This window comes from Planococcus sp. APC 3900, from assembly GCF_030407735.1.
GTDB classification, from domain to species: Bacteria; Bacillota; Bacilli; order Bacillales_A; family Planococcaceae; genus Planococcus; species Planococcus notacanthi.
Map to the genome: position 1 here is coordinate 1 of NZ_JASDCT010000001.1, position 115,343 is coordinate 115,343.

The 115,343-nt window shown below is 42.4% G+C and carries 107 protein-coding genes (1 of these 107 running past the window's edge); 81 read left to right on the top strand and 26 right to left on the bottom strand.

Translation table 11 applies throughout. The features are described 5' to 3' along the window. Positions 1–662: 662 nt before the first annotated feature. From gyrA to dnaA, 6 genes are all read right to left on the bottom strand, one after another. Positions 663–3,245, bottom strand: a complete 2,583-nt coding sequence (gyrA, locus tag QMA04_RS00005) for a DNA gyrase subunit A (protein WP_191714523.1) — start codon at positions 3,243–3,245, stop codon at positions 663–665. 30 nt (positions 3,246–3,275) lie between these two features. After that, on the bottom strand, positions 3,276–5,204 hold the full coding sequence (gyrB, locus tag QMA04_RS00010) for a DNA topoisomerase (ATP-hydrolyzing) subunit B (RefSeq protein ID WP_191714524.1): 1,929 nt from the start codon (positions 5,202–5,204) through the stop codon (positions 3,276–3,278). 164 nt (positions 5,205–5,368) lie between these two features. Next, a complete protein-coding gene (recF, locus tag QMA04_RS00015; RefSeq protein WP_191714525.1) occupies positions 5,369–6,481 on the bottom strand; it encodes a DNA replication/repair protein RecF in 1,113 nt (370 codons plus the stop codon). Further along, complete coding sequence (gene yaaA, locus QMA04_RS00020; RefSeq protein WP_146555346.1) at positions 6,471–6,710, bottom strand: S4 domain-containing protein YaaA; 240 nt, start codon at positions 6,708–6,710, stop codon at positions 6,471–6,473. The genes recF and yaaA overlap by 11 nt, the downstream gene beginning before the upstream one ends. A 106-nt stretch (positions 6,711–6,816) precedes the next feature. Next, positions 6,817–7,953, bottom strand: coding sequence for a DNA polymerase III subunit beta (gene dnaN, locus QMA04_RS00025; RefSeq protein WP_203340396.1), 1,137 nt, complete (start codon positions 7,951–7,953; stop codon positions 6,817–6,819). Between the two features lie 173 nt (positions 7,954–8,126). Continuing rightward, positions 8,127–9,470 carry a chromosomal replication initiator protein DnaA gene (gene dnaA / locus QMA04_RS00030; protein ID WP_191714527.1) on the bottom strand — a complete coding sequence of 448 codons (1,344 nt, stop codon included), beginning with the start codon at positions 9,468–9,470 and terminating at the stop codon, positions 8,127–8,129. A 491-nt stretch (positions 9,471–9,961) separates the two neighbouring features. On the opposite strand from dnaA, the gene rpmH reads away from it, so the two are divergent. The 15 genes from rpmH to QMA04_RS00105 all read left to right on the top strand — a co-directional run bounded on the left by rpmH (position 9,962) and on the right by QMA04_RS00105 (position 23,807). After that, positions 9,962–10,099, top strand: coding sequence for a 50S ribosomal protein L34 (gene rpmH, locus QMA04_RS00035; protein ID WP_038705267.1), 138 nt, complete (start codon positions 9,962–9,964; stop codon positions 10,097–10,099). 80 nt (positions 10,100–10,179) lie between these two features. Next, a complete protein-coding gene (gene rnpA / locus QMA04_RS00040; protein ID WP_191714528.1) occupies positions 10,180–10,521 on the top strand; it encodes a ribonuclease P protein component in 342 nt (113 codons plus the stop codon). Positions 10,522–10,581: 60 nt separating this feature from the next. After that, positions 10,582–11,361, top strand: a complete 780-nt coding sequence (gene yidC / locus QMA04_RS00045) for a membrane protein insertase YidC (RefSeq protein WP_191714529.1) — start codon at positions 10,582–10,584, stop codon at positions 11,359–11,361. Then, complete coding sequence (gene jag / locus QMA04_RS00050; protein ID WP_290183524.1) at positions 11,358–12,104, top strand: RNA-binding cell elongation regulator Jag/EloR; 747 nt, start codon at positions 11,358–11,360, stop codon at positions 12,102–12,104. Before yidC ends, jag begins: the two co-directional genes overlap by 4 nt. 464 nt (positions 12,105–12,568) lie before the next feature. Further along, on the top strand, positions 12,569–13,954 hold the full coding sequence (gene mnmE, locus QMA04_RS00055; protein WP_290183525.1) for a tRNA uridine-5-carboxymethylaminomethyl(34) synthesis GTPase MnmE: 1,386 nt from the start codon (positions 12,569–12,571) through the stop codon (positions 13,952–13,954). Between the two features lie 22 nt (positions 13,955–13,976). Beyond that, positions 13,977–15,866: a tRNA uridine-5-carboxymethylaminomethyl(34) synthesis enzyme MnmG gene (gene mnmG, locus QMA04_RS00060; protein ID WP_290183526.1), complete on the top strand. Its 1,890-nt coding sequence runs from the start codon at positions 13,977–13,979 to the stop codon at positions 15,864–15,866. A gap of 139 nt (positions 15,867–16,005) precedes the next feature. Beyond that, complete coding sequence (rsmG, locus tag QMA04_RS00065; RefSeq protein ID WP_203340393.1) at positions 16,006–16,719, top strand: 16S rRNA (guanine(527)-N(7))-methyltransferase RsmG; 714 nt, start codon at positions 16,006–16,008, stop codon at positions 16,717–16,719. Positions 16,720–16,805: 86 nt separating this feature from the next. After that, positions 16,806–17,672, top strand: a complete 867-nt coding sequence (gene noc / locus QMA04_RS00070) for a nucleoid occlusion protein (RefSeq protein WP_290183527.1) — start codon at positions 16,806–16,808, stop codon at positions 17,670–17,672. Between the two features lie 155 nt (positions 17,673–17,827). Then, positions 17,828–18,589: a ParA family protein gene (locus QMA04_RS00075; protein WP_191714535.1), complete on the top strand. Its 762-nt coding sequence runs from the start codon at positions 17,828–17,830 to the stop codon at positions 18,587–18,589. Next, positions 18,582–19,415 carry a ParB/RepB/Spo0J family partition protein gene (locus QMA04_RS00080; protein WP_290183528.1) on the top strand — a complete coding sequence of 278 codons (834 nt, stop codon included), beginning with the start codon at positions 18,582–18,584 and terminating at the stop codon, positions 19,413–19,415. Before QMA04_RS00075 ends, QMA04_RS00080 begins: the two co-directional genes overlap by 8 nt. A gap of 617 nt (positions 19,416–20,032) precedes the next feature. Continuing rightward, positions 20,033–20,746: a DUF554 domain-containing protein gene (locus QMA04_RS00085; protein WP_290183529.1), complete on the top strand. Its 714-nt coding sequence runs from the start codon at positions 20,033–20,035 to the stop codon at positions 20,744–20,746. 19 nt (positions 20,747–20,765) lie between these two features. After that, positions 20,766–21,653 (top strand): mechanosensitive ion channel family protein, encoded by an 888-nt coding sequence (locus QMA04_RS00090; protein WP_191714538.1) that lies wholly within the window; start codon positions 20,766–20,768, stop codon positions 21,651–21,653. Positions 21,654–21,672: 19 nt separating this feature from the next. After that, positions 21,673–21,873, top strand: coding sequence for a DUF951 domain-containing protein (locus QMA04_RS00095; protein WP_146555360.1), 201 nt, complete (start codon positions 21,673–21,675; stop codon positions 21,871–21,873). A gap of 88 nt (positions 21,874–21,961) precedes the next feature. Then, the gene (ychF, locus tag QMA04_RS00100; RefSeq protein WP_203340389.1) at positions 21,962–23,062 is read left to right on the top strand and encodes a redox-regulated ATPase YchF; all 1,101 of its coding nucleotides are present in this window, start codon (positions 21,962–21,964) and stop codon (positions 23,060–23,062) included. A 364-nt stretch (positions 23,063–23,426) separates the two neighbouring features. After that, entirely contained in the window at positions 23,427–23,807 is a 381-nt protein-coding gene (locus QMA04_RS00105; RefSeq protein ID WP_290183530.1) for a gamma-glutamylcyclotransferase family protein, read from the top strand. Positions 23,808–23,821: 14 nt separating this feature from the next. Here QMA04_RS00105 and QMA04_RS00110 read toward each other — a convergent pair whose 3' ends face one another. Continuing rightward, a complete protein-coding gene (locus QMA04_RS00110) occupies positions 23,822–24,382 on the bottom strand; it encodes a DUF3267 domain-containing protein (RefSeq protein WP_290183531.1) in 561 nt (186 codons plus the stop codon). A gap of 177 nt (positions 24,383–24,559) precedes the next feature. Between QMA04_RS00110 and rpsF the strand changes: the two genes are divergently transcribed. The 22 genes from rpsF (at position 24,560) to QMA04_RS00220 (ending at position 51,807) form a co-directional block, all read left to right on the top strand. After that, complete coding sequence (gene rpsF / locus QMA04_RS00115; protein ID WP_106533339.1) at positions 24,560–24,847, top strand: 30S ribosomal protein S6; 288 nt, start codon at positions 24,560–24,562, stop codon at positions 24,845–24,847. A gap of 50 nt (positions 24,848–24,897) precedes the next feature. After that, the gene (gene ssb / locus QMA04_RS00120; protein WP_008427713.1) at positions 24,898–25,371 is read left to right on the top strand and encodes a single-stranded DNA-binding protein; all 474 of its coding nucleotides are present in this window, start codon (positions 24,898–24,900) and stop codon (positions 25,369–25,371) included. Between the two features lie 49 nt (positions 25,372–25,420). Continuing rightward, complete coding sequence (gene rpsR / locus QMA04_RS00125) at positions 25,421–25,657, top strand: 30S ribosomal protein S18 (protein WP_006830564.1); 237 nt, start codon at positions 25,421–25,423, stop codon at positions 25,655–25,657. Positions 25,658–25,998: 341 nt separating this feature from the next. Continuing rightward, on the top strand, positions 25,999–26,958 hold the full coding sequence (locus tag QMA04_RS00130) for a YybS family protein (protein ID WP_290183532.1): 960 nt from the start codon (positions 25,999–26,001) through the stop codon (positions 26,956–26,958). Between the two features lie 14 nt (positions 26,959–26,972). Beyond that, positions 26,973–28,949 (top strand): DHH family phosphoesterase, encoded by a 1,977-nt coding sequence (locus QMA04_RS00135; protein ID WP_290183533.1) that lies wholly within the window; start codon positions 26,973–26,975, stop codon positions 28,947–28,949. Further along, entirely contained in the window at positions 28,946–29,395 is a 450-nt protein-coding gene (rplI, locus tag QMA04_RS00140; RefSeq protein WP_290183534.1) for a 50S ribosomal protein L9, read from the top strand. The genes QMA04_RS00135 and rplI overlap by 4 nt, the downstream gene beginning before the upstream one ends. A 12-nt stretch (positions 29,396–29,407) precedes the next feature. Beyond that, on the top strand, positions 29,408–30,763 hold the full coding sequence (dnaB, locus tag QMA04_RS00145) for a replicative DNA helicase (protein WP_191714545.1): 1,356 nt from the start codon (positions 29,408–29,410) through the stop codon (positions 30,761–30,763). A 131-nt stretch (positions 30,764–30,894) separates the two neighbouring features. Beyond that, positions 30,895–32,181, top strand: coding sequence for an adenylosuccinate synthase (locus tag QMA04_RS00150; protein ID WP_191714546.1), 1,287 nt, complete (start codon positions 30,895–30,897; stop codon positions 32,179–32,181). Positions 32,182–32,556: 375 nt separating this feature from the next. Then, positions 32,557–33,834: a peptidoglycan DD-metalloendopeptidase family protein gene (locus QMA04_RS00155; RefSeq protein WP_191714547.1), complete on the top strand. Its 1,278-nt coding sequence runs from the start codon at positions 32,557–32,559 to the stop codon at positions 33,832–33,834. A 191-nt stretch (positions 33,835–34,025) separates the two neighbouring features. After that, positions 34,026–34,733 (top strand): response regulator YycF, encoded by a 708-nt coding sequence (yycF, locus tag QMA04_RS00160; protein WP_191714548.1) that lies wholly within the window; start codon positions 34,026–34,028, stop codon positions 34,731–34,733. Positions 34,734–34,742: 9 nt separating this feature from the next. Then, positions 34,743–36,572, top strand: coding sequence for a cell wall metabolism sensor histidine kinase WalK (gene walK / locus QMA04_RS00165; protein WP_191714549.1), 1,830 nt, complete (start codon positions 34,743–34,745; stop codon positions 36,570–36,572). After that, entirely contained in the window at positions 36,563–37,894 is a 1,332-nt protein-coding gene (locus QMA04_RS00170) for a YycH family regulatory protein (RefSeq protein WP_290183535.1), read from the top strand. The genes walK and QMA04_RS00170 overlap by 10 nt, the downstream gene beginning before the upstream one ends. After that, entirely contained in the window at positions 37,881–38,690 is an 810-nt protein-coding gene (locus QMA04_RS00175; protein ID WP_191714551.1) for a two-component system regulatory protein YycI, read from the top strand. The genes QMA04_RS00170 and QMA04_RS00175 overlap by 14 nt, the downstream gene beginning before the upstream one ends. A 12-nt stretch (positions 38,691–38,702) precedes the next feature. After that, on the top strand, positions 38,703–39,491 hold the full coding sequence (locus QMA04_RS00180) for an MBL fold metallo-hydrolase (protein ID WP_191714552.1): 789 nt from the start codon (positions 38,703–38,705) through the stop codon (positions 39,489–39,491). A 388-nt stretch (positions 39,492–39,879) separates the two neighbouring features. Next, positions 39,880–41,082 carry a S1C family serine protease gene (locus QMA04_RS00185; RefSeq protein ID WP_290183536.1) on the top strand — a complete coding sequence of 401 codons (1,203 nt, stop codon included), beginning with the start codon at positions 39,880–39,882 and terminating at the stop codon, positions 41,080–41,082. A 583-nt stretch (positions 41,083–41,665) separates the two neighbouring features. Continuing rightward, on the top strand, positions 41,666–41,830 hold the full coding sequence (locus tag QMA04_RS00190) for a CxxH/CxxC protein (RefSeq protein ID WP_290183537.1): 165 nt from the start codon (positions 41,666–41,668) through the stop codon (positions 41,828–41,830). An 89-nt stretch (positions 41,831–41,919) separates the two neighbouring features. Next, positions 41,920–42,399, top strand: coding sequence for a 23S rRNA (pseudouridine(1915)-N(3))-methyltransferase RlmH (rlmH, locus tag QMA04_RS00195; protein ID WP_191714555.1), 480 nt, complete (start codon positions 41,920–41,922; stop codon positions 42,397–42,399). 143 nt (positions 42,400–42,542) lie between these two features. After that, positions 42,543–43,052 carry a hypothetical protein gene (locus QMA04_RS00200; RefSeq protein ID WP_290183538.1) on the top strand — a complete coding sequence of 170 codons (510 nt, stop codon included), beginning with the start codon at positions 42,543–42,545 and terminating at the stop codon, positions 43,050–43,052. Positions 43,053–43,328: 276 nt separating this feature from the next. Beyond that, positions 43,329–45,479, top strand: coding sequence for a hypothetical protein (locus QMA04_RS00205; RefSeq protein ID WP_290183539.1), 2,151 nt, complete (start codon positions 43,329–43,331; stop codon positions 45,477–45,479). A 600-nt stretch (positions 45,480–46,079) separates the two neighbouring features. Then, positions 46,080–47,573, top strand: a complete 1,494-nt coding sequence (locus QMA04_RS00210) for a class I SAM-dependent DNA methyltransferase (RefSeq protein WP_290183540.1) — start codon at positions 46,080–46,082, stop codon at positions 47,571–47,573. Further along, positions 47,573–48,826: a restriction endonuclease subunit S gene (locus QMA04_RS00215; RefSeq protein ID WP_290183541.1), complete on the top strand. Its 1,254-nt coding sequence runs from the start codon at positions 47,573–47,575 to the stop codon at positions 48,824–48,826. The genes QMA04_RS00210 and QMA04_RS00215 overlap by 1 nt, the downstream gene beginning before the upstream one ends. Before the next feature lie 38 nt (positions 48,827–48,864). Then, positions 48,865–51,807 carry a type I restriction endonuclease subunit R gene (locus QMA04_RS00220; RefSeq protein ID WP_290183542.1) on the top strand — a complete coding sequence of 981 codons (2,943 nt, stop codon included), beginning with the start codon at positions 48,865–48,867 and terminating at the stop codon, positions 51,805–51,807. A gap of 31 nt (positions 51,808–51,838) precedes the next feature. On the opposite strand, the gene QMA04_RS00225 is transcribed toward QMA04_RS00220, so the two are convergent. Further along, complete coding sequence (locus QMA04_RS00225) at positions 51,839–52,564, bottom strand: M48 family metallopeptidase (protein WP_290183543.1); 726 nt, start codon at positions 52,562–52,564, stop codon at positions 51,839–51,841. A gap of 272 nt (positions 52,565–52,836) precedes the next feature. On the opposite strand from QMA04_RS00225, the gene QMA04_RS00230 reads away from it, so the two are divergent. From QMA04_RS00230 to QMA04_RS00305, 16 genes are all read left to right on the top strand, one after another. Then, positions 52,837–53,286: a helix-turn-helix domain-containing protein gene (locus QMA04_RS00230; protein WP_290183544.1), complete on the top strand. Its 450-nt coding sequence runs from the start codon at positions 52,837–52,839 to the stop codon at positions 53,284–53,286. A gap of 109 nt (positions 53,287–53,395) precedes the next feature. Beyond that, a complete protein-coding gene (locus QMA04_RS00235; protein ID WP_290183545.1) occupies positions 53,396–54,091 on the top strand; it encodes an EcsC family protein in 696 nt (231 codons plus the stop codon). A gap of 144 nt (positions 54,092–54,235) precedes the next feature. After that, a complete protein-coding gene (locus tag QMA04_RS00240) occupies positions 54,236–55,024 on the top strand; it encodes a hypothetical protein (RefSeq protein ID WP_290183546.1) in 789 nt (262 codons plus the stop codon). Next, positions 55,021–55,578, top strand: coding sequence for a hypothetical protein (locus QMA04_RS00245; RefSeq protein ID WP_290183547.1), 558 nt, complete (start codon positions 55,021–55,023; stop codon positions 55,576–55,578). Before QMA04_RS00240 ends, QMA04_RS00245 begins: the two co-directional genes overlap by 4 nt. 153 nt (positions 55,579–55,731) lie before the next feature. After that, positions 55,732–56,235: a JAB domain-containing protein gene (locus QMA04_RS00250; protein ID WP_483313705.1), complete on the top strand. Its 504-nt coding sequence runs from the start codon at positions 55,732–55,734 to the stop codon at positions 56,233–56,235. Further along, a complete protein-coding gene (locus tag QMA04_RS00255) occupies positions 56,235–56,576 on the top strand; it encodes a hypothetical protein (protein WP_290183548.1) in 342 nt (113 codons plus the stop codon). The genes QMA04_RS00250 and QMA04_RS00255 overlap by 1 nt, the downstream gene beginning before the upstream one ends. A gap of 396 nt (positions 56,577–56,972) precedes the next feature. Beyond that, positions 56,973–57,278: a DUF960 family protein gene (locus QMA04_RS00260; protein ID WP_290183549.1), complete on the top strand. Its 306-nt coding sequence runs from the start codon at positions 56,973–56,975 to the stop codon at positions 57,276–57,278. 606 nt (positions 57,279–57,884) lie between these two features. Beyond that, positions 57,885–58,277 (top strand): hypothetical protein, encoded by a 393-nt coding sequence (locus QMA04_RS00265; RefSeq protein WP_290183550.1) that lies wholly within the window; start codon positions 57,885–57,887, stop codon positions 58,275–58,277. Positions 58,278–58,941: 664 nt separating this feature from the next. After that, positions 58,942–59,274 carry a hypothetical protein gene (locus QMA04_RS00270; RefSeq protein ID WP_290183551.1) on the top strand — a complete coding sequence of 111 codons (333 nt, stop codon included), beginning with the start codon at positions 58,942–58,944 and terminating at the stop codon, positions 59,272–59,274. Between the two features lie 84 nt (positions 59,275–59,358). Next, positions 59,359–59,544, top strand: a complete 186-nt coding sequence (locus tag QMA04_RS00275; RefSeq protein ID WP_290183552.1) for a hypothetical protein — start codon at positions 59,359–59,361, stop codon at positions 59,542–59,544. 163 nt (positions 59,545–59,707) lie between these two features. Further along, complete coding sequence (locus QMA04_RS00280; RefSeq protein WP_290183553.1) at positions 59,708–60,142, top strand: hypothetical protein; 435 nt, start codon at positions 59,708–59,710, stop codon at positions 60,140–60,142. Between the two features lie 145 nt (positions 60,143–60,287). Further along, the gene (locus QMA04_RS00285; protein ID WP_290184014.1) at positions 60,288–62,048 is read left to right on the top strand and encodes a DNA primase family protein; all 1,761 of its coding nucleotides are present in this window, start codon (positions 60,288–60,290) and stop codon (positions 62,046–62,048) included. 202 nt (positions 62,049–62,250) lie between these two features. Continuing rightward, complete coding sequence (locus tag QMA04_RS00290) at positions 62,251–62,397, top strand: hypothetical protein (RefSeq protein WP_290183554.1); 147 nt, start codon at positions 62,251–62,253, stop codon at positions 62,395–62,397. Next, positions 62,387–64,072, top strand: a complete 1,686-nt coding sequence (locus tag QMA04_RS00295) for a recombinase family protein (RefSeq protein ID WP_290183556.1) — start codon at positions 62,387–62,389, stop codon at positions 64,070–64,072. Before QMA04_RS00290 ends, QMA04_RS00295 begins: the two co-directional genes overlap by 11 nt. Positions 64,073–64,246: 174 nt before the next feature. Then, positions 64,247–64,714 (top strand): hypothetical protein, encoded by a 468-nt coding sequence (locus QMA04_RS00300; RefSeq protein WP_290183558.1) that lies wholly within the window; start codon positions 64,247–64,249, stop codon positions 64,712–64,714. Further along, positions 64,707–65,864, top strand: coding sequence for a hypothetical protein (locus QMA04_RS00305; protein WP_290183559.1), 1,158 nt, complete (start codon positions 64,707–64,709; stop codon positions 65,862–65,864). Before QMA04_RS00300 ends, QMA04_RS00305 begins: the two co-directional genes overlap by 8 nt. 207 nt (positions 65,865–66,071) lie before the next feature. Here the strand turns inward: QMA04_RS00305 and QMA04_RS00310 are convergent, their stop codons facing one another. Then, complete coding sequence (locus tag QMA04_RS00310) at positions 66,072–66,434, bottom strand: cyclic-phosphate processing receiver domain-containing protein (protein ID WP_290183560.1); 363 nt, start codon at positions 66,432–66,434, stop codon at positions 66,072–66,074. 166 nt (positions 66,435–66,600) lie between these two features. Next, entirely contained in the window at positions 66,601–66,927 is a 327-nt protein-coding gene (locus tag QMA04_RS00315) for a hypothetical protein (protein WP_290183561.1), read from the bottom strand. Positions 66,928–67,045: 118 nt separating this feature from the next. Here QMA04_RS00315 and QMA04_RS00320 point away from each other — a divergent pair, with 118 nt between their 5' ends. The 5 genes from QMA04_RS00320 to QMA04_RS00340 all read left to right on the top strand — a co-directional run bounded on the left by QMA04_RS00320 (position 67,046) and on the right by QMA04_RS00340 (position 71,989). Beyond that, complete coding sequence (locus QMA04_RS00320) at positions 67,046–67,951, top strand: HNH endonuclease (RefSeq protein WP_290183562.1); 906 nt, start codon at positions 67,046–67,048, stop codon at positions 67,949–67,951. A 26-nt stretch (positions 67,952–67,977) separates the two neighbouring features. Then, complete coding sequence (locus tag QMA04_RS00325) at positions 67,978–70,704, top strand: UvrD-helicase domain-containing protein (RefSeq protein WP_290183563.1); 2,727 nt, start codon at positions 67,978–67,980, stop codon at positions 70,702–70,704. A 115-nt stretch (positions 70,705–70,819) separates the two neighbouring features. Then, positions 70,820–71,047 (top strand): HTH-like domain-containing protein, encoded by a 228-nt coding sequence (locus QMA04_RS00330; protein ID WP_290183564.1) that lies wholly within the window; start codon positions 70,820–70,822, stop codon positions 71,045–71,047. A 48-nt stretch (positions 71,048–71,095) separates the two neighbouring features. Next, the gene (locus QMA04_RS00335) at positions 71,096–71,707 is read left to right on the top strand and encodes a DUF1643 domain-containing protein (RefSeq protein WP_290183565.1); all 612 of its coding nucleotides are present in this window, start codon (positions 71,096–71,098) and stop codon (positions 71,705–71,707) included. A gap of 48 nt (positions 71,708–71,755) precedes the next feature. Then, positions 71,756–71,989, top strand: coding sequence for a hypothetical protein (locus QMA04_RS00340; protein WP_290183566.1), 234 nt, complete (start codon positions 71,756–71,758; stop codon positions 71,987–71,989). Between the two features lie 274 nt (positions 71,990–72,263). Here the strand turns inward: QMA04_RS00340 and QMA04_RS00345 are convergent, their stop codons facing one another. Continuing rightward, a complete protein-coding gene (locus tag QMA04_RS00345; protein WP_290183567.1) occupies positions 72,264–73,277 on the bottom strand; it encodes a hypothetical protein in 1,014 nt (337 codons plus the stop codon). 653 nt (positions 73,278–73,930) lie between these two features. On the opposite strand from QMA04_RS00345, the gene QMA04_RS00350 reads away from it, so the two are divergent. Continuing rightward, a complete protein-coding gene (locus tag QMA04_RS00350) occupies positions 73,931–75,439 on the top strand; it encodes a DUF1846 domain-containing protein (RefSeq protein ID WP_290183568.1) in 1,509 nt (502 codons plus the stop codon). 160 nt (positions 75,440–75,599) lie between these two features. On the opposite strand, the gene QMA04_RS00355 is transcribed toward QMA04_RS00350, so the two are convergent. Next, positions 75,600–77,525 (bottom strand): sigma-70 family RNA polymerase sigma factor, encoded by a 1,926-nt coding sequence (locus QMA04_RS00355; RefSeq protein WP_290183569.1) that lies wholly within the window; start codon positions 77,523–77,525, stop codon positions 75,600–75,602. 648 nt (positions 77,526–78,173) lie between these two features. On the opposite strand from QMA04_RS00355, the gene arr reads away from it, so the two are divergent. Both arr and QMA04_RS00365 read left to right on the top strand, forming a co-directional pair. After that, a complete protein-coding gene (arr, locus tag QMA04_RS00360; protein WP_290184015.1) occupies positions 78,174–78,587 on the top strand; it encodes an NAD(+)--rifampin ADP-ribosyltransferase in 414 nt (137 codons plus the stop codon). 199 nt (positions 78,588–78,786) lie between these two features. Continuing rightward, positions 78,787–79,785 carry an alpha/beta hydrolase gene (locus QMA04_RS00365; protein ID WP_290183570.1) on the top strand — a complete coding sequence of 333 codons (999 nt, stop codon included), beginning with the start codon at positions 78,787–78,789 and terminating at the stop codon, positions 79,783–79,785. 98 nt (positions 79,786–79,883) lie between these two features. Here QMA04_RS00365 and QMA04_RS00370 read toward each other — a convergent pair whose 3' ends face one another. Continuing rightward, entirely contained in the window at positions 79,884–80,294 is a 411-nt protein-coding gene (locus QMA04_RS00370) for a GlcG/HbpS family heme-binding protein (RefSeq protein ID WP_191714557.1), read from the bottom strand. A gap of 45 nt (positions 80,295–80,339) precedes the next feature. Then, on the bottom strand, positions 80,340–81,557 hold the full coding sequence (fdhA, locus tag QMA04_RS00375; RefSeq protein WP_191714558.1) for a formaldehyde dehydrogenase, glutathione-independent: 1,218 nt from the start codon (positions 81,555–81,557) through the stop codon (positions 80,340–80,342). Between the two features lie 216 nt (positions 81,558–81,773). On the opposite strand from fdhA, the gene QMA04_RS00380 reads away from it, so the two are divergent. The 3 genes from QMA04_RS00380 to QMA04_RS00390 all read left to right on the top strand — a co-directional run bounded on the left by QMA04_RS00380 (position 81,774) and on the right by QMA04_RS00390 (position 83,596). Next, the gene (locus tag QMA04_RS00380; protein ID WP_191714559.1) at positions 81,774–82,145 is read left to right on the top strand and encodes a winged helix-turn-helix transcriptional regulator; all 372 of its coding nucleotides are present in this window, start codon (positions 81,774–81,776) and stop codon (positions 82,143–82,145) included. A 264-nt stretch (positions 82,146–82,409) separates the two neighbouring features. Next, positions 82,410–83,027: an NAD(P)-dependent oxidoreductase gene (locus tag QMA04_RS00385; protein ID WP_290183571.1), complete on the top strand. Its 618-nt coding sequence runs from the start codon at positions 82,410–82,412 to the stop codon at positions 83,025–83,027. An 86-nt stretch (positions 83,028–83,113) separates the two neighbouring features. Next, positions 83,114–83,596, top strand: coding sequence for a nucleoside deaminase (locus QMA04_RS00390; protein WP_290183572.1), 483 nt, complete (start codon positions 83,114–83,116; stop codon positions 83,594–83,596). 94 nt (positions 83,597–83,690) lie between these two features. Here QMA04_RS00390 and ahpF read toward each other — a convergent pair whose 3' ends face one another. Both ahpF and ahpC read right to left on the bottom strand, forming a co-directional pair. Further along, positions 83,691–85,238, bottom strand: coding sequence for an alkyl hydroperoxide reductase subunit F (ahpF, locus tag QMA04_RS00395; protein ID WP_290183573.1), 1,548 nt, complete (start codon positions 85,236–85,238; stop codon positions 83,691–83,693). Between the two features lie 12 nt (positions 85,239–85,250). After that, entirely contained in the window at positions 85,251–85,820 is a 570-nt protein-coding gene (gene ahpC, locus QMA04_RS00400; protein ID WP_191714563.1) for an alkyl hydroperoxide reductase subunit C, read from the bottom strand. 500 nt (positions 85,821–86,320) lie between these two features. On the opposite strand from ahpC, the gene QMA04_RS00405 reads away from it, so the two are divergent. Next, positions 86,321–87,514 carry a DUF4317 domain-containing protein gene (locus tag QMA04_RS00405; protein WP_191714564.1) on the top strand — a complete coding sequence of 398 codons (1,194 nt, stop codon included), beginning with the start codon at positions 86,321–86,323 and terminating at the stop codon, positions 87,512–87,514. 308 nt (positions 87,515–87,822) lie between these two features. Next, positions 87,823–88,599, top strand: coding sequence for an alpha/beta hydrolase (locus QMA04_RS00410; RefSeq protein WP_290183574.1), 777 nt, complete (start codon positions 87,823–87,825; stop codon positions 88,597–88,599). Positions 88,600–88,830: 231 nt separating this feature from the next. Here QMA04_RS00410 and QMA04_RS00415 read toward each other — a convergent pair whose 3' ends face one another. The 3 genes from QMA04_RS00415 to QMA04_RS00425 form a co-directional block, all read right to left on the bottom strand. After that, positions 88,831–90,279, bottom strand: a complete 1,449-nt coding sequence (locus tag QMA04_RS00415; RefSeq protein ID WP_290183575.1) for an SLC13 family permease — start codon at positions 90,277–90,279, stop codon at positions 88,831–88,833. Between the two features lies 1 nt (position 90,280). Next, a complete protein-coding gene (locus tag QMA04_RS00420; protein ID WP_290183576.1) occupies positions 90,281–91,462 on the bottom strand; it encodes a glycerate kinase family protein in 1,182 nt (393 codons plus the stop codon). Between the two features lie 238 nt (positions 91,463–91,700). Beyond that, positions 91,701–92,270: a YdeI/OmpD-associated family protein gene (locus tag QMA04_RS00425; RefSeq protein WP_290183577.1), complete on the bottom strand. Its 570-nt coding sequence runs from the start codon at positions 92,268–92,270 to the stop codon at positions 91,701–91,703. A gap of 377 nt (positions 92,271–92,647) precedes the next feature. Here QMA04_RS00425 and QMA04_RS00430 point away from each other — a divergent pair, with 377 nt between their 5' ends. The 5 genes from QMA04_RS00430 (at position 92,648) to QMA04_RS00450 (ending at position 94,895) form a co-directional block, all read left to right on the top strand. Further along, the gene (locus QMA04_RS00430; RefSeq protein WP_290184016.1) at positions 92,648–93,100 is read left to right on the top strand and encodes a helix-turn-helix domain-containing protein; all 453 of its coding nucleotides are present in this window, start codon (positions 92,648–92,650) and stop codon (positions 93,098–93,100) included. A gap of 248 nt (positions 93,101–93,348) precedes the next feature. Continuing rightward, positions 93,349–93,843 carry an LURP-one-related/scramblase family protein gene (locus QMA04_RS00435; RefSeq protein ID WP_191714573.1) on the top strand — a complete coding sequence of 165 codons (495 nt, stop codon included), beginning with the start codon at positions 93,349–93,351 and terminating at the stop codon, positions 93,841–93,843. 183 nt (positions 93,844–94,026) lie between these two features. Next, positions 94,027–94,212, top strand: coding sequence for a response regulator (locus QMA04_RS00440; protein ID WP_203340361.1), 186 nt, complete (start codon positions 94,027–94,029; stop codon positions 94,210–94,212). Then, positions 94,181–94,549 carry an ATP-binding cassette domain-containing protein gene (locus tag QMA04_RS00445; protein WP_290183579.1) on the top strand — a complete coding sequence of 123 codons (369 nt, stop codon included), beginning with the start codon at positions 94,181–94,183 and terminating at the stop codon, positions 94,547–94,549. The genes QMA04_RS00440 and QMA04_RS00445 overlap by 32 nt, the downstream gene beginning before the upstream one ends. Further along, on the top strand, positions 94,542–94,895 hold the full coding sequence (locus QMA04_RS00450) for an ABC transporter permease (protein ID WP_191714575.1): 354 nt from the start codon (positions 94,542–94,544) through the stop codon (positions 94,893–94,895). Before QMA04_RS00445 ends, QMA04_RS00450 begins: the two co-directional genes overlap by 8 nt. Positions 94,896–94,905: 10 nt before the next feature. Here the strand turns inward: QMA04_RS00450 and QMA04_RS00455 are convergent, their stop codons facing one another. After that, on the bottom strand, positions 94,906–95,133 hold the full coding sequence (locus QMA04_RS00455) for a hypothetical protein (RefSeq protein ID WP_191714576.1): 228 nt from the start codon (positions 95,131–95,133) through the stop codon (positions 94,906–94,908). Between the two features lie 369 nt (positions 95,134–95,502). On the opposite strand from QMA04_RS00455, the gene QMA04_RS00460 reads away from it, so the two are divergent. From QMA04_RS00460 to QMA04_RS00495, 8 genes are all read left to right on the top strand, one after another. Continuing rightward, complete coding sequence (locus QMA04_RS00460; RefSeq protein WP_290183580.1) at positions 95,503–96,084, top strand: VanZ family protein; 582 nt, start codon at positions 95,503–95,505, stop codon at positions 96,082–96,084. Positions 96,085–96,113: 29 nt separating this feature from the next. After that, a complete protein-coding gene (locus QMA04_RS00465) occupies positions 96,114–96,806 on the top strand; it encodes a response regulator transcription factor (RefSeq protein ID WP_191714578.1) in 693 nt (230 codons plus the stop codon). After that, on the top strand, positions 96,790–97,896 hold the full coding sequence (locus QMA04_RS00470) for a sensor histidine kinase (protein ID WP_290183581.1): 1,107 nt from the start codon (positions 96,790–96,792) through the stop codon (positions 97,894–97,896). The genes QMA04_RS00465 and QMA04_RS00470 overlap by 17 nt, the downstream gene beginning before the upstream one ends. 281 nt (positions 97,897–98,177) lie before the next feature. Beyond that, entirely contained in the window at positions 98,178–100,091 is a 1,914-nt protein-coding gene (locus tag QMA04_RS00475; RefSeq protein ID WP_290183582.1) for a PTS mannitol transporter subunit IICBA, read from the top strand. Between the two features lie 96 nt (positions 100,092–100,187). After that, positions 100,188–102,275 carry a BglG family transcription antiterminator gene (locus QMA04_RS00480; RefSeq protein ID WP_290183583.1) on the top strand — a complete coding sequence of 696 codons (2,088 nt, stop codon included), beginning with the start codon at positions 100,188–100,190 and terminating at the stop codon, positions 102,273–102,275. A gap of 4 nt (positions 102,276–102,279) precedes the next feature. Further along, the gene (locus tag QMA04_RS00485) at positions 102,280–103,419 is read left to right on the top strand and encodes a mannitol-1-phosphate 5-dehydrogenase (RefSeq protein WP_290183584.1); all 1,140 of its coding nucleotides are present in this window, start codon (positions 102,280–102,282) and stop codon (positions 103,417–103,419) included. Positions 103,420–103,770: 351 nt separating this feature from the next. Then, positions 103,771–105,270, top strand: coding sequence for a malate:quinone oxidoreductase (locus QMA04_RS00490; RefSeq protein WP_290183585.1), 1,500 nt, complete (start codon positions 103,771–103,773; stop codon positions 105,268–105,270). 129 nt (positions 105,271–105,399) lie between these two features. Further along, positions 105,400–106,041 carry an O-methyltransferase gene (locus QMA04_RS00495; protein ID WP_290183586.1) on the top strand — a complete coding sequence of 214 codons (642 nt, stop codon included), beginning with the start codon at positions 105,400–105,402 and terminating at the stop codon, positions 106,039–106,041. 59 nt (positions 106,042–106,100) lie between these two features. Here the strand turns inward: QMA04_RS00495 and QMA04_RS00500 are convergent, their stop codons facing one another. The 4 genes from QMA04_RS00500 to glcT all read right to left on the bottom strand — a co-directional run bounded on the left by QMA04_RS00500 (position 106,101) and on the right by glcT (position 110,702). Then, on the bottom strand, positions 106,101–106,643 hold the full coding sequence (locus tag QMA04_RS00500) for an ECF transporter S component (protein ID WP_203340352.1): 543 nt from the start codon (positions 106,641–106,643) through the stop codon (positions 106,101–106,103). Between the two features lie 97 nt (positions 106,644–106,740). Next, complete coding sequence (locus tag QMA04_RS00505; protein ID WP_203340351.1) at positions 106,741–107,562, bottom strand: endonuclease/exonuclease/phosphatase family protein; 822 nt, start codon at positions 107,560–107,562, stop codon at positions 106,741–106,743. Positions 107,563–107,659: 97 nt separating this feature from the next. After that, on the bottom strand, positions 107,660–109,696 hold the full coding sequence (ptsG, locus tag QMA04_RS00510) for a glucose-specific PTS transporter subunit IIBC (RefSeq protein WP_290183587.1): 2,037 nt from the start codon (positions 109,694–109,696) through the stop codon (positions 107,660–107,662). 163 nt (positions 109,697–109,859) lie between these two features. Next, positions 109,860–110,702: a glucose PTS transporter transcription antiterminator GlcT gene (gene glcT, locus QMA04_RS00515; RefSeq protein ID WP_191714587.1), complete on the bottom strand. Its 843-nt coding sequence runs from the start codon at positions 110,700–110,702 to the stop codon at positions 109,860–109,862. Positions 110,703–110,953: 251 nt separating this feature from the next. On the opposite strand from glcT, the gene QMA04_RS00520 reads away from it, so the two are divergent. Further along, positions 110,954–111,835, top strand: a complete 882-nt coding sequence (locus QMA04_RS00520) for a Cof-type HAD-IIB family hydrolase (protein WP_191714588.1) — start codon at positions 110,954–110,956, stop codon at positions 111,833–111,835. Between the two features lie 146 nt (positions 111,836–111,981). Here the strand turns inward: QMA04_RS00520 and QMA04_RS00525 are convergent, their stop codons facing one another. Beyond that, positions 111,982–112,956 carry a cation diffusion facilitator family transporter gene (locus QMA04_RS00525; protein ID WP_290183588.1) on the bottom strand — a complete coding sequence of 325 codons (975 nt, stop codon included), beginning with the start codon at positions 112,954–112,956 and terminating at the stop codon, positions 111,982–111,984. Positions 112,957–113,123: 167 nt separating this feature from the next. Then, positions 113,124–114,383 (bottom strand): YeeE/YedE family protein, encoded by a 1,260-nt coding sequence (locus QMA04_RS00530; protein WP_191714590.1) that lies wholly within the window; start codon positions 114,381–114,383, stop codon positions 113,124–113,126. A 228-nt stretch (positions 114,384–114,611) separates the two neighbouring features. Here QMA04_RS00530 and mnmH point away from each other — a divergent pair, with 228 nt between their 5' ends. Continuing rightward, positions 114,612–115,343: the 5' portion of a tRNA 2-selenouridine(34) synthase MnmH gene (gene mnmH / locus QMA04_RS00535; protein ID WP_203340345.1), read on the top strand. The gene runs 318 nt beyond the window's last position; only the first 732 of its 1,050 coding nucleotides appear in the window; the start codon lies at positions 114,612–114,614; its stop codon lies beyond the right edge, outside the window.

Sequence of the window (115,343 nt, forward strand, 5' to 3'; positions counted from 1 at the left end):
TGCCGCGCTCATTGGCGACTCAACTAATATACCATGCTCACGTAATAGAAGTCAACACTTTCTGCAAAAAACTTTAAAACTAATAAAAAGCCTGTGATGAAAATGAAAAAACTGAAGTTTTGCCAAAGAATAAGGCTTGCAGTAAAGCCTTGATCCAGTCTGCAGATACCGCAGGATCCACTCTATAATCTTTGCAGCATGTGCTGTTGCTGTCTTACTGCAAAAGAAAGACTTTACCGAAAAGCTCGCTGGCTACCAAAAACTGATCAACTACAAGGCGGCGCCGAACAGTCCAACTTTCAAAGACTGGACCATCATGTTCTATAGAATTCCGGCTTTTATAAAAACGAAAGCTCTCAATTACTTTTCTTTTTCTCTTAATGATAGAAGAAACAGACGCTACTGCATTCGTACGACTCTAATCCGTTTGTTCAATCCGGAAGATTCATTCTCACCGCATAACTCTCTAAACTGCCAGTGTTTCAGCTAAGAAAATTCTTATCGCCTCAAGAAATTCCCTTCGTCTTCCTGCCACGCATCAAAAGCCATGGCTGAACTGCAGTTCCCGCTCTTGCAGGCGAGAATGTCCGCATTCTTTCATTGCTCGCTGTTTCCATAAAAAAAAGCCGGCTGAATATGATCAGCCGGCTGCAAAAATTCAATTATTCTTCGTCTTCTTCTGGAGTTTCTTCTATATCATCAATCTTCTCATCAGCTACAACGTCTTCGTCTTGGAAAACATCTGCTTCAGCACTTTCTTCGATCAAAGTTTTCTCAACATCTTCATCGATGTCTTCCAGATCGTCAGGCATTTCAATATCTTTCTTCACTTTAGCTACAGTTGCCACAATTTCGTCTTCACCCAATCGGATCAAGCGAACTCCTTGTGTGCTTCTGCCCGTCGTTGAAATATCGTTGACATCCATACGGATCAAAATGCCATTGACGGTAATCAGCATAATATCTTCTGTTCCATTCACCGTCCGTACCGCAACAAGAGGTCCGTTTTTGTCGGTGATTTGGCAAGTCTTGATTCCCATACCGCCTCGGGATTGAACGCGGTACTCGGATTCTTTCGTCTGTTTGCCGTATCCTTTTTCCGTGATGACCAATACATTGTCGTTTGGATCCAAAATCTCCATGCCGACCACTGCATCTCCTTCACGAAGACGGATGCCCCGAACGCCACTGGCAGTTCGGCCCATGCTGCGGATATCGGTTTCAGGGAATCGGATCAAGGCACCGTCTCTAGTACCGATGACCATTTCCTTATTGCCGTCTGTCAGCTTCACTGAAATCAGTTCGTCTTCTTCACGAAGGCTGATGGCAATCAAACCGTTTTGGCGAATGTTGGCATAATTCGTCACAGGCGTCCGTTTGCTGACTCCTTCACGCGTCGTAAAGAAGAAGAATGCATCTTCTTTGAATTCGTTGACACGAATAACAGCTGTGACTTTCTCTTCCTTGCCGATTTCCAACAAGTTGACCAATGGCAAGCCTTTGGCAGTACGGCCGTATTCAGGAATCTGATAGCCTTTTTTACGGTATACTTTCCCTTTGTTGGTGAAGAACAGGATCGTATCGTGAGTAGACGTGTACAGCAAATGTTCGACGAAATCATCTTCGTTTGTACCCATTCCCTGCACGCCGCGCCCTCCACGTTTCTGGCTGCGGTAAGTATTGGCTGGAAGACGTTTGATATAGCCATTATGCGTCAGCGTCAATACAGATGCTTCCACTGGAATCAAATCTTCGTCTTCAAACATTTCCGCTCCGCCGGTTGTGATTTCAGTTCTCCGTTTGTCGCTGAAACGTTCTTTTATTTCAAGCATTTCTTCCTGGATGATTTCAAGAATGCGGTATTCATTCGCTAAAATCTCTTTAAGGTCGTCAATCAATTTGACAAGAGCTTGATATTCTTCTTCAATTTTGTCTCTTTCCAATCCAGTCAAACGCTGTAGGCGCATATCTAAAATGGCCTGAGATTGGCGTTCAGTCAAGTTAAAGTCGGACATCAGCCCATTGCGTGCCTGCTCAGCAGTCTGTGATCCACGGATCAAGGCGATGATTGCATCAATGTGGTCCAATGCAATACGCAGTCCTTCAAGGATATGTGCGCGGTCTTCCGCTTTCGTCAATTCAAATTGCGTACGGCGGCGAATCACTACTTTTTGGTGTTCCAGGTAGTGGAACAGAATTTCTTTTAGGCCAAGAACTTTTGGATGGCCGTCTACAAGCGCCAGCATATTAATACCGAAGCTTGTCTGCATAGCGGTTTGTTTGTACAAGTTATTCAATAACACACTCGCACTCGCATCTCTGCGCACTTCAATAACGATGCGCATGCCGTTGCGGTCAGACTCATCCCGAAGGTCGGTGATGCCATCAATCCGCTTGTCGCGTACAAGCTCGGCAATTTTTTCGATCAACCGGGCTTTATTCACCTGGAAAGGAATTTCGTTGACGATGATGACTTCCTTGCCGTTGGCTTTTGTTTCAATATCGACTACTGAACGGATCAGGATGGAACCTTTGCCCGTTTCATAGGCACGGCGAATGCCGCTGCGCCCAAGGATGATGCCGCCGGTCGGGAAATCAGGTCCTGGAATGAATTCCATCAGCTCTTCCGTAGTAATTGCCGGGTTTTCAGCCAATGCTAAAACAGCATCAATGGTTTCACCCAAATGATGAGGGGGAATATTGGTAGCCATACCAACTGCAATGCCTGAAGTTCCGTTGACCAATAAATTCGGGAAACGGCTCGGCAAAACAACCGGCTCTTTTTCTTGTCCATCGTAGTTGTCTCTGTAATCAATTGTGTTTTTGTTCAAATCACGGAGCAATTCCATGGAAATTTTCGACATTTTGGATTCCGTGTAACGCATCGCAGCTGCTGAATCGCCATCAACCGACCCGAAGTTACCGTGTCCATCTACCAGCATATAACGGTAGCTGAAATCCTGTGCCATGCGGACCATTGTTTCATAAACAGCTGTGTCACCGTGGGGATGGTATTTACCAATAACATCTCCGACAATACGCGCTGATTTTTTATAGCCTTTGTCTGAAGTGATCCCTAAATCGTACATTGCATAAAGAATGCGGCGATGGACAGGTTTCAGTCCATCACGCACATCCGGTAAAGCACGGGAAACGATAACGCTCATTGCGTAATCCAAAAATGAAGTCCGCATTTCCGTACTTATATTTATTTCTTCAACACCACTGCTAGGCCGTTCAGCCATACCTGCAGCCTCCTCTCAACTCTCTATCACTTAAACGTCCAAATTTTTAACGTATTTCGCATTTTCTTCGATAAAGTTACGGCGTGGTTCGACGTCGTCTCCCATTAGGATATGGAAAGTTTCGTCCGCCACCATCGCATCGTTTAATGTCACCTGGAGCAATGTCCGAACATCCGGATCCATTGTCGTATCCCATAGCTGTGTAGCGTTCATTTCTCCAAGCCCTTTATATCGTTGAATATTCGGTTTCGGTGTCGGAGACAATTTTTCAAGCGCCTCTTTTAACTGTTGGTCTGTGTAAACATAATCCACGTGCTTGCCTTGTTTGATTTGGAACAAAGGCGGCTGGGCAATATAAATATAGCCTGCTTCAAGCAATGGACGCATGTAGCGGAAAAAGAACGTCAGCAGCAAGGTGCGGATATGGGCACCATCGACGTCCGCATCGGTCATGATGACGACTTTATGGTAGCGTGCTTTTTCCAAATTGAATTCCTCGCCAATCCCTGTTCCAAGCGCTGTAATGATGTTGCGGATTTCAGCGTTGGTAAGAATCCGGTCAAGACGGGCTTTTTCTACGTTGAGGATTTTCCCACGAAGCGGCAGGATCGCTTGGAAATGGCGATCACGCCCTGATTTTGCAGAACCGCCGGCTGAGTCGCCCTCAACGATATAGATTTCACTGACTTTCGGATCCCGTGATGAACAATCTGCCAATTTACCTGGAAGACTGGATACTTCAAGCACGGATTTGCGGCGCGTGAATTCACGTGCTTTTTTAGCGGCCATCCGTGCATGGGAAGCCATGATGCCTTTTTCAACAATTTTTCGCGAAACGGAAGGATTCTCCAATAAGAACCGCTCAAATCCGCCAGAGAATAAATTATTGACGATTGTGCTGACTTCCGTATTGCCCAGTTTGGTTTTTGTCTGGCCTTCAAACTGTGGATCCGGATGCTTAATGGAAATGATGGCAGTCAAGCCTTCACGCACATCGTCACCCGTCAAGTTAAGATCCTGCTCTTTTAACATGCCATTTTTGCGGCCATAATCATTGACCACACGAGTCAAAGCAGTTTTAAAGCCCGATTCGTGCGTTCCGCCTTCATGGGTATTGATGTTGTTGGCGAATGAAAAGATGTTCGCTGCATAGCCGGCATTGTATTGCATAGCTACTTCAACAGTGATTCCTTCTCTTTCGGCTTCAACGAAAATCGCTTCTTCATGAAGTGGATCTTTTGTTTTATTCAAGTGTTCGACATAGGACTTGATGCCGCCCTCAAAATGATAGTTCTTCTCTTTCTCTTCACCTTCACGCTCATCTCTTACCACGATTTTCAAGCCGCGATTCAAATAGGCAAGCTCACGAAGGCGGTGATCAAGAATATCAAACTCGTAAACGGTCGTTTCTTTGAAAATTTCAGAATCTGCTTTAAAACGAATCGTTGTGCCGGTATGTTCTGAATCACCGATCACGTGAAGATCTTCTGTTACGGCACCACGTTCGAACTTGATGTAATGGCGTTTTTCGTCACGGTTGACGTATACTTCCGTAACTTCAGACAAAGCGTTGACGACCGAAGCCCCAACACCGTGGAGGCCGCCGGATACTTTGTAACCGCCGCCCCCGAATTTACCGCCAGCGTGCAATACCGTCATAATAACTTCAACTGCCGGGCGCCCCATTTTTTCCTGCATGCCGACAGGGATTCCGCGTCCGTTGTCTTCTACGCGAATCCAGTTGTCCGGTTCGATTGAGACTTGGATTTCTGTACAATGACCTGCCAATGCCTCATCTATACTGTTATCAACGATTTCCCAAACCAAATGGTGAAGTCCTCTTGAACCCGTAGAACCGATATACATACCCGGTCTTTTACGAACGGCTTCCAATCCTTCCAATACTTGAATCTGATTGGCTTCATATGATTCCTGTAGACCTTTTTCTTCCATAGACATTCCATTCACCTGCTCTTTCTTACGCATTTCTTTCTCTTGTATAAACAAACTCTTGATTTCCAAACAGACAAGCAGCCGCACAAAAACAGCCGGCATCTGATTTTCTTATTAAATGACGGCTCAGCTATTCAAAGGATATGTGCGGGTGCATAAGGCATTTGTTTTCACTTCTTGACTGTCCCGGCAGAAACCTCAAACAAGCGGGCACTTTGAATCGTTTCGTGCTGGATGCCTTCCACACTGGTTGTTGTGACAAACGTTTGGACAGACCCCTTGATCGTATTCAATAAATGCGATTGCCTGTAATCATCCAATTCGGAAAGGACGTCATCCAGCAACAGGATCGGCGCTTCTCCGACTTCTTGCTTGATCAATTCGATTTCCGCCAATTTCAGAGACAATGCAGTGGTGCGTTGCTGTCCCTGTGAGCCGTAAGTCTGGACATCATAACCATTCACGAAAAATTGAAGTTCATCACGGTGTGGACCCACCAGTGTCACTCCACGTTCGATTTCTCGTTTTCGGACCTCTGCCAATTTCTGCTCTAAAAAAGACGCCATTTCCTCAGGCGTCCAGTCGGGCTTTAAACCGTTGATCGGCTGATAACGGATTTCAAGTTGTTCCAGCCCCCGGGAAATGCCGTGATGGATCGGTTCAGCCCACTTCTGCAAAAGCTCCATAAACTGATACCGCTTGCGGATGATTTTGACAGCCGACTCGATAAATTGTTCGGTATAAACGTCAAACATGACGTCATTGATTGTTTGTTTCCCATAATGTTGCTTTAATATATGATTTCTTTGTTTGAGGAGTTTTTGATAAGTTACTAAATCATGCAGATAAACTGGAGAAATTTGTCCAATTTCCATATCAATGAACCGTCTGCGGACCTGTGGACTGCCTTTTACAAGATGCAGATCTTCAGGAGCAAACATCACGACATTCAATTGGCCGACATAATCACTCAGCCTGCGTTGTTCCAAATGATTGACTTTCGCTTTCTTCCCTTTTTTTGACAATGTAATTTCAAGGGGCAGTTTGCCGTATTTACGGTAAACATCAGCTTTTATTTTACCATATTCGGCGTCCCAGCGTATCAATTCCTTGTCATTGGAAGTGCGATGGGATTTAGCCATGGATAAAACATACAAGGATTCCATGATATTGGTTTTTCCTTGTGCATTCTCTCCTATAAAGACGTTGATGTCTGGAGAAAACTCCAGTTCCAGCGTTTCGTAGTTTCGATAATTGACAAGCTCGAGGCGGTCAATCCGCATCGAAGCTCATGCCTTCAGCCGTCACGATACGAAAATCTCCAAACCCTGGAATGTTGACCAGATCATCAGGGCGCAATTTGCGGCCTCTGCGGTTTTCAGCTTCCCCGTTTACAAAAACTTCGTGTTCGCCTAAGAACCATTTGGCCATTCCGCCAGAACTTATCGTGTCTGTCATTTTCAATAATTGGCCAAGCGTAATATATTCAGTCTCAATCCCGATTTCTCTCAAAATGCACTCATCCTTCGATTCATAGTCTATCCCTTTATTTTACCCTATTTTAGCTAAAAAGTAAAAAGGATAGCCTATATGGCTATCCTGAGGGTCTGTTTTAAATTTAATAGGTTCGGACGGGAAGAATAAGCTGCAAAATTGAATCATCCAATGCCGATTTTAAAATGAACGGGCGCATCGCTCCAGTGAACTGGATGACGACATCTTGTCCATCGATCGCTTTCAATGCATCCATCATAAATTTGGCACTGAAAGAGATTTTCAATTCTTCTCCTTCGATGCTTTGTGCTTGAAGCTGCTCTTCTACTTTCCCGACTTCCGGAGAATTAGATGAAACTTCAACTTCACTGCCGGAATTTGTGGAGAAGCGTACAACGTTATTGCGTTCTTCTCTTGCCAGCAAGGATGCACGGTCAATTGCCTGAAGCAATGAACGGCCGTTTACAGTGACAGTTGTTTTGTATTCTGCCGGAATCAGGCGGCTGGTGTCCGGATAGTTCCCTTCCAATAGACGGGAAAAGAATAAAATGTGTTTGGATTTGAAGAGAACCTGCTGGTTGGTCATGACGATTTCCACTGCTTCAGAAGTGTCATCCAGAATTTTATTCAATTCAGTCAAACTCTTGCCGGGAATGACCACACTGTATTCCCCTTCTGGCAAAGTTTCGAGTTTTGTTTTGCGGCGTGCCAAACGGTGGCTGTCAGTTGCTACACAAACCAGCTCCCCGTCTTTGACTTCCCAATGGACGCCTGTCAGTACAGGACGTGTTTCAGAACTTGATACGGCAAATACAGTTTCTCGGTTAATGGTCTTCAATAGATCTGCTGGAATGGTAAACAGGCGATCATCTTGAATATCAGGCAATTGTGGATAATCCATTGCATCCAACCCGATTAAATGGAATTCAGACTTCCCTGAACGAATATGAGTCTGGAAATTTCCTGTGATTTCGATTTCCACTTCATTTGTTGGCAATTTACGGATGATTTCACCAAAAACTTTGGCTTGAAGAACAATGCTTCCTCCATCGGTTACTTGGATGATCTGCTCTCCATCTTCTTCAGCTGGAATAAACGTTTGGATCGTGATGTCAGAATCACTTCCTGTCAATCTCATTCCTTCAGAAGAAACGTCCATTTTAATTCCCGTCAAAATCGGAATGGTCGTTTTTGAACTTACTGCTTTCATTACATCGTTTAATCCTTCAACTAGTCGCTCACGTTTTATCTCGAATTTCATTCTCGAACCTCGCTTATATATATATTTTATTTAAAGGCTTTTAAAGTAATAGTAGTAGTAGGGCCTGTGAATATGTGGATAAGCCCTTTAAAGTCAATAAAAGCAGCTTATCCACATGTAGACAGTCTGTGCATAAACTGCTTGCTTATTTATTGGGTTATCCACAAGGAATTTTACTTGCCGAGTGAACTTTTGATGTCTTTTACATCTTGCTGAAGCTGTTGATTGTCTTTCAGCATCTTAGAAATTTTGTCGTGCGCATGAATAACCGTCGTATGATCACGGCCTCCGAATTCTTCACCAATTTTCGGCAAAGAGAAATCGGTCATTTCACGGGACAAATACATCGCCACTTGGCGCGGATAAGCAATGTCCTTGGTGCGGCGTTTTGTTTTGAAATCTTCCAGTTTGACGTTGAATTGCTCACCGACCGCGTTTTGGATGTCCAAAATCGTAATCACTTTCGGCTTGGAATTCGGCATGATGTCTTTTAAGGCTTCAGCTGCCAATTCTGCACTCATATCACGGTTGATGAGAGAGGAGTAAGCCACAACACGGATCAAAGCCCCTTCCAATTCACGGATATTGGAGTCGATGGAGTTGGCAATATAGGTCATAACGTCGTTTGGAATATCCAAACCATCAGCTTTTGCTTTTTTGCGCAAAATGGCGATGCGTGTTTCCAGATCAGGCGGGGTAATATCAGTGATTAAGCCCCATTCAAAGCGGGAGCGGAGCCGATCTTCCAGTGTTGGAATTTCTTTTGGCGGCCGATCACTCGAAATGATGATCTGTTTGGATTCTTCATGCAGCGTGTTGAATGTATGGAAGAATTCTTCCTGGGTCTGCTCTTTGCCCGCTAAAAACTGGATGTCATCAATCAAAAGAATATCGACACCTCTGTATTTATCGCGGAATTCTCCAGTTTTATTGTCACGGATCGAATTGATGAATTCGTTCGTAAATTTTTCCGAAGATAAGTAAACCACTTTAGCATTCGGGTTGTGTTCGAGGACATAATGTCCGATTGCGTGCATTAAATGTGTCTTCCCAAGTCCTACTCCCCCATAGATAAACAGCGGGTTATAAGCTTTTGCTGGAGCTTCGGCCACGGCCAAAGAGGCGGCATGGGCAAAGCGGTTACCTGAACCAATGACAAATGTGTCAAAAGTATATTTAGGGTTCAGCATACCAGGCAAAAACTCTTGCTGCTGGTCTTGCCCCGGTTTAATGCGAGGTGCAGGGAGTTGAAAATCATCCATATCCTGATCTTTTGGCACAACAAATTTAATCATCATATCATCGCCGGTGGAATCCGATAAGATCCCTGTAATCAAATGGACGTAATGGTTTTCCAACCAATCACGTGCAAAAGAATTAGGCGCTGAAATAGTGACTGTATCATCCTGGTAGGATAAAAGCTTTGTCGATTTTAACCATGTTTCAAAACTTGGTTTGGAGATTTTGGTTTCAACTTGGGCTAAGACACTCGACCATAGTTCGTCTAAGTGTTCCAATAGCTCGTCTCCTTTATATGCAATTATATTTTAGAGTATACCATACACAAAACCACAGCTTGTGGATAACATTTGCAAACAAGGTGGTGAATAACTATCCACACCTTACCCACAATTTGTGGATAACTTATTTAGGGTGAAAACTGTTAACAAGTGAAAACAAGTTAATGTTACCAAAAAAGATGAGACAACACAAGAAGTTCTTTAAGTTATCCACATTTCTTTTTTTGTTCACATTGGATCTATCCACAAGGAGTTCTTATGTTAAAAAACTGTAGATAAGGCATGTGGATAATTATTTTTTAGAAAAAATTAATGCACAGGGGATCAAGGGATAAAAAAAGAAACTGTGTATAACTTAAGAGATGGAGAAGAAGAGGATCTGAAGAGGTTTTACAATAAGATATTGACATTTATACCCGTGCGCCTTTATAATAGTCGAGACTGTCTTTAGAAAAATAGTTAACTCTTTATATAGGAGGTGTCTTATAATGACATTGCGCACATATCAACCAAATACACGTAAGCACAGCAAAGTACACGGCTTCAGAGCACGTATGAGCACAAAAAACGGACGCAGAATCATCGCTGCACGCCGTCGCAAAGGAAGAAAAGTATTATCAGCTTAAGTCCACTGACCGCATCAGTGGTCTTTTTTTCTTTTCTGCTGCGTTTTAGCGGAGAGGCATTAAAATAAGCAGGTGAAAGAATGAACAAGCACCAACGGATCAAGAAGAACAAAGAGTTCCAGCATGTTTTCAAAAAAGGAAAATCTTTTGCGAATCGGCAGTTTATTGTTTACGTATTAAAAGGTGAGCAGCCCGAATTTCGCCTGGGATTGTCCGTCAGCAAAAAAGTAGGAAATGCAGTAGCCCGCAACCGTGTTAAACGGTATATCCGGCAAACGTTCCTGGAATTGAAGGACGATTTGCTGCCGAATGCAGACTACATTATCATCGCCCGACCACAGGCGGCCACATTGGATTTTCATGAAAGCAAGAAAAGTCTTGAACACGTATTGAAAATAGCACGTGCATTACCCAAGAAGTAGAAGACCGTGCCGAATAGATGTCATTATAGAAGTAATTGAAATTAGTTTGGGGGAAGAAGGGTGAATAAGAAATTAGTTTTACTTATTTCACTGATTGCAGTTACGTTGCTGCTTTCCGGCTGTACGGAGTTTGATCAGCCAATCAGTGACCAGAGTGAAGGGTTTTGGAACGAATTTATCGTTTGGCCGTTAGTATCAGCCATCACGTACTTCAAGAATTTACTGGGAACTTATGGCTTCGGGATTATTGCCGTTACGATCATCATCAGATTGGTAATGCTTCCATTGATGATCAAACAAACGAAAAGTTCGAAGCGTATGCAGGAAGTACAGCCTGAACTTGTTAAGTTAAAAGAAAAGTACAAGTCGAAAGATGCTGTAACGCAACAGAAATACCAAACAGAAATGATGGCGTTGTTCCAGGAAAAAGGCGTTAATCCGATGGCAGGTTGTTTGCCTGTCTTGATCCAAATGCCTGTCTTGATTGGGTTCTATCACGCAATCAGCCGAATGAACAATACACCTGAAATCGATTTGGGAGCGTTTCTCATCTTCCCATTGGCAGAGCCAAGCATTATTTTAGCGGTAATCGCAGGGTTGATGCAGTTTATCGTTTTGCGGACTGGACCAGCTATGGACAATCCACAAATGAAGATCATGATGTATTTCATGCCGGTAATGATCATTGGATTTGGTATTATCTTGCCGTCCGCATTGACACTTTACTGGGTTATTGGAAATATCATTTCACTTATTCAAAACCTGTTCATCTACCGTCCATGGGAGAAAAAAGAAGTGCAGCAACCTGTTAAAACGAAAGCAGGAGGGGTTAAAAAGTGAAACAGATTACGCAGACGGGTTTAACTGTTGAAAACGCGATATCTGAAGCATTAGAAAAACTCCAAGTTACACGTGAAGAAGTGAGCATCAAGATTATCCAGGAGCAGAAAAAGGGTTTTTTCGGATTTGGGGCCAAAAAAGCAGAAGTTGAAGTCACAGTAATCGAAAAAATGCCGATTTCGGAAAAATCGCTGGATGAAACATCAGAAAAACTTGAAGAAATTCAGGGGAAACCTGAATTATTGCCTGAAAAAGAGGAAGAAGAGGAAGCGATTCCGGTTCTTTCCAATGAACAAGCAATCCAAGAGACAAAAAATTACATCCAATCCATTGCGGAAGGCATGAAAATTGAGGACTTATCGATTACGCATGAGCAGCGTGGGAAAAAAGTGAATTTTTACTTGGAAAGCGAAAAAGTGGCGATGCTGATCGGAAAACGGGGACAAACCTTGAACTCCCTTCAGCAATTGGCACAGCTTGTTGCCAATAAATACTCAAATCAGTTTATGATGGTCGAATTGGACGCTGAGAATTACCGGGAGCGCCGCCAGGAGACGCTGGAGCAGTTGGCAGACCGGATGGCGGACAAAGCGATCCGGACTGGTGGGCGTGTACAGTTCGAACCGATGCCTTCTTATGAAAGAAAAGTCATTCATCAGGCGTTATCAAGACGTCTAGACATTGATACGCATTCTGAAGGAAAAGATCCGAACCGTTATTTGGTCATTGAACCTCATAAATAAGCTTGAATCCGCCGATCTGGCGGTTTTTTTTATGCCGAATATGCTGCTTCAAACAAGAATTTCTATGGTTTTCCCGAAATCTCTGTATTTCTTATATAGCTAAGCGGCTGCAGTGATTAAAAAGATAGGGAAGTTTCAGTTTCTGCATGAAAAATGAAATTTGAATTGTTGGAAAGCCGGAAATACGGAGATTTCGCGTTAAACCAAGCCAATACAAAAAGCTTTGTGAACTTTTGAAGCGGAATTTTATTAAGGCGAAGCGCTGTGTCTTTTGATTTCAGCCGTTTTATGCTATTGTAATATGTTAGAAAGCCATGTACATTTATTGGTTGTCCACATGTGGACAACTTTTTTAAAGCTCAAAATAAAGTTATGAACATAGATTTGGGTAATCGGGCTGCCGCGTTGTTTTATTTGTTATCCACAGACAGCGCGAACGCTTTTCTTTAAGAGGAGGAAACATCATGGAATTCGACACAATCGCTGCGATATCGACACCGAGCGGAGAAGGGGCAATTGCCATCGTCCGTTTGAGTGGTCCGGAAGCAGTAGCTATTGCGGATAAATTATTCCGGGCTCCCAGCAAAAAAATGTTGGCTGAGCAACCAACGCATACCATCCATTACGGACATCTCGAAGATCCGGCGACAGAGGAAGTAGTGGAGGAGGTTATGGTCTCCCTCATGAAAGCCCCTAAAACCTTCACACGTGAAGATGTCATTGAAATCAATTGCCACGGTGGAATTGTTTCAGTCAATCGAGTACTGGAATTGGCGTTGCGCGCAGGAGCAAGACTTGCAGAGCCTGGAGAGTTCACCAAACGGGCATTTTTGAACGGCCGCATCGATTTGTCGCAGGCAGAAGCAGTGATGGATTTGATTCGCGCGAAGACGGATCGTGCCATGGATGTTGCACTCAACCAGATGGAAGGCCGGCTATCCAAGCTGATCGGTACATTGCGCCAGGCATTACTGGAATCAATTGCCCAAATGGAAGTGAACATCGATTATCCGGAATACGACGATGTGGAAGAAATGACACGTCCGGTTATGCTGGAAAAATCAAAATGGGTGCAATCGGAAATTGAGAAATTGCTGCAGACTTCCTCACAAGGCAAAATTTTGCGAGAAGGGCTTTCAACCGTCATTTTGGGGCGTCCCAATGTCGGAAAATCTTCTTTATTGAACAGCCTTGTTCAGGAAAATAAAGCCATTGTCACAGAAATAGCGGGAACAACCCGTGATATAATAGAGGAATACGTAAATGTCCGTGGTGTTCCATTGCGTTTAGTCGATACAGCAGGCATCCGGGAAACGGAAGACATTGTCGAACGGATCGGTGTTGAACGTTCACGAAAAGTGTTGAAGGAAGCGGATTTGATTCTTTACGTTCTGAATTATGCAGAAGCGCTGACTCCGGAAGATGAGTTGCTGTTTGAAACAGTCAAGGATATGGACTATATTGTCGTTATCAATAAAACCGATTTGCCGCAGAAAATCGACTTGGAACAAGTGCAGAGACTGGCAGGCGATAAATTGTTGGTGACCACTTCTCTGATTGAAGAAGAAGGGATCGATCAGCTTGAAGAAGCGATTGCTGACCTGTTCTTCCAGGGAGAGATCGAAGCAGGGGATATGACCTATGTATCCAATGTGCGGCACATTGCATTGCTGCATCAGGCACACCAAACCATTTCAGATGCGATCGGAGCAGCCGAAATGGAAGTTCCCGTGGATATGATTCAAATTGATGTCACTCGAACTTGGGAAATCCTTGGCGAAATTATTGGAGATACCGCAGATGACGGCCTCCTGAACCAATTATTCTCTCAGTTCTGTCTAGGGAAATAAAACTCGAAGGGAATGAACGAACATGCCACAATACGAAGCAGGCACGTTCGATGTCATCGTCGTAGGCGCAGGACATGCAGGAGCGGAAGCCGCTCTTGCATCTGCACGGATGGGCGCTAAAACGCTTGTTTTGACGATGAATCTGGATATGATCGCATTCATGCCATGCAACCCATCAATCGGTGGGCCGGCGAAAGGCATTGTCGTACGTGAAATTGACGCACTTGGCGGAGCCATGGGGCGCGTTATCGATAAAACACACATTCAAATGAGAATGTTGAATACTGCTAAAGGACCGGCTGTACGCGCTTTGCGTGCACAGGCGGACAAAGTGCTTTACCAACAGGAAATGAAGCGTTTGATGGAAGAAGAGCCGAATTTAACTTTGCATCAAGGTATTGCTGAAGAATTGGTTGTAGAAGATGGCAAAGTACAAGGATTGATTACGCAGGTAGGGGGCATTTACCGTGCCAAATCCGTCGTTATTACAACGGGGACATTCCTGCGCGGCGAAATCATTATTGGGGATCTGCGTTATTCAAGCGGACCGAACAACCAGCAGCCATCTATTAAATTGGCAGAAAACCTGGAAAAACTCGGCTTTGAAACGGTCCGTTTCAAAACGGGTACGCCTCCACGCGTCAACAGCAACAGCATTGACTACAGCAAAACCGAAATTCAGCCCGGCGATGAAGTGCCGCGCGCTTTCGGCCATGAGACCACCGAATACATTACAGATCAACTGCCATGCTGGTTGACGTATACAAATGAAAAGACTCATCAGATCATTGATGACAACCTGCATCTGTCGCCGATGTATTCCGGGATGATCAAAGGAACCGGGCCACGCTATTGTCCGTCAATCGAAGACAAGGTTGTCCGTTTCAATGACAAACCACGCCATCAGATCTTCCTGGAGCCGGAAGGCCGTAATACGCGCGAGGTTTACGTACAGGGCCTTTCAACCAGTTTGCCGGAACATGTCCAACGGCAGCTCCTGGAATCGATTCCAGGGCTTGAGAAGGCGGAAATGATGCGTGCCGGTTATGCCATCGAATACGATTCTATCGTGCCGACGCAATTGTGGCCGACATTGGAGTCGAAACAGATTGAGAATCTTTATACTGCCGGCCAGATCAACGGAACTTCCGGTTATGAAGAAGCGGCTGGCCAAGGATTAATGGCCGGCATCAACGCAGCAGCTAAAGTGTTAGGCAAAGATGAAGTCATTCTGAGCCGCTCTGATGCTTATATTGGTGTATTGATCGATGACCTGGTGACAAAAGGAACCAACGAACCTTATCGCTTGTTGACTTCCCGTGCGGAATACCGCTTATTGCTCCGTCATGACAATGCAGATATGCGGTTGACGGATCTTGCCTACTCAATCGGCATGATTACAGAAGAGCGTTACGTGAAATACTTGGCGAAAAAAGAGCGCATTGAAGAAGAAATCAAGCGTTTGAGAAGCATCATGATCAAGCCGAACGAAATGACCCAGCAAGTGATTCGCGACGCAGGCGGCAGTGAATTGAAGGATGGCATTCGCGGAGCGGATTTATTGAAGCGTCCGGAAATGACCTATGACATGATTTCACAGCTGACAACCTCAGTAGTGGATCTGGAAGACGAAGTAAAAGAGCAAGTCGAAATTCATATCAAATATGAAGGCTATATCGAAAAATCATTGCAGCAGGTTGATAAACTCAAAAAAATGGAGAATAAAAAAATTCCGGAAAATATTGATTATCATGCCATTTCAGGAATCGCGACAGAAGCGCGTGGAAAACTTGCGGAAGTCCGTCCGCTTTCCATCGCACAGGCTTCCCGCATCTCTGGCGTGAATCCGGCTGACATATCCATCTTATTGGTGTATATTGAACAAGGAAAGATCGCTAAGATTTCAGTGTAAACATTCAGGTGGGAGCACCTGTTCGATATCATGGGATTCCCATGAACAAAAGGCATAAGCTAGACAACAGAATGGGCTGGCTCACACCAGCCCATTTGCTTTTACATAGAAACCCCATAACAAGAGGGAGGAAGCCAACTTGAATGAACAACAGTTTAAAGATGCCCTCAGCGAAAAAGGGATCCTTTTAACAGAGGAGCAACTTGAACAATTCCGGGTTTACCATAAGGAACTGGTTGAGTGGAATGAGAAAATGAACCTCACTGCAATTACGGAACAATCTGCTGTTTACTTAAAACACTTCTATGACTCCATTACTGCAGCTTTTTATATAGACTTTACAAAACCGATGAAGATTTGCGATGTCGGTGCCGGTGCAGGATTCCCCAGTATCCCACTAAAAATTTGTTTTCCCCATATCGAGGTTACGATTGTGGATTCATTGAACAAACGCATTCAATTCCTGGAGCATTTGAGTAGCGAACTTGGTCTAACGAAAGTGAAATTTGTTCATTCGCGGGCAGAAGATTTTGGCCAGTCGAACGATCGTGAAAGCTACGATTTGGTGACAGCACGTGCAGTAGCCAGACTGTCGGTATTGGCCGAGTTGTGTGTGCCTCTTGTTAAAAAAGGCGGCGTATTTGCTGCTATGAAAGCTGCGTCAGCATCAGACGAATTGGAAACTGCCGAAAAAGCGTTGCAGAAGCTTGGAGTGAAATTGGAAGCTGTTCATTCGTTCCTGCTGCCAGTGGAAGAGAGCGAACGCTATATTCAGGTCTTTAAAAAGTTTAAGGAAACACCAAAGAAATACCCAAGAAAAGCTGGAGTTCCCAATAAATCGCCAATCTCGTAATGTTTCACGTGGAACATTTTTGTCGACGGAATAATAGCGATGAAGATTCAGCAGCTAAGTGAGCTTGCAAAAGGTGGTGCTTGAGGATGAAAAGTCCTTTTTCCCGTTTCTTCGGAGGCGGCGATAAAGCGAATGATACAGCGAAGAAGGAAGCGGCAGACCATAAAACTTCAGAAGAAGTCATTAAGCTGCCGCTCGACAAAATACATGCCAATAAATATCAGCCGAGAACGGTCTTCGATCAGGAAAAGATTGAAGAATTGGCAAGAACTATCCACGTTCATGGGGTTATCCAACCGATTGTAGTACGGAAGTCCGAGAGTGAAGGGCAGTATGAGATCATAGCAGGGGAACGGCGCTTCCGTGCTATGAAGTCACTCGAATGGACAGAAGTACCGGCCATCGTCCGGAACTTGAGTGACAAAGAGACAGCCTCCATTGCATTGATTGAAAATCTTCAGCGCGAAGAACTTACTTCAATTGAAGAAGCCCATGCTTACCAAAATCTGCTGGAAATCCAGGAGATCACACAGGAAGCATTGGCCCAGCGTCTTGGAAAAGGCCAATCGACAGTGGCTAACAAGCTGCGGCTATTGAAGTTGCCGGAAGAAATCCAAACAGCGTTGTTGAACCGTTTGTTGACGGAACGGCATGCAAGAGCTCTTCTGAAAGTGAAAGACGCAGAGCTTCAGCACAAATTGTTCGAGGAAACGATTGAAGAGAGCTTGAATGTAAAACAGTTGGAGGAAAAAGTGAGCAAGCTGCTCACGCCTCAACCGAAAAAACCGAAAGCCCGCAGAAAAGCATTTAGCCGAGATATGCGCATTGCGATGAACACCATTAAAGAGTCCTTGAACATGGTTTCCAAAAGTGGAATCGATTTGACGGCAGAAGAAGAAGAACACGAAGATTATTACCAAATCACAGTGAAAATTCCGAAAAAGAAATCGTAAAGGCTCTTTCCTTCTAGGAAAGAGCTTTTTTTACTAGCTTTGCCATCATATTGTTGAAAAATTTTGATACAATAGGAAAATGGAGCCTGCCAAAATAGCAAAAATAGAGGTTCCGCAGTAAAATGAAGAGAGTATTAAAGAAAGTTGGTGCAAGTGTGGGTAGAACTATTGCGATCGCCAATCAAAAGGGCGGCGTAGGGAAAACAACGTCTTCAGTGAACTTAAGTGCCTGCCTTGCTTATTTGGGCAAAAAAGTTCTGTTAATAGATATCGATCCTCAAGGGAATGCCACGAGTGGAGTGGGCGTAAACAAAGGGGATGTCGATCAATGCATCTATGAAGTTTTGATTGATGATGTAGATGTAAAGAGCACGATTATGGAAACCAAGGTAGAGAATCTCCATGTGGTTCCTGCAACCATTTCGCTTGCGGGTGCTGAAATCGAATTGGTTTCAACCATTTCAAGAGAAGCGCGCTTGAAAAACGCCTTGGCAGAAGTCAAAGATATGTACGATTACATAATCATTGATTGTCCACCGTCATTAGGGTTGTTGACCTTGAATTCATTGACGGCGTCTGATGCGATCATTATTCCGGTGCAATGCGAATACTATGCGTTAGAAGGACTAAGCCAATTATTAAGTACTATTCGCTTAGTGCAAAAGCATTTAAATCATGATTTAATGATTGATGGTGTATTGTTGACCATGTTGGATGCCCGCACAAATTTGGGCATGCAAGTAATTGAAGAAGTGAAGAAATACTTCCAGGATAAAGTTTACAAGACCATTATTCCCCGGAATGTGAGACTCAGCGAAGCACCAAGCCATGGAGAGCCAATTATCATCTATGATCCAAAATCCAGAGGCGCAGAAGTGTATTTAGAATTGGCGAAGGAAGTGATTCATAATGGCTAAAGGATTAGGAAAAGGCATCAATGCATTGTTTCCTGGTGAAACAATCAATGAAGCGGATAAAGTAACTCAAATCAACATCAGTAAAATAGGTGCAAACCCATACCAACCACGCAAAATTTTTGACCAGGCAGCTTTAGAGGAACTGGCGGAGTCCATTAAGGAACACGGTATCCTGCAGCCGATTGTCGTCAGAAAAACAGGCGAAAAATTTGAATTGGTGGTAGGGGAACGCCGTTTCCGAGCAGCCAAATTGATAAAATTAAAAGAAGTTCCCGCAATCGTTAAAGAGCTGACAGATCAGCAAATGATGGAACTTGCTATATTAGAAAATCTTCAACGTGAAGACTTAACGCCGATTGAAGAAGCAGAAGCTTACCAGAAATTGATGGAAGCTCTAAGTTTAACGCAAGAGCAACTTGCTTTCCGCTTAGGGAAAAGCCGTCCTCATATCGCCAACCATGTCCGTCTGTTGGCTTTGCCTGCAAATGTTCGCAAACTCATTTCTGACAAGGAATTATCGATGGGCCATGGACGTACGCTGCTAGGTTTAAGAAGCAAAAAACTTATTCCGGAAACTGCGGAAAAAGTGGTCAAGGAAAACCTCAATGTGCGTCAGCTTGAAAATCTCGTACAGCGATTGAACGAAGATGTTCCACGTGAAACAATTGAAAAAAAGAAAGATATTTTTATAGAAGAAAAGCAATCTGAGTTAAGAGATCGTTTCGGTACGAATGTACAAATCAAGAAGAGCAAGAACAAGGGGAAGATTGAAATCGAGTTTTTCTCAGAAGATGATCTGGAGCGGATTTTAGAGTTGTTAAGCTGACGAGTGCCTATTTCCCAAAATGGGAAATAGTTTCAGACTGTAGACAAAGTCTATTCAAAATGCATAACAGTGTATACCTCCAACCAGGCTGGCCACTTCGCTTTCCGTGGGCTCAGCTTCAGCCTCCTCGTCACTGGCGTTCCTGCGGGGTCTTCAGCTTTCGCTGTTCCCACAGGAGTCTTCGTGGCCAACCCGGTTGGAAGCGTCCTGCTTCAAAAAAGAGAGTAAGCTAGTCAGTCACATAAAAAACAGCTTAGATGAAACGAATCATCACGTGACTGAAAGATCCGAAGCGCAAGGCGGCGACTCCTGCGGGATAGCGAAGTGTCGAAATCCACTCGGACCCGAGTCCGAGTTAGTTCGGCGCGAGCCCGCGGAAAGCGTCCGCCTGGAGCGCAGGATCTGGTGTAAACAAGATAAAATGAACAATTATTCTTTAAAAGATATCACTATTCTTTTGTCTACAAGCTGTGCCTATTTCCCAAAATGGGAAATAGGTTCTGTTTTTGATAGGTGAAATACGGTGGGAATTGGACGAAGACGTAAGCTCGACCTTCAAAAGAGGGAGAAGAGAGTCGGAGAAGAATTAACGCATATTGTGGGAGAGGAGAAATGAAGTGGTTCTCTTAGGGACGTTTATAAATGCGATGTTAATTGTAGTAGGAACCATTATTGGACGGGCTCTTCGCAATATTCCTGACAAGATGAAAGAGACGGTCATGTATGTGATTGGACTGGCGGTCATTGTGCTTGGTTTGCAGATGGGATTTGAAAGCCAAAATTTCGTCATTGTCATCATTAGTCTGGTACTTGGAGCGGTTCTTGGAGAATGGGCAGATCTGGATGGCAAACTGAATGCCTTTGGCCATTGGATTGAGCGCATGTTGGGAGCGAAGGAAAGCAAAGGCAGCATCGCACAAGGGTTTGTAACTGCCACCTTGATTTTTGTCATCGGAGCGATGGGAATTATCGGGGCAATGGAGAGCGGCTTGAGCAATGAACACGGAGTGCTGATCTCCAAAGGGATCATTGATGGATTCACATCTATTGTCTTGGCTTCTACACTTGGTTTTGGTGTTTTGCTTGCTGCCGTTCCTGTATTTGTTTATCAGGGTTTGATTGCTTTGTTTGCTACTCAAATCAGTCGGGCTATTCCAGATGCTGCATTGGATATGTTCATTATGGAAATGACTGCGACAGGCGGCGTTATGATCGCTGCCATCGGTTTGAATATGATGGGTCTTACGAAAATTAGAGTGGCCAACCTATTGCCTGGAATATTGGTGGTCGGAATAGTGGTCACGGTCATCTATAAATTTAACTTGATGTAAGAGGTAGGAAGGTGAAAGAGTGAATTTAGAGAAAATAACGCATGAAATAACAACTGTATTGTCGGACCAGGAGATGTGGATTGACTTGGTTGTCATTTTATTGAAAGTGGTTTTGATCACCATCGCTGCGGTTGTACTGGTGAAAGTTTTGCGTGTTGTCATCCGTAAAACATTTTCTGTACGCATTAAAGGGCCATTGCTATACAACGAACGCCGGCAACAAACTTTGTCGAAGCTATTGTCCAACGTTGTAGCCTATGTCGTGTATTTTATAGCGGCTGTTTCGATTTTATCGACGTTTACAATTGATATTACCGGCTTGATCGCCGGAGCTGGGGTGCTCGGCTTGGCCGTTGGTTTTGGTGCGCAAAATCTGGTGCGCGATGTGATTACAGGGTTTTTCATTATTTTTGAAGATCAGTTTTCAGTAGGGGATTACGTCCGCATTGGTGCTGCAGAAGGCACTGTCGAAGAAATCGGTTTGCGGACAACAAAAGTGAAAGCATGGACAGGGGAGCTGTTTATCTTCCCTAACGGCACCATAACAGATGTCGTAAACTTTTCGATTCACAATTCCATTGCGGTCGTCGATGTCAATATTTCGTATGAATCGGATATTACCCGCGTGGAAAGTTTGATTATGGAATTTTTGGACGGTCTCCAGGATCGCTACGAACAAATCATCAAGCCGGCTGAATTGCTGGGTGTCCAAAATTTGACGACCACTGAAATTGTCATGCGGATCACTGCAGAGACATTGCCGATGCAGCATTTCGCTGTAGCCAGAGGAATGCGGCGCGACTTGAAGGACTTCCTTGATCATCGTGGAGTCGAAATCCCGTATCCGCGTATGGTAATGATGCAGCGTTCTCCAGAAGAAGCGCTTGGAAAAAACGCAAACAGTTAATATAGAAGGAGGCAGGCTCATGGAAATGAAGGAGTTTGGACTGAACGATATAGTTGAAATGAAGAAAGGCCATCCGTGTGGAGCTAATGCGTGGAAGATTATCCGTATGGGGGCTGATGTCCGGATTAAATGTGAGGGCTGCCAGCATAGTGTCATGCTGCCGCGTATGGAATTCAATAAGAAAATGAAAAAAGTTTTAGTAAAAGCCGAAGCGGAATGAAAAATGGACATTTTCAGGTTCTATTCCTATAATGGAATGGTTGTGTAAAAAATAATTCGTTTTATATAGAGGAAAGGTTGTGCATCCTATGGCATTAACTGCAGGGATTGTAGGATTACCAAACGTTGGGAAATCCACATTATTTAATGCAATAACAAAGGCGGGCGCTGAAGCAGCAAACTATCCGTTCTGTACAATAGATCCAAACGTCGGAATCGTTGAAGTACCGGATGAGCGACTTGATAAATTGACTGAACTAGTAGATCCGAAAAAAACCGTACCGACGGCTTTTGAATTTACCGATATTGCCGGAATCGTAGAAGGCGCCAGCAAAGGTGAGGGATTAGGAAATAAATTCCTTTCCCACATTCGCGAAGTTGATGCGATTTGCCAAGTTGTCCGTTGTTTTGCTGACGACAACATCACGCACGTAACTGGAAAAGTGGATCCGATCGCTGATATTGAAGTCATTAACCTGGAATTGATCTTAGCAGATATGGAAAGCATCGAAAAACGCATTGCGCGTGCAGCAAAATTGGTGAAACAAAAAGACAAAGACGCTGTTGCTGAAGAACCGGTTCTGATGAAATTGCGTGAAGCCTTTGAAAATGGCCAATTGGCGCGTTCAATCGAATTCACAGAAGACGAACTGCGCATTGCAAAAGGTCTGAACCTATTGACGATCAAACCGATGCTGTACGTAGCAAACGTATCAGAAGATGAAATCGCAGATGCGGACAACAATGAATACGTTCAACAAGTACGTGATTTCGCTGCTAAAGACAATGCAGACGTAATCGTAATTTGCGCGAAGATCGAAGAAGAAATGGCTGAATTGGAAGACGAAGAAAAAGAAATGTTCCTTGAAGAATTGGGCATTAAAGAGTCCGGACTCGATCAATTGGTTAAGGCTTCGTACAGCTTACTTGGATTAGCCACTTACTTTACAGCGGGTGTTCAGGAAGTTCGTGCATGGACATTTAAAAAAGGCATGAAAGCACCACAATGTGCCGGCGTCATCCACTCTGACTTCGAACGCGGATTTATCCGTGCCGAAACTGTGGCTTATGAAGACCTGGTTGAAATGGGTTCAATGGCAGCAGCTAAAGAAGCAGGAAAAGTGCGTCAAGAAGGTAAAGAATACATCGTCAAAGATGGCGACGTAATGTTGTTTAGATTTAACGTCTAAAAGCGGAGGCGCCTGTCCAGCCCCGACAAGCGCTGGAGACCTTGCTGGTAATGGCGTACTTTTGCCATTGCTGGCAGGGCGAAGCGACCTCGAGGGGCTAGGCGCCGCAGCTGGATAAGTCTAAAAGCGGAGGCGCCTGTCCAGCCCCGACAAGCGCTGGAGACCTTGCTGGTAATGGCGTACTTTGCCATTACTGGCAGGGGCGAAGCGACCTCGAGGGGCTAGGCGCCGCAGCTGGATAAGTCTAAAAGCGGAAACGACCGTTCTGCCTTAAAAGTATTTAAAGTTCGAATGTGCAGCACCACAAAACTAAAAAGCAACCGGATGCCTTACCGCATCCGGTTTTTGCATGGAGGAATAGAAGATGTTGTTATTTGCATACGGAACGCTGAAACAAGGCGGGAAGTATCATTGTTATTTGGAAGAAGCGGAATTGGTGGAAGAACAGGCAACAGCAAAAGGAATCTTGTACGATACCGGAATGGGCTACCCGGCAATGGTTTTGTCGGATAATGGGCAGGTTGAAGGAGAAATTTATGAAATTCCTGACGTCCTTTGGCCGGCTTTGGATTATTTGGAGGACTATTCAGGGAATCCTGAAACCGATTTGTATGAAAAGGTGACGATTACCGTGCAGGCGGGAAGCGAAACGCTTGAAACGCTCGTTTATCTGGCAAAAGATGAAAAATTACTGAAGCAGCAGATCCCTGCAGGAACATGGACTGTCGCTCATTCGATTGTATAGAAAAAGCGCCGATATCAGTCGGCGCTTTTGTTATGTTCAGGGTATTGATCATAGACGTGCAGGCGCGGCAGTGAAGGGTCATCAATGATCCATGCGGCATTTTTTTGTTTGCGCAATTCCTTATACATGATGAAGTCGCCGAACGCTCCAGCGGTCAGCATGGCACCGAGCAGGACAAGCACCTGGCTGTCGAGCCAAAAGCCTATTACAGTAGGAAGAGCAGCTGTCATCCAAAAAGGCAGCAGCAGTGCTTTGCGCATGGCGTGATTCTGCAGAGGTTTGTTGGTGGTGGCATAAGCAACACCAAGTTTCAAATTGAGGCCATAATTCAGGGAAGACACCGGGACTTTTCCAAATACCACAAAGCCGATCAAATGGAAGATTTCATGGGCGACAATCAACAGCAGGTAGCCGATCAGAAACAACAAAATTCCCGACAATGAAAAATAAAAAGATAATGGTTCGTTCAAAAAATGATAGGCAGCTGCGAATGCCGCCAATAAAAAGACATTGAACCAAAGTGCTTTGGGTGCTATTTCTTCCATTTTCAATTCAATGATATGGGTGGGTGTCATGCCTTCACATCCTTTGCATCTATAATCAAAAGTATAGTTGAATCTAAATGGAAAATCGCGCTTGCGGGACCTTGTGAATTGTGATACAATACTGTGATGTGAGTAATATTTATGAATTGCTTGCTCCTTGCCCGCTGGATACAGCAGGGCCCAAGTCCATGAGGAGGTGACAACACGATGAGAGAATATGAATTAATGTATATCATTCAGCCTGCAATTGAAGAGGAAGCTAAAAAAGCTCTAGTTGAGCGTTTTAACGACATCCTTACTTCTAACGGTGCTGAAATCATCGAGTCGAAAGAGTGGGGTAAACGTCGTTTAGCTTATGAAATCAACGATTTGCGTGAAGGTTTCTACCAGATCGTAAAAGTAAACGCTGGTTCTGAAGCTATCAACGAATACACACGTCTTGCGAACATTAACGAAGACATTATTCGTCATATCGCTGTACGCAAAGACGCGTAAACAGGATAATGGCACTGCAAATTTTTTGACTTGAAGGAGGTTGAATTCTGATGATTAACCGAGTTGTTTTAGTCGGAAGACTGACAAAAGATCCAGATCTTCGTTACACACCAAGCGGCGCGGCAGTTGCCCGTTTTACACTTGCTGTAAACCGGACATTCTCCAACGCTCAAGGTGAACGCGAAACTGATTTCATTAATTGTACCGTTTGGCGCAAACAAGCTGAAAACACAGCGAATTTCCTGAAAAAAGGAAGCTTGGCTGGCGTTGAAGGCCGCATCCAGACTGGTAGCTACGAGGGACAAGACGGGAAACGCGTCTATACGACTGAAGTAGTGGCGGACAGTGTTCAATTCCTTGAACCGAAGAATGCCAATACAGACCGTTCACAAGGGCAGCAGCCTTCCTATCAACAGAACCAATCACCGAGTCCAAGTCAGCAAAACCATACTCGTGTAGATGAAGATCCATTCTCAAGCGGCAGCGGTCCGATAGAAGTATCGGATGACGATTTACCGTTCTAAGATGGACTGAAGCTGACGAACAACTACTAAGCAAAGGAGGTAATTCGATATGGCACCACGTCGCGGAGGAAAAAAACGGAAAAAGGTTTGTTACTTCACTTCCAACAACATCACGCACATTGACTATAAAGATACTGACCTTTTGAAGAAATTCATTTCTGAAAGAGGAAAAATCTTGCCACGCCGTGTTACAGGCACTAGCGCTAAATGGCAACGTAAGTTGACAATCGCTATTAAACGCTCACGTATCATGGCACTTCTACCGTTTGTTGCGGAAGAAAGATAATTAAAGAAAAGCGAAAGCGCCCTAGAATCTGGGTGCTGGAGTCTGGACAATGATTTCAAAAAGACCGGGAAACCGGTCTTTTTTTTATGCCTTGAAACCGGTTGGTAGCCAGGCAAAGGTGCAATGCAAGAATGTAGTTTTTAAGAGGTGGCTTGTAGAATATCGAAGCGCCCGATGACCGAGTTTAAAGAAACCCAAGAGTTGTCCCCTTTGTGTCCGCTTCTCTTTAAAAGTCGGGCTTTTGCGCATTTCCCCAGACACTGCTGGTTTTGTTCAGGTTAATGAATCATGGTACAATTACAAGGATGAAATCTACCCGAAAGAAGGGGAAAAACAGTCATATGCAAAATCAACAAACGCGACAACTTACAAATGGGGCGATGATGGCGGCGGTCTTTACCGTACTGCTGGCGATCTCGGTATATGTGCCTGTTTTAAGTATAGTAAGTACTTTGTTTCTCGCATTGCCGGTCGCTTGGTACAGCGCAAAATATCCCTGGAAAGCTTCAGCGCTTTTCGCATCGGTCTGCCTGGTGCTGTCCTTTATCATCGGCGGGCTTTTGTCAGTGCCGCTGGCGTTGATTCATGTACCATTGGGATTGGCAATCGGCATTTCAATTTATTATAAGAAAAGCAAACTATTTATGTTCATGGGTGCGAGCATCGTGCTCTTGGCATCATTGATGATCCAATATGTGGCTTCCATTGCTTTGTTCGGCATCAATGTCCTGGAAGAGTTTAAGAACATGTTCGATCAATCTTATGAGCAGGCAGGTTCTATGATGAAGACGATGGGAGCTTCCGAGGCTTCCATAAAAGAATACAATGAGCTCGTGGCGCAAATGCAGTTTTCATTTGAAACGCTTTTGCCGGTGCTGCTGGTATTGGGTGTGTTCATCACGGTCTGGGTCTTGCTGCTGATCCTGCTGCCAATCTTGAAACGCTTGGGGATTGCAGTTCCTAAGTTTCCGCCTTTCCGGAACATGAAATTGCCGAAATCCGTTTTATGGTATTATTTAATCGTGTTGCTTGTCTCGCTGTTATCGGAATTTGAACCCGGGACGATGGCATACATGATTTTCATTAATGCATCCGTGCTGCTTCAATTCCTGTTATTCCTGCAAGGTATTTCTTTTTATCATTTCTACATCCACCAGGAAGGCTGGCCGAAATGGGTGACAGTGCTGGTGACGTTTTTGGCATTGCCGCTGCAATCATTTACGAGTATCGTCGGAATCGTAGACCTTGGATTTGATATTCGGGGCTGGGTCAAGCGGGCACACGAGTTTAAAGGAAAATAAGGAGCTGAAGAATAATGTCGGCTTTTTTTAGAAAGAGAAAACTTCGATATCCGCTTATCGCGCTGCTGTTTCTTGGTATTGTGGCAGCGATTCTGATTTCACTCTGGTCGGAATGGGCAGCGGGAATATTTACGCTGCTTTTTGTTATCGCCTTTGCTGTGGCATGGGTGACGGAAAAAAGAGTTTATGAAGCCACTGAAAAACACATTGAAACTTTGTCCTACCGAATGAAAAAAGTCGGAGAGGAAGCATTGCTTGAAATGCCGATCGGGATTTTGCTGGTCAATGAAAAATACGACATTGAATGGGCTAACCCCTATATGACATCGACACTCGAGTACGATACATTGATCGGTGAATCCCTCTATACCTTGTCGGATGAATTCCATACATTGGTGAAATCAGAGGAACCCCGAGAGCTTACTATCACTTTGGGGGACCGCAAATACCGCGTATTCTACAAAGCCGACGACCGGTTGTTCTATCTTTTCGATATTACCGAGCAAGTGGAGATCGAGACGCTTTATTACGCGGACCGCACGGTTATCGGTATTTTGTTTATTGATAACTACGATGAATTGGCGCAAGGCATGGATGATCAGACGCGCAGCAACCTCAACAGCCTGGTGACTTCGCTCGTCAACCAATGGGGCGCCGATCATGGGATTTTCGTCAAACGCATTTCATCCGACCGTTTTATGGCAGTCTTCAACGAGTCGATTCTGAAGGAATTGGAACTGTCCAAGTTCGCCATTTTGGATGACATCCGTGAAGTTACCTCCAAAGATAATTTGGCATTGACTTTGAGCATCGGAGTAGGAGCCGGATCTGCATCATTAGTCGAGCTTGGAGGCCTGGCTCAATCCGGGCTGGATCTGGTGCTCGGCCGCGGAGGAGATCAGGTTGCCATCAAACATCCAAGCGGAAAAGTGAAGTTTTACGGAGGCAAGACCAACCCGGTCGAAAAACGGACACGGGTAAGGGCGCGTGTCATTTCCCACGCGTTGCGTGATTTGATTCAGGAAAGTGATCAGGTCTTTGTCATGGGCCATAAAATGCCCGACATGGATTCGATTGGCGCTGCTGTCGGTGTCGCTAAAATGGCCGCGATGAATAAAGTCAAAGGCCGCATCGTCATCGACTTTGATGAGTATGACCGCAGTGTCATGAGGCTCATGGAAGAAATTGAAGGTGCTCCAGAGCTGTTTGAACAGTTCATCACGCCTGAAGAAGCGCTGGCGGACATGACCGAACATTCCCTGCTGGTCATCGTGGATACGCATAAGCCGTCGATGGTCATAGATGAACGGCTGCTGCAGCGGATGGAACGGGTCGTTTTGATTGACCACCACCGCCGAGGCGAAGAATTCATTACCAACACCATGCTGGTTTACATGGAGCCTTATGCTTCATCGACGGCTGAATTGGTGACCGAATTGATTGAATACCAGCCGAAGCATGAAAAACTGTCTATGCTGGAAGCGACAGCTATGCTGGCCGGAATCATTGTCGATACCAAGAGCTTTACGTTAAGGACGGGGGCGCGGACATTTGAAGCAGCTTCTTATCTGCGGTCGAATGGAGCGGACACCGTGCTGGTACAGCGGATCCTGAAAGAAGACTTGGAAACTTATGTTGAACGTGCGAAAATCGTTCAGACGGTGGAATTTGTCGGAGACGGCATCGCTATCGCCAGAGGCGAACCTGGACGCGTATACAGTCCGGTGTTGATTGCCCAGACCGCAGACATCCTGCTGACGATGAAAGACGTCAACGCGTCTTTCGTAGTGGCTGAGCGCTCAGAAGGCGGCATCGGCATCAGTGCCAGGTCGCTTGGAGAAGTGAATGTCCAGATTGTTATGGAAAATCTTGGCGGAGGCGGCCATTTAACCAATGCGGCCACCCAGATGCCGAACGCAACGATAGAAGAAGCCATTGGCCAACTAAAAGCGGCCATTATGGAAAACAATGAAGGAGGAACAAACGAATGAAAGTGATCTTTTTGAAAGACGTAAAAGGCAAAGGCAAAAAAGGCGAGATTAAAAACGTGGCGGATGGCTACGCACATAACTTCCTGTTGAAAAACAATTTGGCGATTGAAGCGAACCAGGCGACCATCAGCAAATTGGACGGACAGAAGAAGAAAGAACAGAAGGAAGCTGACCAGGAGCGCCAGGAAGCTGAACAGCTGAAAGAAAAGCTGGAAAGCCTGACGATCGAACTGACAGCTAAATCCGGAGAAGGCGGACGCATTTTCGGATCGATCACAACCAAACAAGTGGCAACAGCGCTTGAGAAAAAACACGGCATCAAATTGGACAAGCGCAAAATGGAATTGGACGACGCAATCCGCGCGCTTGGCTATACCAATATTCCTGTAAAATTGCATCATGATGTGTCTGCTACGCTTCGAGTTCATGTTACTGAAGAAGCGTAAGGTGGAAGACCGATGAACGAAATGATAGATCGTGTCCCCCCGCACAACCATGAAGCCGAACAATCGGTTATTGGCGCCATCTTTTTAGAACCGCCATCTCTCATCACGGTTGCTGAAATCGTGATGGCAGAAGATTTTTACCGGATTGCCCATCAGAAGATTTTCCAGACGATGCTGAACTTGGCAGATCAGGGAAAAGCGATCGATGTGGTGACCGTGACAGAAGAGCTTTCGGTCAAAAAAGAGTTGGAAGACATCGGCGGCCTATCGTATTTGACGGAAATCGCCAATGCTGTACCGACGGCTGCCAACGTGGCGCATTACGCCCATATCGTTGAAGAAAAAGCATTGCTGCGCCGCCTCATCCGAGTGGCGACGACGATTGTCGAAGACGGCTTTACGCGCGAAGATGAAGTGGAAGCATTGCTTTCCGAAGCGGAAAAGAAAATGATGGAAGTATCGAGTCGGAAAAAAGCCGGTGACTTTACCCACATCAAAGATGTTCTGGTCAAGACCTATGACAATATCGAACTTTTGCATACACGCAAAGGAGACGTTACAGGCATCCCTACAGGCTTCCGCGACCTCGATAAGGTAACTGCAGGGTTTCAGCGAAACGACTTGATCATCGTGGCTGCACGGCCTTCTGTCGGTAAGACGGCTTTCGCTTTGAATGTCGCGCAGAACGTTGCGACTAAAACAGACGAAAATGTCGCCATCTTCAGTCTGGAGATGGGCGCAGAACAGCTGGTCATGCGTATGCTTTGTGCGGAAGGCAATATCGATGCCCAAGTGTTGCGTACAGGCGCTCTTCAGAACGAAGACTGGCGCAAATTGACGATGGCTATGGGAAGTCTGTCCAATGCCGGGATTTTCATCGATGATACACCGGGTATCCGCGTCAACGACATCCGTGCCAAATGCCGCCGCCTGAAACAGGAATATGGACTTGGCATGATCATGATCGATTACCTTCAGTTAATCCAGGGACCCGGTAAATCCGGTGAAAACCGTCAGCAGGAAGTATCGGATATTTCCCGTTCCCTAAAAGGCTTGGCGCGTGAACTCGAAGTTCCGGTCATCGCCTTGTCGCAGTTATCCCGTGGAGTGGAGCAGCGGCAGGACAAGCGGCCGATGATGTCGGATTTACGTGAATCCGGAAGTATTGAGCAGGATGCCGATATCGTATCCTTCCTGTACCGTGAAGATTATTACGACAAAGAAACAGAAGACCAGAACATGATTGAAATCATTATTGCCAAACAGCGTAACGGCCCGACCGGTACCGTAAAACTGGCTTTTGTGAAAGAATACAATAAATTCGTCACCATCGACTGGAGCCAGCATGAATCCGGCGGAGACTTTTAAACACGAACATTAAATGTGGTAACACATTTATATGTTCGTGTTTTCTTCTGTTTTGTATTGACGACAGTCCATTTCATTGATACAATAAACACTGTTTGAGACAGGGCATATGCCTAACGGAGGTGCGGACGATGACATCAGTCGTAGTAGTAGGAACGCAATGGGGAGACGAAGGAAAAGGGAAAATCACTGATTTTCTATCTGAACATGCAGAAGTAATTGCACGTTACCAAGGCGGGAACAACGCTGGACACACTATCATTTTTGGTGGAGAAACGTACAAATTGCATTTGATTCCTTCAGGAATTTTTTATAAGGATAAAGTATCGGTAATCGGAAACGGTATGGTTGTAGATCCAAAAGCGCTTGTGAAAGAACTAAAAGGGCTTCACGACCGTGGAGTGACAACCGAGAACCTGCGCATTTCCAACCGCGCACACGTTTTATTGCCATACCACATCAAGCAGGATGAAGTAGAAGAAGCACGCCGCGGAGCAAATAAAATCGGAACAACAGGCAAAGGCATCGGACCTGCTTATATGGACAAAGCAGCACGTGTCGGAATTCGCATGGCGGATTTACTGGACCATGTTGTGTTCGAAGAAAAGCTGCGCATGAACTTGAAAGAAAAGAACCGTCTGTTCGAGAAGTTCTACGAAACAGAAGGCTTTACTGTAGAAGAAATTATGGAAGAGTATTATGCATATGGCCAGGAAATCGCCAAATACGTAACGGATACGTCAAAAGTATTGAACGATGCAGTTGACGCTGGCCGCCGCGTGTTGTTTGAAGGTGCTCAAGGCGTTATGCTTGATATCGACCAAGGGACTTACCCATTTGTTACATCTTCGAACCCGGTAGCGGGCGGAGTGACAATTGGTGCAGGTGTCGGCCCGACAACAATCCAGCACGTCATCGGCGTCTGCAAAGCCTATACATCACGTGTCGGCGATGGACCATTCCCAACGGAATTATTCGATGAAGTGGGCCAGCAGATCCGCGAAGTCGGCAAAGAATACGGAACAACCACTGGACGCCCACGCCGCATTGGCTGGTTCGACAGCGTTGTTGTCCGCCATGCAAGACGCGTCAGCGGTTTGACAGATTTGACCGTCAACTCGATCGACGTATTGGCAGGCCTTGATACGGTGAAGATTTGTACAGCTTACCGCTACCAGGGAGAATTGATTACGGAATACCCAGCGAACTTGCGTATGCTTGCTGAATGCGAACCCGTCTATGAAGAACTTCCAGGCTGGCCGGAAGATGTAACAAACTGCAAATCATTGGATGAACTTCCTGCAAACGCACGCCATTACCTGGAGCGCATCGCTCAGTTGACAGGCGTACAAATTTCGATTTTCTCTGTCGGTCCTGACCGCAACCAAACGAATATTGTTACAAGTGTTTGGAGATAATTTAAACATTGCTGATGAAAGCAGTCGCCTCAGGGCGGCTGCTTTTTTGCGTTTACCGGGCTCTTTTAACATTTTCGCCACAAATGAAAAAGAGGGAAACAGATAAATGTGACAAGTATGACGAGAAAAAAGAGAATGGCAGTTGAAAGAGAGAGGAATGTGCGTTTATTTCCCGGTGATTTCTCTCAGGTATTTTGCTGTAAAGCAAAATAAATCCAATTAATAACTATAAGTGGATGAAATGATACGTTTCCGTTACGAGTGCTAAGAATCTGCTGTTCAGGTGTTTGGATATGATAAAGTTGGGAAGGAAAAAACGATATTGCAGAATGGCTGCAGTGCAGCACTCGAATAAATGAAGGAGTTACATAAGAAATGAAATACAGATTAAAAAACAACAAAGCGCGCCAATTGAAAGTAGGAGCTGCAGCGGTGCTGTTGGTGTCCGTGATTGGCGCGAATACCATATTTGCGAAAGATGCACCAAAAGAGCTGGAAACAATCCATCATTTATACAGTAACGGAAACTACATTGGAGCGGTTTCACAAGAGGGGCCGGTTGAAGAGCTGATCGAAGAAAAGCTGGTGGAAGTGGACCAGCAATTCAAGGATTTGAAACTGCAGCCGAGCGAGGACTTTAAAGTGGTGACCGAACAGAGTTTTTCACCCAATGAAGCTGACGAGGAAGAAGTGCTGGACCGGCTGGATGGACAATTGGAGATCAAAGCATCGTCGTTTGCACTGGCTCTTAATGATGAACTGACGGTTTATCTGAAGGATCGGGCAGCTTATGAAGAAACGGTTCGGCTTTTGAAGCTGGCAGCCGTTTCTGAAGAAGAATTGAAAATCTGGGAAGATCAACAGGCTGCTGCAGAAAACTGGCGGGAAGTGGAGGCAGGAGAAACACGGATAGCTGATCTGGCCATCAGCCATAAAATCTCAGGAGTGACCCGGCAGGTTGACCCGGCAAAAGTCTTGACTGCCGAACAGGCAGCTGCTTTCCTGCTGGACAAAGCTAAGGTAAAAGTTATGGTGACAAAACAACAGAACGAAAAACAAGCCGTCGATTACAAAGTCATTGAAAAAGAGGATTCGACGTTATTGATTGGCGAAACGAAAGTGGAACAAAAAGGGCAACAAGGCGAAAAAATGGTCAGTTATACAATACGTGAAGAAAACGGAAAACAGCTGGAGCGCGTGGCAGGGGAAGAAGAAGTCCTCAAGGAGCCGCTAGAGGAAATTGTGCTGAAAGGCACCAAAGAACTTCCAACTGTCGGAACCGGAGAATTTGCATGGCCTGCTGAAGGCGGTTATATTTCAAGTGGGCGCGGGCAGCGCTGGGGAAGAATGCATAACGGCATCGACATCGCCCAACCGGATGAATTGACGATTAAATCTGCCGACCATGGCATTGTCAAAGCAGCAGGAGCTGCAGGCACTTTTGGAAACCGTGTAGTAGTCGATCATCAAAACGGCTATGAAACCATTTACGCTCATCTGTCTTCCATTGATGTAAGGGTGGGAGATAAGGTCCCGAAAGGCACCAAGCTTGGGAATATGGGCAGTACAGGGCGTTCAACGGGGCTTCATCTGCATCTGGAAATATCATTGAATGGAGTTACGCAGAATCCGTTAAACTACATCTCTTCATAAAGTTCCAGGCCGCGCCATGAAAATGGCCGGTTTTTTCTTTGGTGCTTACGCCATGCCTGCCTGATCCGATCAGGGGCTTAGCCGCTGATAGGTGCGAAATGCCCTAAACAATGATAAAGTATAGGGTAGTAAAGAATGTGCAACGGCTGTCAAAATAGGGTGTAAGCGGGAAGAAAAAGGGGAGAAAAATGATGAGTAAAACCATTTTGGTTGTAGACGATGAGAAACCGATTGCAGATATTCTGCAGTTTAACTTAAAAAAAGAAGGCTTCAACGTGGTATGTGCTTACGATGGAGATGAAGCGATTAAGATTGCCGGTGAAATTCAGCCGGATCTGATGTTGTTGGATATCATGCTGCCGAACCGTGATGGTATGGAAGTGTGCCGAGAAATCCGTAAGAAATTCGATTTCCCGATTATCATGCTGACGGCGAAAGACTCGGAAATCGACAAAGTTCTCGGCTTGGAATTGGGGGCAGACGATTATGTCACAAAGCCTTTTTCAACCCGTGAATTGATTGCGCGTGTAAAAGCAAACTTGCGCCGCCAAAACATTGCGCCTGCTGAAGAAGAAGGGCAGAATTCAAACGATATTCAGGTCGGTTCATTGACGATTCAGCCGGATGCCTATTTGGTCCTGAAGCGTGATGAAACCATTGAATTGACCCACCGTGAATTCGAGCTGCTCCATTACCTCGGAAAACATATCGGCCAGGTCATGACGCGGGAGCATTTACTGCAGACTGTATGGGGCTATGATTATTTCGGGGACGTTCGGACAGTGGATGTCACAATCCGTCGCTTGCGTGAAAAAATCGAAGACAACCCAAGCCATCCGGCGTGGATCGTGACACGCCGCGGCGTGGGCTATTATTTGCGAAACCCTGAACAGGAGTAGGTCGAGTTAATGTCTAAAGTGAATTTTTTAAAATCGATACATGTGAAGTTTGTATTAATCTATATTCTGTTGATTTTGCTGGCGATGCAGATCATCGGACTTTATTTTGCCCAGCAGCTTGAAGAAACCCTGAAAGGGAACTTTGAAAGCTCCATTAGAGACCGTATGGAAATTATTGAATTCAGTGTCCGGGAAGAAATGATCAAAGAGCGCACAGAGGAAGACCTGACTCTCGAGCAGACATTGCGGACCGTATTATATGGTTTCCAGTCGGACGACATCATTGAAATACGCGTCGTCAATACACGCTACAGCATTCTGGCGTCGTCAGTTATCGAAAACCAGTCATCCGTTGGCCAACGTTCCACGAATGATCTCGTCCGGCGTTCCATCATCGGAGAAACAGAGCTGGAGCAAACGTATGTGGATGAAGAAAGTGAAGAACGCATATGGGTGCGAACGCAGCCGATCATTGCAGCTGGCGGGGAAGTATTGGGAACGTTATACGTCGTGGCGGAAATTGAGAATGTCTATGACCAAATGGACGACATCAACTCTATTTTGGCTGTCGGCACCGCGATTTCTCTTGTGATCACGGCGATTTTGGGGATTCTGGTTGCCCAAACTATTTCACGTCCGATTGCTGATATGCGGAGACAAGCGCAGGCAATGGCTAAAGGGAATTTCTCACGCAAAGTGCGCGTTTACAGCGATGATGAAATCGGGCAGCTTGCCCGTGCCTTCAACCACTTGACGAACCGGCTGCAGGAATCCCAGCAGTCGACTGAAAGTGAACGCCGCAAGCTGGCATCTGTCCTTTCCAATATGACCGATGGCGTTTTGTCGACGGACCGAAGAGGCCGCATTATCCTGATCAACGATCCGGCTCTGCAACTGCTGAATGTTTCACGTGAAACGGTGATTAACCGTCCGGTAACCAGCATATTGGGACTGGAAGAGGAATATACTTTTGAAGATTTGATTGATATGAAAGAGGCACTGACGCTCGATTTCAGTTCATATGAGCAAAGTACTTTACTGCGGACGACGTTTTCAGTCATCCAAAAAGAAACAGGTTTTGTCAATGGGCTGATTGCAGTCCTGCATGACAATACAGAGCAGGAAAAAATCGATATGGAACGCCGTGAATTCGTGGCCAATGTCTCGCATGAATTGCGGACCCCATTGACGACCATGCGCAGTTATTTAGAGGCATTGGCGGATGGGGCTTGGCAAGATCCGAACCTGGCACCAAACTTCCTGAATGTCACGCAAACAGAGACGGAACGGATGATCCGGCTCGTTAATGATCTGCTGAAATTATCGAAAATGGATTCCAGTGACACGGAATTGAGCAAAGAAATGGTTGAGTTCAATGTCTTCTTCAATCGCATCATTGACCGTTTCGAAATGTCGAAATCCCATAAAGTCCGCTTTGAACGGCAGTTGCCGAAAGAACAGTACTTTGTGGAAATCGATCCTGATAAATTGACGCAGGTGATTGATAATATCATTTCCAATGCCTTGAAATATTCGCCGGAAGGCGGAAAAGTCCGTTTTGGCATGACCGTGGAAGAAGGATTCCTGCTGATTCAGATCAGTGATGAAGGAATGGGCATTCCAAAAGAAAATGTGGATCGCATTTTCGACCGCTTTTATCGCGTAGACCGCGCGCGTTCCCGCGAAATGGGGGGAACAGGTTTAGGATTGGCCATTTCAAAAGAGATGATTAACGCTCATGGCGGCGTCATTTGGGCAGAAAGCAAGTATGGAAAAGGAACGACTATTTTCTTTACATTGCCTTTCGAAATGGACGACGATGGAGGTGAGTGGGATTGAAATACGTAGAGCAAATTAAGTCGATAGCATTGTTTTTGCTGATCCTGCTCAGTCTGGCATTGACCTTTACAATCTGGACGTTCACTCCTACCCACGAAACCATCGCGCCTTCAGCCATCGTTGAAGAGCCGATAGCAGAAATCAAGAACACGGAAGAAGTTGTCCGCCCGGTAAAAGTGCTGTTCCATAGCGAAGAGACTGTTACAGGAACTGATGAACAAAGCAGTATCGAGGCAATATTGGACGCGGTGCAGCTTTGGGAGATCCGGGATATAAGGCTCGTTCAGGAAGAAGCGACTCCTGATGCTGTTGAATCCTATATGCACAGTTCCGAGCGAGCGGTCATTTATTATCCAGGTCCGATTCCTTTTCCGGTATTCGATTCGATAACCAATATTGCAGATGTAGCGATTCCCGAATCTTCCTTTAACCGCATTGTCATCGAATGGGAAGCGCCTGCTAATGATCAGCCAGCACTGTATTTTATCAATACGGTATCCGGCAGAATTTATAAAGCGACCGTTCCGCCGGCAGCGTTCAAGCAATTTGAAGAGGAATTTGTTACTAAGGCGGCTGAATACGAAACATACATCACGGATGAAGCAATCGGCTCATTGCCGATTTATGTGCAGGAAGGCGAAGTCGAAAAATCGAGAGTGAATTATTTGCTGGATGAAATATCAACGGCAAGATTTGCCGAATCATTGCTGGACAGTCCAGGACTGGCATTGTCAGCGGATTTCATGACACAGGAATACACAGATGATTCGGGTGCTTTGATGAGGGAAAACTCAAATAACAAAAGCATCAGCTATGTCCAGCCAAAAGCGGAAACTTCAGATCCGGCAATCCCTTCAGATCTGTTGTTCGATTCACTTGGATATGTCAATGAACATGGCGGCTGGACCGATCAGTATTTCTACGAAGGCATGAATTCATTGAAGCAGCAAATTAAGTACCAGCTATATATCGAAGATTTGCCGGTTTTCAGCACAAGCATAGCCACAGGTTTAGAGATTACCTGGGGAGTGGATGCAGGCGAGGAACAAGTGTACAGCTATCTTCGGCCAACCTATCAATTGGAATCTGAAGCAGAAAAAAGAATGATGGTACTGGCTTCCGGAAAAGATGCCCTGAATGCCGTTAAACAGCTGGATACCGATTTGTCTGCTATAACGGATATTAAACCGGGCTATAAATTGACGGAAAGCGAAGAAAATAAGTTGATCACGTTTGAACCGGCTTGGTATTTCGAAACGAATGGTGCCTGGACAGAACTGACGAGTGAACTGACAGGAGGTCGTAAGCTTGGATTGGAATAAAACCAAGACCATCTTTATTATTGTCTTTTCCATTTTGAACGTCTTTTTATATTCCTTGTATTTGGATCGCTATACAGAAGCCGAGAATTTAGAAGAACTTCCCGAATCATCGGTGGATGAAAAATTAAAAGACGACAAAATCACATATTCAAACCTTCCGGAAAATGTTCAGGATATGCCTTATATTCGAGGCGACATTAAAACCTTCACGGCTAAAGAAGCACCAAAAGATAATGTACGTGTCAATATTCAGGACGGCAAGCAGCTCCAAGTAGCTTTTGAAAAGCCAGCTGCTCTGGCAGGAGAACCGGAAAGCGCTGAAGCATTGACTGCTTTCCTTGAAAAGGAAGTCCATAAAGGCACTTCCTACGGATTATGGGAAATTGATAAAGAACAGAACAAAGCGGTCTTTTTCCAAATTTTTAACGATGAAATGCTTTATTTCAGTGAATATGGAAAAGTCACGGTTTACTGGAATGAAGATGGCGATGTTGTCCGCTACGAACAAACCATGTTTACGGATATCATCGAAAATCAGGAATCCAAAAAATTATTGTCAGCCATCACGGCGATCCATACGCTGTACCAAAAAAATGCGCTGGAACCCAACTTGACCATCACAAAGACCGAATTGGGTTATTCCATGCATGTTCAGGTTTCAGAAAGCCGGCAAATGTTTGTGCCGACTTGGCATATTGAAGCGGAACTTTCAGATGGCAGCCGCCAGGATTATTTTGTTAATGCGGTAAAAGATGGCGTCATCGAATTGAATCAACCACAAGAGGCAGTAGAGTAAGGAGATTTTGCTATGCAATTCAGTGTATTAGCCAGCGGCTCAAGCGGCAATGCCACTTATATAGAAAACGAAGGACATTCCTTTTTGGTCGATGCCGGATTGAGCGGCCGCAAGATGGAAGAATTGTTTGCGGCAATCGGCAAGAAAATGAGTGATTTGGACGGCATCCTGGTTACTCATGAACACAGCGACCATATTAAAGGGCTCGGCATCGTGGCACGCAAGCACAAGGTGCCGATTTATGCCAATGCCAAAACCTGGACGGCGATGGATGGATTGGTCGGAGCGATTCCAGTCGAACAGCGATTTCATTTCGATATGGATACCGTAAAGACTTTTGGTTCACTGGACATCGAATCATTTGCAGTGTCGCATGACGCGGCGGATCCGATGTTCTATGTTTTCCATGCAGGCGGACGGAAGCTGTCATTGATCACCGACACAGGTTATGTCAGCGACCGGATGAAAGGCGTTATCCAGGCATCGGATGCCTATGTGTTTGAAAGCAACCACGATGTCGGCATGCTGCAGATGGGCCGTTATCCATGGTCTGTCAAACGCCGCATTCTCAGTGATGTCGGACACGTTTCCAATGAAGATGCCGCAGTGGCAATGAGCGAAGTGCTCGCTGAAAAACCGACACGCATCTATTTGTCGCATTTGAGCAAAGACAACAACATGAAGGATTTGGCGCGCATGAGCGTCGAACAGACCCTGCAGTCAAAAGGCATCATCGTCGGAGAATACGTCAATCTTCTCGACACCGATGCCAACATCCCAACTAAATTAGTCATTGTGTAAGTTTATTGCTGTTGAAACGCCATTTTGTTGGCTATTCAACAGCTTTTTTATTTTCAGAACTTAAACTGGCTGCTCTCCGTTCCGGTGCTCACTTTCGGGCTTACAGGAGGTGGTGCGACAGGACGTCGCGGTACCATCTGCCAAGAGTTCGCGCAACTGCATTCCAAACATCTAAGTATAGAAAACAGGATTTTTAAGAGTTAAACCAAGATGTAAGAATTAACTCTTTACCATTAAGCGAGCTCAGCGATGTAAAAACAGGCGCTTCAACTTGCTTTGTCCGCTTCAACTTTCTAAACTGAAAGTAACTTTAAATTACAGCTTTCAGAAGTCTTAATGAGCAGCTAAGCTGGGTAAACAGGTACTAGATGAAGAAAGGATGAAGGCAATGGGCTATTACAATCAGACACCGAATGGCAGGCAAAAGCCGAGCCGTCTGGGCGCATTTGCTGCCGGATTTGCAGGAGTGGCGGCGGGTGCATTATTGGTATGGTTATTGTTTTATTCGATGCCGGGGTTGATACCGGATAGTGGCAATGAAACACAGATCGTCCAACAGGAAACCGAAGGACGTTCTGAAGCAGTTTCAGTGGATATCACAACAGATGTCACAGAGGCAGTAGAGATTGCGGCGGATACGGTTGTAGGCGTGACGAATCTGCAGGCAGCAGCAGATTTTTGGTCGCAATCACCTGGACAGGAGCAGGCAGTGGGCACGGGGTCAGGCGTCATCTATAAAAATGAGGGCGGCACCGCATATGTAGTGACCAATCATCACGTCATTGACGGTGCGAATGGCATCGAAGTGACGTTATCGGATGGTTCCAAAGTGGAAGCTACGTTGGTCGGCAGCGACATCTGGACGGATTTGGCTGTTCTTGAAATGGATGGAGCTAAAGTACAGGCGGTTGCCCAATTCGGTAATTCAGATGTTTTAAAACAAGGAGAGACCGTCATTGCGATCGGTAATCCCCTAGGGCTGGATTTTTCAGGTTCAGTGACAACAGGTGTGGTCTCGGGAACAGATCGTGCAGTTCCAGTCGATTTGAACGGTGATGGACAAGAGGATTGGCAGGCTGAAGTTCTTCAGACAGATGCCGCCATCAATCCAGGAAACAGCGGCGGTGCTTTAATCAATCTGGCAGGCCAGCTGATTGGGATTAACTCGATGAAAATCGCAACATCTGCCGTGGAAGGCATCGGCTTTTCGATTCCCATCAATTCTGCAATGCCAGTCATCAATTCGATTGAAGAAAATGGAGAAATGATCCGTCCGGCGATGGGCATTACGCTGATGGATTTGGTTCAAGTGCCTCAAGCGCAGCGTCAAGATACGTTAAACCTTCCTGAAGATATCACACAAGGTGTCGTGGTCAATTCAGTAGTGGAAGGATCAGCAGCGGAGAAAGCCGGAATGGAGCAGTTTGACGTCATTGTAGAGATGGACGGCGTAGCCATCACAGACATCATCGAATTGCGCCAACATCTGTATAATGAGAAAAAAATCGGAGATACCATGACAGTAAGCGCATACCGCGCCGGCGAACTGATGGAATTTGAATTGGAACTTGTTGATAACTCAGCTCTATAGGACAGAGAACCTGTGTAGATACTTCTATACAGGTTTTTTTGTTGGATAAATCGTTTGAGTGATTTATAAGTTGAAGCAATAATGCAATATAGTCGATATTCCGCAAAAAAGCTCCGAAGACATTAGCCGAAGCTTGCGAGGAGAATGTCTTTGCGACGTAGTGCGCAGCACGAAGGAGCACGGTTTTAAAAGCTACGCTATGAATAGAGGGATCGTCTTCGCTGTTTTGCTCCATATCTTTAGAGATTTCTCTCAGCGCCGGACTGAGCGGGAGCTTTGTTCATAGTGCCAAAGATTTTATATACCTCTCTCGAATTCTCTATTTTAACTTCTACAATAAACTTTCGTGTAATACTATTTAAATTTGCCCATCTTTAGATGAATGACAAGATATAATTTCCGGGAAATAAGAAAAAGACGTGTGGATAACTTTTTCACTGTTAATTTTTTATTAACAATCCACAGAGGGAGAAAAGCTTCGCTATCCGTAGCTCTTTTCTTCTGTTAGAATGGGTTGTGGATAAAAGAGAATGAAATGTGCATAACTGTGTGGAATATTCGGAAATCGAAAGAGGTGAAAAAAATGGAGATTAACTGCTGTAAAAACCATGTAGAGCATGCATTAGACATGTTCGTAGCAAAGGCTGAAACGTACCCTATTCTTACTGAACTATCTGAAAAAGAAAAGTTATCCACAAAATGTGACTACTGTGAAGAGGGTGCAACGTATCTTGTGGCAAACGCATAATTCGGCACAAGATGTAGAAAAACCTGTGGATATGTGTATAACATCTGTGCTTAACTTGTTTGTAAATTTAATGTGAAGGGGGATAACTTGTGAATATCTCAATTATTAGTGTTGGAAAGCTGAAAGAAAAATATTTGAAGTCGGGCATCGAAGAGTACACAAAACGGCTGGGAAGTTATACAAAAATAAATGAAATAGAAGTGGCAGACGAAAAAGCGCCGGAACAATTGAGCGATGCCGACATGGAAATCGTCAAAAAGAAAGAAGCAGAGCGGATTTTGGCGAAGATTGCACCGGACGCATATGTTATTGCATTAGCAATCGACGGCAAAATGAAGACTTCCGAGCAGCTGGCAAAAGATATCGAATCACTCATGACCTACGGCCGCAGCAAAATCGTCTTTGTCATCGGAGGATCGTTGGGGCTTCATGATGAAGTATTAAAGCGTGCGGATGAAAAACTGTCGTTTTCAAAAATGACCTTTCCACATCAGTTGATGAAATTGATTTTAGTGGAGCAGGTTTATCGGGCTTTTCGGATTATGAAGGGTGAACCGTACCATAAGTAAATGAGGTTTTTAGAAGAATAATCATTAAAAAAATTTTGTTGAACTAACTTGAAGAATTAGAATTAGCAAAGGGAAATTTTTTTAGATGAGTTTCGTTTTCCTTTTATATGTTAGTGGCAATATATATTAAACGAGGTGAATAAATGATTTTATCAATGTTGTTGTATATAATTCTCAGTATATTTGGCGGGACGATTTGGTCTCTTAATAAATTTAAAAAACGAAACGATGAATCTGAAACACAAAATGCAATTGTGTTGTTAATTTTTGTCGAATTATTACCCTTGTTTATTTTGATTTTTATAGTAATAAATAGTGGTTTAAAAGATCATAGGTGGTTAGCACCCACACTTAGTTTGTGGGCATTAATTATATGGTCAATAATTATTATTATATGTATAGGATTTGTCTTAATATTTAAGAAGAATTTGATTAAAAATTATTTAAGTGCATATGGTTTGAACCTATTTAGTTATAGTTTAGTAACCGCAATAATATTATTTTTTATATTTTTAATTATTACTGGATTTTTGTATTCTTTAATAGAAGGATTCGAAATTATAGGATTCGCTAACTTTGTCGGCCTTGCAGGGATAATTACAACTTTGTTAGGTATTTTAGTGACATTACTTCAGTTTTTAAATACTAAATAAAGATAATCCTTTATTTAGTTGTATGAAGGATTGAGCCTAAAGATTATCTAATGAGATACCTTCTAAAAACTACTCATTCTTAATCTATTAGTTTTAACTAATTTATTTATAATAGTCAATTACCATCTTATTCAGGATTTAAATGTCTACTTCAACAATAAACTTAAACTAGTTCTCTTAAAATATCGAAAAATTTATTAATATAGTAGTTTATAGATCGAACTTAAAAAATACCCGTAAGAATATCTGAATTTCTACTAAACTAACAGGAAATAAGTGCAGAAGTTAAATCGTACAAAAATAAATGAAATCTTTGTACTAAGCAAAATTTCAGCTTTACATAAAGCTATGATTTTAGAAAAGGAAGATTTTATGAAAAAACTTATATCAGTTTATAGTAGTAATAAAGTAAATAAGAAAAACATAAAAATGGAAATTTCAGGATTGTCCAGTGCTGTGCAAACTTCTCTGGATGGATTTCCAATGTATTTTGGGCATAACTATCATAAACCTATAGGATGGACTCATTCATTAGGTATTTTTATAGAGCCTAAAATAGTAAGAGCATTAGGTACTGCATATTTGCCAGAAAATGAAGATGAATACAAATTAATCGAAAATAAGATTAGAGAGTATAGTTATAAGAATTTAGATGAACATTTTGAAAAATTTATTCATATATTGGATGAAAGGCTCTCAGATTTTTATTCTGGGAAACAAAAATATAATAATACAGAATGTGTATCAGTTATAGATAAAGAAATAGTAAAGAAAGTTTTCCCGGGAATATTTGAGAAGGAAGATAAAAGCGGGCTGATATCATTAAAAGATTTAAACTCAATTAATCCTGGTGTTTATCAAATTGGTGAATACCTTTTATTCGCTCACTCCTATTTTAGAAGATCTTTATCTAGACTAAATACTTTAAACGAAGAATTTTTACGTCAACTTGAAAATGTAAAACATAATCCGGAATTGGATGTAAAAATATCAATAGATCTTGATTTGATTGGGTTAGCCGAAACTTTTAATAAAAGGCATGAATTCCAGTATTGGAGAGGGCCATTATTCAAAGATGATTTAGGGAATATTTCTGATGGTGTTACAGTGTATAGTGCAAATGATAATCAAAAACTTTTCTCAGGCATTTCTAGAACTGAATTTGGTTGGTATAAACAAGACAATAAAAAAACTTTAGAATGTGAAGAAATTGCAGACGAACCGAGTTATGGCTTAAATAATGAAAGTTACGGGTGTAGGTATATACATTCTATGTTGAATGAAGAAACGCAATTACCCTATCATTTAGATGGAGCAATAAGGCTCTATAGTGAAGAAAGGATGATTGAAAGATTAGATATCGATATCAAAAAAGCTTCTAGAGATACAGTATATACAAAGCTATGGAGAATAGATGGTAATATTAACATTAGTCTTTGGAAAAGCCTTATCGTAGATTATTTTAGAGATAATACATTAATAAGTGAATATTTAGAAGGTAAAACAGAAGATGAAGATATTGTATCTCCATATCTATTTACCACAGAAAAAAATGAAAAGTATATACCTTTGGATGTACAAAAGGAAAAAGGAGTAAGACTATTAGTCTCCTATCATAAATCAGAAGAATTGATTGAAGGTAATTATTTAAAAAACCATGATTTCCTGCTGTGGGAAAATAAACATTATGAAGCTATGGATAATAATGCTTTAACTCTAATCAAAATGTTACAAAAAGAAATACAAATAAATTTTAATGAAGATATCCAGTACATCGATTATAATGATTTAATCACAAATTTACCTCCAATGATTTTTTCAAGTAAAAGTGCAGTTAGGGATGCTTGGTTTACGCGAGCACAAATATATAAGTTATGTAAGGCTTGGAATGAAAAGGGTGACGATAGAATTGTAACTTTTACAATAGGTATAAATTATAAAGATTACTTAGTTTATTACTCTTACCTAGGACATGTTTCTGATATGGTCGTATGGATGAAAAAGGATAAAAACGAATATCCGTTAACTTCTAAAGAAATAAATAAGTGGTCTGAAAAAGTATCTGCTACTCTTAATGAAATTTTTATAAATGAAGAAATATTAGATTTATCAAAAGTAATGGATAAATATGGTGTCTTAACTTTGAATAGAGAAGAATTTGAAGGGGATTTTAAAAAAGTATATGATGACCATGAGAATGCGTTAATGCTAGAGTTAGCAATGCCTAAAGATGAAATCGATATTTTAGAAGCTGATGGGATTACACTTGCTCAACCAGTCTGGATACGAAAATCAACTTGTTCGAATTGTAGAAAAGAATATAGAAGTTGTAGTTGTATAAAAACTATTGAAAAAAACATTTTTGAAATAATAGAAGAAATGGAGTATCTAACTCCTATTTGGACTAATAGAAAAGCTATTCATTAAACCGCACCCTTTAATTCTAAACATAAGGGAAAAAAGAAGGACCATAACTGAACTACACCACCACCATTAGACTGTATCTAATGGTGGTGGTGTAGTTTTTTGTCATGAAATTTATATACGATGAAAAGTTAAAGGTCATACTGCACTATTAACGAATGCTTGAAGATGAAGCAAGCGAGTGATCAAATGGGATACCCGCTTATCAACACAACAAGAATGGATTGCAACTAGGGTATAAAAACTACATACCCGCGTTCAAGTGGGGCATACTGACCTCCGGTATCTTAAAAACCGCGCTGTTTTTCCATCAGATACTCGAAATAATCGATCACTTTCTTACAGAACTAAATGACAACATCGATTACTAAAATCAAAACCGAACTTATGTCTATAGTAGGCTTAAATTTCATGTCTTACTTTTCAAGATTAGTTTATAACAGAGAACTTTCTTTATTTATAAAAATTTAGTTCATCCATCTGTTAATACATTTGTTAAATATAAGGATAAAGAAGTCCAAACAATAAAGTAGAACTAATAAAAATGTGGTAAAATTTACTATGGTTCTTAATGAATTAGATAGATAAATGGAGGAATTTAACTTGTCAAAATTAATACTACAAGAATTAGAATCTCATCTTTGGAAATCAGCTGATATCTTACGAGGTTCAATTGATTCCAGTGACTATAAAAGCTATATCTTTGGATTGTTGTTTATTAAGCGCTTAAGCGACGTATTCACTGAGCACCGAAATGAATTATTAGATACTCATGGATTAGAAATGGGAGAACTTCTTGCAGAGGACCCAGACCAGTATCAGTTTTATGTGCCTCAGGAAGCGCGGTGGCATGAGATTCGAAAGCATGCCGAAGATGTTGGAACTGCTATCAATATCGCTTTTGAATCGTTGGAGAATGAGAACAAGACATTGGAAGGGGTCCTAACTCCAATTGACTTCAATAGGAAAGAAGTCTTGACGGATGAAATTTTGCAAAGGTTATTGCAGCATTTTTCTTTGTTAGATTTATCAAATGCCAATTTATCTGAACCAGATATGTTAGGTCGTGCATACGAGTACTTAATATCGCAATTTGCGGATGATGCTGGCAAAAAAGGCGGCGAATTTTACACGCCATCTAAAGTAGTTGAGTTAATCGTCAAACTTATCAAACCGGAAGAGGGAATGCGTGTATACGATCCAACTTGTGGGTCTGGAGGAATGCTAATTCAATCTGTTGATTACGTGAAGGCAAAAGGTGGTAACCCACAGTCGCTATCTCTCTATGGACAAGAGAAGAACTTAAATACATGGAGTATCGCAAAAATGAATTTGTTGCTTCATGGATTGCCGGATCATGATATTAGAAAAGGGGATACGATCAGGAAACCTCAATTGGTTGAAGACAATGAGATTATGCTGTTTGATCGAGTAATTGCCAATCCTCCGTTTTCATTAAAAGAATGGGGCCGAGACGCTGCAGAAAATGACGTATACGGCCGTTTCCGTTATGGGATTCCCCCAAAAAATGCTGGAGATTATGCATTTGTTCAGCATATGATTGCGTCACTCAAGCATGATGGTGTGGCAGGAGTGGTAATGCCACATGGCGTACTTTTCCGTGGCGGTGCAGAAGGAACAATTCGTCACGGGATTTTGGAATCAGATTTGCTTGAAGCAGTAGTTGGCATGCCTTCAGGATTGTTCTATGGAACAGGCATTCCGGCATGTATCTTAATTTTAAACCGCAATAAGTCGGAAGAACGTAAAGGGAAAGTATTGTTTATTGCCGGGGAAAGTGATTTTCAGGAAGGGAAGAATCAGAACCTTCTACGTCCACAAGATGTCCATAAGGTAGTCAATGCTTTTGATATTTATAAAGATATTGAGAAATATGCTCGAGTTGTTTCCTTAGAAGAAATTAAACTAAATGATTTCAACTTAAATATTACTCGCTATATCGATAAATCAATAGAAGAAGAACAAATGGACTTAAATAATATTTTGCTTGAATTACAGCAACTTGAAGAAGAACAGGCAATTGCTAAAGTAAAAGTTAAAAGTTTTTTACAAGAACTTGGGATCGGTGAAGAATAATGATTCATAACTTAGTTGGAAATAGTGTGGAGTACAAAGAAACTGAATTAGGCTTAATACCATTAAACTGGGAAATTATAGAGCAAGGAAAAGTAGCTCAGTTCTTAAATGGACGAGCATACAAACAGACAGAATTTGTTGAATCAGGAACTCCAATAGTGAGAATTCAAAATTTAACAGGAGGTAGCAACTATGTATTTTCTAATTTAAATTTAGATGAAAATAAATACATTAATAAGAATGATTTAATTTATGCTTGGTCTGCTACATTTGGTCCTTACATTTGGAAAGGGAATAGAAGTATATACCATTATCATATATGGAAAATCAAAGTTGATGAAAAGTATTTAGATAAAATCTTCTTTTTTTATAGATTAGATTACATTTCAAGGGAGATGCATTCCCAAAAGAATGGATCAGCCTTTGCCCATATTACAAAAGGGGGAATGGAGAAACATAAAATTCCGCTTCCTCCATTACAAGAACAACAAAAAATTGCTGAGATCTTGTCTGCTGCTGACGAACAAATTGAAATAACTGATAACCTTATTAAAAAAACAAAAGAGCTAAAAATAAGTTTAATGCAGAGATTATTTACAGAAGGAATTAATTATAAAAAATTTAAAACGACAATTATAGGAGATATACCTTTAGAATGGGAAATTGATAGGCTCGACAACTTAACAACCTTAATTACTGATGGATCACATTTTTCTCCTGCAGAAACAAAAGGTACGAAATATAGAATAGCAACTGTAAAAAATATGCTAATTGATAAATTTAATTTAGCGAACTTAATCTCTATAAATGAAGCTGATTTCAATAATTTAAAGAGAAATAATTGTAGTCCTCAAAAAGGTGATATTTTATTATCCAAAGATGGAACAATTGGAAAGTCTTTTGTCTATAACCAAGAAGAGGACATTGTACTTTTGTCATCTATTGCAATAATAAGACCGGATTTTGAAAAAATTAATCCAAATTTTATATCTCATTTTTTGAAAAATCCCTATACGTTATCAAGAATAATTGGGATGAAGTCTGGATCTGCTATAAAAAGAATAGTTTTAAAAGATATAAAAGGTCTAAATGTTGTTGTTCCTCCTTTAGTGGAGCAAGAAAAAATAGCTGACATGCTCTCATCTGTTGATGACCAAATTGAAATTTATGAGAAACAAAAACAAAAACAACTTGAACTTAAGAAGGCACTCATGCAACAACTATTGACAGGGGAATTACGAGTAACGGTGTAAACTGTTCCTCTTTTCTAAAAGTGCAGGAGGTGGTACAGATGCGCGACCCGTATGAGATGACGGAAGTAGAAGTCCCATTAATTGAACAGCTGCAAAGCTATGGCTATACATATTTGACGGGTACTGAAATTGATGAACGGAAAGAGCGAAGAGCCACGGGGAGTATTATCTTGGAAAAGAGATTGGCACATGCCATCCGAAAGTTGAACCCTTGGCTCAATGAATCTAATCTCGATAAAGTCCTTGGTGAGTTGACGCATATTGCCGAATCGGATGATTTTACCGCCAATCAAGCTATCTACAACAAATTATTCGGACAAGGCATGGCAGCTCAACAAGACTTGGGGACGGGAAAGAAAAGCCAAACCGTAAAGCTATTTGAGTTTGATGACAAGAAGATTAATGAAAATGATTTCTTGGTGGTGAATCAAATTCGATATGAGAATGCGAAAGGCACCATTAAGCCGGACATCGTGCTTTATATCAATGGTCTCCCACTAGTCGTTATTGAATGCAAAAGTCCGAAGCTGAAATGGGACAAGCAATTGCCGGAAGGCGTGAAGCAGTTCAACCGCTACCAGGAAACGCATCCCAAACTGTTTTGGTACAATCAGATGCTCATAGTCACAAGTCGGGACCGGGCACGTATTGGAACCATCGGCGCTCGCCCGCAACATTATGGCCTTTGGAAAGATCCATACCCCTTGACCATGGAGGAAGTAGGAAGTGAACGGCCGCAAGATGTTTTAGTAGCAGCCACCCTTCGAAAAGAAGCAATCCTGGATTTGATTTGGAACTTTATCGTCTACGATGGCAAGGTGAAGAAGCTTGCGCGCTACCAGCAATACCGGGCGGTGAACAAAACGATTGAACGGATGCTGACCGAGCAGAAACCGGAAAATCGTGGAGGCGTGGTCTGGCATACGCAAGGGTCTGGGAAGTCCCTAACTATGGTTTACCTAGCCATGAAGCTAAGACGACTGAAAGAACTGGAAAACCCAATGTTAGTTATAGTGACCGATCGACAAGACTTGGACAATCAAATTACCAAAACTTTCAGCAACTGCAACTTCCCAAATCCAACGCAAGCCAAGTCTGTGGCCGATCTACAACAGCAATTGTCAAAAGGACCGGGGAGTACCGTAATGACCTTGATACAGAAATTCCAAGGGGCTGAAGAGGACGGAACTGGATTTCCGGTGGTCTCAGAAGCAAGCAACATTATCGTCATGACTGATGAATCCCACCGCTCACAGTATAAGGGGCTTGCGCTAAACATGCGAAAAGCTCTACCAAATGCCTCCTTCATTGCCTTTACAGGTACGCCGATTGATCAGAAGAAGCGCTCAACGACAGGGAAATTCGGATCGTACATCGACAAATACACGATTGAACAGGCCGTAAAAGATGGGGCGACGGTTCCAATTATGTACGAATCCCGCCTCCCGCAGGTTCATGTCAAAGGGGAAACACTGGATGAGCTATTCGCACGCGTTTTCCATGAATACGACGAGGATGGGCGAGAGAAGATCAAGCAGAAGTACGTGAATGAAGAGCTCGTGCTCACAGCCCCAGATCGGATGGAACAAATTGCGACAGATATAGTAAAGCACTTTGAAGAGCATATCTTGATAAACGGCTACAAGGCGCAAGTGGTAGCGGTTTCTCGTGCTGCAGCGGTGCAGTACAAGGAATTAATCGATCTGTATGGTGGTGGAAACTTTGAGGCAGCGGTCATCTTCTCAGCCGGGCAAAATGACGTCAAGGAAATGCGCGCGCACCATATTACGAAGCAAGAGGAAAGAGAACTCATCGAGCGATTCAAAAAACCGTTTCATGAAGACAAGCTGGCGATGCTTATTGTCTGTGACAAGCTGCTGACGGGATTTGATGCACCGATTGAGCAAGTCATGTACCTGGATCGACCACTACGAGAACACAACCTGTTGCAGGCCATTGCACGGACCAACCGTACATATGACGAAAACAAGAGCTACGGCCTGATCGTTGACTACTTTGGAGTTTCACGCTTCTTAGATCAAGCACTGGAGATTTTCAGTGCAAGTGACGTAAAAGGGGCGCTACAATCCATCGACTCAGAACTTCCACGCCTGGAACAACGGAGCCGCAGTGTTATGCGATACTTTGACGGACTATCTAAAAAACAGCGAGAAGAAGCGATTCTACGTCTGAAAGATGATGATATTCGGGCTGAATTCGATCAAGCTTACAAACGCTTTGCGGAGAGTATGGACAAGGTGATGCCAAGTCCGAAAGCCGAACCGTTTATCGGCGATTTGAAGCATGCTGGATTGATTCGACAACTGGCAAAGTCACGCTTCTTAATAGATGATGGTTTAGACATAGCTGATTGTGGTGAAAAGGTACGACAACTTGTCCATAAATACTTGATATCCCAAGGGATTGAAGTACGTGATCCAATTCAGCTATTAGATAGTCGATTTAAAGAAGAGGTTGAAAAGAATAATACGCCTGAAGCAAAGGCAGCACAGATTGAACATGCCATCAAGAAAGAAATCAGTATCAAAATTGAGCAAGATGAAGTGTACTACAAGAAGGTTTCGGAACGGTTGAAGGAATTGCTACAGCGATTCGAAGAGCGCCAAATGACAATCGATGAGCTAATCAAAGAGCAGTTACAGATCCGAGAAGAATTGGCACAGAAAGCTACAGGGAAAACAGAGAGTGGCTTGAAAGCCGAGCAAGAACCCTACTACAACAAACTCATAGAAGTATACGAAGGTGTACACGAAGAAGAGGTTCTGAAAGAGTGGGCGATTGAAGTACAACAGTACTTTGATGAACGGGTTACGCAGATTCCAGACTGGAAATCGAAACTGGACTTCAAGCGAAGACTGAATGCAGATTTGAAAATCCTGTTACTGAAAAAGACAAAGAAAATGGATGATGCTAATATGCTAGTGGGCTATTTTGGTGCGCTAGCAGAAGCGCAATACTAGGCAAAAAAAGAAGAGCCGCGGCTCTTCTTTTTTATATATACAACTGATTGCCATTGATACGCAGCCATTCTTTCCGTTCCTCATAATCCGGTATCAGCATCCGTAGTGTTTCCCAGTAAACATATGTGTGGTTCATCTCTTTCAAATGAGCCACTTCATGAGCGAGTACATAATCAACCATTGTCACAGGCGCTAGAAAGATTCGCCAATTCAACAAGATCTTCTGTTGAGGTGTGCAGCTGCCCCAACGCTTCTCCATAGAACGAACAGCAACCCCGCTTGGTGCTCTGCCAAGACGCTGGATAAACCGCTGAATGCGCTTCTCAGCAAAGGACTGCCCCTTCTCTTGAATCCATTGTTTATATAGAGGATAAAGTTGAGCACGCTGTTCATCCACAGATAGTTCTTCCGGAACAGTGGCTTCAAAACGTCCTTTGGAAAAGTGCAGAGAAGCAGATAGAGCACTATTTTTCGTTACTTTTAACCGATAATACCGGCCCAAATAGGGTAACTTCTCTCCAGATCGAAACTGAAGCTCTCCATTGTTCAGCTCAAGTTCCTCATAGTCAGTGAGTTGCTTTAAAATCCAAGGAGCTTTAGTACGTAAGAGAGGCTCGTATACCTCAGGCTTAGTAGCAAAAGGGATAGTCAGAATAACCTCTCCGTCAGCAACGGCTATATTAAGATGCTTTCTTTTACGTGATTCCACAACGCTATAAGTAATTTCTTTATTTCCAAAAGCAAATGAGTTCTTCATGGTAATACACCTGCCTTTTAAGCAATTCTAAGAGTTCTGTTCCCCTAAATGTTCCTACTAATTATATCATCTATAAACAAGTTCTCCTGTGTCATAATAGCTATCTTATAAATCAAATAGTTCCTCACTACAACTTCGAAGCGTTGATTACAAAAAGAGAGAAAATATAAAAAGAAAAAATAAGAGGAAAATCTGAAAATACTTATTGCACATACACACACGTGTGTGTTAATGTGTGTATAAGAACAAAAACAAAAGAGGAGCGATAGAAAATGCTGAATACAAAGGAAATTAGTGAAAAGTTAGGTGTATCAGAAGAAACGGTTCGCAGATGGATACGTACCGGCGAATTGGAGGCTATTCAAGAAGGCAAGAGTTACTATGTTGACGAACAAGTTTTGCAGCGTTTCACGGAAAAAAAGATCGCTACTCCAGGTAACTCGCTCTCAAAAATGAATAACCTCTTAAATCTTGGAGCTGGAATCATGGCTAATCCAAAGGCAAGAGAAATAGCAACAGATCTTCTAAATAAAAATATGGGCAAGTTCCTAAAACCTGCTTCACCAAAGCAAGAGCAAGAACTTACAGTTTCAGATCTTCACGACTATATAGCAGCTTTAAAAAGAAAGAAAAAAAAGCTGGAGTTGGAATATGAAATCAAACTTCTCGAAATTGAAGACGAAATCGCGAATTATGAAAAACTAATAAAAGAAAGACAATAAATGTTTATCAGAGGCTAATTAAATAAAAATACGATATAAACTAATTAATCTAAGAGTACTTTGTTCAGCATTTATTAAAGTGAAACCATAACCCAAGGAGGAATTTATAATGACACTTAACCAACAGGACGATAAGCCAGCCATCTTGAAAGCGGTAGAAATCATCATAGCAAGCCCAGAATCAATTCAAAAGCAGGTTCAGCAAATGGAAGCTAAGTACAATAAAAAATACTCGAAAAAAATGACCGAAGATCAAATCAAAGATAAAGTTGCAGATCATATTATCTCAAATTACTCGTACTACACTGCTTTTGCGGGAGGGACAAGTGCCTTGCCAGGAGTGATTCCGGGAATCGGAACTGCAGTCGCTATGGTTGGGGGGGCTGCATCTGATGCAGCCTTAACCATGAAATGGGAAATTGAAATGGTCATGTCATTGGCTACTGTATATGGCGTAGACATAACGATCGATGAAGAACAAAGGTTATGTTACCTAGTGGCGGCATTTGGAGTAATGAATGAAGCTGCTAAAAAAGGTGTAGCCGGTTTCGGAGCACAGTCTTTGAAAAAAATGGTCCAACAATATTTGAAAGGTCCAACATTGGTAGCGGTTAAGGCCGCATTTAAAAAGGTTGGCGTCACATTTACTAGAAAAGCACTTGAGAAAGGCATTCCCTTCGGTGTAGGCGTAGTGGTAGGCACTAGTTCTAATAAAGTTTTAACTTTATATGTAGGAAAAAAGGCAAAAGACTTCTTCAAAACTAGAGAATTCGAAGTTGACGGAGACGATCCAATACCTGCCTAATATTAAAAAAATCATACCCAAAGCCTTCGATTTAAATCGGAGGCTTTTTTTGTGAAATTATTTAGGAGTAATGATTCTTATAGTTTATTTTGACTTATACTATATATATTCCAAGAAAAGTAAGTTAGGTAGAGGAGGACAAGTATGCTTCAATCAATCATTCATGGGAAGCTCCCATCATCTGTGTGGAATAGCGAAGACGTGGTCACGAGCTCGATCATCGGAGCATTTCAATACCTTTCTGATCCCCTCTATATTGTCCGAGCACTATGCGCCAGTATAGATTTAAAAGAGAAATCGCTCACTTTTCCAAAACCAATCGAATCGGTTCATTATAAATTCTGGCCTTCACTCAAGCAATGTGAGCCAGATGTCGTAATAGTTTTAACCGATGAAGACGAGGGAGTCCATATCGTTGGTGTTGAGGCAAAATACACATCGCCTAAATCCAGTGAAGAAGATGAGACAGTAGACTTTGAGGAGAGAAAAACCTGGCAACGGGATCAGCTTTCTCGAGAACTTGAAGACTTACACGACTCAGATACGTTGAAGAAGCTCTCAATAGAGGGAAAAAATATCGTATCTAGGCAGTTGATCTACTTAACAAACGATACGATAATGCCTGGGGAAGATATGCTACTAGGAATGAAACATTCTAAAGCTAGTAATAACAATGTGTACTGGCTAGCTTGGGCAAGTTTTTACGAAGTTGCATGTTTGGAACCTGAAACAATTCAAGATGAACTCATCCTGTCTCAAATTCAAGAAGTATGTGACCGGAAAAATCTCACCCGATTTCATGGATGGGGAACGTTAGCAGAAATTTTGCCTTTTGAGGGTTTTTATTCTTCAAATGCAGAACTCATGTGGCCTAAGGAAGAACTTGATGCCAATAGCTGGGAATATAACAATAAGGAGACGAGCAAACGATGAGCGATACCGTATTTCAGTCATTCCAAAATGTTAGGAAAGTAGTAGAAAATTCAATCAAGCTTTTGAAAGATGCAGATGCCTTGCTTGCGGAAAAAAATTATACTCCAATTCTGGGCAATGGACTTGCTACTGAATCCAGCAAAAGTATTCTGCAATCAGCAGATAGCTTTTCAACACTCGTTCCCCAGTACATAGCTCGTCCATATGCACTAAAGAGTCAACTGGCAAACGGAACAGTTGATCACCTATATGTAATCAACATTCAGTTCACTCATCCTTCACATCAAAATCTGCAACCAACTATAGCAACGGGTCTTTTCAGCCTAGAAACTCCTACTGATAATATTCGGAATAGATTCAAGCCTTGGTTTATGAAGTATGCTATTTTTGAGGGAGACATAAAGTTTAATCTCAGTAGCCAGGAGGAGTATTCGTGCGAACCTTTTAGCGACTGTAAAGATACTCTTCAATTTCATATTGCTCCATTAACCTCAATTAAAACAAATAGTGATACATCTAAAATGCTTGAAAAAATGTACCAGTTGACTCTATAAAGTCTTATTCATTAACTGCTGTGTATAGTTGTATAGAGATGCTTTAGAGAAATGTATCGATCAGAAAATGATATATATATTATAAAGATGAATCATATAAAAGGGCTTAACCTCCATTGGAGGTTAAGCCCTTTTCAATTTAAGGAGGAGTCTATGATGAGCTTATGTAAAGAAAAGAAACTAGCAACAAGCCAAAAAGAAAGTAGTAAAGATCAGGCCGCTAAGAGATTTAATATCGTATCGGTGAAATTAGTAAAAGAATCAAGCCTGTTGTACAAAGAAAGGTCGGTAAAATCTCCAAAAGACGGTTACAACTTACTCAAGCACTTTTTAGAGGATAAAGATCGAGAGTATTTCATCGTCGCCGCGCTGGACATAAAAAATCAGCCGGTCTCGGTTCACGTGTGCCACGTAGGAAGTCTGAATGCCTGTATCGTCCACCCGAGAGAAGTCATGAAGTCAGCTATCCTATCTAATGCGGCCTCAATTATTGTAGGACACAATCATCCCTCCGGAAATCCGACACCGTCAGATGAAGACTACAAAGTCACGAAAAGATTGAAAGAGGCTGGGGAAATCATTGGGATTGAGTTATTAGATCACATCATCATTGGAACGGATTCGTATCTGTCCTTCAACGAAAAGGGATACCTCTAATGGAGAATCATGAAGATGCGAAACCATTCATTACAAGGGAGATTCAGTGGTTCATGGAGACACTCAAAAAAGAATTCCATATTCGAGTTGAAAGCAAGGAGATCGCGTTGGAAGCAACCGAACTGGGCATGGATGAAGTCGATAACTCCTACATTCCGTCAGAGTTATTTGCAAGTCTACCCGAAACATTTCTTTATGAAATTATGATTGTGGATGATGAGTATTCCAATGAATGGATTGGTGCAATTGCCTTTCATCCGGATACACCGGAGTGGTGCCTCCAACTTATTTTAAAAAATGGCGATCTGCTGATTCGAAAACTGTTGCCCAAAGTTGAATAGATATCACCAAGCAGTAAACAACGAATAATTAAAAAAACTACTACTTTGAAGGAGAGATTATATGCTATTACCCAATCTGTCATTGCAAACTCTGGGAGGAACGCTTTACTGGAATACTATAACCTTTAAAAAGGGGTGGAAGATTCAGCAACACCGGATTTCACAACACTACAGAATTTTAGACCCCATGAATATTCGGCACGCTTGGAGCTATGATGAAAGCATTATCCAAAGAACATTCCATGAAATCACAAGAGAGTACGTTAAAGAAATCGAATAAGAACCAGGTGTGCGCAATGCATAAATGGTTCTATTTCTATTACTAAAAGGATAACTTCATCATTCAGAAATAATCATTCAGCAAAATTCAAGAAGTCAGATGGAGGGCGGGAAAATTTGTTTGAAAATAAAGCAAAGCGGTATATGACCAGGGCTATTGCAGAAGAGCTGAATATGGAAATCGTCTCTATTTTGTGGGAACTAATCGATACAATGGTCGAACAAAACGTAAGTCTAGATTACCTACAAGTATTCGACCTCGTCGAGAGTGATGGGAAGCAAGTGATCATTCATAAGCAAGAAGTTCCGGAAATGCAGGGAAAACACACACGTAAACTTCAAAAGACAAAGGCTTTAATGGCCACAATATGGTGTCTTGATAAAGGGGAATCTCAAGTTATGCTATTTCCGCAAGATTATTAATAAAGAATCAACCACTGTTTATCTTCAATCAATTTTTGAAGTAGGCAGTGGTTGATTATCCTAAACAATCAAGCCTTTCTTTTTTCTAGTTTTATTTTCTTACGCATATAAATAAGTTCTAAAATAATACATCTAAGTAGGGGTAGAATCTACATTGACGTAGATGTAAAACCGATGGGAGGAAATTAAATGCACGGACAAAGACGAAAAAGAAATATAAAATGCTATATGAATATGCATGAGACAGAAAGGTTTCCTTAATTAGGGTATCGGACAGCGAGTACGAGATTTCTTTTTCTGAATCAAGTAAGAAAGGAATAGTGCCTTATCACCCAAATAGTCACATTGCCAACAACAAGTACCGTCTTATATATAGATAACGATGAAACCCAATGGATGCTAGATTGCCAGGTCTATTGATAAGCATCTGCTGTTTGTTTACCTAGCTAATGGAATTGGGCAGCGAGTGTTCACCAAACCAAGCTTCCGACTTCTTTTTTCGTTTTTATAAGCCATAAGGATACCCAAACAATAAAATAATGCGTCTATGTAGCGGTAGAAAACACATCAACGTAGATGTAAAAACGACGTTTGGGGGAACATTCTATGTATAACCAAAGAAGAAGGCGGAATCACCAGTTGGCAGAAGGGTTTCCGCAGAGTTCAGCTTATGGCATCGGTGAAGAGAGCTGGGAAACCGAAGGTGATCTTGAAGAAGGAATTGAAGACCTGGATGTAGATGAGGAGGTTGAACTAGAAGAGGAAGTGGAAGAATCGGAGCAAGAAGAATTCATGCTCGATGGCAAGCCCTTTGTGCCGAAACAGCAAAATCGTAAACTTACCTTCGAGGAATCGCATGTTCGGATCACCACCTACCTGGAGAAGGACTGTCACCTGATTGTTCGGATGCTGCTGAAGCAAGGACAAATCCCGTCCATAACCTTCTTAATCAATGAGAGCGTAAAGGCGTATCTTCTGAATGAGTTTTCTGAAGAATGATATTGAAAAAATCTAAAAAAGGATTAACGTAGCTCTGTTCCCGAATGACTGCACGATGCAGTCATTCGGACTTTTTCATTTTGAGTGAAAGAGTTTACTCGTTCAGAAGTTAATCCCTGATGATGGGAAAAGAAAAATTTTTTACCTATTCTAGCGGGGAGGAATAGCAAGAAAAAATGGATTAGGCAGTCATGCCTGCCTAAAAACCCCAAGAGTGGATAATCCGGTGGATTTTGTTTCATCAAATTCAAAAAACGAGACAGGAGTAGGAGTTGACAACAGATAATCAACGCAGTACGATAGCGTCATAACTAAATCGCATGCAACATCTACTGTTGCAAACTGGCTGCCTCTGCTGGATAGAAGAATTACTCCTTATCCGTGTGCAAGCATACTTCGTCACCATTCAGGAAAGCATCCGTGAAAATTTACACGATGAATGCCTGCTACAGACGCCTTAGCGACAAAGATTTCAAGCAAGTGAGAAGGGCTACTTATACCCATCTCACTGAAATCTTTGTTCCGCTACGGCGTCTTTTTTGTGTTCTCAAAAGCGCAGCAGCGGAAGTTGGTTCCAGGGAGAAAGGAGCGATCGGCACAGCAGTAAACAACCTGATTTCCACGAAGGTCATGAATCAAAGTTGCAAAGAGAGGAATGAAGTAGATGAGACAGACGATTCAACTAACCTCGGAACAAGTCCACAAAAAGTTAGCAGAAAAAAGACGATCAATCACTGTGTATGCAGTCGTTATTCTTATGGAATACCCCCTAACAGCTGAGCTATCAATGAAACAAGCCTTGGATGAATGTGAAACAAGTATCACGTCTTGCTCAGAAGTGCTGATTGGAGAAGGAGCAGTTTGTGCCGTCCTCAACGCACCAGCAATTCTCGGGAATGCGAAAGACCTGGATACCTTAAAAGCAGGCTTTGAAAAAGAGCTGGCAGGTGTTCGGACCCGCGCCGAATTTGCGTACCGGTTCCATACGGGTAAATAAGCCACTGAAAGGAAAGAATATACTTTCAGCCAGGTAAGAGCATGTTCTCAAATCAAGTGAACCACTTACAAGGTGCTTAAAATAATGGGAAAAAAGAAAAGTGATAAAAAGCTATTGACCGAAAACCACTTTACCCCAAAAGAATTGGGGAACACCTTCTTAGAAGCCGGGAGATTGGAGATCCGGCTTCCCGCCTATCACTTGAACCATGAATACATTGAAGATGCCCAGAAAACAATCGCAAAGATCCCGGACTTATTCAGACCCTAAGAAATCTATGATCTTAACGTCCGGATCTATATCAGGTTCATGGCCTGAGTGTAGTGGAAGATCTAGATTATCCAATTCATAAAATATAACAGCTGCAATTGCTGAAATCATCCGTCATAAAAGTAATTGAAAAAATAAAATAACAAAAGGAGTTTTGTAAATTATGGGAAGCCAACAAATTGTATTCAGTGCAAGCACTAATTTTGAGACATTAAACGAAGATTTGAAAATGGTGGGGTTAGTTGAATATACGCTGCCAACCTATTACTTAAGAGATTCGAAAACTATAATGTCTAAAGATCAGCAAAGAAATGGTGAAAAAATGGATATCTTTGACAAAATTGAGTTTCTGAGAAATGAGTTATCACAAGTAGAGATATTTAAGTCAGTAAAGTGCGAAGTTCTATCAAGTACGGTGATTTTTAGATGTTTATTACGAGACGAAATTTCAGATAATACCACCATAAGCTTCAAAGAAATTAATAAACTGAATGAAATCTGCTTCGAGGAATCCTTTGCCATCTTTTGCTATTGGGAATCATTCGATATTGACCAAAAGTTTTATATATCAACCTTTCAGAGGGAAGGTGAAGAATAAACTTCGCTTCTACTAAAAATATAATGTGCAAATACGCCACATATCTATGCCCTACAAAAGTATGGCTCCATAACGATCCTCCACTTAGGGGCATAGGGGGCGTATTAAAGCAAAACCTGAATAAGCAGGAAGAAAGGCAGTGGAAATGATGGTTAATATTAATGGAAACACAACTAATGGCGTGAACTATCTATATAGAAATTCTCAAGAGTCAATTGAATACGCTATGGCGCAGGAGCCTTTCTATAGATGGGTGCTTGAAAATACAAAACCTCTAAACCAAGAACTTATACAAATGACAGCCGTAAACTTGTCCCCATTTAAATCGACAGGTAGAAAATTTATAAAGAAAATAATTGAAAAACACACTTATATAGAAGAAGTATTGGAGAATGCTGTGCCCCAAATGCTACCTAGAGAACCTATAAGCTATTCGAGTATGAAAAACTACGGATACACAGGTCCTATAGAGCCGGGAGATCCTGTAACTTCCACTTTAGAGAGATTAAATGATATTCGCTTTAAAAATCGAGGAATATCATCAAATGCAAAAGGAATTCTTAAATTAAACGCTAATATCTTTGCGAAATACGTACTTACTCGTATATACCTTGTCCGTGAGGGGGCAAGAGGGGCCTATATTTATGAAAAAACTGGACGGTATAAACCTCTGAACGATGAGTTGTTAAAAAAACTTTGCAGGAACATTCTTCATGAAGCAAAAGAAGATATATGGACAGTAAAGTGGGAAAATGAATACTTTACTGCCGTTAAACGTGAGATGCATATTATTGAAAGCCTGAACCCACATCCACAATTCATTAATCTGAGAAATGGAATGCTAGATTTAAATTCCCTCAAATTAAGAAAGCATAGCTCACGATATTATTCTACAATTCAACTAAATATAGAGTATGATCCGGAAGCTAAATGTCCACAATTCAGAGCATTTTTACACGAAATTTTTGAGAAAGATCGAGAATTAATAAAATTAATTCAAGAAGTGATGGGTTATTGTTTCCTACAAGAGATAAAACTTCAGAACGCCTTCATCTTCTTAGGATCGGGTTCCAACGGTAAAAGTGTATTGGCAGATGTCATTCGACATTTAATCGGCCCTGAGAATGTATCCAGTGTTTCATTGAGCGGTTTAAATAGTAAATTTGGAATGCAGGATCTTCCAGGTAAATTAGTTAATATTTCAACTGAGAATGAATTAGATAAAAAGTTTAACACCCAAAATTTTAAGGCCTTGACTGGTGATGATGCCGTGAACGTTGAGAAAAAGTACCAAGATTCATATAACACTAAGCTATTTGCAAAAATAATTATTCTATTAAATAGGATGATTGAATCGAATGACCATTCAGAGGGATATTATCGCAGGTTAGTTATTATTCCTTTCAATAAAAGTTACAGGGCGGTAGGGATAGGGGAAACTCGTATACCGGGAGTTGACTACATGGATAAAAATTTAAAAGAGAAACTACTTCAAGAGTTGGATGGCATCTTGAACTTTGCGTTAATCGGACTGCACCGGCTCATTAAAAATGATTTTAATATGACCCGAAGCAAAGCGAGTGAGAAAGCTTTATACGACTATAAAGTGAAGCAAAATCCAGTCATTGAGTTTTTGTCTCAGAAAGTTGAATGGGATATTAATGCGAAGACAAAGCGATCAGAATTGCGAAGAGTCTTTATGAGATGGGCAACTGCAAATGGGTTTGAGGAGAATGCCCATATCAGTTCTACAAAGTTTTTGGAGTTGTTCGATAAGGCAATGGCCGCGTATAAGCCAAGTACTAAGATAAGCATAAAGAAAATACAAGGTACAATTTATTTAGCGGGTATTCGAGTTAAAGGAGAAATAGCTCAAGAAGATAGTTTGTTAGATGAGGAACCATAAAAATGTAGCGAATCTAGAGATAGGCATTTAGAAAATGGTGGTTAAGAAAGCAAAGTCTAAAAACCCTTGCCACCTTCGCCCCCTAATTTAATTTAAAGTAACAGCGTTCAGGAAATCCGATTTGATTCGATTTACAAAGCAATATTATAAATTTGATCCCAAGGAAATTTAAAAATAAATAAACTATCAAGGAGGAAATTGAATGTCTGATTATTTAGGGGATGAGAGTTATCCATACAAGTTACTAGTGGATATTTTAGCCGAAATGGTTTCTTTATATGTAGTTGCGCCAAATAGTTCGGAAGATGTAGTCGAAGAAAAAAAGGGAGTTGAAGAAATTGAATATTAATTCCATTCAATTTTCTGATGGCAATAATTACAGAATCGAAGCAACCTCTTATAAGAAAGTAGCATTATATGCTCGTGTATCTACAGTAGAACAGGCAGAAGAGGGTTATAGTATCGATGAACAGATACGTGTGTTACGAGAAATGTGCAAGCGAGAAGGATATGAGATTTATCAAGAATATGTAGACAGGGGTATAAGTGGTAAAAACATAAAAGGCCGCCCTGCCTTAATAGAACTGCTCAACGATGCAAATGAGAAAAAATTCGATTTGGTTTTGGTATGGAAGATGAACCGCTTCTCGCGAAAAAGTTTAGATCTTTTAACGATTGTCGATATGTTAAAAAACAAGAATATTGGCTTTCGATCGTACACTGAGCGATATGAAACTGAAAGTCCATCAGGGAAGTTGCAATTTCAGATGATGGCTGCCATTGCAGAATTCGAGCGAGCTAACATTGCCGAAAACGTGAAAATGGGTATGTTGGCTAGGGCTAGAGAAGGCTCATGGAATGGCGGACATGTACTGGGCTATGACGTGGTTTCGACTGGGACGGACAACCGTAAACGAAAAATCTCAAAGTTAGTGATTAACGAAGAAGAGGCACAAATCGTTCGAAAAATATTCGAACTGTATACAGAAGGTCATGGCTACAAGTCGATAGCGGGCCAACTGAACCGAGAAGGCAGAAAAACCAAAAGAAAGAAAAGCTTCTCGATAAACAGTGTGAAGCAAATTTTGGATAACCCCTTGTATATGGGGGTTATCCGGTACAATGTACGACAAGATTGGAACGAAAAGAGGCGGAATAACATTAACCCGGATCCTGTGATGAAAAAAGGAACCCATGAACCACTCATCACTCAAGAAATATGGGAGAAAACGGTTGTTATTCGAAAGAGTAGAGGTGGAAAGCCCAACCGAATCCATAGTGGTGAATTTCCATTGACAGGAATTCTCCGATGTCCAATGTGTGGATCCGGCATGGTACTCAGTCGAACCACCAATACTAGAAAAGATGGAACAAAAAGGGTTCTTGAATACTATGCATGCGGCGCTTGGAAGAATAAAGGAACTACAGTCTGTCGGTCAAATGGCATCCGAACAGATTACGCAGACAAGTACGTACTGGAGAAAATAGCCACAGTAGCAAACAACGATATTCTCATCAAAAAAATAATGGACACCATTAACACCAAGCAAACCACCAATACGGCACCACTTGAAAAAGAATACAAGTCTATCAAAAGTTCATTAGATTCAATTGAAACGAAAAAAGATAAGATGCTAGGACTATATGAAGAGGGAATTCTTCAGAAGTTGGAGCTTACTAATCGGTTAGCTCATTTTAATAAAGAAAAAGAAGACTTAGAAAACCGCCTCGCTTCTGTAGAGCAGCAATTGGACCAGGGTGTAGCGAAAGGAATCAGCTTTGATATTGTAAAGAAGGTCATGAAGGAATTCGTAGAGGCTTACAAGCAATCGCTCACATATGAACAGCGAAAGCGCCTTCTGCACCTATTGATTGATAAAATAACTATTTCGGAAACCAGAAAGATCGACACCATTCAAATAATACTAAATAAAGAAGTGGTAAAGCATTTTACTACTCAAGGCCGGGAGAACTCATTAACAGACGAGTTCTCCCGGCCTTTTTCTGTTTGCATTCAACTCTAAGTAGGAGGCGAACATAAAAATGAGCTTACATTATTTTCTAAAAGTGGTATAAATTTCAGAATCTTGTGTTAATATTTTTATAGGTATTAAACACCGGTTCTAAATGCTTACCATCAAGAGAGAAAAGTAGTTGCATTTGTATCACGAAAATAAAATATGATAGGGGAAGTGTCCATGACGACGAACAAAATATTTGAATATGAGGAAAATGTAACAAAGTTTCAGTTTGTTAAAGATAAACACATAGGCGACTTAACGCTAAACAAAATAACGACCAACATCAAGGTGAATCCTCAATCCATCCACATTGAAAAGCAAAGTCGATACTTGGGATGGATTAAGATCGCAAGCACTGTTCAGACGCTGCCTATCGGAAACATCGTCGGAGTGAAAATTAGAAAAATATTGAACCCTTCAGATTGTGTATTCGGCTCAATCATGATTGTATTGGGTTTTGGATCACCAATATTTTGGATAGTTGCTGCTTTCTTCTTCTGGGTGAGTATAAGTAATAAAATAATTATCACGACTAACCTTCAGACAAAGATCAAAATCCCTGTCGATTCGACACGAGATGCACAAGCCTTTGTTGCTGAATTAAACGGCATTCCAACCACTAAAGGAGAGAAGCTGTATGTCTAATCAAAAGAGCCAGTATAGAAAAGTCTTAGGGTCAGTCCTTATCAGTTTCGCACTACTCCTGACAGGATGCGGGGAATTAAAAGAAACGACTGATAAAGCAGTGGATAATGTTGAAGATGTTGTCCAGAGCGTTGCGACATCTGCCGATCCCAAAGTTCAAATAGTGAAAGAAAGTTATCCAGAAGCATACCCCCATATAACAATTGGCGAAGCATTTGATTTATACTTCTCATCACCAAAGTGGAAGTATTTCACGGCAGAGGAAGAACATGAAGTAGTAGAGTTTACAGGATATTTCCTCTATGAAGAAGTGGAAGCAAAAGCGACAATCCAATTTCTACTCCAAGAAGATGAGAGTTTTGAAGTGGGCGCTGTGTCTTATAATGACCTTCCACAAAACGAACTAGCTACTGATGCTCTACTACTGTCTATTTTTGAAGAAGCAGCACTACAGGTCACCGAAGTAACATCCGGAGAATCAGAAGAAGCAGAAAGTCCAGAGGTGGAAACCAATCAGGTATTAGGCCAGGTAGATATGCCGATCCAATTAGGAGAGAGTTTAAGCGACCTTACTAGTTATTATGGAGATCCAACCTATGACGATTATTTCATGGGTGGACGCTTAGTCGTTTTTGAAGAGAAAGATGGCTACTTCTTAAGTGACGCAGAGACAGTAACAGGCTATATGATCAGTAACCCATACATTAGTATTTTTGAAGCATATATAGGCATGAATTTGGCAGAGGTCACCTCCGTACTCTCCGAGCCAGCAGAATCATTTTTCGATGATACTGAAACGCAGAGCTACGTCAACGTTTACTACATCGACAATTACAAAATCAATTTCTATTCAGATACGGAATCGGGTCCGACAACCTCTGCAATTATCATAGACAATAACCAGCTTGCGACGAATGTAACTGCAGAGCAGAGTTCGTCGAATCCATATGAATGGACTCCGGGGTTCCAAAGTCACTTTGAAACTGAAATTCTGGATAGAGGTTATATTGACTCTGTTGATTCAATCCGATATGAAGAAGCGTATGTGGATAACGGAGAGGGCCATTTGACTGTTTATGCAGAGTTAGATGGAACCGAGTATGCAATCGTCACAGTAAATGTAAAAACAGGAGACTTCTCCGGAAATTAATATCAGTCATATTAGTTATTAAGCTTAAGAGGCTAATAAACGTTATACCCAAATTCTGAGTGAAATATAACTAAATCAGCTGAAATTATAATAATAAGTAAAGAAGGGAAATTTACTGTGATTAATTTCCCTTCTTTTAATTCTCTTCTATATAAGTGGTGTGGCTCCGATGTATTTAACACAAAAGTAACTATAACCCTCTTTTTATTACTCTCCGGTGTATCTGTTTCTAGTAATAGAGTAATGATAGATTTCAATATCTGGTTCTATAAATCCTCGTCTTTGAGCCCCTTTTAGTGTATGAAACATATTTTCTCGGCCCGCACCATTATCAGTATGGATATAAATTTTATTAGCGCGGTAACCTTCTTGACAAAAAATTTTAACAAGGTCATAGCCTGTGGGAAGAAGATTCCCCTCAGAGTCTTCTCCTAAATCATGGTCTAGAGACAGGATATTAACAGTATAATTCTCTAGGTAATGTATGGCTTCCTCTATATTTCTCGCCACTGTAAAGCCTTCTGGACAGTCTCTTAAGTCATCAACATACAGATTGATTTCATTGGACATGTATAGCACCCCTATTCCTCTATTTTTATATCACCAGCAAAGCACTTATCTATTATTATAGGGAACATTTGTTCTGTTTGGTAGCTTATTATAATATAAATAAAAAACGACTCGAGGATCTTAGTCCAAAGAGTCATTTTATTAATCCAATTTAATATTTGTAGACTTATCTAAAGCTTACATTGTTTGTATACTTTCTTCGGGAATTCCTAGTTTTTAATAAGTAACTATTGCGAACAAGACTATGTAACTCATCTGAAGGATAACTTTTTATAACCTGAATTATGTATTGCTGGTTAACTAAGGATCTATTTTCATTTGCTAAATGGATATTTAACTCTGCTAAAGTCTTTGAAATGCTGTTTGTATAAGCATATAGCTGAATAATTCTTTTCTCTAAAGTGGTTACTTGATAATTTTCTACAAGGGATACATATCTTTGAAGCTCTAAGAGGTCTTTTTTCGTGTCCTCCAGATTTTTTAGTCTCTTCATAAGTAGCCTCCTGTAATATTTTTCTAGTTATTTCTAATATAATCTACTAAACTAGAATAGTAAATAAGTATCAAAAACTGGTGAATTACTCCTATGTGTAGGAAAGGTGGAGAAATATATGAACTACTTTGTAGTCTTTCAAAATAAAACTTTCGAAGAAGAAAAAGAAGGCGCATATCTATGGGCACCCCAAAAGAATAATCAAGGGCGTACAATTTTTCATTGGGAAAACATGAGGAAAATAAAAAGAGGGGATATCATTTTTAGTATGTTTCGACAGCATCTATCTTCTGTAAATATTGCAACAGATGAAGCAGTGGAAGCTGCGAATCCCTTTCCTAACTACGAAAATGTTTGGGATCGAACAGGTTGGTTGGTGAAAGCCAGCTATAACGTATTATCCAATCCAGTACCCATTAGAGAATACAAAGAAAACATACTTGCCTTATGTCCACCTATGTATTCTCCATTCACTCGCACAGGTGGTGGAGCCCAAGGGTACTTATTTGAAGTGGATGAAGCCTTAGGTGAGTACTTCCTAAGCTTAGCAAATGAAACTAATGATCTTTCCATTAATGGACTTAGTGAAGAAGAGACTGAGGAGATCCATGAAATTGATGAGTTGATGGATCAGACAAGTGATCAAACTGAAAGAGAAATAATTGTGAATGCGAGAATTGGGCAGGGGTTATTTAAGAAAAAGTTACTTAATAGGTCCAGGGAATGTGAAATTTGCGGGTTAGATATCTCTTCGTTATTAATCGCAAGTCATTGTAAACCATGGAGTGAATCAGATAATTTTGAACGCCTCGATGTGAATAATGGACTGTTGCTCTGTGCAAATCATGATGGAGTTTTTGATAAAGGATTAATTAGTTTTGACTCGGACGGACAGATCGTAATATCTTCCAAAGTAGAGACGAAAAATTACCACCTTCTTAACTTAAATCAGCAAATAAAAATAAATATTAACCCTGCTCAGAAGACTTATTTGGAGTGGCATCGGACAAATAAATTACAGTGAAAATATCGAAGGACAGGAGATAATCTGTGGAGATACTAATAGTTCTTATAATACTCATCATTGGATACGGAGTTTTTAGGCAATACCAGATAAACAAAGTTAAAAAGCAAAAAGTAGCAGATGAACTAAAATTACAAGTTCCAATTGCCCTTGAATTCCTGCGAGAAATTGAACAACTAAAAGAGGAATACTTTACAAACACTTCTCGCGAAGAGATCTTGCAGAAGTACTCGGAATTCCATGCAACCTGTCTGAAAGAAACTAAAGATAAAGTCATTGAAAAGTTCATAAGTACTTATGCGAATTTGGATAGTTTAGTTAAGACATGGAATGCAGAGTTTGTTCAACGTGAGCTGAATGTTAACGAAACATTCCTATCCAATATCGATGGGAAATCACTTGATCAGCAACAACGAGAGGCCGTCGTTACGGATGAAGTGAATAATTTGGTCTTAGCTGGTGCTGGGAGTGGGAAGACCTTAACTATTGCTGCCAAAGTAAAGTATCTGGTCGAAAGAAAAAAGGTTAATCCCAATGAAATTCTCTTACTGACATTTACCAAGAAAGCTGCTGTAGAAATGGAAGAGAGAATTGTCACGAAGATGAAGATTCCAGTGGAATCCATGACATTCCACAAACTAGGTCTCCGCATAATCAAACAAGGGCGAGAAAATGCTCCTGAAATAAGTGATCAGCTTCGAGAAAGCATACTCGATTACTTCGAAAGAGAGATTCTTACGAATCCGGGCTTGATGGGGAAAGTGGTTCATTTCTTCAGTTACTACATTAACGTTCCAAAAGACTATGAGGAGTTTGATAGCTTAGGAGACATGTACACGCATTACAAAACAGCCAACCTGGAGACGATCAAGTCAAAGGTGGAGAAGGACACTAGCAACCTCAAAAACCAGCGATATACGATTGCTGGAGAAGAAGTGAGGAGTATCGAAGAAGTAGTCATTGCCAACTTTCTCTATTTGAATGGGGTTGCATACGAATATGAGAGGGACTATCCCTTCCCTAATCCCGATCCGTATCGAAAAAAATACCAGCCCGATTTTTACTTGCCTGAATATGACCTGTACTTAGAGCATTTTGGCATCACAGAAAATAATAAAGCTCCTTGGTTATCCCGTATAGAAGAGAAAAAATATCTCGAAGGCATGAAGTGGAAGCGAGAATTTCATGCACAAAACAACACGAAGTTACTAGAGACCTACTCGTACTTTAACAAGAACGGATTGCTGCAAAAAAAGTTAGAAGCAATATTAAAGCAGCAAGGTGTGAAGTTTCAAACACGAAATTTAGAAGAAATTTATAAGCGAATATATCTTACGCAAAAGTCCAAGGATCGAGACTTTGGAGAGATTATAAAGTTGATTAATACATTTATTGGACTATTCAAATCCATCAATTTTAAGCAGGATGAGTTTCAGAAGATCAGGGATGAGATAAAAACCAGAGAGAAAAATACGTTTTTAAAAGAACGAAATCTCTTATTACTGTCGATCATCGAACCGATTTATAGCCATTACCAAAAGACCTTGACTGATGCAAACGCAATTGATTTCTCAGATATGATTAATGAGGCGAAAGAATATATCGAGAATAATCAAGTTCAGCCGACAAGTTACAAGTACATCATTGTAGACGAGTACCAAGACATTTCATTTGCCCGCTATAAATTGGTGAAGGCTTTGCGAGATCAAACCAACGCTAAAATTATCTGCGTAGGAGATGACTGGCAATCCATCTATCGCTTTGCAGGAAGTGATATTCAACTCTTTATTGATTTCCAAAAGTTTTTCGGATTCGCTCGGTTATTAAAAATCGAAAAAACTTATCGCAATTCCCAAGAGTTAATTAATATTGCCGGAAAATTTGTGATGAAGAACAAAAACCAGTTTACGAAGAAACTGGAGTCTCCATTGAACTTGAAAAACCCAATTTCGATGTATGGGTATGATAGGGATTTCCACCTGGCACTAAAACGTGCTTTAGACGATATCGTAGCTAAATATGGTCCCAAGTCGAGTGTTATGGTGCTAGGCAGAAATAATTTTGATCTAGAAAAAGTGAAGGAAGATCCACAAAAATCATTTGTGGTAACACAGAATGAAGAAAAGACCCTAATAAGATACAGAGATGAACCGGCATTAAAGATTGAATTTTTAACTGTTCATCGATCGAAAGGGCTTGAAGCAGATAATGTGATCCTAATTAATTTGGAAAATAAAGCTGCTGGGTTCCCGAATAAAATATCAGATGATAATATCCTGCATTATGTGCTTACCAATTCAGATGATTTTATGTACGCAGAAGAACGAAGATTGTTTTATGTAGCCCTTACTCGGACCAAGAACCAGACCTATTTGATTGCTCCTCAAAAAAACAAGTCTATTTTTATCGAGGAACTGATGAAAGAGCAACGAGTTCCCTTCGAAGTAGTGACCGAAGAAGCGACGATCGAAAATCATCCAAACTGCCCACACTGTCAAACAGGAATCATGGTTATTAGAGAAAATGCAGCAACTAAGCAACTGTTTTTGGGCTGCACTAATTATCCGGTCTGTCGGCAGTCCTTTAAGGATCTTTCTTTAATTACTGACCAAGTGATTTGCCCGAGTTGCAAGGGTTACATGCAAAGAAGAAAGGGTCGATATGGAAGCTTTTATGGCTGCCGTAACTTCCCGCATTGCAATAGCACAATGAAAATTGAGCAGACTACTACCAAATACAAAGCGTATTCTTAATGCAAGGAAAACTATATTGATTAGATTAGTGGTTTAGATGGGTTAAAAGAAATAAAATAGCTCACACATTAAAGAGGCTAAGCACTGGTAAATTCTATATGAGGGGCTAAAGAAAATGACTATTTCAGAATTGGCAGAACGCTTAAAGGATATGTATGACAATGCTAAAGAGAAAGAAACTGTGCTAAACATTCACTTATTCGGAATTAAGTATGGTCACCATATTATAAGAAATAAATATAGTATTAAAGAAATTGTGAGAATTGCCGGAATTAACGCTTCTTACTTCTCAGAAATAAATAAAGCAGTCAATCTTTCTAAATACGTAGAGTTGAAAAAATAATGATATAAAAAAGGTAATTTGAATCAAGGAAGGTGGGAAGGCCGGTCAATGAGTCAATTTAAAGCTTTTGGAACGTTTTATAGAATTAACAATCACCTATGTAGAAAATCAGCTTATCTACAATTCGGTCAATCTAGTCGATCGATAGGGTCGACTGTAATGTTGAATCCGGGAGAAGCAAGGTTTATGGACAATGCGCTTGAGATTGATAGCCGAGAGATATCAGGTGAATTAATAGCTGATCCAACAATGATACGTTTAGCTGAAATTTTACAACAAACTGGAAAAAATCCTTTAAATGGACGCTTTCACATTTATAATCTTTTTTATTTACAAAATACGTCTTCTAAAGACGCAGTGAAACGAAAGGAATGGTTGCAAGAAGCCTATATCAACAGTTTAGAAATTATAACTCAATTTCGAGAAGAACAGCATCCCTGGGTATTACTTGCCTGGAGCACTGAGAAAGAGGCTGAACTACAGAAATTAAAAATTCCATGGCTTTTAACTATTCGAGAAACTAACATTAAGGTATTTGGTATAAAGGCTAAAGGGAAGCATATGTTTTATCATCCATACCCAAGAATTCCCTCTCATAGGGAAAGGTACTTAGAAAGAATTATTCAGCAACTAAAAAACTGCGAAAATATTATTATCTAAAATTCTATCCCCCTATATTATAAAAATTATGAAAGAATGGTGAATACTTTGGAAAAGAAACTTACCCCTAGTTTAAAATTATTTAAAGAAGAATTTGATTTTCTTCATAAAAAAATTGGTGAATTAGAATGGGAAATTGCTACCTTATACCACGGACGAAAAGCTGTTATTAGATCGGAAATTGAGATATTAGAAGATCGACTACAAAATTATAGAGAGAATATGGGAATGTTAGTAGAGAAGATCAAATATGAGATAACAGTAGCTAATAGATCCGAATAGCTTCAAAATTTTAATATGTAGTGGCATTATTGTGTAAAGTTCTTATATTATGATATGTAATATCAATCACTTCAAAACGAGTTTAGGAACATTATACTTAAACAATAGGGTGATTTTACAAAAACATAATAAAGGCTATTCCCTAAGAAACTGGAAATTGCCTTTATTATGTTTAAATATTCCTTAATGTTGTAAATTGATTTTCCTGACAGTCTTCTAAAGTAAACTCACAAATAATTTTGATCTTCTGCTCTCCTAATCTGAAAAATTGTGATTAAATTATACCAGCCGTTTTAAGAAATTTTATTTCCTTATCGTATGAATTACATGTATAGGGAATTTCGAATAAAGGTATGTTGTGTGTCTTGGCATAAAAACGTTTCAATTCGTCATTCTTTACTTGAGACTCAAATTGGGAAGCACCGCCGAACTCAGCTACAGGCTTATAATGTTGTTCACCCTGACACTCAATTAGACATTTAATACTCTTATCTGACCCGAGAACAGCAAAATCATAACGCAACAATTGTTTTTGTCCTACACCAAACAAGTCTGGAAACACAACTTCAACTTTATATTTTATATTATGCTCTCTCAATATTTTTATAGTACGCCATTGAAACGATGAAATGTTATGACAGTCACAAAAAGCATTACAATAATATCCGTCTGATGCTCTAGAACCGTATTTATCAATTTTTATCTCGAAATCTGATGATTTAAATTCATAGTCTTTACCACACATATAACATCGACATTTATATAACTTATATACAATAAATTTGCCGCTTCCCTTTTTTCGTTTGTCATGTGTAATAGGTTTTCCCTCATAATTTTCATTAATACAATCTAATATCTCTAATGATTCGTGTATGGTATTGGAATAATCAATATGATAGCTTTCGTCTTTTACTCTGGGATATGAAGCCAATCTCTTATTAATACGCTCGTGTTTTAACCCGCAATTTTTTTGTTCTCCTATCTCTCCGAGTCCTTCGCAATCTCTCCATCTCTTGAAAAATAAACCCTTTTCATTTAAATAAACTATTCTTCCACATTTACACTGACATTTGTATTTCTTTTGAGACATACAATCTTGTATCCATTTATCAAAAGTATCTACAGATTCAAAATTATTGTCAGGAATTTTTTCCCCATTGATAAACTTTTGTTTATCTAGTTCCAATCGTTCAATTCTTATTTTAGAAAATTTTTCGTAATATTCTTCACTTCCGCCGATTATAGTAAAGCATCCATGTTTTGTTCCAATAGGCAATACCACATCCATATATTTCCACCCTCCGAGTTCTTACTAATTTATCTGTCTAATCGCTTGTATAATATCATATGTGTGTATGGAGTAACACATACTCTAATAGATGCTTTGATTCAAAAAGCAATATGAATTGTTCATCCAGACTTATTTGAATCATTGATTGAAAACAACCAAAGCAAAGTAGTAGTATATCTATCTATTGGCTAAAATTTGGAGAAACTGAAGAGGGTCGAGTACCAACGAATGAGATTATACAAAAAAGAAGGGTAAGCGAAAAAGAGTCCTGAAAACCTCATTTAGATACAGTACGGAGAACCTTACCATGAGTAAATGAGGTTTATCCTATAAATAAAGTCTAACTTATACATGAATTGTCCAAATGCTAAAGACAATCCAGTTATGGAAACTATCCAAGAGAAACAGATTTTATCAGTTGGATATGCTGAATATTGATTTAAATTCTGTTATTTTAGTGGAATATCCTTGGTAAGGCCACCGCGCTTATTAGGGTAACCCACTCAATGAAGCAATTGGACCGATTTACTTTTTTTTTCAAAAACTTATAATGATAAAGGATAGATTTTTATTTGAGATTTTCTCTTAAGGCGTTTTTTATATACGGGGTTAAGAGAAAGCTTGAAGCATAGAAGGCGGGACTGAAATTAATGAAAAAAATTGGATTTGATTCGGAGAAATATTTGCAAGAACAATCAGCCTACATCCTAGAACGGGTGCAGCAGTACGATAAACTTTACTTGGAATTTGGCGGAAAATTGATCGGGGACAAACATGCCAAGCGTGTCTTGCCTGGATTCGATGAAGATGCCAAAATCAAACTATTGCATACACTGAAAGAAAAGGCGGAAATCATCATCTGTGTCTACGCTGGAGACATCGAACGAAACAAAGTCCGTGAAGATTACGGCATCACTTATGACCAAGATGTCTTGCGCTTAATTGATGAATATCGGGCATATGGCATTTCTGTCAACAGTGTCTTGATCACGCGTTATCAAGGGCAGCCAACAGTCAAAGTATTTATGACAAAGCTTGAGAGAAGCGGCATTAGCGTCTGTATTCACCGCGAAATCGATGGTTATCCGACAAACGTGGACGCGGTCCTTGGGGAAGAAGGATTTGCGACAAATCCTTATATTGAAACGACAAAGCCGATCGTGGTCGTAACGGGCCCTGGCCCGGGCAGCGGAAAGCTTGCCACCTGCCTTAACCAAATGTACCATGAAAATAAATTGGGAAATGAAACCGGCTATGCCAAGTTTGAGACGTTTCCAGTTTGGAACTTGCCGTTAAAGCATCCGGTAAACATCGCTTATGAAGCGGCTACCGTCGATTTAAAAGACGTAAATATGATTGATAATTATCATTATGAAGCATACGGCAAAGTTGCGATCAATTACAATCGTGATATTGAGACGTTTCCTGTCATCAAACGGATTATTGAAAGGATTACCGGCAAAGAGTCTGTTTACAGCTCACCGACTGATATGGGGGTTAATCGTCTGAAATCGGGTATCACCGACGATATGGTCGTGCAGGAAGCTGCCAAGCAGGAAATCATTCGGCGCAGTTTCATCGTAGAGAACGACTATAAAAAAGGGCTTGCTGATGAAGACAGTGTGCGCCACATGCAAGTGATTCTGGAAGAGACCGGTTTAAAGAAAGAGGATCGGGTACCTGTATTGCCGGCCCGTAATTATGCGAAAGCAATCCAAGCGCAAATTGACAGCACGAATTTGCAAGCCGTAATTGCGATAGAACTGCCGAATGGCGAGATAATCACCGGTCGAACGACCACTTTGATGGATGCTTCGGCAGCCGCCATTCTAAATGGGTTAAAGAAATTGACCAATATTTCCGATGAAATTAATTTGTTGTCGCCGATGATTTTACAAACGATTCAACGTTTGAAAACCGATGACTTGAATAGCCGCGTCCCGACATTAAGCGCCAATGAAGTGCTCATTGCACTGGCAATCAGTGCGGTCACCAATCCTACTTCTGAGCTGGCTTATAAGCAATTGCCAAATTTAAAAGACAGCCAAGCTCATTCCACGGTTATATTGAATAGAGAAAACGAACAAACCTTTAAGAAGCTGGGAATTGACATCACCAATGATCCGGTGTATCCAACTGAGAACCTATATTACAATTAGATTTTAGTAAACACCTGCCTTTTTCTTCTTACCTAGAAGTCTGAGACAGGTGTTTTTCATTTATAGAGTTTATTAAAAAGTTTATTCTTCTTTTAATGAGAAGACTGCATCTTTTTGCTTTTATAAAGGCTGACTGGTCTCGTTTACTTACCGATAACTTTTAAATATTACTGATAATAAGATTTCCTGTCGTTGCATCTATTCCAACTATCTGTTGTCTTGTTTCAAGTTGCCCCAATTTATATTCTAATACTTCATTGTGTTCATTTTCATTGTACTTTCTAGACCATTGTAAAAAGGCTTCGACTTTTTGTAAGACGGTCTTAACGTCCTCGAATGGTTGAATAGTTGAAGTTTCATAGGATTGAAGTTCGTCTACGTCAATCTTCGGAGACCATAATATATCGATAAATCCAGTTGTTTTGTTTACACCGACGTAAAAACGCTCACCTTCTATTTGTAAATCTTGAGCTAGGTATAGTGGGAAAGTGAAAAATGCACAATTTACTCCATTGAAAGATGGTTTCTCGATTTGTACTTGCAGATAAGGAATGTACTCTTCAAAATACGTTGCAATAAATGTACAGGCAATATCACGGCAAGCTTCAAATGAAAGGTCAAGCTCTCCTGTACGCTCTTTAAACCACATGAATTCTTTTAGCTTCCCGGAATACTTATCAATTTTTGCTTTTACTGTATCTTCCATACGTTCGAGAAGGAAGCTTTCCATTGTTTTATCTTTCGGCGCTTGCCAATCTTTTTTCCGCCACACGAAGACGAGTGTATTTTCATCTAGTTCCACTTGCCGCAGCTTGACCATCTCCGCCGACACGCCGATTACTTCTTCGATCGTCGTCCGTTTTTCAACTGCCTCTGTGTTTGGAAAGGGGATGAACGTCTCAGGTGCTTCCGGTTCATGCTCAAATGCAGACTGTCCGTTTATGGCATTAAAGGAATGGTAGACAATCGGACTTTCATAGACTGGGTACAGGCCCGGCGTTGGAACGGAATAAATGTCGCTTGATAAATATTTCATCGATAATTTCCATGGAGCTTTATATAGTTGTCGTAAAATAGCCCCTTCACCAGCAAGCTGCGATGGAAATGCCGGTGGTGTTTTCGTATACTCATTATACTTAAAGCCAATAATTTCACCGGATTTGGAAACGGTTATTTTTGTAGTATAGCTCGCAAGAGGATAGCCTCCTACATATTGATCAAAATAAAATATTGTTTCGTCCTCTTTTTGAATAACATTTGATAACGTTAAATAATCGAGTGCTTCAGCGTATTGCGAAATTAGAAATTGTTCTGCACTAGCTTGCTGCTGTTCTATTGGCAAAAGTGTTCCATTTGTCGAGGGAAGTCTGGTTAACTCGATTAATTTTCCGTTTCGATCAAGAGTCACTTCAATTTCATCGACTAATTCATCTGTCGCCCATATAAATTTTGCCTGCTCATTCGAATAGTCTTCGATAAACAGTTGATAGTCATGAGGAATTGATACAAAATTTAATGCGGATTTGGCCAGTTGTTCTTTTAACATATGGATCACTTCTTTCTCCGTGACTGGTGTGTTCAAATGCTGTTCAAGCTGCTTTTTTAATTGGTTACGACCGCGATGCAAATGTATTTTAATCGTATTGAGCGGCTTATCTAATAGAGATGAGATTTCTTGTACCGGAAAATCATAAAAATAAAATAGGACAAGTACGGTTTGATAATCTTTTCGAAGCAAAGAGAGTGCCTCATGGACAAATTCATAGGCAGCAGTCTGCCCATGCTCTGTCAGCGATTGTTGTATAAGTTCAGTTTCCACCACAAGTGTCCGCTTCTTTTGCCGAAGGAAAGCAAAGCATTGCCGCATTAAAATTTTGAAGAGCCATGTAGAAAAATATTTTGCTTCCTTTAATTGATGAATTGATTTATAAGCTTGCAGCAATGTCTCTTGTACAATGTCTGATGCGTCTTCTCTGTTGCCGACATAGGAGTAAGCTTTTGAGAGAAGCTTAGGCTTCTCGGTTTCTATTAACTGTTCAAATGCTTCTGGCTGGCCGTCAATAGCTGCTCTTACTAATTGTTCCATTTAAATACCTCCTATATAGTTAGGGCAATAAAAACGAAAAAAGGTTTCACTGAGGAATTATTTTTTAAAATATCCAGATTGAGGTGAAAAGCGGGCTGTGCAATCAATGGGGCATTGAGCTCTCGTTTTTTGGAAACCGGGGTTTAAATGAGGGCAATCAATTTGTCTGATTTCTTCTATTCGGTGCGTGGTTACTGCGATTTCTTTATTATATAATATAACCAATCAGTAAAAAGAGTCTGTATGGAACCTGCCATGATAATGCCTTCTTTCGACACGGAGCACCAAATCATTCATTTGGAGGGAATTTCTATGAAAACAAAATTCAGCCCGGCTAATGCCGTTGTTAAACTTTGTATGAAGGGAATGGCCTTGGAGGAGAGCGGAAACGCAGAAGAGGCAGCCGGGATTTTTCAGCAAGCCTGGCATGAAGCAACTGATGACTATGAAAGATTTATTGCCGCTTATCATTTAGGCCGTTTACAAAAGAGCCTCGCAGAAAAATTGAAATGGATGGAAATGTCCCTTCAGTGTGCACTGAAAATAAACGATGAGAATGTCAAAAGTGCGTATCCGACGTTATATAAAAACATTGCCGACTGCCATAAAGAAATGGGCGATCTTGAAAATGCAAAAAGAAACGCTGAATTGGCCAAATTATTTGAAGGCCCGCCAACTGATACGGGCCCGTTTTATCATGGAACGAAAGCGGACCTGGCAGTCGGTGATTTATTGACAGCCGGCGGCAATTCAAATTACAGAGACGGGCTTAAGATGAACCACATCTATTTCGCGGCAAATGCCAACGGTGCGGGGCTTGCAGCCGCATTGGCAGCAGGTGAAGAGAGAGAACGCGTCTATATAGTGGAGCCTACAGGTGAATTTGAAAACGACCCCAATGTGACGGACAAAAAATTTCCTGGGAACTTAACGCGTTCGTATCGCTCGAAAGAACCTTTGCGAATTATTGGAGAAGAGACGGAATGGACGGCATTGACAGCTGCTGAACTGCAAAAATTGCGGGAGAGTTCAGCGAAGAAGACAGGTGACATTATCAACTGACTGAAGGGGAACCGTATCATAAATAAGAATAATTTTTAGTGGGATTTATGAGAGATATTAGAAGGCTGATCATTATCGATAGTGATGAGGAAAATCAAAAATCAATCTAGAAGTTTTGCTCTCTTCAATACTAAATTGAACCTCCTGATCTACTGAGGTAAAATTGATATTATAAATGTAGTTGATACGGAGAGTGAACGTGATAAAAAAGATAGTGGTCATTGTATTGGGAGCGATTTTAGCGTTATGTCTGCTCCTTGTAGTAGTATTTATAGCCTCTCCAAAGCCCACTGCCATACTGGTTCAGCAGTTATTTGAAGGCGGCGTTGCAGTAAAGCCCCATAATTATGACGAGATTGAGAAACTGGTTCATGTGGAGAACGACTTGTCCTATGATTCTGCGCATCAAGAAGGAAATCTGGACATTGTCGCGCCCAAGGAATTTTCAGGAAAGCTTCCGGTCATCTTTTGGGTACACGGAGGCGCTTTTTTTGGTGGCGACAAGTCCGACATTACTGAATATGCTGTTCAAGTTGCCAGCAAAGGTTTTATCGTCGTTAACATGAATTACGAATTAGCCCCGAGTGCCATCTATCCAACTCCTTTATACCAAGTGGAGGAAGCTTATCAATTTATCGAAAAAAATGCACAAGCATATGGCATTGATATGGATCGGTTGTACTTTGCGGGGGACTCTGCCGGGGCTCAAATCATCAGCCAGTTTGTTAATGTTCAAGTAGAAGAAGCGTATGCAAACCTGATTGGAATAGAAGGCAGCGTTTCACCGGATAAGATTGCGGGTGTTCTTTTATTTTGTGGACCATACGACGTTTCAAAGTTTGGAGATCTCAGCGACAGTTTTTTAATCAATTTCCTATTTGACCGGGTCGGTTGGGCTTATATCGGTGAGAGAGATTGGGGAGATTCAGATCAAGTGAAGCAAGCTTCCGTCATTGATCATGTTTCGGCCCATTTTCCACCTACGTTCATCACTGATGGAAATACAGGGTCATTTGAGGAGCAAGGTTTAGAGCTGGCAGATAAATTGAATAAAAATGATGTTGAGATTGTCGACGTCTTTTATTCACAGGAAGAAGCTGAATTGGGGCATGAGTATCAATTCATTATGGATACACCACAAGCTGAAAACACCTTTAATCAGCTGATAGAATTTTTAGCTGATACAAGTAAAAAGTGAGGGGCTGATTTGGATGGGGGTTCCTCTTGTTCTGCTCAGCCCTTCAAGATAAAAGAAGCGCCAGGGTTGTACTCCTGGCGCTTCTTTATATAGAGATTTTAATGCTTATTGAATACATTTGCGCCGGCTTCTGCAACTTGCACATCATGCGGCACGCTGCTCCCGCTGACGCCTATGGCTCCCATTACTTTGCCATTCAAGATAAGAGGGATTCCACCGCCAAAAACGACAAGGCGTCCGTTATTGGTTGTATTTAATCCGTAAAGTTCAGCTGCAGGAACCGTTGCATCAGCTAGGTTCGATGTAGGCATTTTCAAGGCTACGGATGTCCAAGCTTTGTTTTGGGAAATATCGATACTCGCCAACCACGCATCATCCATCCGGTGAATGGCCATTAGGTTGCCGCCATCATCCACAACGGAAATAACCATGGCAACGCCAATTTTAGTTGCTTCTTCTTCAGCGCCAGCAATAATTTCTTTTACCAGTTCTAAAGTGATTTTTTCCAAAGGAATTAACCTCCTTGTTTTTCCATAAGCAGATAAGAAAGCAATTTACTTATTGAAATGTCCATGGGGATCAATGACAAACTTCTTGGAAGCTCCTTGGTCAAATTCAGCATATGCCTCTGGTGATTGATCTAATGTAATGATCGTTGCGTTTACCGCTTTGGCAATTTGTGCTTTTCCGCTTAAAATCGACATCATCAAGTCACGATGGTATCTCATGACCGGAGTTTGGCCTGTTACAAAAGTATGTGCTTTTGCCCAACCAAGCCCTAAGCGTACCTTCAGTGTTCCGATTTTTGCATCTTCATCGACCGCGCCTGGATCGCCGGTTACATAGAGCCCCGGTATCCCAAGACGTCCGCCTGCACGAGTGACTTCCATAATGGAGTTTAATACGATAGCTGGAGCTTCACCTGCACCTTCTCCATGTCCGCTGGCTTCAAAACCAACACAGTCAATGGCACAATCAACCTCTGGGACACCCAGGATTTGAGCGATTTGTTCGCCGAGATCTGAATGTTCCCGAAGATTTACAGTTTCACAGCCGAAACTATGGGCCTGTGCAAGGCGCTCCTTGTTTAAATCACCTACGATAACGACAGAGGCACCCAGCAGTTGGGCTGAATGGGCAGCAGCTAAGCCGACAGGGCCAGCCCCGGCGACATAAACCGTAGATCCTGGTTTTACACCTGCACTCACAGCGCCGTGATAGCCTGTCGGGAAGATATCGGAGAGCATCGTTAAATCAAGGATTTTTTCCATGGCTTGATCTTTATCCGGAAATTTCAGCAACTGGAAATCTGCATAAGGGACCATGACGTATTCCGATTGGCCGCCGACCCATCCACCCATGTCGACATAACCATAAGCAGACCCAGGACGATCCGGGTTTACGTTCTCGCAAATATGTGTGTCTTGCTCTTTACAGCTGCGGCAGCGGCCACAAGCGATATTAAACGGGACAGATACCAGGTCGCCTTTTTTAATGAATTCAACATCACGGCCGACTTCAATGACTTCACCTGTAATTTCATGGCCAAGGACAAGCCCTTCAGGAGCGGTCGTCCGGCCACGCACCATGTGTTGGTCACTACCGCAAATATTCGTAGTCACAACTTTTACTACCACTCCATGTTCGCATTTGCGCCCTACATTCAACGGATTTACCCCGGGACCGTCTCTGATGATTAATTCAGGGTAGCTAATATCTTCAACCGCTACAGTTCCAGCACCTCTGTATACAACCGCTCTGTTTCCTGCCATTTCTGTCATCTCCTATCTAATTTTTTACATATAGAGATTCACTCTTTACACCGGGGCAGCATCATAGAAGGGGAAAACTTTAAGAATTAATATTAAATATTCTCTATCTTCGATTTATTCTAAATTATAATTCTTTTTAATGGAAGAACGCACTTTTTTGTGAGAAGGTTACCTAAAGGATACTTTCAGGAAGAAATGGAAGAAAGGGGCAGTCTGATGGAAGATTTGCGGTCAGAAATAAAAAGGGAAATTGAGAGCGGTGAATTTAATTGCGAAAAAGAACTGACCTTATCGATTATCAGCGGTAAATGGAAAATCATCATTATTTACTATTTGGGAACAGAGGGTGTGTTGCGCTTTAGTGAAATTACACGATTGCTTCCCAAAATTTCACACAAGGTACTGACTACTCAAATTAGAGAATTAGAGGAAGATGGGATTGTCCATCGGAAAGTCTTTGCTGAGGTTCCGTCTAAGGTAGAATATTCGTTAACGGCTTTGGGAGAAAGCCTCATTCCAATCGTTTTAATGATGGACGAATGGGGCAAAAAAAATATCAAACACTTTCCTGTTGCGAAAAATGTGTGAGGATTCCTTCGTGGGGAATCCTTTTTCGTTTTTAAAAATTATTGCGACGTTGTGCGCAGCAGGAAAGAGCACGGTTTTAAAAGCTAAGCTATGAATAGAGGGATCGTCTTCGCTGTTTTGGTCCGTATCTTTAGAGATTTCTCTCAGCGCCGGAATGGGCGGCGATGAGCATATATCGTAAGCAAATGAAATTTATTGCTATACTTTTAGGTGGAGAAGAAACAACCATACTAACTAATGATTGAGAAAGAAAGGTGAACTGTTATGAAAATACTTGTTTTCGGTGCTACTGGCGGTGTAGGAAAAGAAGTCGTGAAGCAGGCCGTGGAAAATGGCTTTGAGGTTACAGCATTTGTTCGGACACCGGCAAAGCTGGAAGTTGCACACGATCAGTTAACCGTGGTTAAAGGCGATGCCTTCAACCAAGCGGAAGTTTCCGCAGCAATTGCCGGCCATGATGCGGTCGTATCATGCTTAGGTTCGAGCCAGGGCATGAAAAAATCAACAGAACTCCGAGAGATGGTTAAACATATCGTAACAGGCATGCAGGAACATGACGTCAAACGGATTGTCTATACGGCCTCTGCCGGGATTTATAATGAACTGCCAGGCATAAGCGGAAAACTGATGATGGGCATGCTTAAGAATGCGCTGACAGATCACCGGGCGGCAACGGATTACATCGAAGCCCATGGACTAACCTATACAATTGTCCGGCCGATGGGGTTAACCAATGGACCGTTTTCAGGCAATTACAGAGAAGCGGCAGAGGGTGTACCTGAAAAATCGAAATCCATATCACGTGCAGACGTTGCCCATTTTATCTTAAAAGCATTAAAGGACAAAAAATATGAAAATGCATCGATCGGAATTGCCAATTAAATCGTAGAACAACTCAAGCGGGCCAAGACGTTCAGCAAGTCCTGAAGGATAGCTGGAATGGAAAGCATACGGAGGAGGAGTCGGAAATGATCAGCGAAACCGATTTAAAACATTTGCGCCGATGTGTGGAATTGGCGGAAACCGCATTAGAAAAGGGCGATGAGCCGTTTGGTTCTGTCCTTGTTTCGGCTGCTGGAGAGGTGCTATTCGAAGACCATAACCACGTAGCTGGCGGCGATCATACACAACATCCCGAGTTTGCGATTGCGCGCTGGGCAGCTAATCATATGGCACCGGAAGAAAGAAGCGAAGCGACGGTCTATACGTCAGGGGAACATTGTCCGATGTGTGCAGCGGCTCATGGCTGGACGGGTTTGGGCAGAATCGTTTATGCGAGTTCTTCCGAGCAATTGGCGGGGTGGTTAAGCGAACTGGGCGCTGCTCCGTCGCGTGTGCGGAATCTGTCCATTCAAGAAGTAATCAAAGACACAGTGGTAGACGGGCCTGTTCCTGAACTGGCGGAGCACATGCACGAGCTCCACCGCCGGCTGCATAGAGCGAAACAGTAAGCCTACATTGGAAAATAAGCACATACCGATAAAAAAACAGGACTGTGGCAAGAGATTGAATCTCTTCCACAGTCCTGTTTTTTTTGAGCTTTTCTTATACTAAAACGGGTACTTCACTTCTGATGAGGTGGTCGAAAGCACTCAACGATGCTGTCGCACCCGATCCCATTGAAATGATGATTTGTTTGTATGGAATGTTTGTGCAGTCTCCCGCCGCAAACACACCCGGTACGTTCGTAGCCCCACGTTGGTCGATGATGATCTCACCGTACTTCGTGCGTTCCACTACGTCGCCTAACCAGTCTGTATTTGGAACCAGACCGATTTGGACAAATACGCCCGACAATTTAAAGTGCTTTTCAGCCCCTGTTTGAAGGTCTATATAAGAAATGCCGTTCACTTTATCGGTCCCAGTGATTTCCTGAGTTCGTGCATGCGTGATGACTGTTGCATTCGGCAGGCTGCGCAGGCGGTCCTGAAGGACTGAATCTGCTTTCAGCTCTGCATTGTATTCAAGAACAGTTACATGGTTTACAATGCCCGCAAGGTCGATCGCTGCTTCGACGCCGGAGTTGCCGCCGCCAATTACGGCTACGTCTTTGCCTGCGAACAATGGACCATCACAATGTGGGCAGTAAGCGACCCCTTTGTTCTTGAATTCAGCTTCGCCGGGCACCCCGACGTTGCGCCAACGGGCACCTGTTGAAAGAATGACGGTTTTGCCTTTTAGCACAGCACCGTTTTCAAGTTCAATTTCGATGAACTCTTTCTTTTCCAAACGCTTGGCACGCTGCAGGTTCATCACATCAATGTTGTACTCCTTCACGTGCTCTTCAAGGCTCGCGGCAAACTTCGGCCCTTCAGTATGCTTGACGCTAATGAAGTTTTCGATGCTGAGTGTATCCAGCACTTGTCCGCCAAAACGTTCGGCAACAATGCCCGTACGAATGCCTTTGCGTGCAGCATAGATGGCTGCACTTGCACCCGCTGGTCCGCCGCCGACAACAAGAACTTCATAAGGCTCTTTATCCGCAAATTCGGACGCGTCCGGGGCACTGCCTAATTTAGCTAGCAACTCTTCCAATGACATCCGCCCGCTGGAGAACGATTCTCCATTTAAGAAGACAGTTGGGACTGCCATGATGTCTTTGCTCTCAACTTCTTCTTTGAATGCGCCTCCGTCAATCATCGTATGTGAGATGTTGGGGTTAAGCACACTCATTAAGTTCAAGCTCTGGACAACTTCAGGACAGTTCTGGCAACTTAAACTGATGTAGGAGTCGAAATGGTAAGTGCCTTCAATTTTTTTGATTTGGTCAATCAGTTTCTGATCGACTTTTGGCGCACGGCCGCTTACTTGCAATAAAGCAAGGACCAATGAAGTAAATTCATGGCCAAGGGGAATGCCCGCAAACGTGATGCCGGTTTCTTCTCCGATACGGTTTACGCTAAAACTCGGTGTTCTTTCCAACTGCGTGTGTTCGACTTTAATCTTGGCAGACATCGAAGACAATTCATCCACCAAAGCCAACATATCACGGGAGACGTTGTCAGAGCCTGCGCTGGCTTTCAACAGCACATCGCCTTCCAATAATTGAAGATATTGTTCTAATTGAGCTTTTATTTCTGCATCTAGTATCATTATCAGAACTCCTTAAATTTTACCTACAAGGTCAAGGCTTGGCTTAAGTGTTGCGCTGCCTTCTTCCCATTTTGCAGGACAAACTTCTCCTGGGTTGTTGCGTACATATTGTGCGGCTTTGATTTTGCCGACAAGCGTACTTGCATCACGGCCAATGCCGTCCGCATTGATTTCTGCTGCTTGCACAACACCTTCTGGATCAAGGATGAATGTACCGCGTTGTGCCAGACCTGCTTCTTCGTCCAGTACATCAAAGCTGCGGGAAATTCGTTGAGAAGGGTCACCGATCATGATGTATTCGATTGTGCTGATCGCATCTGAATGATCATGCCATGCTTTATGGGTGAAGTGAGTATCCGTTGAAACTGAATATACTTCAACACCTAAACTTTTTAGCGTAGCGTATTGCTTTTGAAGATCCTCAAGTTCCGTAGGGCAAACGAAAGTAAAGTCTGCCGGGTAGAAGCAAACCACACTCCATTTCCCTTTCATGTTTTCTTCAGTAATGTCGATAAATTCTCCGCTTCCGGCATTGTAAGCTGAAGTGGCAAATGGTTGGATTTCTTTTCCGATCAAAGACATATAAAATTCCTCCTAAGTATTATCTTTAGAATGATCATAGTTAATGACTTCATAAAAAATACCAACCGAAGTTATCTACTCGATTAATATGATTATTTAACTATAATTATTCTAATCCTACTATTAATGGTATATGAAATAAATTCTTTGTCAAAGGTAACCCTTTATTTTGAGTTTTTCCTTTAATTACGGTAAAAAAAGGAACTTAAAGTAAAAATCCAACACTTCCAGAAAACCAAATTCAACTTTAAAACCTAGTGAATTTAGAAAATATATATATTTCAGAATACTATTGATTCTTATTTTTTTAATTTGCATTCGAGTATGGAGAAATAGTTTGTTTCGCTTATTGCAGGATGACAGTCAAACCTGAATTGACTGTCATCCTTTCTTCATCTTAAATATTGTTATAATGAAGAGGTGGTAAAAGCTGCACAAAAACCTTGGATGTCTTTTTATGCATCACACGGATTTTATTAGCCAGGGAGTTGGACTTGAAAATGAATAAAAAAGATATAGCAGATATTCGCAAGCGATTTAAACTGGATACCGATCTACTGAAGATCGCGGAAATTTATAATATCTACATCCAGCAGGAAAGCACGGAAATCTTCCACGAGGAAAGCCGTTCTTTTGCCATGTTGGACCGCGATCAGCAGGAATTGTTCCTTGAGAACTTTAAAAAAGTCTTGGGCGGCAAACTGGATGCGAAGATGTTTGAAGTGAAATTCCAGCCTCAGGAAGAAGGGCAAGCGGATCATACGCAAAAGCTTTTGTATGAAGGGCTGGAGGCAAGTGAGGTTGCTGAATGGAAAGCGAATATGCAGCGCATCGCCTTGAAGATGGTGGAAGAGCGGCCATACGAAAAAGACATGGTGGTCACGTTCATCCGCGGGAATTATCATAAGACGACAAGACGCCAGCCCGATGAGACGGAAATCGATATGCGGGATGAAGTGTATACGACATCATTTATTCTTTGCAGCATGAACCAGACGGAACTGCCGAAAAGCTCATTGGTCTTTGATTTTGTCGAAAAAGAGTATAAAGCGAATGTACTGGTCGATCCGGTCATCAAGCTGAGCTCGCCGATCGGCGGATTCCTGTTCCCAAGCTTCACGGACAATGCCGCCGATATCCATCACATCTTGTACGCAGCAGGCAAAGCGAATAAACCGGATTTCCAGTTTATCGAGAACGTCTTGAATGGCGACGAAATTGTTACAGCTGAGGAAGAGAAAGCGGTCTTTGAAGAAATTGTGAAAGCTGTCATTGGAGAAGAAGTGAATTCAAGAACACTTGCCGGTGTTTACGATGAAATCAATCAGATGCTCGTCGTAGCAGAAGAAAGTGAAGATGATGAAGAAAGCGCGCCGGTTCTGGATACAACAGAAATTACACGTGTACTGAAAGCGAGCGGCGTCAAAGAAGTCAGTCCCGAAAAAGTGGAACGGGCTTTTCAGCAAGTGGTTCAAGACAAAACCTACGAAATGAAAGCAAGCCATATCGTTCCAAGTTATGCGTCCAAGTCCATCAAAATCAACACAAAAGTCGCCAATATCGCCATCAGCCCTCAAGACTTACGATACGTTAAAGAAGTCAATTACAACGGCAAACGATGCATCCTGATCGAAGTGGAAGAAGATACGATGATTGAAGGGTTCAAGCTGCTTGCGGAAGAAGAGCTGGAGTAGGAGAGGGATTTGATTGATCCTTCAGCTGGCTATGTAATATGGAAGCGGCTGGCTCAAAACAAGTGGTCACCATCGAAAAAGAGTCTCTCCTTCATCGATAGAGAGACTCTTTTTTTTATGTTTCTGGATATAAAGGTCAGTTGGTTGGGGAGTCATCTGTTCAGCAAATGTATAGCTTCAAAATAGTTGGTTTTAAAACCTAGTTGACAAGTAGGTTTTAACTGTAGTCTAATGTGAATAAGCTTTTTTCAGTAATAGTAAGACCAAACAACAAAATATAGCTTTAGAACAGGCAAAGGAGGATTCAAATGGCTACTGAACAATATCCGGTCATCCCACAAGCTGAATCATTTTTTCTAAAAGGCAATAGCACGGGAGTATTATTGTGCCACGGCTTTTTAGGCACGCCGCAAAGTGTGAGGGATTTGGGCGAGGCCATAGCTGCACGTGGCTATACAGTTTCTTGTCCTAGACTTCCAGGCCATGGCACGCATTTCAAAGACCTTGAGCATTTTGGCTGCGATGATTGGTTCGCGCGGATAGAAGAGGCCTATAATGAACTGCGACAGACATGTTCCAGCGTTATCGTCATCGGGCAATCGATGGGCGGGACCTTGAGTTTGGATTTGGCCAGCCGCCACTTCGACATTGAAGGAATTGTCCTGATCAATCCGGCGATCAATATCCCTGCGTTTGAAACATACCGCACTCAACCATCTTCCACTTATGTTACAGAAGGCCAGCCGGACATCAAGAAAGAGGATGCAGTGGAAATCACTTATGAGCAGGCGCCAGTGAAAGCGTATCACCAATTATTGCATTATATGAATGCGGTTGATGCTAAACTCTCGGACGTGCGTTGTCCGGTCGTTTGTTTCCAATCGCTTGAAGATCATGTTGTCCCGCCGAGCAACACAGACTATATTCTTACTAAAGTTCAATCAGAAAACACCTATAAATATGAACTGCAAAACTCGTATCATATTGCCTCTATGGACCATGAACTGGATTTTGTCGTCGACAAGGCCATTCAGTTTGTTGAAGAGACGCTTTCAGTGGAAGCCGGAGAAAAACTTCAGAAATGACATAATTTCTAATTAACTAGAAATGAAGAGATAAAATTGAAAAGACTGTTGAAAAGAAGTTGGTTCTTTTCAACAGTCTTAACTTTTTCTTGAGTTTTCATTAGCAAAAATCATCATTTTCGGCTGGGATGGTTGAGTGAGCTTAAGGATGCAGTTCTGCCATATGGATTGGAGGTCGTTAATCGGTTAATATTTTACCTGATTCCGGAAGTGTTTGTTTGATGTCTCCTTTTACAATTGCAGCCCGGTCCATTGCCAATAAGAAAAATAAAACAGCATCATTACGCCGATGTAAATCGGCATTAACAGCAAACTGATTTTCAGTAGAGTTTTTGCATCGTATGAGTTTTCTTCATCCTCATAAAAGAGCAGCAATGCTTTTGAACTGACAGGGAACGTTACGCAATAGTTCATGCCGATTAAACTTAAAAACACCACGGTAGACGGATTTGCCCCGATCGCTTCACTGAACAGCAAGAAACCTGGGATAAAGACGATGGCACGGGTGGTATGGGAGGTAATATATAAATGACTCGTCACGGATACGAGCAGAACGGCCAACACAATCTGCCAATCTGGAGCATCTGCAAATAGCTGGAGAAAGAACAGCATTTCTTTTTCCACCCATTTGACCACCCCTGTATCCACTAATACTTTTCCCAATGCTGCCGCTGCGGCCACAAAAATAATCAAATTCCATGAAACAGATTTCATTCCCTGTTTCCAGCTAATAATGCCATAGGTTGGTGCCATGACAAAAATTGCACCGACCATTGCCACGAAAGCAATGTCATAACCATGAATGCTTTCTGTCATCCAAAATGCAATCAAAGAAACCAACACGAGTAATGTCTTTTTTTCTATTGGATTCATTCGTTTTTTCACTTCGGAACGTTCAGCCATTTGGCTGTTTTCCAGCAGTTCCCCTCCATTTTTTGGCCAAAGCGTCCATTTCACAACGAAAAAGGAAACAATCGTCATCACGACGGCAAAAGGAAGTCCCCAGATGAACCACTGGATAAAAGAAATGGACTGCTGGGCTGTACTTTCAAGCAGCCCAATGCCAATTAAATGTGAACCGGCTCCGATAAAAGTAGCGGAAGTGCTCATTAAGATGAGCAGCGGCGCTAACAGAACCAAGACACGTTGTTCTTCTTCCGTATATTTTTTGCTTAGTTGATTGATGATCGGCATAGCTAATGCTGCCCGACCGGAAGTGGAGGGGATAAAAAACACAGTCGCAACTATAACAGCATTTATTCCCGCCAGCACATTTCCTTTTTTCTTTGATTTGCTCAAAATAATGACTACTAACCTTTCTGCTAATCCAGACTCTTTGACGGCATTTCCGATAATGAAAGAGCCGATCATCAACCAGATAACTTGTTCTGAAAGGGATGTGTACAGCAAATCCGGTTCGGCAGCCTTCATAATAATAACGAATCCAATAAGTGAAATGGCAACAAATCCAGCTGGCATTTTCGTAGTAACCCACAGAGTCATCGCTGACAGGAAAGCGAATAAAGCAACCTTTGGCGGATAGTCCAGCGTGTCGATTGACAATATAGCTAAGAAAAAGAGGACATGGAGGCCAGCAAGAACTGCCGGCTTCGAGTATAAAGAATTTCTTACAGTTAACAGCCGCTCTTTTTTAAGATGATTTTCGAATCCTTTCATCATTTTAGAGGGACACCTTCTTTAATATGCCCTGATCAGTCATCCTCCAGCCGATGGCTACTTTCCGCAACGCGGAGTAAGTGCTTTCCTCGATCCATTTCGGTGCATTTATCATAGCCGATTCCATTGAAACAGGTTTTTGAATAATACTGCTGTATGCATCTATCCCTGCCTGGTAGTTTAATTCTGCTCCTTCTCCAATGGTTCCCGTAATTGCAATTACCGGAATATGGCTTGTTTTGGCGATTCGCGCCACTTCCGATGGAATTTTTCCGTTCGGCGTCTGGAAGTCCAAGCTGCCTTCTGCTGTAAATACGATATCTGCTGTTGAAATTTCTTTTTCTATATTGATAAAATCCATAATGATATCGAAGCGGGGATGCAGGATTGCATTGGTAAATGCCAGAAGTCCTGCCCCTAATCCTCCAGAAGCACCGCTCCCTGGCAATGAACGGACATCTAATCCTGTTTCGTTCTGTATAGCTCCCGCATATTGCTCCAATGCTGAGGATAAGACATCCACCTGTTTGGGAGTTGCTCCTTTTTGTGGTCCGAAAACGCGCGCTACACCTTTTCTTCCGCATAAAATATTCTTCCAATTACATGCGACATCGATGGATATATTCTTCAACCGGCTATCTACATTTGCTGCAAGAAGAGAGTCCACTTCCAGTAAATCTTCTCCTCCTTTGATCTGGACCGGTTGTTGTTTCTTATCAAAAAATTGGACGCCTAATGCCTGGGCCATCCCAGCGCCGCCGTCTGAAGTGCCGGAATCTCCACAGCCGATCAAAATATGGTCTATACCAAAATCGAGAGCAGCAACAATTAATTCGCCTACTCCATAAGTTGTCGTTTTTAAAGGATTCCGTTCGTCATGGGGAACAAGTTTCAATCCTGCCACTGCTGCCATCTCAATAACTGCTATTCGTTTGCCGTTCTCTTGGTAAAAGCCGAAGTAACTATCAATTTTCTTTCCGACAGGCCCGGTCACTTTTTTATTGATGATCATCCCGTCTTTTATATTGATAATGGTTTTGACAAATCCTTCACCGCCGTCAATCATTGGAATCACAACTGTATTAATCGATGGATCAAAACGTCTGACGCCCCGATCCATTGCTGCTGCAACATCTTCTGCATCCAAGCATTCTTTAAAACCAGAAGGTACGATTACAATTTTCATCTCTAAACTCCTCCTAAAACATTGATACTCTCTAAGCTACCCGGGAAATATGAGAGGAACATGAGATGAACATGAGAATTCGAATAGAAATTAGTAAAATACTAGAAAATAATTTAATTAACCCATAAAAAGAAGACAATAAGAGAGTGACCAAAAAGACGAACTATAAAAGGCTTTTGCTTAAGCCTTTTATAGTTCGTACTTAATCAGACCATTTGCATTGGATTTTTGGTGGTTTTCAATAATCAAGCAGCCGCCCATTGTCATGCCATTGGCCATACATTTTGTTTTCTTTTGTCTGTTCAATAAGTTTGTCCAACCTTTTATTGAAAAGTTCAGGGTCATGTTTATAACTTTGGATGGTATCGATTCGGATTCTTTTATAGGATTCAGGGAAGTTCAGGAAGTTTTGATAAACTTGCTCCTCTTTTTTCAGACGTGCTTCAATCTCCTCATCGATGACAAAGGACTCCGGACGCATATCAGGCAAAACCCGCCGTCCTCTTTCCGTCATCAACCCCAATTTTTCTAATCTTCTTATCCGCTCTTTATTCAACTCGGTAAAATTGCTGTTTTTCTTCCGCGGCGAAAGACGTTGGGCTGTCTCTGTCTCGGAGAGTTTCTTTTTTGTGCTGTCGATCCAACCAAAACATAAGGCTTCTTCAACTGCGTCCAAGTATTGAACGACTCCAAGCTGTTCTTTCACACTGACAACCACCCAGCAGAATTTCTCCGTTGCGGAATTTTCTGCAAGCCATTCCCTCAGTTCCTGCCGGGTCTTCACATCGATCAGATTTTCAATTTCCATTTTGGCCCCTCCTTTTTATCAGAGATAATTGCCTTTAGTATAACGGGTAAATAAGTTGGTATGAAATAGATGATCGGCCTAATAAAGGAGTAATCTGGACAAGAATCCTTATTGTTGGAATTTCCAGATATAGTAAATCCAACTATGACGAAACGGAATACTTTATAGCACACCTAAGGAAATCGGGGAGACCTGGTTCCTTTATTTTTTGGGGTTGTATAGTAAAAGAAAGGGAGAAACTGCGAGTTGCTGAAACTCCGCTATACATCGTTCACCAAGGCAGCAAGCAGAGGTTGCTCCTTAGTGCGCCCAGAACTCGCTTTACTTTGCTCTGTCTCTTCATAATACTGAAATTATAAGGAAAGGCGATGAATGCCATGATTTTTAGTGAACGATTAAAAAGTGAAAGAGAAAAAAAGGGGTGGTCCCAGGCAGAACTTGCTGAAAAGATTCATGTCAGTCGACAGTCCGTTTCGAAATGGGAGACAGGGAAAAACTATCCGACTATCGAAGTGATCATTGACCTCAGTGATCTGTTCGGTATCACGATAGATGAATTATTAAGGAGTGATAAGGAGTTGAAGGATAAAGTGATTCAAGACAGTAAACAATTGGCTCACCCGAAGTGGAAAACGTTTTTTGATACGGTATTTATGGTGGGGGTAGTTTTATTGGCAGTAAAAATTATACTGCTCGCTTCAAATTATTTCTTTGGGACAAACGTTGTCATACCGGAAGGAGCACCACGGTTTATTTCCAACTTCCTGCCGTTGTTCTTGATGGTGGCCGGTGGAATTGGCGGAGATTCTTTGAAAGATAAATACATTTAAGAAATTACCGCATGATGAAAAAGCAAAGAGGAGCCGGAAAATCGGCTCCTCTTTGTCTGCTTACTGCCCTCTTCATGGGTTAACTCATAATGTGGGATGCCACCGGCAATATCAGCCCCATTCCTAAATCGCGTGCTTCTTCAAAGGCTTTCCTACATAATAAAGAAAACGCGAAATATAAGCAGAAAAGGTTTGTTATCTACACTTCTTTATATGATCCTCAGTCTGATAAAAAGGAGACGATTAGGATGAATGAACTCTACATCAAACAAAAGGTATTCAGTTTAAGCGGCAAATTTACCGTGAAGGATAAGCAACAGCAGGATGTCTATTATGTGGAAGGCAGCTTTATGCAGATTCCTAAAACCTTCTCTATTATGAATATGGCCAGAGCTGAAGTTGCGCTCATCACCAAAAAGACATTCAGTTTTCTGCCGAAATTCTTTGTTGAAGTAAACGGACAGGAGCGGTTGACGATCCAAAAAGAGTTTTCCTTGCTCAAAGCCCGCTATACGATTGATGGAACTGGAATTGAAATTCGTGGGAACTGGTGGGATATGGATTTTCAAATCCTGCAGAACGGGGAAGTGATCGGCCAGGTGAACAAAGAATGGTTCAGCTGGGGAGACAGTTATAAAGTCCAAATCTTGAATGATGAGATGGAGGAAGTGGTCATCGCCATTGTCGTAGCGATTGACTGCGTCAAGGCTGACCAGGCTGCAGCAGCTTCCGGAGGCGCATAGCCTTGTTGTAAAGATGATTAAGTTTTTTTGAAAGTTGCTGAAACAACGGCAGCTTTTTCTTTGTTTTTCAGAAACTCGAACCTAAATAAGCAATAAAAAAGGAACACTGGACTCCCATGTGGAATGAAGGAGAAGAAACTATCGGTAAACATATTATGGAACTGCTCAGAGAGAAGGATGACGATGAACGAATTGATACTGCTCGTTGAAGATGATCAGCAAATTCATGAGATGGTGTCGAACCATCTGCAAAAAGAGGGGTATAAGGTCAGATCTGCATTTGATGGTGATGAAGCGCTGCCCATTTTTTCACAGCAGGCAATACGGCATCACTTTATTGATTTCCAGCCACAACCTGGCGGAAATTGAACATATTGCCGATACGATCGGGGTAATCCGAAAAGGAAAACTGATCAAGGAAGCTTCGATGGACGAAATCCGCAGCACGCATGCCAACCACATGGAATTGGTCGTAGCGGATTATCCAAAAGCGGCTTTTGTGCTGGAAAATGAATTGAAGGCGTTGAACTTTCAGGTGAAGGAAGACAGAGGTTTCATTCATATTTATGATGACCAGCTCACACAGAATGACGTTATCCAGGCGATGGTCCGAAGCCAAGTCAAAATCGGTGCGCTCAATGATAAAAAGCAGCCTCTCGAAGATTATTTCCTGCAGCTCATAGAGGGAGGCGATTCGCATGCTTAATCTGATTAAATTGGAAATGAAAAGAATGAATTTGCCGGGGATCGCTTTAGCATTCATTTTGATCAATGCGGCGATTGTCGGCATGCTCTTGTTGTTGGGGACGGAGCCGGACGCTGTAGAAGAGTTTTTTTCAAGTGCTGAAGACATCATGATGCTGATTGAACTGCTCGTAGTCGCTGCTTTTGTCATTTATGCCTCGGTCCTGCTATCTACTATGATCATTGAAGAATTTAAAAATAAAACAATTACCGTCCTATTTATGTACCCGGTCAGCCGAAAGAAATTGCTGCTGGCTAAGCTGATCATCATCAGTTTGCTGACTTTTTTTTCGTCATCGCTTCGGTGATCATTGTGTTTTACAGCTTTTCCATTTTTAATGGGATGTATTCGTTCACTCCGGTTGTATTACCGTCCGCTCTGCTGGGAGAATACGCCATCCACCTGATCGTTATAGCTATTGCTTGTGCCGGTTTATCATTAATCCCCTTGTTTTTTGGCATGATGAAGTACTCTGTTCCGGTGACGATCGTCTCCTCGGTTTTAATCGTGGCGCTTTTGTCTTCATCTGTCGATCCGGCAGGCACCAATCTGCTCTCCTATACAGCTGTCCCTCTTTTGCTTGGAATTGTTGGATTCTTTGCAGCGACTTTGGTGGTAGGCAGAGCCGTAAGGCAAAATTTTTAAAAGAAAACATGAATGAGAATGCTTTGAGGTTTTACATTCCAGTGATCTCCATAAATTGGCCGATCCAAAAACACATCAATCATAAAGAAGCAATTCTTTGGCCGTCAAATGGCTAAAGAATTGCTTCTTTTTTTATTTTCAACATTAACTAATCCTTTCTCTTTTCTTAAGAAAAACTTTAAAAATGCTGATTATACTTTAGTTATCCTTTGAAAGAAGGCATGCCGGCTACAAGGCGAATAACATAATCACTGCTAGGAGGAAGAAATATGAATGATTCCATCATCTTCACCATCAATTCGAGTTCCATTTTGTTGCCGTTATTTTTGATTTTTCTGGTCTATTTGCTGGTTTCCACCTTTTTCAAAAGGAATTATTATGGAATGGGCCAATTTACGCTGGTGCTGTCTTTCGCCATTTATTTATTGAGTATGCTGCATTTGGTGATTTTTCCGATTGAAGTGAATCTGGGTGAATACCGCAACCTGACCCCATGGTATAAAGCGGCTAACTTTATTCCGATTCTAACGATTGATGTAAAGACTTTTGTGTTGAACGTCATCATGCTGGTGCCATTCGGCATGTACCTGCCATTTTTGAACCGGAAAATCCAATCTATTAAACAGGCGGCTCGCCTTGGGTTTTATGTCAGCTTATCATTCGAACTCACTCAATTAGTGATTAGGATCTTGCTCGGAAGCGGAAGAAGTACAGATATAAATGATTTGATTGCGAATACATTAGGCGCTGTGATAGGGTTTTTACTAATAAGAAAAGTTTCGAAAATTTCATTGGCTCAATCCGTTTTCCATAAATTCAGCTTGGAAAAAAGAGCTGGAATAAATCGCTAGGACGGATTTTGCAGAGGAGAGGAACGAAAGTGAGCCAAACTGTTTTAATTGTGGACGATGACCGTGATATTGCGAGGCTGGCAGAGATCTATCTGAAAAACGAAGGATATTCTGTCCTTCAGGCGCAGGATGGGATAGAGGCGTTGGCAGTCATCGATCGTGTCCCTGTCGACTTGATCGTTTTGGATATTATGATGCCCCGCATGGATGGCATGGAATTCTGCCGGCAAGTGCGGAGCGACAGCCAGGTGCCGATTCTCATGCTGAGTGCCAAAGTGCAGGACATGGACAAAATCACGGGCCTCATGACAGGCGCCGATGACTATATGACGAAACCGTTTAATCCGTTGGAATTGAATGCCCGGGTAAAAGGCTTGCTTCGGCGCGCAAACTACATTCCGTCCGGCAAAGAGCATGCAAGCCTCCAGATCGGTTCCTGGATCATCGATAAAAAAGGCCATCAGGCCAGTATCCATGGCAAAGAAATCAAATTGACTTCCAGTGAATTCGATATCCTTTATTTGCTGGCTAAAAATCAAGGTACTGTCTTCAGTTCGGAGGAAATCTTCAAGCAATTGTGGCAGGAAGACAGTATGGGTTCAAATAAAACAGTCATGGTGCACATTAAGAATCTTCGGGACAAGATGCAGGCAGCCAGTCCCGGGGATGCGCTGATTCAAACTGTTTGGGGAGTAGGCTATAAAATTGAAAAAAGTCATTAAATTTATTCCCGTTTGGAAATTGCTGTTGTATGTTGTCTTGGCACTCTTATTGACAGCGGGAACAGCCCAAATGCTTCTCTATGCCTTATTTTTTCTGGAAACTCAATCTTCCCGTATCGCACAGTTCATCGAATTAAGCGGCACGTTTGGTTTAGTGCCTTTCATCATCTTGTGTATTCTGCCCTTTACTTTGTTTTTATCTCTTTTTTATCTTTACGAACGGCAGAACTATACAGAAAGCATGATGAAGAAGTTGATGGGTGAAATGGAAAACATCGCCGACGGACGCTTTGTTCAGGAAATGACAATGGAAGACGATGGACTGATAGGAGAATTAGCCGCAAAAGTAAATCAGCTCCTTCTGCAATTGGACCAAGCGAAAAACGAGCAAAAAAAGGCAGCTGAAGTAAAAAATGACTTAATCACCAATGTGGCCCATGATCTCCGCTCACCATTAACATCCATTGTCGGCTACTTGGACTTGATCAACGAAGATCGGTATAAAAGTGAAGTGGAGCTTAGGTATTACATTCAGATCATCCATCAGAAATCCCACGAGCTCAACCAGTTGCTCAATGATTTATTCGAGTACACCTTGGTGCAGAATAAAGAGGCACTGATCAATCGAGTACCGATCAATTTGGAAGAAATGCTGAACCAATTAGCCGTCCAGTTTCAATTCCAACTGAAAGAAGCGGGTATGGAACTTCGGCAGCACGGTGCATTCACAGAAAACCCCTTTGTTATGGGAGAAGGAATAAAATTGGCCAGGGTGTTTGAAAATTTGATTCAAAACGCCATCCGCTACGGCAAACAAGGAAAGTATATCGATCTGTCAGCAACCGAATCAGAAAATCTCATTCAAATTGAAATTGCGAATTACGGCCAACCCATTCCAAGCAGCGATTTGCCCTATTTGTTTGAACGATTCTATCGGGTTGAAAAATCACGTTCCCAGTCTACAGGCGGTTCAGGATTAGGCTTAGCTATCGTAAAAAGCATCTTGGATCTGCACGATGGCCAGATCCACGCAACAAGTGCATTCGATAAAACTGCTTTTGTCGTCACGCTTCCTAAAAAGAGTGAGTAAACCTTTACATCGGTGCAAAAAACCACGAAAAAAGACTGTCCTATCGTCATGCTTCAGGCGAAAGGGCGGTCTTTTTCTGTAAAACAACAAGCTTGTCACGACAAGCCCGACAAAGTTGACTTTCCTTATTATTGAATACGCTTCCATTTAAGCGCTATGATAAAGGAACATCATAAGAAGTGAAAAATTAGAAAGCGACCGTCTTAATTAAATGAGTTGCAACGGCAGTCGCGCTTATCCGTTTAGAGTAATTACCTAAAAACTTAAAAGGAGAGGATCACATGAACGATTCACAAATGAAAGTTCGGGTACAAAAGTTCGGCAACTTCTTGAGCTCCATGGTTTTACCGAATATTGGTGCGTTTATTGCTTGGGGATTGATCACGGCGTTGTTTATTCCAACCGGATTTTTCCCGAATGAAAAATTCGGCTCATTAGTAGGGCCAATGGTCAACTACATGTTGCCGCTGTTGATCGGGTATACAGGGGGTAGACTCATTCATGGCCAGCGGGGTGGAGTAGTCGGGACGATTGCGACAATGGGCGTCATTGTCGGAGCTCCTGATACACCGATGTTCCTGGGTGCCATGATTATGGGGCCTCTGGGAGCTTATGTCATCAAAAAGTTTGACCAATTGATCGAAGGAAAAGTCCGGACCGGTTTTGAAATGCTGGTCAATAACTTTTCTGCCGGTATTTTGGGCGGGGCACTTGCCCTTCTTGCATTTTCTGGCGTAGGGCCGGCTGTAAGTGCGTTTACCTCAGTTCTTGTTTCAGGGGTGGACTGGTTGTTGGCGGCTGGACTCTTGCCGCTGACCAGCATATTGATCGAACCGGCGAAAATTTTGTTCTTGAATAACGCCATCAACCATGGTGTGTTAACGCCTATCGGACTCGAACAGGTTCAACAAACCGGGAAATCAATCCTGTTCTTGCTCGAAGCCAATCCAGGACCAGGGCTTGGAGTACTGCTTGGATTTATGTTGTTTGGCAAAGGCATCGCGAAACAGTCTGCTCCCGGAGCTGCCATCATTCATTTCTTCGGAGGCATTCACGAAATTTATTTCCCTTACGTATTGATGAAGCCGATGTTATTGCTGGCTGTCATTTTCGGCGGAATGAGCGGAGTGTTTACGCTTGTCTTAATGGGCGGCGGACTGGTCGCACCGGCTTCCCCGGGAAGCATTTTGGCTATTGCAGCGGTGACACCGCCTGAAGGAATGGCATATGTAGCGAACTTTGCTGCCGTCATTGTGGCAACAACCGTATCGTTCCTCATCTCAGCAGTCGTCTTGAAATCAAGCAAGCAGACAGATGAAGATATAGAAGAAGCAACGAAAAAAATGGAACAGATGAAAGGCAAAAAGAGTTCTATTTCCCGGGAAATAACGTCACCGGCTGCAGCAGGCAATGGTGCTTTTCCGGCAAATGTGCAAAAAATCGTCTTTGCCTGCGATGCTGGAATGGGATCGAGTGCCATGGGTGCTTCGCTTTTGCGCAAAAAGGTAAAAGAAGCGGGATTGGGCGTAACGGTGACCAATACGGCCATCAGCACAATTCCAACAGATTCTCAAATTGTCATTACGCAGGAAAAATTGACGCCGCGTGCTGAAAGCAAGGTTCCGGATGCTTACCACATTTCTGTTGATAATTTCCTGTCGAGTCCTGAGTACGATGCATTGATTGATCGTCTGCAAAATAGTGGAACGGAAGAACAACCCGAGCTGGTTGAAGAAAGTGGAGCGGTGGTTCCCCATGCAGCGGAAGACGACCAGCTGTTGTTGGAGGAAAACGTCTATTTGGGGCAGAAGTTCCGGACAAAAGAAGAGGCGATCCGATTTGCAGGCCAAGCATTGGTCAGAGGCGGATATGTCGAAGAGTCCTATGTGGATGAAATGATGAAACGAGAAGAAATCACGACAACATACATGGGCAATAACGTCGCCATTCCGCATGGCACGGAAGAAGCCAAGAAATCTGTTCTTAAATCAGGCTTTACTGTTGTTCAGGTGCCAAATGGAGTAGACTTTAATGGAGAAAGTGCAAAAATGATTTTCGGCATCGCCGGAAAAGACGGCACGCATTTGGAAATCCTTTCAGGAATCGCCGTCATTTGCGCTGAACAGGAAAACGTGGACCAATTGGTGAATGCTAAATCAGCCAAAGAGTTAATCGCCATCATCAACAGCAATTAAATAGCGACAATGGAAAGGCGGGGATTCCTGCCTTTTTGTTCTATTTACATTTCCGGGTCCGGCAGAAGGCATTCTAAAGTGAAATGAGTGAGATGAATGTTTATCACATTTAGGGAAAAGTCCATTATCGAATTGATTGTCAGGACCTCGGGCCAGCATACCGTACAATCGCTGTCTTCCTATTTGGCCGTCAGTGCCCGGACCATCCAACGGGATTTAAAATCAATCGGAAAAATGCTGAAGGATTTTGATTTAACCGTCCAGCGTACGGCAGAAGAAGGTCTTTTTATTGCAGGGAAAAACGAACAGGTCTACCGGCTGATACAAAATTTGATCAGCGTCAGCCCGGCAGATGAAACTCCCGAAGAGAGAAAGCTGAAATTGCTGATCATTTTAATGGAGGAAGGCCCCTTTTTTAAAAAACAGGTGCTGGCCGGCCAATTGGGAATCAGTACGGCCACTTTAACGGCTCATTTGGAGGATTTAACCACATGGTTGCAGAAGTTCTTTATTGAAGTGTCGATAACGAGAGGCGTCGGAGTGGAAGTAGAGGGCACGGAAGCCAACAAACGCCATGCCATAAGCAATTATGTTCTCGCTTATTTTTATGAAGAAATGGTCGAATGCCTGTATTTTCTTCAACAAGGGAAAAAGCAGGAAGAGAAAATCCTTAGTTATTTTTCGCCGGACTACCTGGCTGCTGTCGATGAACTGGTGAATCGAAAAATCAATAAAGAACAAAACCGGTTGGCGGATAGCGATTATATGGGACTGGTCGTTTACAGTTGCCTGGCTCTTCAGCGGACACAGGCCGGATTCCTGCTGGATCAGGCAGCCGGAATCGAAAATGATTCCGGCAATGAGTACCAATTGATGGAAGAGATTTGCAATGAATTGAAAGAGCGTCTGCGCATCCAGCTAAGTAAGGCCGATGTCCATTTTTTATCGGTGATTTTAAAAGGCTCGAAAGTACAGGAGGCTGACTTGGCCTATTATGACAATGTACTGCTTGGGCGTCTGATCAAAAACCTGATCCTCGATGTTTCGGAGCAGCTGCATGTCGACTTGGTGAATGATTTCTCGTTGTATCAAGGGCTTCTTGCGCATATGGGTCCTTCCATTTTTCGTTTAAAGCAGCACCTTGAATCGTTCAATCCTTTGACGGACGAAATCAGACGGAAATATCCGGTATTGTTTATGGCGGTCAAGCAAGGGTTGGAAAATGAATTCAAGGACTTGGCGTTTTCCGCAGATGAGACAGCCTTTATTGTCCTGCATTTCGGTTCGGCTTTACTGATGAACGAGGAGCAGGTTCGGATTAATGCAGTCGTTATTTGTCCGACAGGCATCGGGACCTCCAAGATGCTCGCAAGCCGGATCCAAAAAGAGCTCCCTGAAATCAATTCAGTGGAAGTGCTATCGCTCAATGATTTCCAAAAAACGCATTTTCAAAATTACGACCTGGTAATCTCGACAATCCGGCTGCCTGTTGCCGAAGTCGATTATATTATGGTCAGCCCTTTGCTGAGTGACAGGGATATCGGCTATATTGAAAGCTATTTGCAGAATAACGTGGAAAAGCTAACCAGCAACAAGCATTATTTGAATCCTAAAGATTTGCCCGAAGCACAAGCCGCTAGCAACCAGCCTACTATACAAACTATGCTGCGGGAAATAAAAGAAGTACAAAGCAGCATGGAAGCGATCCTGGCCAATTTTAAAGTCATCCACACACCGTTGGCAAAAGATCATTGGGAAGTGTTGCAGGAAGTGGTTGAAATGGCCGAAGCGGCTGGATTGCTAACGGATATAGCCGCGGCCATGCTGGAACTGAAAGAGCGGGAGAAGAAAGGCGGATTAGGCATTCCGGATACCCATATGGCGCTTTTCCATTGCCGAGAAGATTCGGTTCAAGAGCTGCTCTTTCAAGTGATCCATTTGGAGGTGCCCCTTACCGTTAAAGGGATGGATGGAGAAGACATGCAGATGAAGAACCTGCTGCTCATGCTGGCTCCTGAAAAGCTGACGGCCAAAGAGCAGGAAGTGCTCAGTTTGATCAGCACCAGCCTCATTGAAAGTGATGGATCGAGGATGATTTTTTCATCTTCCAATGAAAAGGCAATTCGGCAGAAGCTCGAGCATATTTTCTTGGATTATCTACAAAATAATTTGATAAAGGGATGATTAGATGAGACAAACCGTTCATTTTGGAGCAGGAAACATTGGCAGAGGATTTATTGGGGCTTTATTTTCCGAATCAGGCTATCACGTGACCTTCGTGGATGTGGCCGAACAAGTCATCAATAAGCTCAATGAAGAAAAAGGCTACCAGGTGAAGCTTGCTCAATCACAGGAAGAAACGATCAGCATCGGAAATGTTTCAGGCATCAACAACATGACACATGAAGATGACGTCATTGAAGCAATCCAACAGGCTACGTATTTGACTACAGCGATCGGCCCGAATATCCTGCCGAGAATCGCACCGCTGATCGCCCGCGGGTTGGCTAAACGTGTGGCAGCAACAGATGACAAACTCTACGTTATCGCTTGTGAAAATCAAATTGGCGCAACGGATATCCTGAAACAGCATATACTGGATAATCTTGATGAAGAGACGAAGAACCAGTTGGAAGGAAAGGTCTATTTCTTCAACTCAGCCGTTGACCGCATTGTGCCGATACAGGATCAAAGTTCATTGGACGTTTTAGTTGAACCGTATTACGAATGGGTCGTGGAAACGGCAGAAGACATTCCACAGGTAACGGGCATGAAAATGGTGGCAGACCTTGCACCGTTCATCGAACGGAAGTTGTTTACCGTGAATACAGGACATGCCGTCATTGCATATCTTGGTTATCTGGCAGGAAAATCGACGATCGACGAAACCTTGGCTGATGAGGAAATCGTCACGCAGGTAAGAGAAACGCTGAAAGAAACCGGGGCGTACTTGGTGAAGGAATACGGCCTTGATGAAGAAGAGCATCTCGCTTACATCAATAAAAACATTGAGCGTTTTAAAAATGCCTACCTCAACGACGGCGTCACCCGAGTGGGACGTGCACCTATCCGGAAGCTGGGTCCTGAAGACCGCCTGATCCGTCCGGCAACGCAGGCGCAAAAAGCAGGCTTGCCTTACACGCATTTAGCCAAGGCAATTGCAGCTGCGCTATTGTTCGACCATCCAGAAGATGAAGAGGCAATGAAGATACAAGAGATGATCCGTGAAACGGGTCCAGAAGGTGTCCTGAAAACAATCAGTGGCCTGTCGGAAGACAGCGATATAACCAAAGAAGTGGTGCGTCAGTATAAGACATTACAAGGCTGACAATAGGTGTCAATAAAAGCTGGATTTCCATAACAAAATAGATTCTATAGTGTGCTGAAAAGATACAATAGCCGCTTTATAAAAGAAAGCCCAAATGCTGACATTCTGGAGAATGACTGCATTTGGGCTTTTCAGGCTTAATTCCTCTTAAAACGGGCATCTTTCTTTTTTAGCTTTAGCACTTGAGGTATAATAAACAGGCAAAATCAAATGGGTATAATCCGGAAATATGATATAATTATATAATTGAAGCAGAAAAGGTGTGTTTTTTGGTTGTACCTGGCTTTTTGTATTATTTGATCAGGAGCAAGCTGCACCTATTTGCAAATATACGGGATAAGGAAGGTTATAATGGACAACCTACAGAAAAAAAGAAACGTCATCTTAATCGGTGCTGGCGTCATGAGTGCGACTTTAGGGTCTATGCTTAAGGAATTGGCACCAGACTGGAACATCAAAGTATTTGAAAAGCTTGAAAAAGCAGGGTCTGAAAGTTCCAATGAATGGAATAACGCAGGAACAGGACATGCTGCACTTTGTGAGCTTAACTATACACCGGAACAGACTGATGGCTCGATCGACATCAAAAAAGCCATCAACATCAACGAGCAGTTCCAACTTTCGAGACAATTTTGGTCTTTCCTTGTAAACAACAAACGCATCAGCAATCCGCAGGACTTCATCATGTCGATTCCTCATATGAGCATGGTTCAGGGAGAAGACAACGTTCGTTTCCTAAGTAAACGATTTGAAGCATTATCAGCCAGCCCTTTGTTCAAAGGCATGGAATATTCAGCTGACCCTGCAAAATTGAAAGAATGGATTCCATTAATCATGGAAGGCCGTCCTTCTGGTGAAGCGATTGCTGCTACAAAAATCGACTCCGGGACTGACGTCAACTTTGGCGCTTTGACGGAAATGCTGTTCGACCACTTGCAAAAAGAACAAGTCGAAATCAATTACAAACATGCAGTCAAAGACATTAAACGCAGTGGCAATGGCATATGGGAAGTAAAAGTTCAGGACTTGGCAAACGATAAAATTGAATACCACAACGCTGACTTCGTCTTTATTGGCGGCGGTGGCGGAAGCTTGCCATTACTTCAGAAAACAGGCATTCCAGAATCCAAGCATATTGGCGGATTCCCGGTAAGCGGACTGTTCCTGGTCTGCAACGATCCTGAAATCGTTGAGCAGCATCATGCGAAAGTATATGGAAAAGCGAAAGTCGGAGCTCCACCGATGTCCGTACCGCATTTGGATACACGCTTTATCGACAACAAAAAATCCTTGCTGTTCGGACCATTTGCTGGATTTTCTCCGAAATTCCTGAAAACAGGATCGAATATGGACTTGATCGGATCTGTAAAACCGAACAATGTCTTCACGATGCTGGCTGCAGGAGCAAAAGAGTTGTCATTGACGAAATACTTGGTTCAGCAAGTCATGCTGTCAAATGAGAAACGCGTAGAAGAATTGCGTGAATTCATTCCGACTGCCAAACTTGAGGACTGGGATGTAGTCGTAGCAGGACAACGCGTACAGGTTATCAAAGATACGGATAAAGGCAAAGGCACTTTGCAGTTCGGTACAGAAATTGTAACGGCTGCCGATGGCTCGATTGCTGCATTGCTGGGAGCTTCTCCAGGTGCATCCACAGCTGTACATGCGATGCTGGAAATCTTCCAAAGATGTTTCCCGGATCATGTGGGCGAATGGGAACCGAAGATTAAAGAAATGGTTCCGTCGTATGGCATGTCCTTGTCTGAAAACCCGGATCTTCTTCAGGAAATCCATACTTCAACTGCGAAAGCACTTCAATTGGACGAAAAAAGCCCAATCGAAATATGATAATAGCCAAAGCCCCTTGCATCAAATCTGATGCAAGGGGCTTTTTTTGGACAGTTGCGAATGCAAAGGGCTACAATTCAATTTATACATGGTTAAAAAAGTAAATTAACAAAAAAGGAGTTTCTGAGCATGAAAAAAATCAATCAATACATTGAGACTGTTTTCACTGAACAAGATTCAGTATTGGAAGGTGTCATCTCTTCTATTGAAGAAAAAGGCATGCCATCGATTTCCGTATCACCGTCATCCGGAAAACTGCTGACGATGCTGGTTTCGGTCGCGGGCGCCAAAAACGTATTGGAGATCGGGGCGCTTGGCGGGTATAGCGGCATTTGCCTGGCGCGCGGATTCAACAGTCCTGAAGGGCGGCTGACTTCCTTGGAGCTTGAAGAACAGTATGCTGAACTGGCCCAAAGCAATCTAACGAAAGCCGGGTTTGGTGAACAGGTTTCGTACATGACTGGAGCGGCTTTAGAGAACCTCGGCAAACTGGCCGCAGAAAACCGGAAGTTTGATTTCTTCTTTATCGATGCAGACAAAGTGAACTACGAAAATTACTTGAATGGCTGCCTGAAGCTGGTAGAGCCTGGTGCATTAATCGTAGCGGACAACGTATTGGCAAGAGGGACGGTCGCAGATGACGCAGCTGAAACGAGCCGTCATACCGAAGTGATGAGGGCATTCAACCAGGTCGTGGCAAACCATCCTCAGCTCGAATCCTTATTGATTCCAATAGGTGACGGCCTGACCGTATCGAAAGTAAAGAACTGAAAAAAAGAGCGTGTCTGAATTTCAGACACGCTCTTTTTTGAATAGCTTCGCATAAAAGCTTATTTAAAAAACGGAGTTTTCTTTAAAGCGACGGCTACTGGAATCGCGATGATCAGTCCAACTGTATTTTGGACAAGATTTCCGGGGATCGAAGCGGCCGGAATAATCCAGCTGCTGAAAATGATGGCTTCACCGAGGTAGTAAATAGCTACCATTAAAGGGATTGAAACGACAGCGGCTAAAATATTGAAACCTGTGCTGCCGCCTTTTCTGCCCCCGGACCACGCAATCTTTCCGACCAGGTAACCCTGCAGGCCGCGCGCTAAGAAGGTGATCGGTGCCCACAAAGTCCAGCCGGAAACCAAATCGAACAGCCCCATGCCGATCGCACCGGCAATCATTCCTTTTTTAGGGCCAAACAAGATGGCAATGACGAAAAGCATGGCGGTCCCGAGATGGACAAGCCCGCCATTTGCTGCAATCGGCAGGCGGATGTTCAATAACAAAGTAGCGACAAAGACAAGTGCAATGGCCATAGAGCTTAAAATCAAATCAAAAGTACGGGAATTGGCTGCGGGTGAATAGCTGGTTGTTTTCTGCATTATTGGTTACCTTCCTATCTTTTCTTTTTCAGATAAGATTAGCAGAGGACTGAACCAGTTGAAAGTGCCAATTCTGAACAAAACTTAGGGGTCAGTTTTAAATTGACTGGGATGATTCTGATTCTTCAGGAATACGCACTTCAACTTCTACGCCGAAATGGTCGGAGAGGATGGACTTATTCCGGTTGTTGAAAATGACTTTGGACGACAGCACCGGGAAGGGTTTACTCATTAAAATCAAGTCGATGCGCAGGTCTTGCTTATTGTCATTCCATCCAGTAATTTTCCCTTCAACAGTAGTTCCCTGATCTTTCTGATCGGCCAACTCATACGTATCGTAAAGGCCGTGGCTGATCAAGTAATCATAGCCCTCTCCCCGCAGCGCAGCGCTGTTGTTGAAGTCACCCATCAGAAAAACAGGTGAATCAGTTTCCATCTGCTGCAAAAGCCTGTCTGCCTGCTGTTTGAAAGGTTCTTCTTCGTCTGTCCACCAGCCCATATGGCAGGAATAGAAGGACATTGGAAGCCCGCAAAAGTCGATTTGGGCACCGATGATTTTGCGCGTTTTCCAATAAGTGCTGTCTGTGCTTAAGCTGACGAAAAAGGATTCCTCTTTACTGATTGGGTATTTCGTCAATATCGCGACGCCTTCTTCATAGATGCCATAAACCAGATGCGAAAAACTCCAAACAAATGAATAATCGTGGACACCAATTTTTTCAAGTTCCTCCAGCAGTTTGATGCCGTAATTATCCTTTTTGATATCTCCGTAAAGCAGTTCGGCATCAATCGATTGATTGACTTCCTGAAGCGCGATGACGTCATAGGCTTTCTCTTTGATGGTATCTGCCAAATACCGTATTTTTTCAAGTTGATTTTCTTCGTGCCAGGCATGGCAGTTCAAGGTCAAGAGTTTCATCTGTTACAGCTCCTCCATTTAATCATTTATAAAGTAAAGCCCGGCTGCATACGGAATTTTTTCGAATACAGCCGGGCTTTTAAAGGGTCTTTCTAAATTAAACGACAGGCTCCCCATGTACAATTTCCATGATGTCCATATCTTTAGCTGCTATTGAGCCGGACTTTTTAAGCTTGATCGATTGGCCTTCTTCAAGGTTCGTGAAGACAACTGGCGTAATGATGGACGACGCGTTTTTAGCGATGTAATCCAAGTCCATTTCCATCAGAAGCTGTCCCTGTTCAACAATATCGCCTTGTTCAATATGTGAAGTGAAACCTTCACCTTTCAAATTGACTGTATCGATACCGATGTGGATCAGAATTTCTGTGCCGTTGTCTGCCGCGATGCCAATGGCATGTTTGGTAGGGAAGACCGTAACGACTGTGCCGTTTACCGGAGAAAAGACTTTTCCTTCTGCCGGTTTGATGGCAAACCCATCTCCAACCATCTTGCCTGAGAATACCTGATCAGGTACTTCTGAAATCGGCAGGAGTTCACCGGTAATCGGGCTGTTGAATTCTAAAGGTGTTTCTGTAGCCGCTGCTGTTTCAGCAGGAGCGGCTGTTTTTGTTGCTGCACGAGGCTTTTTGCCGCTGATGATGTCTTGCATTTGGCCACGCAAGCTGTCGGAGACAGGTCCGAAAATAGCCTGGATGTTATTGCCGACTTCCATAACACCGGATGCACCAAGTTTTTTCAATCTGTTTTTATCAACATTGCCTTTGTCTGCTACGCTGACACGGAGACGCGTGATACATGCATCCAAATGGGTGATGTTTTCTTGTCCGCCCATAGCGGCAAGGATTTCGTATGGCAATTCGCCAACTTCTCCTGTTTCTTCATCGCCTTCTTCATCTTCTTCACGTCCAGGTGTCATCAAGTTGAATTTCTTGATGGCAAAACGGAAACCGAAGTAGTAGATAACCGAGAACACAAGACCGACGATAATGACCCAGAACCATTCCGTTCTGCCCGGCAGAACGCCGAAGAGCAGGAAGTCAATCAGACCGCCGGAGAATGTCATACCGATTTTAACGTTTAGCAAATGCATCGTCATGAACGACAGACCCGCGAAGACCGCGTGGATGCCGAACAGGACAGGTGCTACAAACAAGAATGAGAACTCAAGCGGTTCTGTAATTCCTGTCAGGAATGAAGTCAAAGCACCTGAGAGCATGATGCCGCCGACAATTTTCTTTTTCTCCGGACGTGCACAATGGTAAATGGCAAGTGCCGCAGCCGGAAGGCCGAACATCATGAACGGGAATTTACCGGTCATGAATGTACCGGCAGTAAATTCCACACCGTCCTGCAGTTGGGCAAAGAAGATGCGCTGATCGCCGCGGATGATTTCACCTGCAGCATTTGTATATTGGCCAAATTCAAACCAAAACGGTGAGTAGAAAATATGGTGCAGGCCGAAAGGAATCAATGAACGTTCAATGGTTCCGAAAACGAACGCCGCAAGCGTGCGGTTTGTTTCAAGCATAAAGTGAGATAATGTGTTCAAACCGGTTTGGGCAAATGGCCAAACCATGAACATGACGATTCCGAGAAAAACCGCGGAGAACGCCGTGATGATTGGAACAAAGCGCTTTCCTGCAAAAAATCCTAAAAACTGAGGCAATTGGATATTGAAGAATTTATTGTACATGAATGCAGCCAGTACTCCGACGATAATCCCGCCGAAAACGCCTGTCTGGAGTGTCGGGATGCCCAATACATTGGCATATGCCGGGTCAGCGGTCATTTCCAGGGTGATGCCGCCAACGGCTTTCATGGTGACGTTCATGATCAGGTAACCGATGATGGCAGCAAGTCCTGCTACTCCATCACCACCGGCAAGGCCGATTGCGACACCTACAGCGAACAGCAAGGGCAGGTTGTCGAAAATAACGCCGCCGGCTTCCGCCATGATGAATAATAATTGCTGAATCCAGCCAGCTCCCATAAACGGAACCGCTTCCAAAAACGAATCTTCTGCAAAACTTGTACCGAAAGCCAACAGGATACCGGCAGCCGGCAAGAGTGCAACTGGCAGCATGAGTGCTTTACCGACTTTTTGCAGCGTGCCGAAAAAATTGAATGACATATAGTTTCCTCCTCGATGGTGCGAATATAAAAAATGGCCAACTGAACACATAATAAAAGGCATGAGCAGAAAAGGAAAAAGTCGATAAAAGGGCAGAAATGTCCTGTTGGTCAACTTTTCATCTTTTCATACTCATGCCTGATCGAATCAGTAACACGTATGGTCAGAATTTATGTGTCAAGCGCTGCAGATGAATCGTCAAATACATGACTTCAGCTTCATCCACGGGCTTATTCAATTGGTTTTGCATAACTTTAATGAGCTTCCAAGCAAGATTATAGCACACCGGATATTCGCTTTTCAACATGGCGGCTAATTTATTTTCTTCTCCCAAAGGCGCCCCTTTATCGGCCCTGTCGATGGCTCGGTGAAGATGCTGGATAAGGCGATGGTAGTCGATATTGTCTTTTTCCAGTTGGATGTCCAGGCTGTCTTCAATGATCTTCACCATTTTTGAAAGAAGCGCATGATACCGGTTAATATCGCGCAGGGACTTGTCTGTGACGGCGCTGTGGATATGCAAGGCGATAAAACCGATTTCCCCTTCAGGAAATGAAACACCGGTCCGCTCTTCGACTTTTTTCACCACGTCTTTGGCTACCAGGTATTCTTTGGGATACAAAGATTCAATTTCAAACAGAAAAGGATTGGAAAATTGAATGTCTTTTTTTGCCCGGTTAATGGCAAAGGCGATATGGTCAGTCAATGCTACGTGGATATGCTCGTTCAATTCCTTACCCATTTTTTCTTCAATGAAAAGCAGCAGCTCATGGATGAAAGCAATCAGCTTTTCTTCGATATAAGGAAGCAAATTGACGTATTGTTCCATTTCCTTTTCGTCTTTCAGCAAAAATGTTTTATCAGCTTCATCAAAAGGGATTGTATCGCCTTTTTTTCGATTAAAACCTAGTCCGTTGCCGATCAGGACGACTTCTTTATAAGCATCGTGGTGGGCAATGACAACATTATTATTCAATATTTTTTGAATGGTCAAGATCTGTTTCATTTCAACCTCCATCTGCCGCCTGGCTTAATGCCGGTCTGACTAGCTTGCACCAATGTTTTTTTCTTATCGGATAAACGGTGACTGGCACCGAAAATAAAAATCTGAAAAATTTTGTATCCTTTATTCTACCATTTCTATCCTTTCTGCAATAGGGTTTAATCCGGGCAGAAATAGGCATTCATTGAGTTTAGAAAAAGCAAAGCGTATACTGAGGCTGAATCATTTGTACTTAACGATCAGGAGGTCATACAGTGGCAATCAACCCTAAAGCCATCTTTTTGGATATGGATGGCACCATTTTAAATCATTTTAACGAAGTGAGCCTGGATACGAAAGAAGTTATAGATAAACTGCGAAACGAAGGCATATATGTTTTTGTGGCGACAGGCAGATCCGCAGATGAAGTGGCAGAGATGCTTCCGGAAGGATTTGCGGTGGATGGCATCATCACTGCAAACGGCATGGCGGGATACATTGGAGACGAAGCCGTATTTGAACATTCACTGCCAATGGAGTTGGTGGAAACCATCCTGGCAAAAGCGCGTGAACGCAAAATCTATTACGAGCTGTTCCCGCACGGCAGCAATCGCTTGGTGCTGGAACAGGACAGAGCATTTGTCGAAGCCGCTGTTCGAGATCCAAAACCAGATTCCGTTCAGATCAACGAATGGATTTCCCGCCAAAAAGCGATTGAAGAAGAAATTGAATGGACAGACGAAATAACCGAATCTCATTTTTCGAAATTTTACTTTTTCGCAAGAACCCGTGAGGAAATAAACGATTGGAAAATCGAATTGAAACAGCTGCAAAAAGACATGAAATTCACGATGACTCCATCTTCTCCGCATAATGCCGAAGTCATGGTGGCCGGTATCAATAAAGCATCTGGAATCGAACAGATGCTGGAGCGTTTCGGTTTAACCGGTTGTGAGACATTGGCCATTGGAGACAGCGATAACGATGTCAAAATGTTCGAGTATGTCACGCATGCCGTAGCAATGCAGAATGCAGCAGCACATATCAAGGTTCTGGTGGATGAAGTGACAGAATTTACTTGTGATGAAAACGGCGTCTATCATTACCTGAACACAAAAGTACTGGCTGGCATCAAGGCAAAAGCACCAAGATTGTAAGAGTGGAAGTGAAGGAAAGGAAATTTGACAGATGCCCCCTTGCATAGGTGGATTGCCATTTTGCATTTTCTCATGAAAACAACCCGTTCCAGAAAAGGAAAATCCTTTTCGGAACGGGTTGTTTTTTTGCCATAATATTAGTGTTGTTACTCGTCCAAGGCTTTGTTCCATGTAGGCAGACCATCGTCTTCGTCAAACTCAATGATGATATCAGTGACGTTTTTTACGTTTTCTTTGATTTTTTCTTCGATGTAATCCCGAAGATCATCGGCTTCTGCGATGGTCATTTTGGGATCGACTTCAATCTTCAGTTCAACATGGAGGCTGTCGCCTTCTTTAATAACATCCAAATCCTGAATGTCGTTGATTTGGGGATGCTGCAGGATCCGGGCACCCATTCTGGCCTGCATTTTCACATCGGCAACGCCAAGAGCTCCTGCCGCGTTATCCAAGAAGATGCGGCCGACGACGAAAATAAGAGCGACACCGATAATGATGGAGGCATAGCCGGTAGCACTGTGGAAAGGCGTATAAGTAGAGATGACAATGGCCAGCATCGCAAGAAGTGCTCCGCCGACGGCTACATTATCTTCTAAAAAGACCAGTTTCGAAGCAGGATTGGCGTCTTTTACATGCCGATAGCTTAGAGGAATCATTTTCAGTCCTTTTGTTTGTTCTTTAGGCAAGTGTTCCGTAATTTCTTTCATGGCTTTGTAAAGAACAGCAGATTCCAATAAGGCTGCTGCGCCAAGTACACCGATATTCAGCCAGAACCAATCTTCCGAATGGGTTGCGTCGGAAATGTGATGGATCCCTTCCACGATGGTCTCATAAGCCAGTACCCCGACGATCAATACAGCCCCCAGCAACACCAGGTTGACCAAGCGTCCGAATCCTCCCGGGAAACGTTCTGTCGGTTCTTTTTTGCTGAACGCCGAACCGATGAAAACGAAAAACTGGTTGGCGGCATCACCGAAACTGTGCATCATTTCGGCAAACATCGCTACATTTCCGGTAATCAAATAGGCAGCGGTTTTAATAAGAGCAACTACAGTATTGACGATGGCTGCCAATAAAGCCGATTTGGTTCCGAACTTCATTAAGCCAAAAAATTCTTTCATAAAGTTTTCTCCTCTCCATTATGGCGTCGATTGGATTTAGCGCTATTTAGTTTATTTCCCTTAAGATGAACATTGAAAACCAAAGGGATCGAAAGGCATCTTATCGAAAAAATCCCACAAAAAAACAGGCGGTCGGGATGTCCCGACCGCCTGTTTTTAAAAGAAATTTAACACACGGAATCATTGGATTTAGGTACTGACAAACCGAACAATGGGCGGAGATACAAAGCCACAAAGGTTCCGGCTAATGCCAGGATGCCCCAAATATAACCATGAAGGCTGAATGACGCAATGCCGCCGAAATAAGCACCGATGTTGCAGCCGAATGCCAAACGGGCACCGTAACCCATCATCAGACCGCCGATTACAGAAGCGAAGAAGTTGCCTACTTTCACTTTCGTGAATTTGAACAAACCGCCGGCCGCTGAAGCGAGGAAGGCCCCAATGATTACACCGAAGTTCAAAATTGTCGTAGAATCTGCAAAAATTGAAGATTCGAGCATAGCAGCATTGGCACCTTGCCAATACCCCCAGCTTGCTACATCCACGCCGAAGAATTCAGCGATTTTTGAGCCCCAAAGAGCAAATGCCGATGTGATGCCCCAAGGTGTACCGCGGACCATCAATGTTACTGCATTTAATACAGCCAGAACGATCGCCGCTGCAAATAAAGGCCATGAACCGCGGAAAATCCGTTTCCATCCAGAAGCGGATGGCAGAGGTGCCATTTTCGGAGAACGTCTCTTTTTCTCAATAACCAAACTGATCAAAGCGACTAAGCCGAAAATGACAATCGATACAAGCCAAGCACCGCCATAACCGAGTCCGGTTGATGTGGCCAAAGAAATCGGCTCAAACGCCGGCATTTCTTCTGTCCAGAACGGTAAATGGTAAGCGCCGATGGTTGTTCCGATAATGAAGAACAGCAATGTCACGAACATGACAGTACGTCCGCCGCCAATGGCATACAAAGTTCCGGAAGCACAGCCGCCGCCAAGCTGCATGCCGATACCGAAGACAAATGCACCGACAACCAGACTGACGCCTACAGGCGAAACATAGCCTGCCACACCGGTTCCGAAGAACGAATAGCCATATGCCAAAATTGGAGCAAACAAAGTGACTGCCACAGCCAGCATCAGCATATGGGCCCGCATGGCTTGTCCGTTGCCGACCGATGCCAAGCGACGGAATGCAGAAGTGAAGCCGAAGCGTGCATGGAACAAGGTATAGCCAAGCAACAGGCCGATGATCAACAAGATAGGTTGTGAGATATGTTGAGTAGCCAACAAATAAATCGTCAACAAAGCGGCAACGACCAATCCGCCGACGATCAATGAAACTTGAGGACTATTTAAAGCTGTATCTTTTCGTGCAACCGGACCTTTTGCTTCGTCAACCGGTTGAACTTTCGTTATAGAAGTCATGAAATCATCCTTTTCTTAGTGAGTTAGTCGGGAATACTCCGTTATCATAATGCCTCAACCTTGCGGTGTCAACGAAAATCGCTCATTTGAATAGGGTAGATACTGGATTTGTAAGTTAAATAATAGAGTGCGTACCAAGTCAAAACAAGCAGCCAAAAACGAAAACTGCTCCAGATGGGTGTATACTAATAGAATGATGAAAAAGAGTGCGTGTTTGGAGGAAAATAGATGTTCAGTGATATTGCAGTAGAAGACTTGATTCCGTTAAGTGAAAAGAACAAAATGGTCCTGATCGATGTACGGTCGCCATCTGAATATAAGAATTTCTCGATTCCCGGCAGCATCAATATTCCTTTTTTTGATGATGCAGAGCGGGCGGAAATTGGAACTCTTTATAAACAAGTGAGTGTAGCGGCAGCGAAAGAGCGCGGCCTCGCGATTATATCTGCCAAACTTCCAGAGTTTGTGAAGCAATTTAAACAAGTTGAAGGCAATAAAACGGTATTTTGCTGGCGCGGCGGTATGCGCAGCCGGACAACAGCCACGCTCCTGTCGTTGATGGATGTCCATGTCAGCCGGCTGGAAGGCGGCATCCGTGAATACCGGAGATGGGTTCTCAATCAGCTTGAGCAGTCCGAAGCGCCTTTTAAGGCATATGTGTTGAACGGCCTGACCGGAACGGGCAAAACCCGAATTCTGAAAGCACTGGAAGAGCAAGGGTATCCGGTTATCGATCTGGAAGGGCTCGCCAATCACAAAGGCTCGATTTTTGGGCACATTGGCGTTGAACCCCATAACCAGAAAGTATTCGATTCCTTATTTGTCCAGCAATTTCGGGAACTGGAAAAAGCACCGTTTGTTCTATTTGAAGCTGAAAGTTCACGGATCGGCAAGGTAGTCATCCCCAATTGGGTGATGGAACTGAAAGCCAACAGCATCCAGCTCATCATAGACATGCCG

Bases quoted from the DNA above. Each gene is read 5' to 3' on its own strand.
- gyrA (WP_191714523.1), bottom strand. From the start codon at position 3,245: ATGGCTGAACGGCCTAGCAGTGGTGTTGAAGAAATAAATATAAGTACG.
- gyrB (WP_191714524.1), bottom strand. From the start codon at position 5,204: ATGTCTATGGAAGAAAAAGGTCTACAGGAATCATATGAAGCCAATCAG.
- recF (WP_191714525.1), bottom strand. From the start codon at position 6,481: ATGCGGATTGACCGCCTCGAGCTTGTCAATTATCGAAACTACGAAACG.
- dnaN (WP_203340396.1), bottom strand. From the start codon at position 7,953: ATGAAATTCGAGATAAAACGTGAGCGACTAGTTGAAGGATTAAACGAT.
- rpmH (WP_038705267.1), top strand. From the start codon at position 9,962: ATGACATTGCGCACATATCAACCAAATACACGTAAGCACAGCAAAGTA.
- rnpA (WP_191714528.1), top strand. From the start codon at position 10,180: ATGAACAAGCACCAACGGATCAAGAAGAACAAAGAGTTCCAGCATGTT.
- mnmE (WP_290183525.1), top strand. From the start codon at position 12,569: ATGGAATTCGACACAATCGCTGCGATATCGACACCGAGCGGAGAAGGG.
- mnmG (WP_290183526.1), top strand. From the start codon at position 13,977: ATGCCACAATACGAAGCAGGCACGTTCGATGTCATCGTCGTAGGCGCA.
- noc (WP_290183527.1), top strand. From the start codon at position 16,806: ATGAAAAGTCCTTTTTCCCGTTTCTTCGGAGGCGGCGATAAAGCGAAT.
- QMA04_RS00080 (WP_290183528.1), top strand. From the start codon at position 18,582: ATGGCTAAAGGATTAGGAAAAGGCATCAATGCATTGTTTCCTGGTGAA.
- QMA04_RS00095 (WP_146555360.1), top strand. From the start codon at position 21,673: ATGGAAATGAAGGAGTTTGGACTGAACGATATAGTTGAAATGAAGAAA.
- ychF (WP_203340389.1), top strand. From the start codon at position 21,962: ATGGCATTAACTGCAGGGATTGTAGGATTACCAAACGTTGGGAAATCC.
- QMA04_RS00105 (WP_290183530.1), top strand. From the start codon at position 23,427: ATGTTGTTATTTGCATACGGAACGCTGAAACAAGGCGGGAAGTATCAT.
- QMA04_RS00110 (WP_290183531.1), bottom strand. From the start codon at position 24,382: ATGACACCCACCCATATCATTGAATTGAAAATGGAAGAAATAGCACCC.
- rpsF (WP_106533339.1), top strand. From the start codon at position 24,560: ATGAGAGAATATGAATTAATGTATATCATTCAGCCTGCAATTGAAGAG.
- ssb (WP_008427713.1), top strand. From the start codon at position 24,898: ATGATTAACCGAGTTGTTTTAGTCGGAAGACTGACAAAAGATCCAGAT.
- rpsR (WP_006830564.1), top strand. From the start codon at position 25,421: ATGGCACCACGTCGCGGAGGAAAAAAACGGAAAAAGGTTTGTTACTTC.
- QMA04_RS00130 (WP_290183532.1), top strand. From the start codon at position 25,999: ATGCAAAATCAACAAACGCGACAACTTACAAATGGGGCGATGATGGCG.
- QMA04_RS00135 (WP_290183533.1), top strand. From the start codon at position 26,973: ATGTCGGCTTTTTTTAGAAAGAGAAAACTTCGATATCCGCTTATCGCG.
- rplI (WP_290183534.1), top strand. From the start codon at position 28,946: ATGAAAGTGATCTTTTTGAAAGACGTAAAAGGCAAAGGCAAAAAAGGC.
- dnaB (WP_191714545.1), top strand. From the start codon at position 29,408: ATGAACGAAATGATAGATCGTGTCCCCCCGCACAACCATGAAGCCGAA.
- QMA04_RS00150 (WP_191714546.1), top strand. From the start codon at position 30,895: ATGACATCAGTCGTAGTAGTAGGAACGCAATGGGGAGACGAAGGAAAA.
- QMA04_RS00155 (WP_191714547.1), top strand. From the start codon at position 32,557: ATGAAATACAGATTAAAAAACAACAAAGCGCGCCAATTGAAAGTAGGA.
- yycF (WP_191714548.1), top strand. From the start codon at position 34,026: ATGAGTAAAACCATTTTGGTTGTAGACGATGAGAAACCGATTGCAGAT.
- walK (WP_191714549.1), top strand. From the start codon at position 34,743: ATGTCTAAAGTGAATTTTTTAAAATCGATACATGTGAAGTTTGTATTA.
- QMA04_RS00180 (WP_191714552.1), top strand. From the start codon at position 38,703: ATGCAATTCAGTGTATTAGCCAGCGGCTCAAGCGGCAATGCCACTTAT.
- QMA04_RS00185 (WP_290183536.1), top strand. From the start codon at position 39,880: ATGGGCTATTACAATCAGACACCGAATGGCAGGCAAAAGCCGAGCCGT.
- QMA04_RS00190 (WP_290183537.1), top strand. From the start codon at position 41,666: ATGGAGATTAACTGCTGTAAAAACCATGTAGAGCATGCATTAGACATG.
- QMA04_RS00200 (WP_290183538.1), top strand. From the start codon at position 42,543: ATGATTTTATCAATGTTGTTGTATATAATTCTCAGTATATTTGGCGGG.
- QMA04_RS00215 (WP_290183541.1), top strand. From the start codon at position 47,573: ATGATTCATAACTTAGTTGGAAATAGTGTGGAGTACAAAGAAACTGAA.
- QMA04_RS00220 (WP_290183542.1), top strand. From the start codon at position 48,865: ATGCGCGACCCGTATGAGATGACGGAAGTAGAAGTCCCATTAATTGAA.
- QMA04_RS00225 (WP_290183543.1), bottom strand. From the start codon at position 52,564: ATGAAGAACTCATTTGCTTTTGGAAATAAAGAAATTACTTATAGCGTT.
- QMA04_RS00230 (WP_290183544.1), top strand. From the start codon at position 52,837: ATGCTGAATACAAAGGAAATTAGTGAAAAGTTAGGTGTATCAGAAGAA.
- QMA04_RS00235 (WP_290183545.1), top strand. From the start codon at position 53,396: ATGACACTTAACCAACAGGACGATAAGCCAGCCATCTTGAAAGCGGTA.
- QMA04_RS00240 (WP_290183546.1), top strand. From the start codon at position 54,236: ATGCTTCAATCAATCATTCATGGGAAGCTCCCATCATCTGTGTGGAAT.
- QMA04_RS00245 (WP_290183547.1), top strand. From the start codon at position 55,021: ATGAGCGATACCGTATTTCAGTCATTCCAAAATGTTAGGAAAGTAGTA.
- QMA04_RS00250 (WP_483313705.1), top strand. From the start codon at position 55,732: ATGATGAGCTTATGTAAAGAAAAGAAACTAGCAACAAGCCAAAAAGAA.
- QMA04_RS00255 (WP_290183548.1), top strand. From the start codon at position 56,235: ATGGAGAATCATGAAGATGCGAAACCATTCATTACAAGGGAGATTCAG.
- QMA04_RS00265 (WP_290183550.1), top strand. From the start codon at position 57,885: ATGTATAACCAAAGAAGAAGGCGGAATCACCAGTTGGCAGAAGGGTTT.
- QMA04_RS00270 (WP_290183551.1), top strand. From the start codon at position 58,942: ATGAGACAGACGATTCAACTAACCTCGGAACAAGTCCACAAAAAGTTA.
- QMA04_RS00275 (WP_290183552.1), top strand. From the start codon at position 59,359: ATGGGAAAAAAGAAAAGTGATAAAAAGCTATTGACCGAAAACCACTTT.
- QMA04_RS00280 (WP_290183553.1), top strand. From the start codon at position 59,708: ATGGGAAGCCAACAAATTGTATTCAGTGCAAGCACTAATTTTGAGACA.
- QMA04_RS00285 (WP_290184014.1), top strand. From the start codon at position 60,288: ATGATGGTTAATATTAATGGAAACACAACTAATGGCGTGAACTATCTA.
- QMA04_RS00290 (WP_290183554.1), top strand. From the start codon at position 62,251: ATGTCTGATTATTTAGGGGATGAGAGTTATCCATACAAGTTACTAGTG.
- QMA04_RS00300 (WP_290183558.1), top strand. From the start codon at position 64,247: ATGACGACGAACAAAATATTTGAATATGAGGAAAATGTAACAAAGTTT.
- QMA04_RS00305 (WP_290183559.1), top strand. From the start codon at position 64,707: ATGTCTAATCAAAAGAGCCAGTATAGAAAAGTCTTAGGGTCAGTCCTT.
- QMA04_RS00310 (WP_290183560.1), bottom strand. From the start codon at position 66,434: ATGTCCAATGAAATCAATCTGTATGTTGATGACTTAAGAGACTGTCCA.
- QMA04_RS00315 (WP_290183561.1), bottom strand. From the start codon at position 66,927: ATGAAGAGACTAAAAAATCTGGAGGACACGAAAAAAGACCTCTTAGAG.
- QMA04_RS00320 (WP_290183562.1), top strand. From the start codon at position 67,046: ATGAACTACTTTGTAGTCTTTCAAAATAAAACTTTCGAAGAAGAAAAA.
- QMA04_RS00330 (WP_290183564.1), top strand. From the start codon at position 70,820: ATGACTATTTCAGAATTGGCAGAACGCTTAAAGGATATGTATGACAAT.
- QMA04_RS00335 (WP_290183565.1), top strand. From the start codon at position 71,096: ATGAGTCAATTTAAAGCTTTTGGAACGTTTTATAGAATTAACAATCAC.
- QMA04_RS00345 (WP_290183567.1), bottom strand. From the start codon at position 73,277: ATGGATGTGGTATTGCCTATTGGAACAAAACATGGATGCTTTACTATA.
- QMA04_RS00350 (WP_290183568.1), top strand. From the start codon at position 73,931: ATGAAAAAAATTGGATTTGATTCGGAGAAATATTTGCAAGAACAATCA.
- QMA04_RS00355 (WP_290183569.1), bottom strand. From the start codon at position 77,525: ATGGAACAATTAGTAAGAGCAGCTATTGACGGCCAGCCAGAAGCATTT.
- fdhA (WP_191714558.1), bottom strand. From the start codon at position 81,557: ATGGCAGGAAACAGAGCGGTTGTATACAGAGGTGCTGGAACTGTAGCG.
- QMA04_RS00380 (WP_191714559.1), top strand. From the start codon at position 81,774: ATGGAAGATTTGCGGTCAGAAATAAAAAGGGAAATTGAGAGCGGTGAA.
- QMA04_RS00385 (WP_290183571.1), top strand. From the start codon at position 82,410: ATGAAAATACTTGTTTTCGGTGCTACTGGCGGTGTAGGAAAAGAAGTC.
- QMA04_RS00390 (WP_290183572.1), top strand. From the start codon at position 83,114: ATGATCAGCGAAACCGATTTAAAACATTTGCGCCGATGTGTGGAATTG.
- ahpF (WP_290183573.1), bottom strand. From the start codon at position 85,238: ATGATACTAGATGCAGAAATAAAAGCTCAATTAGAACAATATCTTCAA.
- ahpC (WP_191714563.1), bottom strand. From the start codon at position 85,820: ATGTCTTTGATCGGAAAAGAAATCCAACCATTTGCCACTTCAGCTTAC.
- QMA04_RS00405 (WP_191714564.1), top strand. From the start codon at position 86,321: ATGAATAAAAAAGATATAGCAGATATTCGCAAGCGATTTAAACTGGAT.
- QMA04_RS00410 (WP_290183574.1), top strand. From the start codon at position 87,823: ATGGCTACTGAACAATATCCGGTCATCCCACAAGCTGAATCATTTTTT.
- QMA04_RS00415 (WP_290183575.1), bottom strand. From the start codon at position 90,279: ATGATGAAAGGATTCGAAAATCATCTTAAAAAAGAGCGGCTGTTAACT.
- QMA04_RS00420 (WP_290183576.1), bottom strand. From the start codon at position 91,462: ATGAAAATTGTAATCGTACCTTCTGGTTTTAAAGAATGCTTGGATGCA.
- QMA04_RS00425 (WP_290183577.1), bottom strand. From the start codon at position 92,270: ATGGAAATTGAAAATCTGATCGATGTGAAGACCCGGCAGGAACTGAGG.
- QMA04_RS00430 (WP_290184016.1), top strand. From the start codon at position 92,648: ATGATTTTTAGTGAACGATTAAAAAGTGAAAGAGAAAAAAAGGGGTGG.
- QMA04_RS00435 (WP_191714573.1), top strand. From the start codon at position 93,349: ATGAATGAACTCTACATCAAACAAAAGGTATTCAGTTTAAGCGGCAAA.
- QMA04_RS00440 (WP_203340361.1), top strand. From the start codon at position 94,027: ATGAACGAATTGATACTGCTCGTTGAAGATGATCAGCAAATTCATGAG.
- QMA04_RS00450 (WP_191714575.1), top strand. From the start codon at position 94,542: ATGCTTAATCTGATTAAATTGGAAATGAAAAGAATGAATTTGCCGGGG.
- QMA04_RS00460 (WP_290183580.1), top strand. From the start codon at position 95,503: ATGAATGATTCCATCATCTTCACCATCAATTCGAGTTCCATTTTGTTG.
- QMA04_RS00475 (WP_290183582.1), top strand. From the start codon at position 98,178: ATGAACGATTCACAAATGAAAGTTCGGGTACAAAAGTTCGGCAACTTC.
- QMA04_RS00480 (WP_290183583.1), top strand. From the start codon at position 100,188: ATGTTTATCACATTTAGGGAAAAGTCCATTATCGAATTGATTGTCAGG.
- QMA04_RS00485 (WP_290183584.1), top strand. From the start codon at position 102,280: ATGAGACAAACCGTTCATTTTGGAGCAGGAAACATTGGCAGAGGATTT.
- QMA04_RS00490 (WP_290183585.1), top strand. From the start codon at position 103,771: ATGGACAACCTACAGAAAAAAAGAAACGTCATCTTAATCGGTGCTGGC.
- QMA04_RS00495 (WP_290183586.1), top strand. From the start codon at position 105,400: ATGAAAAAAATCAATCAATACATTGAGACTGTTTTCACTGAACAAGAT.
- QMA04_RS00500 (WP_203340352.1), bottom strand. From the start codon at position 106,643: ATGCAGAAAACAACCAGCTATTCACCCGCAGCCAATTCCCGTACTTTT.
- QMA04_RS00505 (WP_203340351.1), bottom strand. From the start codon at position 107,562: ATGAAACTCTTGACCTTGAACTGCCATGCCTGGCACGAAGAAAATCAA.
- ptsG (WP_290183587.1), bottom strand. From the start codon at position 109,696: ATGTCATTCAATTTTTTCGGCACGCTGCAAAAAGTCGGTAAAGCACTC.
- glcT (WP_191714587.1), bottom strand. From the start codon at position 110,702: ATGAAACAGATCTTGACCATTCAAAAAATATTGAATAATAATGTTGTC.
- QMA04_RS00525 (WP_290183588.1), bottom strand. From the start codon at position 112,956: ATGAAAGAATTTTTTGGCTTAATGAAGTTCGGAACCAAATCGGCTTTA.
- QMA04_RS00530 (WP_191714590.1), bottom strand. From the start codon at position 114,383: ATGACTTCTATAACGAAAGTTCAACCGGTTGACGAAGCAAAAGGTCCG.